Source organism: Aureimonas glaciei (assembly GCF_014643375.1).
In the GTDB taxonomy this organism is placed as follows: Bacteria; Pseudomonadota; Alphaproteobacteria; order Rhizobiales; family Rhizobiaceae; genus Plantimonas; species Plantimonas glaciei.
In genome coordinates this window covers 392,997-505,138 of record NZ_BMJJ01000003.1, presented here as the reverse complement: position 1 = coordinate 505,138, position 112,142 = coordinate 392,997, and the positions used below count along the sequence as shown (strand labels likewise).

The following is a 112,142-nucleotide window of genomic DNA, read 5'->3' as shown; positions in this document are numbered from 1 at the left end:
TCTGCCTCGTCCTCGCGAATGGCGGGTTTGCCCTCTTCGTCGTCTGGCACGGTTGGGCGTAACCGCCCCCTCGACCCTCTCTGCCTCATGGCCATGTCCCGGCAACGGTTGCGGCGGCACGCTTTTCAGGGGTCGGCATTTGCAACCGGAGTGTCGCGATTTTCCGAAGATGCATGCCGGACTGAATCCGCCGTGGTCCATTCGGCGGAGGCAGGCTCCATCACCAGGCGCACCGTGGTGCCATGCCCGGGCGCGCTGTCGACGCGGAGAAGGGCGCCGTGAAGGGCGGCGATCCGTTCGGCGATCTTCAACCCGATGCCGAGCGAGCCAGCCGTGTTGACCATGCCGACTTCCGTGCCGACCCGGCCCTGCGCCACCGCGAAACCGTCGCCGTCGTCGGACACGACCAGCGATCCCGGCGCCTCGACTGCGACCGTGATGGTCGTGCCCGTCCGCGTATGCTTGACGGCGTTTTCGACGAGATTTCGCAGAAGCGTCGAGATCAGCGACGGCACGACCAGAACGGTCGCATCCGTTTCGTCCTGCAAGGCGATCGTCCGGCCACTGGCAAAGACGAGGGGAGCAAGTTCGGCGACCGCGTCGCGGGCGATGCGGGAGAGCGACGCGGTATGGAACGCCTCGCCCTCGACCGCGTCGAGACGCGCCAGCGCGGTCAGTTGCTCCAGCGTGTGGGTGAGACGGTCGAGGTCGCGCTCGGCCTTGCGGGCGCGGGGATCCTCGATCCGCGCGAGCTCCAGCTTGACGATCGCCACGGGCGTGCGGATCTCGTGCGCGATCGCGGCGGAGAAGAGTTTCTGCGAGCGGACGAGCTCCGCGACGCGGTCGAAGGCCCGGTTCACCACGCGCGTGAGATCGGCGACCTCCGCCGGCATGCCCTCGGTCGAGAGCTGCCGGAGGGGCAGGCGCGGATCGAGCCGGTCGGCGGCACGCGCGGCCGTCGCTACCGGGACGAGCGTCTTGCGGATCGACAGGATCGTCGCACCGATGACCACGAAGAGCATCAGGCCCATCGGCACGATCATGTGGTCCACCATTTCGTGGAAGATGACGCCGTTCACGAGCCGCCGGGGATCGCCGACGCTGGCGAACTCGACCACCAGCGGCGCCCTGTCGCCGAAGTCGAACGTCCTGCCGCCCGCCACCGTCAACGGCTTGCCTGGGCGGATGGGACGGTCCCAGAAAGCCGGCGGATGAACGGTGAGCGGCAGAAAATGATCCGCGCAGTCGTCCGGGCAATTGCCGGCGAGAACGCGGCCGTCGTCGAGACGGATCCGGTAGAAATAGCCGGCCTGCGGGTTTGATGCCCCGGATAGTCCGTAGCGTTCCTGGAGAGCGGCGGAGGGAAAGGGATCGGTCGCCCGCCTCGGATGGCGGTACTCCTCGGCGATCACCGCCGTCTCGTTCTCGATCAGCAAGCGGCCGAGTTCGCCGTCGTCGAACCAGTAGTCGAAGAAGACGATCCCCATTTGCAGCGTGATGGCGAGAGCGGCAAAACCGAGGATGCGCCGGGCGACGACGATGATGAGCGGCGGCGCCGTCCTGGCGTCCCGGCCCGTCATTCCGGCAGCGTCCGCAGGAGATAGCCGACGCCGCGCACGGTCTCGATGGCGATGCCGCTGTCGAAGGGCTCGAGCTTGCGCCGAAGCCGCGAGACGGCGAGCTCCAGCCCATTGGCGCTCAGCATGTCGCCATATTCCGAAAGCGCATGTTCGAGCTTTCGCTTCGGCACGACCCGGTCGACATCGCGCACGAGCAGCTCCGCCAACTGCCGCTCGCGCGGCGCGAGGGCAACGGCCTCGCCCGCGCAGGTCAGCTCAGCAAGCGAGGGATCGTAGCGCAGCCGCCCGGCGACGAGCACGGGTGCGCCACCCGCCATGCCGCGCCGGGCCAAGGCCCGGCAGCGCGCCATGAGCTCCCGATGATGAAACGGCTTGGCGAGGTAGTCGTCGGCCCCCGCATCGAGGCCGGCAATGCGCGACTCCACGTCGCTGGCGGCGGTGATGACGAGGATCGGGATGGTCGAGCGGGCCGCGCGGAGCTCGCGGATGAGATCCAGCCCGTGCCCGTCGGGCAGCCCGAGATCGAGCACCAGGATGTCGTGTTCCGCGCCCGCGAGCGCGCTGCGGGCGTCGGCCAGGGTGCCGACGCCGTCGATCCGCCAGCCGGCCTCGTGGACCGTGTCCGTCAGGAGTTCGAGCAGTCGCTGGGAGTCCTCGACGAGAAGCAGCCGCATTCAGTCGATCGCCCTCTTGCGCCCCGTGACCATGGACCAGATCAGGTTTTCGCGGTGCCGCCGACTTTCGACGATCGCCGCCACCGCATGGAGGACCGCCAGCCAGAGAATCCCATTGGCGAAGACCTCGTGCAGCTCCTTCACCCATTTGACGCCCCAGAACGCGTCCAGCGTCGACATGAAGCCCGTTCCGGCCGTCAGCGCGAGGAGAAGCATCAGGACGATCATCATCACGGCGGCGAGCGGGTTGTGGCCGAGCTGCCGCTTCTCGCGGCCGGCGACGAGATCGCGAACATAGGGCACCAGCCTACGGGGCGTCGGCATGAAATCGGCGAACCGGGCATGGCGCGATCCGACCAGGCCCCAGACGAGGCGGACCGCCAGCAGGCCGGCCACGGTATAGCCGACATAGCGATGCGCCATCTTGCCCTCCTCCAGAATGAAGAGGTTGAGGATGCAGGCGGCGACGACGCCCCAGTGAAAGATCCGGACGACCGGATCCCAGACCCTGACGGTGGCCGTCTCTGCCGGGAGGGGGACGATGCCCCCTCCCCGGATCGCTTCGGGCCGCATGGATCACTCGCCCTCTTCGGTGGACTTGAAGATCGTCGCCGTCGCCGGGTCGACATAGATCTCGGCGCGCTTGCCGTCCTTGTCGAAGCCGTAGACCTCGTAGCAGGAGCCCTTCAGCTCCATCGATCGGATGTCCTTGTAGCCGGCCTCGGCGACCTTGGCCTTGATGGCGTCCTGGCTCATCCACTGGGCCTGCGGGACCGTGGTGCAATCCTCCTTCTCCTCCTCTGCCTGCGCGGCGAAGGGAACGAGGGCGAGAAGGGCGATCACGGTGTAGAGGGCCTTGCTCATCGAATGTCTCCGGGGTTCATCGGGGGCATCACGCGTGCCCGCCGCACCCCTTCTCGCCGCTTCCACCTGTCCGTTCGCTGTCGGCCGCCGCGCTTTTCAGGCCACGGACCGCCTGCCGACAAAGCTTCAATTTTCCCGGGAAGCGGGAAAATCGATCCGCATGCGAAGACCCGGACGGTTGTCGAGGGCCGTGATCCGGGCGTCGTGAAGTTCGGCGATGGCCGCGACGAGAGCCAAGCCAAGGCCGTTGCCCGGGGTCGTCCGGCTGCGGTCGAGGCGGTAGAGCCGCCGGAAGATCTTTTCGCGTTCCGCTTCCGGCACGCCCGGCCCATCGTCGGCGACGTCAACGATGATCCTCTCGCCCTCGGCCCGCGCGGACAAAACGATGCGGGCGGGCGCCGGGACATGGGTCAGCGCATTGTCGACGAGGTTCGAGAAAAGCTGCTGCAAGAGGTCGCGGTCTCCCTGAACCCGGAGCCCCTCATCCGCGGCGAGTTCGAGACGTTTGCCCGACTCCTCCGCGACGCTTTCGAAGACGTCGTGCATCTGGAACAGGAGGGCGGAGAGATCGAGCTGGCGGAATTTCGCCTTGCGGGCGCCGGCCTCGATCTGCGCGATCCGCAGCAGCGCGTTGAAGGTCTCGATGATCGAATCCACCTCGCCAACGGCGGCATCGACGGCATTCCTCAGCGCGGCGGCGTCGTCGCCGCGACGCTGTGTCCCCTCGAGGCCCTGCCGCAGCCGTGCCAGCGGCGTGCGCAGATCGTGGGCGATGTCGGTCGACACCTGCTTCAGGCTGCTCATCAGGATCTCGATGCGCGCCAGCATGACATTGATGTCGCTCGACAGGCGGCCGAGCTCATCCTTGCGGCCGAAGTCCGGAAGCCGCTGGTCGAACCGTCCGGCCGCCACCGACCGCATCGCGGCGGCGATTGCATCGACGCGCCGCGTCGGGCCGATGCCGATGACGAGGCCGCCGACGAGGGCGAGCAGCATGGTGACGCCGCATCCCCACAGAAGGGCGCCGAGAATGATCTCCTGCGTCTCGTCGAGGATATGCGAATTGCGGGCGACCAGCACGCGATAGCCGCCGATCGTCACGCCCTGCGAGAACAGCCGAACCTCGTTGTCGGAGTTCATGGCCGCGGCGGCGCGCAGCGCTTCGCTGGTCTCCATCACGGATCCCCGGAGCTTGCGCTCGGACCACCCCTCGCGCCAAACCTCCGCGGGAAGGTTGCCCGCGACAAAGACTCCGGAAAGGTCGGTCAGGAGATAGAAATGATCGTCCGTCGCCGCGTCGGACCGCGCTCGAACGGCCGCCAGCAGCCCCGCATCGCCCGATTGCGCGGCGGCCGCCTGGAAGCGCTTCATATCCTCGACGACCGAGAGCCGCACGATGCCCTCGACCTCGGCGGTGGCGGCGAGATAGGTGATGCCGAGGATGGCCATCATCGAGACGAGGAAGAGCGCGCCGTAGATGCTGCCCAGCCGAAACGAGGTCGAGCGGAAGTGTTCAGGAAGGCGCATGGAGCGCGTATCCGGCGCCGCGCACCGTGCGGATCATTTCCTTTTCGAACGGCTTGTCGACTTTCGATCGGAGCCGGCTGATATGCGTCTCGACGACGTTCGTCTTGGGATCGAAATGGAAGTCCCACACGCGCTCGAGCAGCATGGTGCGGGTCAGGACGCGGCCGCGGTTGCGCATGAGGTACTCCAGAAGCTGGAACTCCCGCGGCTGAAGCTCGATCGTCTGACCGTCGCGCGTCACCGTGCGGGCGATGAGGTTCATTTCAAGCCCCCCCACCCTCAGAACCGTCTCCTCCTTCTTGCTGGGAGCCCGCCGCCCGAGGGCGTTGACGCGCGCCATCAGCTCGGAGAAGGCGAAGGGTTTCAGGAGATAGTCGTCGCCGCCGGCCTCCAGCCCCTCGACCCGGTCGTCGACGCCGCCGATCGAAGTGAGGAAGAGGACTGGCGTGTCCTTGCCTGAGGATCGCAGGGCCCTGACGATCGACAGGCCGTCGAGCCCTGGTAGCATGCGATCGATGACGAGCACGTCGTAGTCCCGCGTGACGGCCAGCTCCAGCCCGTTCGGACCGTTGCTCGCGTGATCGAGGTCGTGTCCCTCCTCCCGCATCCCGCCGACGACGTAGCTCGCCGTCTGCCGATCGTCCTCGATGACCAGAATCTTCATTGCATCCGTACCTGCCCGACGTCGCCAGAAGCGGAGACCAAGGTCTTGTCCCGGTGCCAGTGGTCGGCAAACTGCGCAAAGGCGTCGTCCATGGCTCCCGTCGCTGACCCTAGCCACGGGAAATGCCCGTAGACAATGGAAAGCTGGCCCGCGGCCTCCGCTTCGCTCTTGCCGCGCACCACCAGTTCGTAGATCGCCGCGGCCAGACCGGAGCGATCCGACCCGCCGAGGCAATGCACGAGGACCGGCCCCGGCGAGTCCCGGAGCAGCAGGGCGAGCGCGTCCATCGTGGCCATTGCCGGGACGGAGCGGGCCGACAGCGGGATCGCGGTGTAGTGGATGCCGTTGCCCTCCGCGATCGAGGCCTCGGCCTCGAACCAGCGTTCTCCCGGATGCGCGCCGCGCAGATTGACGATGGTGCGGATACCCTTCTGCTCGATCAACCGCTGGAGCGTCGTCCCGTCGAGCTGGCCGGAACGATAGAGGACACCCGGCTGGATTTCGAAGATGTTGCCGCGGGCGTAGTGGAGGCCGGCATAGCCGAGCGGGACGGAAAGGACCACGAGCGTGGTCAGGACAACCCGCCGGAGGCGAGACAGAAGGGGCGGCATGGCGGACTCTCGGACACAAAATGTCCGTCAAGCTACCCACCTCTCAACTCCGGCCGATGGCCGGGACTATACCGATCGTCCATCTTCCGCTGGCGGGCCTTCGCCGTCAGGCGCTGATCCTCTGGTCGTTTCGCTGGTCGACGGCGACCGTCATCTCCGACAGACACAGGCAAGCGTCGGCGATCCGGCTCAGCAGCGCCCGGTCATGGCTGATCGCCAACACGCCGATCGCGCGCTGCCGGGTTACGGCTTGCAGCAGGGTCCAGATCTCCGCCTGCCCGATCGCGTCGAGGGCGCCCGTGATCTCGTCGGCGACGAGGTAGCGGGTGCCGGGCGCCAGCGAGCGGAGGATGGAGACACGCTGCAGCTGGCCGCCGGACAGTTCGTGCGGATAGCGATCCAACCAGTCCGCGCAAATTCCGAAACCAGCGCGATCCGCTTCCGACAGTTTCCAGGCTTCCGTGAGGATGCGGCCGATCCGCCAGCGAGGGTTCATGGCCAGCAGCGGCGTCTGCGGCAGAAGCTGGACGGGCCGAAAGCCCGATGCGGGAAGCGGCGATCCGTCGGCGTGCACGCTCCCCGAACGCGGACGCAGATGGCCGGCGAGGAGCCGCCCGAGCGTGGTCTTGCCGCAGCCGGAGGGGCCGGACAGGCCGAGGATTTCGCCGGGACGGATCGTCAGGCCGACGCCGTCGAGGACGAGCGGGGCGCGGCGCGCATGGCCGAAGACGAGGTCGCGGGCCTCAAGCATCCCTCGGCTCCCCGGGCACGGCAAACTCGTTCTGCGGCAGTGCGCGCCAGAGGGCGCGGGCGTAGGGCGAGCGAAGGCCTGCGCCGTCGGCGGAAAAGTCATCCGCGCGCTCGATGCCGAGAAGGGCACCGTGCCGCATCACCGCGACGCGGGTGGCGAAAGGCAGGGCCGAGACGAGATCGTGCGTCACCAGGATCACCGCCTTGCCGCTGTCGGCGAGCCCGCGCAGATGCCGGAGGACGAGGGCGGCGTTGGCCGGATCCAGACCGTCCGTCGGTTCGTCGGCGATGACGAGGTCGGCATGGCCCACCATCGCGGTCGCCAGCAGCACGCGGCGTGCCATGCCGCCCGAAACGGCATGCGGATAGGCCTCGGCAACGCCCTCGTGAAGGCCGAGCTCATGCAGGGCGGCGGCGGAAGCCTCGGCGGCCCTGCCCCGCGGCAGGCCCGCGCGCCTGGCCGCCCAACGCACCTGGTCCCCGACCCGGGCGAGCGGATCGAGATGCGCGATCGATTGCGGAACGAGCGCGATCCGCCGCCCGCGCAAGGTCCTGAGGGACGCGGCGTCGAGCCCTACCCCCTCGAAACGGATCTGCCCCTCGATCACGGCGTTTCGCGGCAGGATGCCGAGGATCGCATGCGCCAGAAGGCTCTTGCCGGCGCCGGAAGAGCCAACCACCGCCAGCACCTCGCCGGCGGTGACGTCGAGGGTGACGTCCGTGAGGCCGGCGACCGAGCGGCGCCGCCACAGCCCGTCGTAGCGGCGGAAGTGGATGGTGAGGCTTTCGATTTCCAGCATCGTCAGTCCTGCCCGGCGCGCGGGTCTGCCCAGAGCCGGGCGCCCGCGCCGATCGCGTCGAAGCAGAGGACGACGGCGAGAAGGCAGAGGCCGGGAAACACGCCGAGCCACCATTTGCCGGCGCTGAGAAAACGCATAGCGTCCGACAGGATGATGCCGATGGCGGGCTTGGAGGGTTCGAGGCCGAAGCCGAGAAAGGTCAGCCCGGCCTCGTGCAGGATCGCATGCGGGAACAGGAGGACGAGGCCGACGATCAGTTGTGGCACGAGATGCGGCAGGACGTGGTGACGGGCGATGTGGCTCCAGGATTTTCCGAAAGCGCGCGATGCCTCGACATAGCCGGAGGCACGCACCTGGATGAGTTCGGCCCGCAGGATCCGGGTCAGCCTCGGCCAATGCGTGAGGGCGACGGCGAGGATCACGCCCGTCGTCCCGCCGCCCAGCGCGAAGGCGAGAAGGATCAGGAGGACCAGATGGGGCAGACCCAAGGCGGCGTCGACGAGGAAGGAGACCACGGCATCGGCGCCCCGCCCGAGGAGCGAGACCAGCGCGAGGACGAGCGCCAGGGTGGACGAGATCGTGGCGGCCAGCATGCCGACCCAGAGGCTGGCGGAGAGGCCCTTCACCGTGCGGGCCAGCATGTCCCGCCCCATCGCGTCGGTGCCGAAGGGATGCGCCAGGGAGGGCGGCAGCAGCCGCGCGCCGAAATCGGCGCGGATTCCGGAAGTGCCGAGCCACCATGCCGCGAGGAGGACGGCGACGACGGTCGCCAGACCGATCAGCGCGATGCCGATCGTCGCGATGCGTCCGGTGCTTCCACCGCGCGAGCGCAGGTCTGCAGTCAGGGCTTTGCCGGTCATGCCACGTCGATCCCCGTCACGCCGCGCTCCGTCCCGATCCTCGGGTCGAGGACGCGGTAGAGGAGATCGGCGACGGTATTGCCGCTGGAGACGATGGCCGTGGTCAGGAGGGTGATCGCCAGCAGCAGCGGCACGTCGCCGCGCAGGCCGGCCTCGACCGTCGCGCGGCCGAGCCCGGGAAAAGCGAACACCTGCTCGGCGAGCACCGAGCCGCCGAAGATCTCGCCGATCGAGGCGAACAGCACCGTGACGGCCGGAAGCGCTGCGTTGCGGGCGCCGTGGCGGAGCGCGATGTCCATCCGCGACGCCCCCTGCGCGAGGGCGAAGAGCGCGAAGTCGGAGCGCAGGATCTCGGCCATCTTCGCCCGCGTGTGCAGGGCGATCTGCGAGACGCCGAGGAGCGAAAGCGTCGCCAGCGGCAGGGCGAGATGGCGCAGGCGGTCGAGCAGCGTGATCTCTCCGGGCAGGACGCCGATCGGGCCAGCGCAGCAGACCGGGGTCCAGCGCAACTGCACGGAGAAGACGACGAGAAGGAGGATCGCCAGCCAGAAGGTCGGCGTCGACGCCAGGACATAGGCGTAGACCCGGATCACGCGGTCGAGCCAGGATCCCTCGAAGGCGCCGGCCAGGACGCCGAGCGCGAAGCCGAGCAGGCCCGACAGGAGCCAGGCCGTGCCCGTCAGCGCCAGCGTCGCGCCGAGGCGCTCGCGCAGCACGTCGGACACCGGCGCGTTGAAGGTGACGCTCCAGCCGAGATCGCCGGAGAGGATGCGGCCGGCCCAGCGCGCGAACTGCATGGCCGCCGGCTGGTCGAGGCCCCAGGCTTGGGCGATGAGCGCGCGCTGCTCCGCGCCGACCCGGGCGATCGCCGGGCCGAGATAGGCGTCGATCGGATCGATCGGCGACAGTTTCGCCAGCGTGAAGGCGACCGCGGAGACGGTGATGAGGATCAGCGCGAGGCGCAGCAGCCGCCGTGCGACGAAACCGCCGAGCGCTCCGGTCAGTCGCACGTCCAGCGCCAGTCCTGGATCGCCGCCGTGATCGGCCAGCCATGACCATGCGGCTCGATCTGCGTCTTGCCGACGTCGAGGCATCGGTTGGCGAAGTAGACGTGATCGAGATTGACGAGCCAGGCCCAAGCGGCATCGCCCTTCTCTCCGTAGCCCGTGGTGCCGTCGAAGGCGGCCGCCCGCCAGGCCGGAAAGGATTCCTCAAGGCTGCCGGCGGCCTGCGCCGTCGCGAAATGCGCGTCGACCGCCGCGTTCCCGTAGTAGGTCGGGTTGAGGTACTCCACGCCGGCGACGGAGGAGTCGTAGAGGTTGAAGAGCTGGAGCGGCGAGTGGCTGCCGAAGCCGAAAACCACCGGCTCGGCATGCATCACGCGCTCGATCGCGTCCCAGGACGATCCCTTCGCCGTCGCCTCGATGCCAAGGGGACGCAGGAGTTCGGCGACCGTCTCGGCCAGAGCCTGACGCGTGGTGTCGGCGGCCGGATAGTGGATCGGGAAGGCGGCGCGAACACCCTGACGCTCCCGCACGCCGTCATCGCCCACGATCCAGCCGGCTTTGTCGAGGATCGCCTTGGCAGCGCCGAGGTCGAAAGCGATCGCCTCGCCCTCACCCGCCCAGGGCAGGCCGTCGGCGGGGCCGAAGGCGGGCGTGCCATGTCCGTGCAGCGCGACCTCGACGATCTGGCTGCGGTCCAGCCCTTGATTGATCGCCTGGCGGATCGCCCTGTTGGAGGTCACGGCATTGCCGAGCTTCTCGCCCTCGGCATTCGTCTTGCCCTCGTCGGGGAGCATCGGGAAGCTGATGCCGCGGTTGTCGACGGTCCGCGCCGTCACCGCGTGAAACCCGTCCGGCACGGCATCGGCCGAGACGCCCGGCACCGAGACGAGATCGACGGCGCCGGCCTGGGCCGCCGCCAGCCCCGCATCCTCGCCGGTGAAGAGAAAGGTGAGGCGCTCAAAGGCCTGGACCTTGCCGTAATAGCCGGGATTGCGCTCGACGATGAGCTGTTCGCCCTCGCGCCAGGAGACGATCCGATAGGGCCCGGAGCCGACGGGATGGCGGGCATAGTCGCGGCCGTAGCCCGCAGCCGGCACGATGCCGAGGGTGTGAAAACTTTCGGTGAAGGTGATCCAGGGCTTCTTCAGGCGGAAGACGACGGTGGCGTCGTCGCTGGCCGTGGCGCTTTCCAGCACCGAGAGGTCCAGCGCACCGGCGGTCTTGGCGCCCTCTTCGAAGGTGAAGGCGACATCTTTCGCCGTCAGCTTCGTCCCGTCGGAAAAGGTCGCGTCGCCGCGGATCGTCACCGTCCAGGTCAGGCGATCCTCGGAGAGGGTCCAGCGCGTGGCGAGATCGGGCTGCGTCGCCAGCGTGGCATCGCGGGTCAGGAGCGTCGACTGGAAAAGCGGGTGCCCGTAGCTGCCCCAGCCGAGCAGCGGATCGTAGCCGGTTTCCGGCTCGCCGCCGATCGCCAGCACGAGATCGGCCTTCGGGGCCGCCGTCGCCATCGGGCTGCCGAGCCCGACCAGCATCGCTGCCAGGAAGGCGCCCCTCATCGTGGTGTGACCCAAGCGTCTTCGAGGCATCGACATTTCCTGCATTCCAGACCGCGAAAGGGCCGAATCGAGGCGGACCATAGGCATGGCGAGGTAAGCAGTCTATACCGGATCGTCATACTTTTGCGGCAAGCCGACGGCAGCGTGACGGCCATCTTCTCCCCCTGCCCTTGCATCCCATCGCCCTGGCGGGGCAGGTGTGAGCCGTCTTTGCCAGCGCGAGAGCCCGAAATGCAGCGTGTGACCGTCACCCTCGACGACGACCTGATGGCCGATCTGGATGCGATCATGGCCGAGCGCGGCTACCAGAACCGCTCAGAGGCCATTCGCGACCTGACGCGGGCGGGTCTCACGCGGGCGAAAGTCGAGGCCGGCACGGCCGGAAACTGCGTCGCGGCCCTGGTCTACACCTATGATCACAGCGCCCGCGACCTGTCGCGGCGCCTGACCAACACCCATCACGACCATCACGCCCTGTCGGTCTCGAGCCTGCACGTCCATCTCGACCACGAGACCTGCATGGAGGTGTCGATCCTGAAAGGCCCGACGCGCGAGGTGCGCCACTTCGCCGAACACGTCATCGCCGAGCGCAGCGTCCGCCATGGCGAACTGGTCCTGATTCCCGATGCGGGCACCGGTGCCGTCGACGCGCCGCACCATCATGGCGCCGGCGCCGACATCACGAAGCGGCGATAGACGCGCGTTCGCAGCTTGCGCTACGCTTTTCCGGGAAGACCGCGACTTGCCGAAGTTTCGATGACTGAGGGCCTGGCGACGAGATCGAAGGTGACCTCGATCGGCAGGGCCAGCCATTCGCCCGAGGCGTCGTTCTGGGCGCCGAGCCCGTAGGCCATGCGGTCGAAGCTGGCGGTCCCGACGACATGGGCGGTTCCGTCGGCCTGGCGATCGAAGGTGAAGGGGACCGAGATGGGCAGGGCCGTGCCCTTGATCGTCATGGTCCCCTCGCCCCGAAATCCGCCCGCCGTCTTCTCGAATTCGGTCAGGTCGACGATGGCCTCGGGATGCGTCTTGGCGTCGAGTCCATCGGGGCCCGGAAGGTTGGAGCGGACGAAGGCATCGTCGATGGTCACCGAGGCGCTGTCGACGACGATCCTGGCCGATGCTGCGGCGAGGTTCTCCGGATCGAAGGTGACGGCGGCATTCCAGTTGCCCACGGTGCCGCCGATCGCCTTGCCGGAGAAGCGGGCGGTGTAGGTGAGCGTCGAGGCTGTCTTGTCGATCGTCCAGCCGGACAGGCCCTCGGGTGCGGTGGTAACGGAAGCCTGCGTCGCGGCCCCCTCGCCCCCATGGCGCCCGACCGCCAATCCGCCGCCGAGGAAGACGACGAGGGCGGCGACCGCCACCGGGATCGCGACCAGCGCCGTCGACTGTCGCGGCAGAAGCCCGAGGGGCAGCATGCGCGCCAAGGACGGCGCCCGGTCGACGAGCGAATGTTTCAGGGCGCCCGCAACATGGAGGACGATCAGGCCTGCGGTGGAATAGGCCAGCCAGACGTGCGCGGTCTCGGCCGTGGCCGCGACGGCGGCGCTGGCCGGCACGGGAAGGTGCGGCCACGGCAGGAGCTCCGAGAGGAAGAGCAGCGTCGGAATGCCGGTCGGCGACGCCGAGACCATCAGCCAGCCGGACAGCGGCACGGCCAGCATCAGCGCGTAGAGCAGGAAATGCACGAGCCCGGCGAGCGCCCTCTCCGCGAACGGCATGGGACCGTGGGCCGGCGGCGTGTTGAACAGCCGCCACGCGATCCGCGCGAGGGTCAGCGACAGCACCAAGAGGCCGACGGTCTTGTGCCACTGGAACAGGGCGAAGCGCACCGGGTCGGAATACAGGTCGAGCCGGGTCATCGAGAACCCGACGGCGAGCTGGAACAGCATCGCCGCCGCGATCGCCCAGTGCAGGATCATCGCCCCCGCATTATAGCCCTTCACGGTGCCCTGCATCGTTTTCTCCAACACGCCGACACGAAAAAGGGCCCCGTCCTTCGACCGGGCCCTTCTCACGGGAGATCGCCTTACTTCGGGACGAACTCGGTCTCGATCGTCAACGTGACGTCGTCGCCGATCGGCCCGACCAGCGTCGCGACGCCGAATTCCGAGCGCTTGATCGTGCCGGTGGCGGAAAAGCCGACGACCGGCTTCTTCGTCATCGGGTGCGGGTTCAGCGCGGCGTTCATCTTGACGTCGAGCGTCACCGGCTTGGTCACGCCGTGGAAGGTGAGATCACCGGTGACGGTGCCGGTGTCGGCGCCGGTGGTCTTGATCTCGGTCGAAACGAAGGTGATTTCGGTGAACTTCGCGGCGTCGAGGAACATTTCGCTTTCGATCTCGGCGGCGAAATCCTTGTCTTCCGCGGGGTAGTTCACGTCGACCGACGCCGGGTCGATCGTGGCGGTGAGCTTCGACTGTGTCGGGTCGGCCGGGTCGATCTCGAGCGTGGCGGAGATACCGTCGAAGCGGCCGATGTAGTTGGAGACGCCGAAATGGCTGACCGACCACAGGACGTTGGTGTGGGTCGGGTCGCTGACATAGCTGCCCGCGGGAACGCCGATGGTCTGGGCCGAGGCAGCGGACACGCCGACGAGGGCCGTCGAGGCGATGATGAGGGATTTCACGAGGTTCATGCGGGCTCTCTTTCAATGGGAAGGTCGTGGCCGGACCCTAGACGGCGCAGATGCGGTCGTGAACACCGAATGCTGCGACGCACTGTTCACGGGGCTCTCACGAGTGCGTCTCTGGCGCCGGGTGGTCGGGGCTCGGCGACCATGGCGAGTGCCGTCACCAGACACCCTGAGGGCCGGCCGCCTCACTTCCGCCGGATCGGCCCGTCTCTTGGGGGCGCACGCGACCAGCCTCGCCCCCGAGGTCACGTCCGCGTCAGCCCCGCCCTCGATGATGGGCGGATGTCGCCCACTCAGCGCTTCGGATGGAAATGCACACAGAACATCGAGCACGCGTCGGACGAGGTTTTCCACGCGCAGCAGTCCTGGCGATCGTCTTCGCCGGTCTGATGTCGGCGGCTGGATGCGTGTCCGTGACGGAGTCGGGCTACAAGGACCTCTTTCCGGCCTATGCCGACGTGAAGGTTCGGCCCGCCGGATCGATCCTCGTTCGCATCTTCAAGGAGGAAAGCGAGCTCGAGGTCTGGAAGCTCGGCGCCGACGGCCGCTACGCGCTCCAGAAGACCCATCCGCTCTGCCGCTGGTCCGGCAAGCTCGGGCCGAAGAAGACGAACGGCGATCGCCAGGCACCGGAGGGCTTCTACCGCGTCTCCCAGGCGCAGTTGAACCCGAACTCCAAATTCCACCGCTCCTTCAATCTCGGCTATCCGAACCCGCTGGAAAAGTCCCTCGGCTATACCGGCGACTCGCTGATGGTGCACGGCGCCTGCTCCTCGTCGGGCTGCTTCGCCATGACCGACGAGGGCGTCGGCCAGGTCTATTCCGAGGCCGAAAGGGCCTTTGCGCTCGGCCAGGGCGACTTCCAGGTCCAGTCCTTCCCGTTCCGGATGACGACGGCCCAGATGGCGCGTCACCGGGCGGATCCGAACATCGCCTTCTGGCGCAACCTGAAGCTCGGCTACGACATCTTCGAGGTGACGCGGAAGGAACCCGACGTTGCAGCCTGCGGTGGTCGCTACGTGTTCGACTCCCGCCGCAAGGACGGCCTGCCGATCGAGGCGGCCGCAGCCTGTCCGCCACTCGAGACGAGCATCGCGCCCGAAGTTTTGGCCAAGCGCGCCGAGGACGCCAAGACCCTCCAGGTCCTCCTGTCGGAAGGGCGTGGCGGCACGCCCATGAGCTACGTCGACGGCGGTATGCATCCGAGCTTCCGCGACATGCTGAAGCGCCTCGGCACCAAGGAACTCGCCAGCATGACCTCGATGACGGCCGTCCAGGTCAGCCGGCCCGACGCGGTGCTCGACGGCCCCGCCGGGGCAGAACGCTGAGGCCTTCAAGCGCCGAGGCAACCGGTCGCATTCGGGCCTTCCCGGAAGGTCGGGAAACGAACGGCAAGTGACCGCTCCTGATCCCGCCCGTCATGCGAGTCGATGGCGTCGTCGCAATAGAAACGCTTTCTGTTTGGCCCGTCCGCGGCCACGCGTCCTCTTTCGGCCCGGCCCGAAAGTTTGGCGCCTCTCGATCTCTGTCCAATCCGGCGGACCGGCCTATCTAGGCAGGTCAACCCCGTAGCGAAACGGATTTGTCCGACCGTTGCATCGACGGAGCCCTGCATGACCGAGGACGCGATGAAGGTGAAGGCGGTCGATGCCGCGCCCCCGGAAGCCGCCCGCATTGCGCTCGATTATCTCTCGGGCAAGGTGAAGAAGCCGTCCGGCGACATCTTCCTCCTCGCCGTTCTCGCCGGCGCCTATGTCGCTTTCGGCGCCATCGCCTATCTCGTCGCGGTCTCGGGAGGCGACGGGTTTTCGGGCCTCCGGCAAGTGGCGGGGGGCCTCGTCTTTTCGGTAGGCCTCGTCCTTGTCATCGTCGCCGGAGCCGAACTCTTCACCGGCGATACGATGCTGGTGATCAACCGGATGCGGGAAACGCTCGACGCTTCGACGATGTGGCGCTTCTGGGGGCTCGTCTATGCGGGCAATCTCGTCGGCGCGCTGCTGATCGCATCGCTCTTCGTCGGCGCAGGCGGCCATGGGCAGGGTGACGGCGCGGTCGGCATCGCGGCGCTCGAAACTGCCCGGACGAAAGTCGACAAAGGCATCGTCGCGCTGATCGCCTCGGGCATCCTCGCCAACATGCTCGTCTGCCTCGCCGTCTGGGTCGCCCAGGCCGCGCGGACGGTGCCCGGCAAGATCGTGGCGCTCGCGGGCCCGATCACCGTCTTCGTCGCCGCGGGCTTTGAGCATTCGGTCGCGAACATGTCGATCGTGCCGATGGCGCTGGCCATCGCCAGCTTCGCCGGGCCGGAATTCTGGACCGCCTCCGGCAGCGCGCCGGAGGCCTTTGCCAGCGTCACGGTGCTCGGCTTTGCCTACAACCTCTTCTGGGTGACGCTTGGCAATGTCGTCGGCGGCGCGTCGATCGGCCTTGCCTACTGGTACGCCTACCTGCGCGGCCGATAGGCCCCGACACTCCGCCAGGCGCTCCTGCACCCGATCTGTTCCACGCTGCCCGAACAAGGATCCAACCCGACGATGCCGATGCTCACCGTCCCCTACTGCGGTGCTCCGCCGACGCCCTTGGACCTTGCGAGCGCCTGGAACCTCGACCCGTGGCTTCTCGGCGTTTTCGCGCTGGCAACCCTGCCGCTCTGGTCGATGCGTTCGTCGATGGCGGGGCAAGCCGACCGGCGGCGGTGGTATGCGTTGTCGCTCGTCGTGCTGTTCGTCGCCTTCGTCTCGCCGCTCTGCGCGCTTTCGTCGGCCCTGTTCTCGGCCCGCGTCGTCCATCATCTGCTTCTCATCTCGGTCGCCGCGCCGCTTCTCGCGCTGGCGTTTCCCGCCGGGAGAGCGGCCTCAGGCGCTCGGCTGCCCTGGCTCGTCCTGATCCATGTCGCGACCGTCTGGGTCTGGCACGCACCAGCGCCCTATGCGGCCGCCTTGTCGAGCAATGTCCTCTACTGGATCATGGAAGCGAGCCTCCTCGGAACGGCGGCCCTGGTCTGGCGCGACCTCCTGGCGCGGCAGACGCCCGCGCTGCGGGGAGGACTGGCCCATCTCGCGATCATCGCGCTGATGGGATTGCTGGGCGCCTTGATCACCTTCGCCCCGGTGCCGCTCTACGCGCATCACTTCCTGACGACGGAGGCCTTCGGCCTGACGGCGCTCGAAGATCAGCAACTGGCCGGGATGATCATGTGGGTCCCCGCCATCGTGCCCAATCTCATCGCCGCGCTCATTCGCCTGCGGCAGTTCGTCGAGGGGGAGCGGGCCTTGGGGATGGCGAGCCGGTGACGGTCGTCTGGCTCAAGCTCCTGCACGTCGTGTCGCTGGCGGTCTGGACGGGCGGCATCCTCATGATGCCGATCCTTCTCGGCCAGAGGCGGAAGGCCGGCGAAGGCCCTTCGCTCCACCGCCTGCACCTGTTCACCAGGTTTGCCTACATCACGGTGATCTCGCCCGCGGCCTTCGTCGCGATCGGCTCGGGGACGGCGCTGATCCTCGTGCAGGAACTGTTCGTTCCCTGGTTTGCGCTGAAGCTTTTCTTCGTCGGCCTGCTCGTCATTCTTCACGTCTGGGTCGGACTTCTCGTCCTGTCCGTGTTCGACGAAGGCGGTCGTTTTGCCGGCTGGCGCGTCTATGCCAGCGTCGGAACGCTGTCGGGCATCATGACCGCGATATTCTGGGTGGTGCTGGCCAAGCCCGACATCAGCCTCGACGCTCTTCCAGCCTTCGTCTTTCAGCCGGGCGGCCTGCGCAGCTTCGCGGCCGACATCATTCCTGGTCTGACACCATGATGCCGACCCCGTGATGCAGGATCAGCTTTCCGCCATGCCAGCCAGCCAGCCCCGTGAAGATCGCGCCGAGCACAGACAGTCCAAGCCCCAGCGGCAGGACAGAGCTCGGTTCGGCGAGGCGCACCACCCAGTTCATCCCGCAGATGGAGATGAACATCATCGCCGCGATCGCATGCGTCCAGCTGGCCGCGCGCGAGCGGATGCCCGGCACGAAGAGAAGCTCGGCCGTGCCGACGAGGCCCGCCGCGACGCCGAAGGCGAAGGCGAAGCCGGCCGACCACAGGCCCGCCCGCAGCCAGAACGGATCGCCCGTCCACCAGTAGAAGACGTCGACGCCGAGTGTCGCGATCGCCAGGGCGATGGGAAAATGGACGGCCATGGCATGGATGGGATGACCGGCGATCGCCATCGCCGAACTCACATCCTTCTCGGCGACCTTGCGCATCACGGGGCTGGCGGGGGACGTCGTCTTGCTCATGGCAGCTCCTGGTCGGGCCTGTCGCGTCGCGGCCCGGTTTTCGTCGTTCCCTTGGCATGTGGGCTCGGCGGCTGCGCTGGCAACCTGTCGGCCCTCGATCCGGCAGGACCGGCCGCCCAATCCACGGCGCTGCTCTGGTGGGTGATGCTGTCGGGCGCGACGGCGATCTTCCTGTTCGTCATGGGGCTCGTCGCCTTTTCGCTCCTGCGTCCCGGGCGCGGCGCATCCATTCCGCCCCAGCGCTGGCTGGTCTGGGGCGGCCTGGCCTTTCCGGGCGTGGTGCTGACGGCGCTGCTCGTCTTCGCGCTGACGACGGGCGAACGCCTGCTGCCGCATCCTGGAAGCGGCGCCACTGTCGTCGAGGCCGTTCCGCGCCAGTTTTCCTGGACCTTCCGCTATCCAGGCGGCGCGGAAACCGAGAATGTCCTGCATCTTCCGGTCGGCCGTCCCGTCGACATCCGCGTCATCGGGACCGACGTGATCCATTCCTTCTGGGTGCCGCGGCTCGGCGGCAAGATCGACGCGATCCCGGGGCATGTGAACACGATCCGGCTCGAGGCCGACCGTGCGGGCACGTTCGGCGGGGTCTGCTCCGAGTTCTGCGGCGTCGGGCACACCACGATGACGTTCAAGGCCATCGCGCACGAGGCGGCGGCGTTCGAAGCGGCGCTGGCCGCGGCGAGCCGAGAAGCCGGCGCCCCCGCCAAGGAGGCCACCCCGTGAGCGACACCCCCATCCAAGGCCTTCCCGCCGATGTCGGCGCGGCGCTGACCCAGGCGCCGAAAGGCGCGAGCTCGGCCGAGCGGGAGCTCGAACGCATCTGGCACACGCCCCGCGGCTGGGGGCGGCTGTCTTCGGTGAACCATACGGTGCTCGGCCGCCGCTTCATCATCGCGGCCTTCGTCTTCTTCGCGATCGGCGGCGCCCTGGCCATGCTGATCCGCGCCCAGCTGGCGTCGCCCGACAGCGCCTTCGTCGGCCCGGCGCTCTACAACCAGATCTTCACCATGCATGGCACGGTGATGATGTTCCTCTTCGCCATCCCGATGTTCGAGGGGCTGGCCATCTACTTCCTGCCGAAGATGCTGGGCGCCCGCGACCTCGCCTTCCCCCGGCTGACCGCACTCGGCTTCTGGTGCTACGTCTTCGGGGGAGCGATCCTCATCGTCGCGCTCCTGGCGGGCTATGCGCCCGACAGCGGCTGGTTCATGTACACGCCGCTCTCTTCCGGCCGCCATTCGCCCGGCATCAACGCCGACGTCTGGCTCCTCGGCGTCACCTTCGTCGAGATTTCCGCGATCGCGGCAGCGGTCGAACTCACCGTCTCGATCCTGAAATTCCGCGCCCCCGGCATGAGCCTGCAGCGCATGCCGATCTTCGCCTGGTACATTCTGGTGACGGCGGGGATGATGCTCATCGGCTTCCCGCCGCTGATCCTCGGCTCGGTGCTGCTCGAGCTCGAGCGGGCCTTCGACCTGCCCTTCTTCGACCCGACGCGCGGCGGCGACTCGCTGCTTTGGCAGCATCTCTTCTGGCTGTTCGGGCACCCCGAGGTCTACATCATCTTCCTGCCCGCGGCCGGCATGGTGTCGACGATCCTGCCCGTCCTCGCCCGCAAGCAACTCCTCGGCTATTCCTGGATCGTCGTCTCGATCATGGCCATGGGCTTCCTCTCTTTCGGCCTGTGGGTGCACCACATGTTCACGGTCGGCATCCCGCATCTGGCGCAGGCCTTCTTCTCGGCCGCGAGCGGTCTCGTCGCCATTCCCACCGGCGTCCAGATTTTTCTCTGGATCGGCACGCTGATGGCCGGCCGGCCGAAGATGAGCGTGCCCATGCTCTATCTCTGCGGCTTCTTCTTCGTCTTCGTCTGCGGCGGTCTGACCGGCGTCATGCTCGCCATGGTGCCGTTCGACTGGCAGGTGCACGACACGCATTTCGTCGTGGCGCACATGCACTATGTTCTGGTCGGCGGCTTTATCTTCCCGATGCTCGCGGCCGCCTACTACTACCTGCCTCACTTCACCGGGCGTCAGCCGCTCTACGGCGTCGGCAAGCTCGCCTTCTGGCTGATCTTCATCGGCTTCAACGCGACCTTCTTCATCATGCACGTCACCGGCCTGATGGGCATGCCGCGCCGCTGGGCGAGCTTTCCCGCCGGCTTCGGCTGGGAAATACCCAACCTCGTCTCGTCGATCGGCGGCTTCGTGACAGCGGCGGGCTTTGCGCTCTTTGCCGTCGACATGCTCTTCCAGTTCCGCTTCGGCAAGCCGTCGAAACCCGATCCCTGGCGCGCCGAGACGCTGGAATGGGCCACCGCGATCCCACCCCGCGCCTATGCCTTTCTCGCGATCCCGACGGTGTCGTCGCGGGCGCCGCTGCGCGACGATCCGATGCTGGTCGAGGCGATGAGCCGGGGCGAGGGCTATCTCGCCACGCCCCGCCACGACTGGCAGGAAACCATGGTCGTCGACATGGCGACCGGCGAGCCCGACCACATCGCGATCCTGCCGCGACTGACCTTCCTCCCGCTCTGGACGGCGCTCGCCATCGGCGCCGTGGTCCTCTCGCTTCTCTTCAAGGTCTATCTCGCCACGCCGTTCCTGCTGGTTCTGGTGGTCGGCCTGTTCCTGCTCTGGAGCAAGGATTCCGGGCGCCGCTCCGACATCGGGCCGGTCGATGCGGGCCTCGGCCTGCGCCTGCCGATCCATGCCGAGGTCGAGCGCCCGGCCTCCTGGTGGGGCACGCTCTTCCTGCTGTTCGCCGACGGCACCGTCTTCGCGTCGCTAATCTTCGGGGCGCTCTTCCTGTGGCTGGTGGCGCCGGGATGGCCAGCGCCCGCGGTGGTGGACCTGCCCCTCGCCAAGGCGGTGCCGCTCGCCGTGGCCACGCTGGCCGCAGCGGTGCTCGTCCGGCTGGCGCTCCGCGGCGTCCAGTCGTCCTCCGGATGCCTCGGCCCCGCCACGCTCGCGCTGACCGCGTCCGTCGTCGCGCAGGCGGCGGCGGTCGCCCTCGCCGTCTGGATCATCCTCGCCGATATCCCCGCGCCGACGAGCCATGCCTATTTCGCCGTGACCGCGAGTTTCCTCGCCTATATCGCGCTGCATGCCGGGATCGGCGCGATCCTGTCCGGGCTCCATGTCTGGCGCTGCCTCGCCGGCTACGTCTCCGCCGGTCGTACGGCCGATATCCGCATCGGCATCCTGTGGCAGGACTACACCGCGGTCACGGCCCTCGGCGCCCTCGCCTTCCTCGTGGCCCTGCCCTGGCTCGTTCCTCTTCGGGAGCTTGCGCGCCCATGATCGCGAACCGCTCGCTGGCCTATCTGCTCCTCCTCGTCGCAGGCCTCCTGATCTGGAGCTCCGCCTTCGTCTGGCTCTACGGCGCCTTGTCGGTGGGCTGCGCCTTCGGCTGGGAGGCGATCGCCCTCGGTCCCCTCAGTCTCCAGCGTGCCGTGCTCCTCGGCCTGTGGCTGGCGCATCTCGCCGCGATCGCCCCCCTCCTCGCCTTCACCCACCGTCGGTTGAAGGAGCAGCCGGGTCGGGCCTCCCTGGACGGTTTTTTCGCCGGCGCCGCCTTCTGGGCGACCGTCGTTGCCCTCTGCGTCACCTTCGTGAACTACGCGCCCATCCTCGGCCTTTCGGCCTGCCTCTGAAGAGAGGGCGGACCGAAGGAGGTATCGCCAGGGATAGAGAGGGTCACCTCCAGGCGACGCGTCGGCGTACATCGCGGGCGCTGTGCAAAGGAGGAGCTGAAGCCGAGGGAAGAATCCGGGCGGAAAAGATTCAGACCGCCGCCGTGGTCAGGCTCAGGCCCATCCCGCCCAGCGCCATCAGCAGCACCACACTCCAGGGCGGCGCCTTCCAGACGGTCAAAAGGATGAATCCCGTCAGGGCCAAGGCAAAATCGCGGGGGCCGAGAATGGCGCTCGTCCAGACGGGATCGTAGAGCGCCGCGGCCAGGATGCCGACGACGGCCGCATTGGCGCCCCGCATGGCGGCCTGCGCTTTCGGACGGGTTCGGAACGCATCCCAGAACGGCAGCACGCCGACCAACAGCAGGAAGCCGGGCAGGAACACCGCGACCAGAGAGATCACGGCGCCCGCAAGGCCATCGGGTTCCGGTCCCATGACGGTGCCGAGATAGGCGGCGAAGGTGAACAGGGGCCCGGGCATGGCCTGCGCCGCGCCATATCCCGCCAGGAAGGCATCGGCCCCGACCCAGCCGGGCCGGACGACTTCGGCCTCGAGCAGCGGCAACACGACGTGGCCGCCCCCGAAGACGAGAGATCCCGCCCGATAGAAGGCGTCGAACAGCGCCAGGCCCTGCGACGCGCCGGCGGCGGAAAGAAGGGGGAGAAAAACCAAGAGCAGGAAGAATAAAGCGAGGGCGATCGTCCCGGCGCGCCTGGAAACGGGGAATGCCAGATGCCCGACCGTCGCGCCGGGCGCATTCCGGCACAGCCACAGCCCTGCCAGGGCGCCGGCGGCAATGGCAGCGAACTGCCCGCCCGACCCGGCGAGAAACACCACGAGCAATACCGCCCCCAGCGCGATGCTGGCCCGCTCCCGATCGGGCGCGAGCGATCGCGCCATGCCCCAGACGGCCTGGGCGACGACGGCGACCGCGACGATCTTCAGTCCATGCAAGAGGCCAACGCCGAGCGGACCGGAGAAGGCCGCCGCGCCGTAGCCGAACAGCACGAGAAGCAAGGCCGACGGGAGAGTGAAAGCCGCAAAGGCGGCAAAGGCGCCGATCGGCCCGCCCCGCAGCAGTCCGAGGGCGAAGCCCACCTGGCTCGATGCCGGACCGGGGAGGAACTGGCAGAGCGCCACGAGGTCGGCATAGCCGGCTTCGTCGATCCACTTTCGGCGGGTCACCAGCTCGTCGCGAAAATAGCCGAGATGGGCGATGGGCCCGCCGAAGGATGTCAGACCGAGCTTCAGGAACGCCCGGAAAACCTCGGATGCTCCGCCGCGGGGGCCGGGCATGCTCGGAAGCGCAGGAACTTCTGCCGCCGTCTCAGACCTCACAAAACAGCTCCCCGGCTTTCTCTCTCGGCAGCTTCACTGCCCCGTCGGTGCAACGCGTGGCCCGGTGAAGGCGCCGCGGGCGGCCCGCCGGTCCAAAGGGGCGGCGAGGTGGCGCTTGCGCTCGGGCACGTTCGGACCTCGCGATCGACAACCGATCTACCGCTAGCGGGACTGCATCTCAATCACATGACGTCCTGGGGTTTCGGTTCGGCTCGCCACGCGCGAAGGAGGGCGCGCAGACGAAGCAGCGCCATGGCGACGGCCGGTCCAATGCCGCAGTCTTCCAGGAGGACGCCGATATCGGCTGGGCAGGGACCCGCGGCTCGCATACAGGAGGGCGGACGGAGTTCCAGGAACATGCTTTAGTCGCGGGCATTCGGATCGGGACGATCATGCGCCCGGCGCCGCAGGAAGCGCCCCGCCTTTTCCGGGTCTGCCGCGTCGTCTGCGCCCTTCCACCTCGCCGCCGATGCTCATCGCCAGGCGCTGGCGAGGGTCCTGCCATCGTCGATGTCGTCCTGGCGTCCATCCTTCTCGATCGGCTTTTGCGAATGATTCCTGGCCCCGCCTCCGCCTCCCGGTTGATCCCGGACAGAAATTTTCCGCGCTATGCCTATCTGCCCGGCCGGCACCCGCACCCGGTGCGCGATCCCCGGGGCCACAGCTATCAGGCCGAAGAGCCACCTCTCACCGTCCCGATCGAGGCGGCCCTGGGCTCGGAGCCCTATCGATGGGGCGTCGATCTCTTCAATCACGGCTACTATTGGGAGGCGCACGAAGCGTGGGAGCCGCTCTGGCTCGCGGCCCGGCAGAGCACGCCCCATCTCCTGTTCTTCAAGGGCCTGATCCTGCTGGCGGCCGCCGGCGTCAAGATCCGCGAGGGAAAGCCCACCCCGGCCCGGCGCCACGCAGGACGCGCGGCTTCGCTGTTTCGGCAGGTGGCAGGTGTGCAGGATCCGGCGTTCTGCCGCGCCATCGGCATGTCGCTGCCCACCCTGGCCGAGCGCGCCGAGACGGCGGTGGGATCGATGGCCCTCGCCAGGGCTGCGACAGGCAGCACGCCGGAGCCCGTCTTCGGCTTCCGGCTGGTTCCGAACCGCGGCAGCGCCTGACCGGCCCGCCGGGAAAAGACGGGATCGGCTCCGGTCGACCCCGGCTCTCGCGACGTCCAATCTCCAGGCTCTCCGCCCGGCCGCCCCTTTCTCCGGGGCGGCCAGGCGACGATCGCTTTCACCCTTCCCGCGACAGCGGGGCCGCAAGGGGTGAGGGCCAAGCTCTCAGGAGAACACCCGGCGCAGGGGGGCGACCTGGCGGATGACGAGAACGTCCACCGCGATCATGGCGACGATAAGCAGTCCCGACAGCGGAAACAGCACCCCGAAGACCACGGCCATCGCCCAGAGCGCCCCATAGACCCGCCGGCTCGTCGGATAAGGCGGGACGCCCATGCGGCCGGAGGGCCGACGCTTCAGCCACATGACGAGTGCGGCCACCGAAGACAGGATAATGGCAAGGCACGTCGCCAGCATCAGGAGCTGGTTTGCGAGGCCGAATTCCTGGCCCATGTGGATGTTGATGCCGAGCTCCGTCAGCCGGGAGAGCGAGCCGTAGTCGGCATAGCTGATGTCGACGATCGGCTGCCCGGAATATTGATCGATGTGGATCGTCCGGGCCTCAGCGAGGTCGTCCGGAAACACGGCGGCGCTGTAGACGCCCTTGGCGTCGGCCGGCGGCGTCACCTCGAAACCGGGCGCCATGCCCCTCTCCCGGGCGATCCCGACGGCCCGGTCGAGCCCGATCGGCGCCATCGCCATCGCGTGCGACATCGGCATCGGGCTGGATTCCATCGTCCAACCCACCGTCTCCATGACATGCTCGGCATGCTCGCCCGACGTCGGGACGTTGTCCCACAGGGCGGCGGGGTAGCCGGTGCCGGTGGCGGTGGCGATCTCGGTCAGTTTTCCGCCCCAGAAACTCGACCAGGGAAGCCCGGACAGAGCGAGGAAGGCGATGAGGACACCGGCAAAGGCGCCGGTCACCGCATGCGTGTCGCGCCAGAAGATTCGCTTCGACGGCGTGCCGCGCACGGTGACGACGCCGCCGGACTGCCGCCGCGGCCACCAGAGATAGAGGCCCGACACCACGAGGATAATGGCAAAGCCCGCCATCGCCTCGATCACCCGGTTCGCGTAGGGGCCGAAATAGGCCAGGCTATGCAGCTTGCGGACGACCTCGTTGAATTCGTCGGCCTTGGCGACGCTGCCGAGGACCGCCCCCGTATAGGGATCGACGAAGGCGTAGACCGTCCCCGCCTCGGTCTCGAAGGACAGCCGGGCGGATGCCGTCGGTCCCGATGGCTCGCGGTAGGCGGAGAGCGTCGATCCGGGAAGCGTCGCCTCGGCCGCCTCGACCAGCCGGCTCGGCGGGAGTGGCGCCTCGGCCTGCGCCGCGACGACGTTGCGATGGGCGAAGACGGTGCCGTCGATCTCGTCGCGGAAGAGATAGAGGGACCCCGTCACGGCCAGCAGGATCATGAAGGGAACGGCGATGAGTCCGGCGTAGAAATGCCAGCGCCAGATGGCGCGATAGGTGTCGACGGCGAGCGCGGAACTGCGCGCCGGCACCGGTGCGGTGATGTCGGTCATGGCGGGTAGCCTTTTGCACGGCACGGTCCGGCGCGGCATGCTCCCTCGGGATCCATGCAGGCGGCACCGGCCGTTCCTCAACTGAACGATGGAGGGCAAGGCCCCCCGCAAGATCGCGTCAGGTCGAGGGGCGCGGCGGTCCCCGGGCTTCGTAGCGCCGGTCGATCGGACGGGCGGCGAGTGCTGCCGAATGGTCGACGGTGATTTCGATCCGGGCGGCAAAGCGGATCGGGATGCCGGTCGCGTCGGCAGGGGCGAGGCCGGCCTGGAAATGCAGGCCCGCCGCGCAGAGTTCGCTGCACGGACAGGGCTTGGAACGCTCCCCGTCAGCCGGCCGGTGGGTGCCGTCGATCGAGGCGGAGCAGAGGATCGTCGTGGGATCGGGCGCGATCATCGCCGCGGCGGCCCGCCCGGAGACCGCGATCTGGAACGCGAAGGACAGCACGAGCAGCGCGCACAGCACGCCCCCCGAAAACCTGTCGTTCGTGATCTCTCGCCAGAATCTCATGCAAGCTGCATCGCATGAAATCCGCACGTGGTCGATGCCCCGAGGGCGCCTGCTGCGCCGGCCGACGGGCGACGCCGTCCGGTGCTGTTCGCGAGGCCCTGAACGCCTCGACGGGCGGCGCCCGGCCGCGGCTAAGCCGCCCGGCTGTGGGTGCGTCCGGACTGGTCGAGATAGGCGTCGAAGCAGGCGGCGACCGCGCGGATGACGAAGCGCTGCTCCTGGCGCACGCGAATGACGCCACCGTCGATGTCAATGACGCCGTCCTCTTGCAGCATCGACAGTCCCGCATGGCCGTCCAGCAGCAGCCCGGGGTCGAACCCATGACGGTCGCAGAGGCCGGGGACATCGACGGCGAAATCGCACATCAGCCGCTCGATGATCGCGGCGCGCAGCCTGTCCTCGTCGGTCAACCGGTAGCCCTTGACGGTGGCGAGCGTGCCGGCACCGATCCGCCGGGCATAGCCGCCGGGCGGCACCTCGTTCTGCACATAGCCGTGGTGGGTGCGGCCGATCGCCGAGGCACCGAGCCCGATCAGCGTCTCGCAGGAATCCGTCGTATAGCCCTGAAAATTGCGCTTGAGCGTGCCGTCCGCCTGCGCGCCGACCATGGCGTCGTGGGGCCGCGCATAATGGTCGAGGCCGATGCGGCAGTAGCCGGCGGCAGCAAGCGTTGCGGCGATGGCCTCGGCCTGCTCGTCGCGCTCTCGGCTGCCGGCCAGCGCCGCCTCGTCGATCATCCGCTGGTGTTTCTTGAAGGAGGGAATGTGGGCGTAGCCGAACACGGCCAGACGATCGGGCTTCAGCGCGATCGCCTGCTCGGCGGTTTCGACGCAGGAAGCGACGGACTGGTGCGGCAGGCCGTAGATCAGGTCGAAGTTGATGTTGGGCGTGCCGGCGGCGCGCAGGTTGGCGACGGCATCCGCCGTCTGCTCGACGCTCTGCACCCGGTTGATCGCCGCCTGCACGACGGGATCGAAACTCTGCACGCCGAGGCTGGCGCGCCGCACGCCGCTGTCGCCGAGCGCCGCTGCCATCTCCGCCGTGAGCGTGCGCGGATCGATCTCGACGGCGATCTCGGAATCGCCCGAGAAGGCGAAATGCGTGCGCAGAAGCGCCATCAGGGCGACGAACGCCTGCGGCGTCATGACCGTCGGCGTGCCGCCGCCGAAATGCACGTGGTCGATGGCCAGCTCCTTGCCCACGGTGGCGGCGACGAGGCTGATCTCGGCGCCGAGGACGCCGAGATAATCGAGGATCGGCTGGTCCTTCTGGCTGATCAGGGTGTGGCAGCCGCAATACCAGCACATCGAGCGGCAGAAAGGGATGTGCAGGTAGAGCGAGACAGCGGCATCCGCCGGCGTCGCCCGCAGCCATCCGGCATAGGTTGCGGCATCCGTCTCTTCCGAGAAGCGCGGCGCGGTCGGGTAGCTGGTGTAGCGCGGGAGCCGCGCCTCGCCGTATTTTTCCAGGATGGCCGTTTTCATCGCAAATCCAGATCTCTCTTGCGTTGGACGGCGCACCGTAGTCCGCGCATCGGCCCGGCTCTTTGCGAAATGTCGGGGAGGAAGGCCGCGGTTCGAAGAACTGCCTGCGCCTGCCCCAAAGAGCCCCGCGCTCGCCCCTCCGCCGTTGACTCCGGAGCCGCTGCATCTCAGAAATCGACAGGTTGCCGCGCCGTGCCGATGGGGGATCGCATGCTTCGACCGTTCGTGCCGGCAAGGGACTATGAGCAGTCACGGCAGTTCTACGAGGCCCTGGGCTTTGTCGCGGGTTTCGCGACCGACCGGATGACCGTGATGGCCCATGGCGACGACGGTTTTCTCCTCCAGAACTTTTATCAGAAGGATCTGGCCGAGAACCTCATGATCCAACTGTCGATCCGCGATCTCGCCGCTTGGTGGCAGCAGCATGCCCCCGAGCAGGTGGCGGAACGCTTCGGAAGCAAGGCTCCTGCCCGGCCGGCTCTGCAACCTTGGGGACTTGTCGTCGGCTTCGTTCACGACCCGTCCGGCGTCCTCTGGCACGTGACCGAGGCGTCACCGTAACGCCCGGCAGCGTGCGGAGCCGGCCAAAGCGGCGGCGGGCAGCCCAAGCCGGCTCCGGGGTGCGATGGCCAGGGCCAGCCGCCGCGGCGCCCTTGTCAGCTCGGATCGAACCGGGCCGAGCGGGCCAGCACGTTCTGCTCGGCGTCGGTGATCGTCACGACCACCTGTTTTCCCTCGGGAAGCCATGCCGGAAGCTTCGTCGTCTGCGTCAGGCTTCCCTCCGCCGAGGTGCGGCCCTCCGCGACGGTCTCGGAGGCCGCACCGGCGACGCCCACATTGATGCGGACAGCCTGGTCGGCGGGGAGCGCCGTCGCCGCGATCTCCACATCGGCTTCCGGCGTCGCCGGCAAGGGCGTGACGGCGAGCCTGCCGGACGATCCCGTGACGTCGAGCCTGGAGCGGAGGCTGTCGATGCCGGAGCGAAGGTCGGGGTTCCGGTCCAGGATGCCCTGTGCCGAGGACTGGACGCCCTCGGCCACGCCCTCCAGCGTATTGCCCGTCTCGCCGACGGCTCCCTTGAACTGTCCCCACAGGCGGCTGCCGACCTGCTCGCCGGTGGTCTCGGTCGCCAGCTTCTGCCCGATCACCAGATCGCTCGAACCCTCCACACCGCGATTGGCCGCCAGCAGCCGCGCTTCGGAAAGGTCGCAGCGCTCGGCGATAGCGCTGAGCGTGTCGCCCCGCTCGACCACGACACCGTCCTGGCAAGCGGGGGCTGTGTCCTGAGCCTGCGCCAGCGACGTCGTCGTTGCCAGCGCGATCGCCAGAAGGGAGAGGAACTTGGTCATGACGGGCCTTTCGGTTGAGATTTTGGGATCATGCGCAGTCAGGCGAGGTCCTGGAGAGAGCGTCCCTTTCGGACCGATGGCGGCCGGCTCTTCGGGCCGCCCGGTCCTGCCGCGCAGCCCGCACTTCCGGATCCATGGTCACAAAGCTCTCGACGACGCCTTCGGGTTCCCTCTCGGCGTCGACAACCGCCCGGCGCTGGTCGCGCATGTTCCCTGGAGCGGCGCCAAGACGAAGGACTCACTTGCCCGCCATCAGACCGACGCTCATCGTGCCGTCGCTCTCGAGGATGAGAAACTCGACGTCTTCCACGGCCCGGCCACCGCTGGCGCGCACGGCGCCGAGCGCCTCGTCGCGCGTGACCCGCTCCGAGCGAAGCGCGCCGTCGCAGAACTCACCCTTGCGCACCAGAAGGGTCGGCTCCGAGCGAACGACTTTGGCAAATCCCTTCCAGCGGACCGACAGGAAGGCCACGAGGAACTGCATCGAGATCAACAAAGCGAGCGCGACGGCCCCCTCGACGAGCGCGATGGACTCCTGCAAGAGGATCGCCGACAGGGTCGAGCCGAGGGCGACGGTGACGACGAGATCGAAGGCGTTCAGCTTGGCCAGCGTGCGCTTGCCGGAGATGCGCAGGAAGGCGACGAGCGCCACGTAAGCCAGGATGCCGACAAAGATGGTACGCACGATCCCCTGCCAGTCCTGAAACAGCATGTTTTCCCAGTTCATTCGTCGTCCTCCGGTTGTCCGCTGCGCATGACGCTGGCCCTGGTTCCGATCGCGCGGGCGCAGTGCCGAGCGTCTCCATGATGATGTCGAGGATCTCGTCGCTCTGCCTCGATGACATCACCGGAGGCGAACGCGTCGAACGACAATTCGACCGTTTCTGACGACGACGCCCGGGCCGCGAAACGTCATCCGCGCCCGGGCCATGGTCCTGTCCCGGGGACGCCGTCGTCAGGGGCTGGTCTCCCTCGCGTTCAACGCGGGGCCGGCCGGCCTTCACGGCCGGCCGGCTTCGAGGTTCGGTCTGCTCAGTCGTTCTCTTCGGGGTCGTAGCTGAACTCCGGCGCGTTGGTGAGTTCGTCCTTCGACGTGTTCACATAGGCGCGCATCTCGCCGCCCTGATCGCCGAGGACGATGCTGGACGGATCCAGCAGAACATAGCGGTCGCCGAGGCCGAGGAAGCCGCCGACGCTGACGACGACGCCGGTGATCGTCTTGCCGTCCCTGATGACGAGGTCTTCGATCTCGCCGATTTCCTCGTTCTGGTTGTTGTAGACGTCGAGGTCGTCGAGGCGGGAGGCCATGACGTCTGCCGAGGAATATTCCACGAAGCGGAGCGCGACCGTCGAGGTCGTGCCGCGCGTCATGCCGCCGGCGGCGCCAGCCGCGGCACCATCCGCCCCTGTGGCGGTCGCGGCCGCCGGGGTCTGTGTCGTGGCGCTCGCAGGAGCGGTCGTCTGCTTCGTCGTATCCGCCGGGGCCGTGGTCTGCGCAAAAACGGGCGCGGTGAAGAGAAGGGCAGTCGTCGCCGTGAGGAGGAGGCGCTTCATGATGGATCCTTTCTTGCCGTGAGGGACGTTTGCTGTCCCACTGACTGCCCAACAGTCACTGGCCCCATTTGTTGCATAATTTCGCCATTTTTTGGGAAAGAGGAAATTATTCTTATAAGACTGATCATTAGTTGTGCGATCAATGAATGACTTCCATAATCCATTAGCTGGGTATTGTTCTGCATCATTTGATTTTAAGAGCAAGGACCTGAAATAATTCATTCGTTCATGCGATTTTTTCGTAATGTCTTCCAGCCGTTGCTTATCCTGGGTTTGGCGGCAGGGATTTACCTGCCTAAACAATTGGCGCGGAACAGGCGGCGCCAGGCGGGATTGGCCCTCCAGGTGCCGCCTTAATGCGGACGCCCTTTTGCCTGCCCCGCGCCACTTTCGGCGCCTGGGCTCGGCCACAATCTATGGAAAGGGACAGCATGAACACCAAGCTCAGCATCCTCACCACGCTCATCGCCGGGACGGCCATGGCACTTCCCGCCTACGGCCAGACCACCGAGACGCCGGGCCAGATCGCCCAGACCGAAACCCGGACGAACCTCAATCAGGTTCGTCAGCTCGTCACACAGGCCGAACAGTCGTTGGCGCGCTCAAACACCGCCACTGCCGAACGCGCCCTGGAACAGGCTCGTCAATTGCTCGCCGCCGAGGTCCAGGACGCCGACGCTCGGATGCGGACTGCGCTGACCGCCATCCAGCAGCAGGTCGATGCTGCCTGGCGCCTCTACCAGCAGCAGGACCTGGCCGGCGCTCGCCAGCAGTTGGTCAATGTCGAAAACGCCGATTGGGGCGATGGACAGACGCAGGCCGCACAGGCCGGCCAGCCGGATGGCGAAAGCGTCGATACCGTTACCGTCCAGCCGCAGGCGCCGACCATCCGGGTCGCGACGCCCGATCCGCAGGTGACGGTGCGCCAGAGCCAGCCGCAGGTCCAGGTCGACCAGGGCCAGCCCGAGATCATCGTCCGCCAGGGCGCCCCGGTGGTCACAGTGGACATTCCGCAGCCGCAGATCATCGTCCGCATGCCCGAGCCCGATGTCAGCGTCTCGCAGCGTCCGCCCGAGGTGGATGTGGAGCAGGCCAGCCCGCGTGTTTCCGTGGCCGATCAGAACGAGCCCCAGGTGGAAGTGGACGAGGCCGAGGCCGATACTGCGGACGTCCGGCTGACACGCTCGGCGGAAGGGGCCGACGTCCAGATCCGGCAGGCCGAACAGCGCCCAAACATCCGCTACGAGCGGGAAGAGGCTGAGATTCGCGTCAATCAGGGCGAAGGCGAGCCGGGAATCCGCTACGAGCGCATGGCCGCAGGTCAGCAGCCGCAGCAGCGCGAGGCCATGGCGGACAATGCACCGGCGGCGCCCCGCGAGAGCGCCAACGAGGCGGTCAATGCCCGGTCGAGCGGTGAAGTCGCGCTGACGGTCGGCGAGCTCAAGGGTTACGACATCGTGGGGGCCAACAACGAGACGCTGGGTGATGTCCAGGACGTCGTCAATGTCGACGACCGTCTCTTCGTCGTCATCGCGTCCGGTGGGTTCCTGGGCCTTGGCGAAGACCAGACGGCGATCGCGCTATCGTCGCTGACGGTCCGGGGCGACAACTTCGTGGCGCCCAATGTTACGGAAGAGCAGATCGAGGAACTCGCGGATTTCGACGCCGAGGCCTACCGCTCGCTGCCGGACGAGCATTCGGTCACCGTTGGCAGCACCTGAACGGTCCTCTCCATCGTGAAAAAGGGTGTCGCCCAAAGGGCGGCACCTTCAAATCTGCGGATTGCCCGATTCGTCACCCGCTGGCCGGCTGGACGCAGGCGCCTTGGAAGGCCCTGGGGTGACCAAAAATGCGGATGCCGCCGAAGATTGCCGCAGACATTCTGCTCACCGTCCGGCAGACCGCCTCGTGACCCACGGCGCATTTGCGTGGTGCGGCAGCGTCGCACCCCCCGTCGGTTGGTAATTTTTGCAACTTTCAATTCACATCCGCGCCCATATTGGCGAAATCCCATTGCAATCCACGCCAAATTATACAAATATCGCAATTGAAATCGAGACAATTGCGGGGGAATGTAAAAAATGGCTGGAGACCCACTTGGCAGCGGCACCCGCTTTGGCCCTCCCCTGATCGGGGACATCGCGCCGGCTTTCGCCTGCCGCAGCACCCGGGGCGACCTGGACTCCGCGTCGTTTCTTGGGCGGTGGCTGGTTTTCTTTTCTCACCCCGCCGACTTCACACCCGTCTGCACGTCCGAGTTCGTCGCCTTCGCCAAAGCGGCGCCGGAATTCGCCGCCATTGGCTGCGATCTCCTCGCCCTCTCGGTGGACAGTCTCTTCTCCCACATCGCCTGGGTGCGCACGATCGAGCGACGCTTCGGCGTCGCCATCCCCTTCCCCGTCGTCGAGGATCCGTCGATGGCGATCGCGGCGGCCTACGGGATGATCCATCCCGGCGCGTCCAGCAGCAGCACGGTTCGCGGCTGCTTCGTCATCGACCCCGAGGGCGTGGTGCGGATGTCGTGCTGGTACCCGATGTCGACCGGCCGGAGCGTCGCCGAGATCCTGCGCACCGTCGTGGCGCTGCAGACCGCCGACGCCGAGGGCGTCCTCACGCCGGAAGCCTGGGTGCCGGGCGAGCCGGTGATCGATCTCGCCGATTTCACCGCGGACGATGACCGTGACGTCTCCGACTGGTTCTACCAGACCCGCATGCTGGAGGCCGCAGAATGACGCCCGTCATCCCCGCTGTCACGGCCTTCTTCGACCCGCGCACCTTCTCGCTGCAATATGTCGCCGCCTGCCCGCGGACGAAACGCTGCGCGATCATCGATCCCGTCCTCGACTTCGACGAAAAGTCCGGCTCGACCGGAACGGCGAATGCCGACGCCATCCTCGCTTTCGTCGCCCGCGAAGGGCTAACGGTCGAGTGGATCCTCGACACCCATCCCCATGCCGACCATTTCTCCGCCGCCCGCTACCTCCAGGAAAAGACCGGCGCTCCGACTGCCATCGGCGAGAAGGTCGTCGAGGTCCAAAAGCTCTGGGCCGGGATCTACAACTGGCCTTCCCTCCCCGTCGACGGCTCGCAATGGGACAAGCTCTTTGCCGACGGCGAGACGCTCCGGGTCGGCGAGGTCGAGGGGCACGTGCTGTTCTCGCCAGGCCATACCCTCGCCTCGGTGACCTACGTCCTCGGCGACGCCGCCTTCGTCCACGACACGCTGTTCATGCCCGACAGCGGCACGGCCCGCGCCGATTTTCCCGGCGGGAGCGCCGTGGATCTCTGGCGCTCGATCCAGCGGATCCTCGCTCTGCCGGATACGACGCGCCTCTTCACCGGGCACGACTACCAGCCGGGCGGCCGCGAACCCCGGTGGGAATCGACGGTGGCCGAGCAGAAGGCCGGCAATACGCATCTGACGAAGGCCAGGAGCGAGGCCGAATTCGTCGCCATCCGCTCGGCGCGCGACAGGACGCTCGCCATGCCGAAACTCATCCTCTCGGCGCTGCAGATCAACATCCGCGGCGGCCGCCTACCGGAGCCGGAGAACAATGGCAGGCGCTATCTCAAGATCCCGATGGACGCGCTGAGGGGCGCTGCGCGGGACGGGCAGGCTGCGCCATGACCGCCGGCGGGCTCCCCTGCGACGAGGCGGCGATCGCGGCCGCGACCAGCCTCTTGAAGCGGCTCGGCCATCCCGCGCGCCTCGCCATCCTGTGCCGTCTTGTCGAGGGCGAGATGTCGGTGGCCGAGATGGAGAGCACCCTCGGGCTGCGCCAGCCCTCGCTGTCGCAGCAGCTGGCCGAGCTGCGCAGCGCCGGGATCATCGAACCCCGGCGTGAATCCAAGACGGTCTTCTACCGGCTGGCAGACACCAAGGCCCGCCGGCTGGTGGAGCTGCTGCAGCAGATGTTCGCAAGTGCCGACGTCCCCGCACCCGTCCCGGTACCGACGGCACGCGCGCCGAAACCGCCGACAACGCCGTTCGGCGCGGCCGTCTTCGCCAGGGTGGGTCCAGGAAGCACTCCCCCGTCCCAAGACGCCGAAAACGAGACACCGTCACCGCTCACATCCTTTGGGAGGACATGACCATGACAGCCCACCCCCATGTCGAAACTTTCTTCGACGAGGCGACCAACACGTTTTCCTACGTCGTCCGCGACCCCGCCTCGGCGGCCTGCGCCGTCGTCGATTCCGTGCTCGACTTCGACTACGCCTCGGGCGCCATCAGCCATGCCTCGGCCGACCGGATCATCCAGTATATCCGCGACAACAAGCTGGTGCTGGAATGGCTGATCGAGACGCATGTCCATGCCGATCATCTCTCGGCCGCCCCCTACATCCAGAAGATCCTGGGCGGCAAGATCGGGATCGGCGCCGGCATCCGGATCGTGCAGGAGACGTTTGGCAAGGTCTTCAACGAGGGCACCGAGTTCCAGCGCGACGGCTCGCAGTTCGACCGGCTCTTCGAGGACGATGACAGCTACGCCATCGGCACCCTGCCCGTCACGGTCCTGCACACGCCCGGTCACACGCCGGCCTGCATGACGCATGTTGCCGGCGATGCCGCCTTCGTCGGCGACACGCTGTTCATGCCGGACGGCGGCACCGCCCGGGCGGACTTTCCGGGTGGCGACGCGCGCACCCTCTACCGCTCGACCCGGCGCGTGCTCGACCTGCCGCCCGAGACTCGGCTGTTCATGTGCCACGACTACGGCCCGAACGGGCGGCAGATCCTCAACGAGACGACGGTCGCCGAACAGCGGGCGCACAATATCCACGTCCATGACGGCATCAGCGAGGACGAGTTCGTCCGCCTGCGCACCGAGCGGGACGCGACCCTCGCCATGCCCCGGCTGATCCTGCCCTCGCTGCAGGTGAACATGAAGGCCGGCGCCCTGCCCGAGCCCGAGGACAACGGCCGCAGCTACCTGAAAATTCCGATCAACGCCTTCTGACAGCGTCCGCCAAGAGACGCCGGAAACAGAGTTCTGGGAGAGAAGCATGCAGCCGAAGAAGATCACCGACCAGCTTTCGGTCAGCCCGCAGATCATGCCGGACGAGATGGGCCAGGCGAGGGCTGCCGGCTTCCGCTCGATCATCGTCAACCGGCCGGACGGCGAAGGCGCGGATCAGCCGACCTTCGCCGAGATCGCAGCGGCAGCCGAAGCCGCCGGCATGGAGGCCCGCTACATCCCGGTGACCATGGGCAAGGTCGGCGACGACGATGCAGCGGCCTTCGGCCGGGCCATGGACGAGCTGCCGAAACCCGTCATCGCCTTCTGCCGGTCGGGAACGCGGTCGGCGACGCTCTGGTCGCTGTCGGAGGCCGGCCGGCGACCGCTGCCGGACATTCTGGAGCGCACCAAGGCGGCGGGCTACGACATGGCCGGCGTCGTCGCGCGGATCGCCAATGGCGGCAAGGTGGTGACCGACAGCGGCGCCAGCGGCCACGACATCGTCATCGTCGGCGGCGGCGCGGGCGGCCTTGCCGTCGCCGCCAGCATGCTGGCGCGCGTGCCGGGGCTCGATATCGCGATCATCGAACCGGCGGACGTGCACTACTACCAGCCGGGCTGGACGCTGGTCGGCGCCGGCGTGTTCACCCCGACCGAGACGCGCAAGGACATGGGCGCCCTGATGCCCAAGGGGGTCAGCTGGATCAAGGCCGCGGTCGCCGCCTTCGAGCCGGACCGGAAGGCTGTCATTCTCGAAGGCTGCCGCGTCGTCACCTACAACAAGCTCGTCGTCGCCCCCGGGCTGAAGCTGAACTGGGCGGCGTCGAGGGCCTGATGGAGACGCTCGGCCGCAACGGCGTCACCTCGAACTACCGCTATGACCTCGCGCCCTACACCTGGGAACTCGTGCAGAAGTTCCGGGGCGGCACGGCGCTGTTCACCCAGCCGCCGATGCCGATCAAATGCGCCGGCGCGCCGCAGAAGGCGATGTATCTCTCCTGCGACCACTGGCGGCGGCATGGCGTGCTGGACAAGACGAAAGTCGAGTTCCTGAACGCCGGCCCTGTGCTGTTCGGCGTCGCCGACTACGTCCCGCCGCTGATGGAGTATATCCGGAAATACGCCATCCAGCTCTCCTTCGGGCACACGTTGACGAGGGTCGACGGGCCGGCGAAGCGGGCCTTCTTCAAGACCGCCACCGCCGACGGCGAGACAGAAATCGTCGAGCGCCCCTTCGACATTCTGCATGCCGTGCCGCCGCAGACCGCCCCGGATTTCCTCAGGGTCTCGCCGCTCGCCAATGCGGCCGGCTGGCTGGAGGTCGACCAGGCGACGCTGCGTCATACCCGCTTCCCCGACATCTACGGCCTCGGCGACGCGATCAGCGCGCCGAACGCCAAGACCGCGGCGGCCGCCCGCAAGCAGGCGCCGGTGGTGGCGGAGAACCTTCTGCGCGACATGGGCCGCCTCGGCGGGGCCGAGGGCGCGGTCTATGACGGCTACGGCTCCTGCCCGCTCACCGTCGAGCGTGGCAAGGTGATCCTGGCGGAATTCGCCTATGGCGGCCGCCGCGTGCCGAGTTTTCCCGCCTGGTTCATCGACGACCTCAAGCCCTCCAAGGCCGCCTGGCTTCTGAAGGAGCGCCTGCTGCCGCCGATCTACTGGCAGGCCATGCTGAAGGGCCGCGAACCCATGGCCAAGCCGCAGCGCGAGAAGGCGCCGACCGGCTGACCTTGCGCCGACGACTGGAAGTGGCCGCACCCCGCACGGAGCGGGCGGCGGTTTCGGGGCGGTACCGCCCTGCCCTCATCGCATCGGAAGAGCATGATGATCCTCGCTCCCCTCCAATACGCCCTCGGCGGCTTTTCCGGATCGCTGGTCGGCTTCACGCTCGGCCTGTTCGGCGGCGGCGGCTCGATCCTGGCGGTGCCGCTGATGGTCTATCTCGTCGGCGTTCCGAGCCCGCACATGGCCATCGGAACCAGCGCCTTCGCCGTCGCCGCGAACGCGGCGACGAACCTCGTCACCCACGCCCGCCACGGCAACGTCAAATGGCGCTGTGCGGGGCTCTACAGCGTCGCCGGCATCGTCGGCGCGGTGCTCGGCTCGACGCTCGGCAAGGCGGTCGACGGCGAGAAGCTGCTGTTCCTCTTCGCCCTTTTGATGCTCGTGGTCGGCGCGCTGATGTTCAGGGGACGCGGAAACCTCGGCAATCCCGGCGCCGAGTGCAACCGCGAGAAGGCGCCGAAAGTGCTCGGCTTCGGCGCGCTGACGGGGATCTTTTCCGGCTTCTTCGGCATCGGCGGCGGGTTTCTGATCGTCCCCGGGCTCGTCGCCTCGACGGGCATGCCGATCCTCAACGCCATCGGCTCCTCGCTGGTCGCGGTCGCCGCCTTTGGCCTGACGACCTCGATCAACTACTCCCTCTCCGGCCTCGTCGACTGGCCGCTGGCCTTCGTCTTCGTCGCCGGCGGCATCCTGGGGGGGCTCCTCGGCGCCGTCGCGGCGCGCCGTCTCTCCGCCCGCAAGGGTGCCCTCAACGTCGCCTTCGCCGGGCTCATCGTCGTCGTCGCCGTCTACATGATCGTCAAGAGCATCAACAGTTTCACCGCCTGACCGTCTGGCAGCCCGCCAGCGGCAGCTCTTCCAGGAGACATGCCATGTTCAAGTCCGCCAATGTCGGCACCACCGACCGCATCCTCCGCCTCCTCGCCGGCATCGCGCTGGCGGTCTATGCCTATACCAGCCTGATCGGCACCTGGGCGATCGTCGCCTACGTCGTCGCGGCCGTCCTCATCCTGACGGCGCTCGTCCGCTTCTGCCCGGCCTACCGCCTCCTCGGCACCAGCACCTGCAAGATCGCGCGCTGAAACGACGGCAGGGCGAGCGGCGGCACGAACACGTCGCTTGCTCCGAGCTGCGTCGGAACCGCCGCGTCCGGCGAGGATGCGCTGCCGCGACACAGCGTGCGGCGCGACGAGCTTGCCCGCCGCTCAGCTGCGCGAAACCGCGATCGGCCCTTAGAGGATCACAGCGCCCCTTCCAGGGCTTCGCCGTCGAAGGCGGCAAAGCGCGTGGTCGTCGCGTCGCGGTAGGACAGAAGCCCGTCCGCGTCGCTGCCGAAGGGGTTCGCGGCGATATCGGCCCGATTTCCGTCGGACCGTGAAATCCGGCGCCCATCACCAAGGGGTGACAGAGGTTTTTCCCGGGGCCGGCGGCCCCATGTGTAAGGCATGCAGACAAAAACCCTCCGCCCTCACCCCCTCCGTGCCGCAGCGTCGCTCTTGAGCCTCTCGCTGGGGCTGGCCCTTGTCGGGCCGATGACCGCGCCGGCCCTTGCGCAGTCGGTCGACCAGAAGGTCGCGTTGCTGTCAGGTGCGTCGCAAGCGGCGCGGTCGCTGCAGCCGCTGAATACCCTGCAGGTGTCGGTGGGCGGCGAGGTGCTGCTCGACGAGGGATATCGCGGCCACCGGACCACGGCGCCGACGAACATCAAGTCGGCCTCCAAATCGATCGTCTCGGCGCTCGTCGGGATCGCCATCGACAAGGGCGTCCTGACCGGGACGGAGCAGAAGATCGCGCCGCTCTTGAAGGACAAGCTCCCGGCCAATCCCGACCCGCGGCTTGCCGAGGTGACGATCGGCAATCTCCTGTCGATGCAGGCCGGCCTGGAGCGCACGTCGGGGCCGAACTACGGCGCCTGGATTTCCAGCCGCGACTGGGTGCGCGCCGCGTTGGCCGTGCCCTTCGTCGACGAGCCCGGCGGGTCGATGCTCTATTCCACCGGCTCGACGCATCTTCTCTCCGCCATCCTCACCCGCGCGAGCGGCAAGAGCACGCTGGCCCTCGCCCGCGACTGGCTGGGCAAGCCGGCAGGCGTGACGATCGCCGACTGGGAGCGGGATCCGCAGGGGATCTATCTCGGCGGCAACCAGATGGCGATGACGCCGACCGCGCTCCTGGCCTTCGGCGAGCTCTACCGCAATGCCGGCCGCAGCCCGGACGGCACGCAGGTGATCCCGCAGGCGTGGATCGCCCAGTCCTGGGAACCGCGCACGCGCTCTCGCTTCTCCGGCGAGCCCTATGGCTATGGCTGGTTCCAACGGGATTTTGGCGGCCATGTCGGCCATTACGGCTGGGGCTATGGCGGCCAGATGATCTACGTCATTCCCGATCTCGCTCTGACCGTGGCGATTACCTCGAACGAGAACAGCCCGTCCGCCCGCACCGGCTACAAGGACGATCTGCACCGCCTGGTCGCCGAGGAGATCGTTCCCGCCGTCACGGCCCGGCACGCCGCCCCCGCCCGCAGCTAGCGGCGGGAGCGACTGGCTTTTCCGTTTCAGCCTCAGAAACGGTAGCGGATCGATCCGATGACGTTCCGGCCCTCGTCGAGGTAGCAATAGCCCGAAGAACAGGTCGCATCGCGCTTGTCGAAGAGGTTCTTGGCGTTGATCTGCGCGCTGACGCCCTCGAACCTCGGGTTCGCCTTGCCGAAGTCGTAGGACAGCGAGGCGTCGACGAGGATGCGGGAGTCGTTCTTGTACGTATTGGCGTCGTCGCCAAAACTCTCGCCGACAAAGCGCAGGCCGGCGCCGAAGCCGAGCCCTTCGGCCTTTCCGCCCTGCACCGTATAGTCGCTCCAGATCGAGACCTGATGCTCGGGAATGCCGGAGGGGAACATGCCCTCGTTGTTACCCCGGGTGATCTCCATGTCGAGATAGGTGTAGGCGGCGGTGAGGTTGAGCCCCGTCATCAGGCTGGTCGTCGCCTCCAGCTCGAAGCCTCGGGACTCGACCTCGCCGCGCTGGATCTGTCCGAGGAGATTGTCCGGATCCTGCGCCAGGACGTTGGTCTGAACGATCCGGAACAGGGCCGCGTTGACCGCGAGGTTCAGGTCGTCCGGCGCGTATTTGATGCCGATCTCCTCCTGCTCGCCCTCGGTCGGCTGGAACGTCGCGCCGGTGGCGCTGCGCCCGATGGTCGGCGCGAAGGAGGTGGAATAGCTGACATAGGGCGAGATGCCGTTGTCGAAGAGATAGGCCAGGCCCGCCCGCCCGGAGAACTTCTCGTCGTCCTGCTCGGTGCTGAGCGCGCTCATATAGTCGAAGTTCTTGGCTGTCAGCCAGTCGTAGCGTCCGCCGAGCGTCAGCACGAAGCGCTCATATTCCAGCTGGTCCTGCAGGTAGAGCCCGGTCTGGCTCTGCTGCGTCGTCGTGGAAACGAGATTCAGCCCCGGCGTGGCGATGGCCTGCTCGCCATAGTTCAGGTTCACGAGGTCGAGATCCGGCGCCGGGCCGAAGCCGTAGCTGTCGTCGACGTCGACGTAGGAATAATCGAGGCCGCCCAGCAGGGTGTGCTTCACCGGTCCGGTGTCGACGTGGACCTCTGCCTGGTTGTCGACGACGAAGGAATCGAGCTCGTCGACGATCCGCCAGGCGGTGCGGGACGCCGTCCGGCGGTCGGCCGAGATGGCGCCGATCTGCGTGTACTTCACGTCGGCATCGATATGGGCGATGCGCAGGTTCTGGCGCACCGTCAGGGTTTCGTTGAAGCGATGCTCGAACTCGTAGCCGATGCGGCTCTGCTGCCCGTCGAAGTCGCCGAAAGCCGGATCGCCCGATTCCAGGCCGGTGATCTTGCCGTTCTCGTTGACATAGGAGGCGTTGCCGCCGGTCTTGAAGTCCATGTACTCGCCGAGAACGGTGAGCACAGTGTTCCGGTCGTCGGAGCGGATCGTCAGGGCCGGCGCGATGAAGATGCGGTCATCCGAGGCACTGCGCAGCTCGGTGTCCGCGTCGCGGGCAAGGCCGGTAATGCGGTAGAGGACGTTGTCGCTGCCGCCGAGCGGGCCCGAGGCGTCGAAGCTCGCCTGATAGCGGTTGTTGGAACCGATCTGCGTCTCGACCTCCCGGAACGGCGCTTCGGTCGGGCGCTTGGAGACGAGATTGACGATGCCGCCCGGCGAGCCGCCGCCGTAGATGACGGAGCTCGGCCCCTTCAGGACGCTGATCCCCTCCAGGCCATAGGGCTCGGTCTTGAAGATCGAGAAGTTGCCGGTCATCTCGCGCAGGCCGTCGCGATAGACGCCGTTGTAGGTCACGTCGAAGCCGCGGATGTAGAAGCTGTCGAAGCGCGGATCGAAGCCGAACGCACCGACCCGGACGCCTGGGGTGTAGCCCAGCGCTTCTTTCAGGGTCTGGACCTTGCGGTTCTCCAGCTGCTGGCGCGAAACGACATTGACCGTCTGCGGCACCTTCTTCAGCGGCGTGTCCGTCTTCGTCGCCACCGTCGCTGCCTTGGCGACAAAGCCGTCCGCCTGCAGCCCGCCGCCCTCTCCGTCGCCCGCGGTTTCAGCTCCGCTGCCGCCTTCTAGCGTGACGGCATCCAGCACGATCGCGTCCTGCGCCGAGGCCGATTGGGTTCCGACCGCGGTGAGACAGGAACAGCTGAGAAGCGTCGCACTCAGGAAATGGGTCAGGCGAAGGGATGGCGACATGGTGCAACGGGTCCTATGGGAATTCGGCATGAAGCAGCTTGCCGACAGCCCTAGGAAAACATGATAAGGCGAGTCAAGATTTGTTGCCGAAGGGCCACGAGGGAACGACGGACCTCCCCGTGACAAAGGTAAGCGGAAACAGAGACCTGCCCTCGCGGGCGGAATCACGCTGCCAGCGTTGTGGCAGCAAAAGCCCGAAACTGAGATAAATAGGACACAGGATTTGGATCCTTTCCAACAATGGTCAACCGGAAGTGCTGTGTGCCTGCCGAACACGCGCATCGCCGACCTCGACGGCCCCGATGGCGCGGTCTGGCGGCTCTTCGTCCATATCCCGCCCGGCGACGCGCCGGACGGCGGGTGGCCGCTTCTCGCCATGACCGACGGCAATGCCGTGATCGCGACGGCCGTCGACGCGCTCCGCGTCCAGTCCGCCTATCCCCTCGGCACGGACGTGCAGCCGGGGATCATCGTCGCCATCGGCTATCCCTGCGAGGACGCCTACGATCCCCTGCGCCGCTCCTTCGACCTGTCGCCGCCGCCCGGCCGGTCCTACCCACCGTTTGCCGAGGGCGGGCCGGCGGTCCTCACCGGCGGCGCTGATCGGTTTCTCCGCTTCATCGAGGAAGTCGCGCTGCCCTTCGTCGGCGCCCTGGCGCCCGTCGATCCCATCCGGCGCACCCTGTTCGGCCACTCCTTCGGCGGGCTCTTCGCCCTGCATGTCCTGTTCTCGGGCTCTCAGGTATTCTCGCGCTTCGTCGCGGCCAGCCCTACGGTCTACTGGGAGGACGGCCTGCTCCTGGAGAGCGAGAAGCGGTTCGCCGGCGCGGCCCGGGACAGCGACGTCGAGGTCCATCTGTCCGCGGGAGAACATGAGGGCGAGGCGCTGGCGCCGTTCCAGTACGGCCGCGAGGACACCGAAAAGCGTCTCGATCACGCCCGGACGATCCAGACCCTGGCGCTCACACAGGCCATGGCGGCGCGGCTTGGTGACCTGCCGCGGTCGCGCGTGGCCTACGAGACCTATCCCGGCGAAACCCACATGACGATGCTGCCGATCGCCGTCTCGCGCGCCGTCCGTGTCGCCTTCCGCATCTCGGCCTGAGGCAGCCGGGAGGAAGGCGTCGTCGCGCCTCGGCCGTCAGCCGCCGGACGCGTCGGTGCCGGCATGGTGGGCCGCCTCCGCGCCCTGAAGGGTTTCGGCGGGCGAGAGAAGCGGAACCGCGACGCCGATCGCCGAACCCGGCCGCGGCAGGACTTCCATCTCGACGTCGTAGACGCTCGCCAGGGCCGCAGCCGACATGAAGCGGGCCGGCGGTTCGTTGGCGACGAGCTGCCCCTGGCGCAGGGCCACGATCCGGTCGCAGAAGCGCGCGGCCATGTTGACGTCGTGCAGCACCACGACGACGCAGAGCGAGCGTTCGTGACCGAGGCGCCGGATCAGCGCCAGCACCTCGATCTGGTGCGCCACGTCGAGGGCCGAGATCGGCTCGTCGAGGAGAAGGCAGCCGGCGTCCTGCGCCACCAGCATGGCGAGCCAGACCCGCTGGCGTTCTCCCCCGGACAAGGTGTCGACGTCCCTGTCGGCGAATTGGAGCGTGCCGGTCAGGTCCATCGCGCTTTCCGCCTTGGCGGCGTCGGCCTCGGTGAAGCGGCCGAGCGCGCCATGCCAGGGATAGCGGCCGAGGCGCACCAGTTCGCGGGCCCTCAGCCCGGTCCCGACGGGCGGATCCTGCGGCAGGTAGGCGACGCGGCGGGCGAGGTCCCGCGTGCCCCACTGGCCGAGCGGGCGGTCCTCGAACCGGATCGCTCCGCTGGTGGGCGTGTTCTGGCGGGCCAGCAGCTTGAGGAGCGTCGACTTGCCCGAGCCGTTCTGGCCGACGAGTCCGGTGATCTCGCCCGCGCGGAAGGACAGCGTCAGCGGCGAGAGGATCGTGCGACCGCCCGCATCGAAGCGCACGGCATCGAGTTCGAAACCCGGCAGTGCGGCGTCCGCGCCCGTCGGCACGGGAAGGACGAGGTTCATGGCAGACGCCTTTGCAAGAGCCAGAAGAGAACGGGCGCCCCGACCAGGGAGGCGACGAGGCCGGTGGGAAGCTGAAACGGAAAGGCGACGACGCGCGCCACCCAGTCAGCGGCGACGAGAATGGCAGCCCCCGTGCCGGCGCTCAGCAGTAGCGCCGACCCCACCTGCCGCACGCCGACGAGGCGCACCAGATGGGGGGCGATGAGCCCGACGAAGGTCAGGGGACCGACCACCGGCGTCGCCGCCGCCGTCGCCAGCGCCGCGAGGGCGAGGAGAAACAGGCGGCTCGCTTTGACGTCGAGGCCGAGGCTCGCGGCCGGCGCCGATCCGAGCGCCAGAAGCGCCAGCGGTCGCCCCGTCGGAACGGCCAAGGCCAGGACGAGCGCCGCCGCAGCCGCGGCCGTGAGCGCGCCGGACGGCTCCACCGTCGCGGCGGCCCCCGCCATCCAGGACAGGAGCTGCACGGCGCGCGGATCGCCCGTGGCCGACAGAACCCCGATCACCGCATCGAGCAGCGCCGAAATCGCAATGCCGGCGAGGAGCATGCGCTCCGGCGCATAGCCCGAGCGGCGCCCCAGCAGCAGGATGAGGAGAAGCGTCGCCAGGGCCCCGGCGAAGGCGGCGATCAGCGTGCCGCCCGGCGACAGGGTGCCGGCGGCGAACAAAGCGATGGCGACGGCGAAGGTCGCGCCGGCGCTAACGCCGAGGATTTCGGGACTGGCCATCTCGTTCCCCGTCAACCGCTGAAGCACGAAGCCGGCGGTGGCCAGCAGCATGCCGGCCGCCGCGACGGCGAGCGTCCGTGGCCATCGCCAGGGCAGGATCGACGCCATGTCCGAGGAGCCGAGCCAGGACCATCCCCCATCCGGCGCCCGCCCGAGGAACAGGGCGACGGCGAAGAGGAGGACGAGGCCCAGCGCCACGGCGATGGCGGCGACGCGCGATCGGTTCCCGCGCCCGCTCAGCGTCGGGCGGGCCGCCCGGGCAACCGGGGGCTGCATCGCGGCCTGCAGCCGCGGCAGCAGCCAGAGGAGGATGGGCGAGCCGAGCAGCGCGGTGACGGCACCGGTCGGCACGAGATCGGAAGAGGCGCCGGCAGCGAACTGGACCAGGAGATCGGTGAGGAGCAGGAGCGACGCCCCGATCACGGCGGACCACAGGAGACGCGCGGGAAAATCGCGCGCGCCGGCCAGCCGCGCCATGATCGGCGCCACCAGGCCGACGAAGCCGATCACGCCCACCGCACTGACGGTGACGGACGACAAGGCGACGGCGAGCGCGACGGCGCCCAGCCGCAGGCGGGCGACCGGCAGGCCGAGCCCGCTCGCCGCCTCGTCGCCGAGTTCGAGCAGCGACAGCGGACGGAGCAGGAGAAGCACGAAGGGTGCGGCGATCGCCAGCCGCAGGGCGAGATCGGCCGCCGGCGTCCAGCTCTGCTGGCTGAGCGAGCCGCTGCCCCAGATGAACAGGCTGACCAGCCAGCGACTGTCGATCAGCGTCAGGACGGAGGCGAGCGCCCCGCAATAGAGCCCGACGAGGAGACCGGAGAGCACCAGCGGCACGGGCGCGAAATTCTGTCGGCGCGCGAGCGCGAAAACCAGCGCCGCCGCCAGGGACGAGCCGAGAAGGGCGACGAGATCGCGTCCCCAGCCGAAGAGGGCCGGGGCAAACAGGGTGGCGAGCGCCAGGGTGAGACGGGCGCCCGCGTCGATGCCGAGCGTGGTCGACGAGGCCAGGGGATTGCGCAGCGCCTGCTGCAGCAGCGCGCCGGCCGCCGCCAGCGCGCCGCCGCACATCACTGCCATCACCAGACGCGGCAGGGTCGCATACAGGAGCACCAGGCGCTGCGGATCGTAGCCCTCTGTGCTGTCGCGCCAGAGCGCCGGGAGATCGGGGCCGACGAGGACGACGGCGAGAACGAGGGCCGGAAGAGCCAACGCCAGCGCCAAAAGCGCCGGCCCGTTCATCCGGGCGAAAGTGCCGAAGGCCGGCACGGCCGGGGTCACGCGGCCTGCTCCAGCATGTCGAGCAGCAGACTGGCGAAGCGCCGCGCCGACGGCACGCCGCCGAACACCAGCACGGACGGCAGGACGGGTACTGTCCCGTTCCGCACGAAAGGCAGCTGACGCCAGAGGGGACTGTCCGGCAGGGTCGCGGCGGCCTCGGCGGGAAGATAGTCGGCGACCGCGAAGGCGTCGCTGATCACCGCCAGCCCCTCCAGGCCGATGGTCGAGAACCCCCAAAAGTTCGTCGGCGCCTCCCAGGCGTTGCGAAGGCCGAGCCGGTCGAGCACATCCTGATAGAGGCCCGGCCGCCCCATGACGCGGACATGGCGCTCGTCGATGAAGGAGAGGATCGCGACCGGCCGGCCGCGAAACGGCAGAGCGCGCGTCGCGCAGGCATCGAAGAAGCGCTCGGTCTCGTCCAGATAGCGCTCGGCCTCCGCCGACCGGCCGGTGATCGCGCCGATTTCGCGGGTCGCGGCGATGGCTTTGGGCAGCGGCGAGCCGCCTTCCGAATAGATCGTGATGCGCCGGACCGGCGCGATCCGCGACAGCCGCGCCTCGGTTGGGCCGACATAGTCCGTGGTCAGGATGAGATCGGGGCGAAGGGCGGCGAGCAGTTCCATGTTGGGATCGAGACTGGCGCCGAGATCCACCGTGCCCGGCGCGAGCGCCGGCTCGAGCACCCACTTCGCCCAGTCGCGCCGGTCGCTGATCGCGATCGGCGGACAGCCGAGCACGATCAGCGTCTGGGCCAGGGCGTAGTCGAGGGTCGCGACGCGGAGCGCGGCCGCTCGTGCGGGCCCGGCCCGCGACAGGATGGCGGCGGCCAGCAGACCCGAGACGAGAGCACGCCGACGAGGGTCGGGCATATCGGGCCGTTCGCCCCAGCTTGTCCCTTGGGCGGGAACCGGAAAAGCCCGCGAGGGGGACGCGCTCAAGACCTGCTGTCCACGATGATCCTTCCATGCCGCGCTCAGAAGTGCTCGAAACAATATTTGGAGTCAGTTCGTCAAGTTTAATGTGAGGAAGGCCGGCCGTCGCTGTCGGCTTCGCCTGCCGGCCCAATCCCGCTGTTCCCGCGTGCCGACGGGCCGGCCGGCGAGGGCAACGGGTTGGTAACCATAAGCTGCGACTTTGGAAATCGGCGGCGGCGTTCCGGCTCGACCAGACCTGCCGACCGATGCGCGACCTGTTCCCGACTCAAGCCTGGCTGATCCCATGACTTCTCCCGCCGACGCGACTGCCCCCTCCCCGGCGACGGCGCCCCGCAGCGTCCGGGCGGGAGCGCGCCCCCTGAAGCGGGGCCGGGCTCCGCTGGTGCTGGCGCTCGCTATCGGCTGCGCCTTCGCGGCTGTGCTCGGAACGGGTTTTGTCCAGCACCTGCCGACGGTCGCCCTCGCCGCGCCCGGACCGATGCAGACGGATCCCGCCTTTGCGTCACGCGGCACGCCGGCTCCTGCCCTTCCGCGCGTCGCCGCAGCGAACCCGAAAGCGTCGCGGCTGGCGCAGCCGGCGCATCGGACGGTCGCGGCCGCGCCGCTGCCCATTCCCCGCCCCGTGCGGGAAACGCGGGTTGCCGAGCGCGGCAGCCATCAGAAGCTGGCGCTCGGCCTGCCGCATCGGCTGTTCGTGCCGGTTGCGCCCGGCGCCACGTCGTTCCGCCCGTCGGCCGCCTTCCGCCTCGCCTTGACGGAAAGCCGGACGATCGCACTCGCTCTGCCCGTCCCGGCGCCTGCAGTGCTGGTGGCAAACACGACGACCGCCGAACCCGTGCCAGTCGCCAAGGCCGAAGAGGTGCCCGTGCAACTGGCGATGCTGGAGCCGTCTACGCCATCCTCGGCCATGGCCGGCACGCCGGAGGCGGTGCTGGAAACCTTGGTTCCCGTACCGAGCGCCCGGCCGCGGCACCGGATGAAGAACCCGATCGCGGCCGCCGTTCGGTCCGCGCAGACCAGACGCGAAAGCGCGGCGCCCGTTCTTGCCTATGCCCGCCCGGACGCCGGCGACGAGGATGAAGGCATCCCGATCGGCCGCAGCGCCAACGTGCGGCCCAGCCGGGGCGTCGCGGTCTACGACATCAGCGCCAAGATGGTCTATCTGCCGAACGGCGAAAAACTGGAGGCGCATTCGGGCCTCGGCGCCCTGCGCGACGATCCGAGCTTCGTGCACAAGAAGATGCGCGGCGCCACCCCACCGCATACCTATAACCTGGCTCTGCGCGAAAGCCTCTTCCACGGCGTGCGGGCGATCCGCCTGCATCCGGTCGGCGGCCAGAAGGCGATCCACAACCGCAACGGCCTGCTCGCCCACACCTACATGCTGGGTAAGGGCGGCGATTCCAACGGCTGCGTTTCGATCAAGGACTACAAGCGGTTCCTCGCGGCCTACGACCGCGGAGAGATCCGGAAGCTCGTGGTCGTCGCCCGCATGTCGAACAATCCGATCGATCGCTTCGCCTCCATCTTCCGATAACACCGGATTGCTGGAGCCGCCCGCCCTCGCGGCGGACAAGGGCACGGCTGAGCGCGCGGGCTCGCCACCGCGCCCCGGCGCCATACCGCAGATCGCAGCAGACGATCCTCGCGCTATCATCGGCAACCCGGCAGTGCGGGCGTTGAAACGGGAACCCTTGTCTCGCCTGATGAGGGCGACCGCGGGGACTCGACCGTCGGTCGCTGCGGGTATATGAGAACGATCATTCGCTCTCTACCCCGCCGCGAGGCCAGAAGTGGTGTTTCAGCTGATCGATTCCGAGCCGGTCTCCGCCCACGACCAGCGCCGCCTCCATGTCCTGGGCGCGGCCCGTTCGTGCTTTGCGCGCTCGGGCTTTCACGGCGCATCGATGCAGCAGATCTGCGCCGAGGCGCAGATGAGCCCGGGCGCGCTCTACCGCTATTTTCCCTCCAAGGATGCGATCATCGAGGCGATCGCTGAGGAGGAGCGGATCCAGGCGGCCGCCTGCATGCAGGCGCTGGCCGGCGGCGGCAGCATCGTCGACCGCATCACCGCGGTGGCCATGGACTATCTGCGCACGACGCGCGATCCGGCGACGGGCGGCCTGATGGTCGAGATCTGCTCGGAGAGCATACGCAACACGGCGGTCGGCAAGCGTTTCCACGAGGTCGAGAAGGAAGTGCGGACCGCCTTCATGGCCAGCCTCAGAACCGCGCAGGCGGACGGCGAGATCGACGCCGACATCGACCTCGAGAACGCGCTCTTCGTGCTGTTTGCCCTCGGTGACGGGCTGCTGATGCGCCTGCAGATCGAACCCGAGATCAGTCTGGAATCCATCGAGCGGTATCTGCGCCGCAGCATTGCCGGCATTTTCGGCGAGCCTCGGCGCGGGGCGCCGAACTGACGTCATTCCGCAGGGATGGCGATGTAACATGCATGGCGGAACGATCCGCAGACGGTTGAGGAAAACATGTCCGGTCCCTTTCGGATTCTCCTGCCCTTCCTGACAGCGCCCCTCCTGACGGTGCTCGTGCTGGTCGGCGCCGCGCCGGCGATGGCGCAGGAGGCGGCCGCGACGAATGCCGCCCCGCCGGCGCCGAGCGTTTCGGTCGTCCCCGCCACGGTGCGCGAACTCGTTGCCACGATCAGCGTGACGGGCACGCTCGTGCCGCGCGAGACGGTGATGGTCGGCGCGGACGTCGACGGGTTGAGGATCGAGGCGCTGCTCGCCGACGAAGGCGACACGGTCTCGGCCGGCGATGTCCTGGCGCGCCTGTCGACCGACCTCATCGAGACGGACCTCACCCAGAACGAGTCGCAGCTGATCCGTGCCGATGCCGCCAAGGCCCAGGCGGAGAGCCAGATCGCCCAGGCCGAGGCGACGGCGGTCGAGGCCGAGGCCGCCTTGGCGCGCACCCGCCCGCTCGCCGAGAAGGGCATCGTCGGCCAGGACGTTCTGGAGCAGCGCGTCTCGGCCGCCGCGAGCGCGCGGGCGCAACTCGCCAGCGCCCGCCAGGGCGTCGCCGTCGCCGTCGCCGACAAGGCGATGCTCGCGGCGACGCGCCAGCAGATCCAACTGAAGAAGGACAAGGCCGAGATCAAGGCGCCGACCGATGGGCTGATCCTGTCGCGCTCCGCCCGGCTCGGCGCGATCGCCTCCGTCGCCGGCGGCGGCCTGTTCGAGATCGCCCGCGACGGGCTGATCGAGCTCGACGCGGCGGTGAGCGAGACGGTGCTGGCCTCCCTGCGCAAGGATCAGGCCGTCAGCGTCACGCTCGCCGGTTCCACCGAGCCGGTCGTCGGCCATGTCCGTCTCGTCTCGCCCAAGGTCGACGAGACGACGCGGCTCGGCCGCGTCCTGATCGCGTTGGATCCCTCGCCGATGCTGCGCACCGGCATGTTCGCCCGCGGCACGGTCGAGACCGCCCGCAGCAGCGGCGTCACCGTGCCGCAGACCGCCGTCGTGGTCGATGGCGACAAGGCCCTGGTCCAGGTCGTGCGCGATGGCACGATCGAGACGAGAACGGTGAAGACGGGGATCGCCAGCGGCGGCGACATCGAGATCACCGAGGGCATCAAGGAGGGCGAGCGCGTCGTCGCGCTGGCCGGTACTTTCGTGCGCAACGGCGATGCCGTCACCGCCGTCGAACTGGAACCGGAGGCGAAGGGATGAACTGGAACTTCTCCGCCTGGGCGATCCGCAATCCGGTCCCGCCGATCCTGCTCTTCGTCGTGCTGGTGGCGCTCGGCATCGTCAGCTTCTTCACGCTGCCGATCACGCGCTTTCCCAATATCGACGTGCCGGTCATCGCCGTCACCGTGACGCAGTCCGGCTCGGCCCCGTCCGAGCTCGAGACGCAGGTGACCAAGAAGGTCGAGGACGCGATCGCCGGCGTCTCCGGCATCAAGCACATCACCTCGACGGTCACCGACGGGCAATCGGTGAGCGCGGCCGAATTCCGGCTGGAGATCGACACCGACCGGGCGCTGAACGACGTCAAGGACGCCATCGCCAAGATCCGGATGGACCTGCCGCGGACGATCGACGAGCCGATCATCCAGCGCATCGAGGTCGAGAACCAGTCGATCGTCACCTATGCTGCCTCCTCGCCGGGAAAGACGCCGGAGCAGCTCTCCTGGTTCGTCGACGACACGGTCGTGCGCGCGCTGCAGGGGCTGAAGGGCGTCGGCCGGGTCGAGCGCGTCGGCGGCGTCGAACGCGAGATCCAGGTGCGGCTCGATCCGGACCGGCTGGCGGCCCTCGGCGTCACCGCCGCCGGCATCAACGCGCAGCTGCGGGCGACGAATGTCGACCTGTCCGGCGGCCGCGGCGAATTCGGCGGCCAGGAGCAGGCGATCCGGACGCTCGCCGCCGCCGATACCGTGGCGGGCCTTGCCGCGACGCGGATCTACCTTGCCGGCGGCCGCGAGGTTCGCCTGTCGGAGCTTGGCGAGGTTGTCGATTCCTGGGAGGAGCCGCGCTCCTTCGCGCGCCTCGACGGCGAGCCGGTGGTGGCTTTCTCGATCTACCGCGCCAAGGGCGCCAGCGACACGACCGTGGCCGATGCGACGTCGGAGAAGGTCGCCGAGCTCGCCGCGCAGTATCCCGACGTCGTCTTCTCCAAGATCGACGACAGCGTCACCTACACCTACGGCAATTTCGAATCCGCCATGGAGACGCTGGTCGAGGGCGCGCTGCTCGCCGTCATCGTCGTCCTGATCTTCCTGCGCGACTGGCGGGCGACGGCGGTCGCCGCCATCACCCTGCCGCTCGCGGCCATCCCGACATTCTGGGCGATGTCGATGATGGATTTCTCGCTGAACCTCGTCAGCCTTCTCGCCGTGACGCTCGTCACCGGCATTCTCGTCGACGACGCCATCGTCGAGATCGAGAACATCGAACGCCATATGGCGATGGGCAAGCCGCCCTACCGCGCCTCGATGGAGGCGGCCGACGAGATCGGCCTCGCCGTCATCGCCATCACCATGACGATCATCGCCGTCTTCGCGCCGGTGTCCTTCATGCCCGGCGTCGCCGGCCAGTATTTCAAGCAGTTCGGCCTGACGGTCGCGGTGGCGGTGTTCTTCTCGCTGCTCGTGGCACGCCTCATCACGCCCATGCTGGCGGCCTATTTCTTCCGCCCGCACGCCACCACCGGCCCCGGCTTCTGGCGGCTGTTCGGACAGAGGCTCGTCTGGTTCGGCATTCCCGCCGCGCTGGCGATCGTGGCACTGTTCGGCCTCGCCCTACTGCCGGAGGCCGATCTCGGCAGCGCGGCAGCGGTGGAAACCCTACGGAGCTACGCGGCAACCCTGCCGCCGGTCTCGCTGGACCAGGCGAAGGAATATGCCCTGGCCATCGCCGGCGGCGCCCTGATCGTCGCCGCGCTGTTCGCCTACATCGCCATGCCGCACCCGGCCGAGCACCATGACGGCCTCGTCATGCGCGCCTATACGCGCTTCCTGCGCGGCACGATGCACACCTTCTGGATCTGGACGCCGTTCAGGCGCCGGCGCCCGGACGGCGAGCGGACGCGCGTGCGCGTTCCCTTCGGCATGCGCTGGGTGACGCTGGCGGTCGGCGTCGGCCTGTTCTTCTGGGCGATGGACAGCATCAAATACCTGCCGACGGGCTTCATCCCGAAGGAGGATGCCTCGCGCATCGTCGTCTCCTTCGAACTGCCGCCCGGCTCGACGCTGGACAGGACGATGGCCGTCACGGACCAGGTCGTCGCCAGCATCCGCGAACTGCCGGAAGTGCGCAGCGTCCTCGTGGTCGGTGGCGCGAGCCCGACCGGCACACTGGAAATCCGCCGCGCCGGCATCACCATCAATCTCGTGCGCAAGTTCGAGCGCACGCGCAGCCAGGGCGATCTCGAACCCGTCGTCGCCGCCAAGCTGGCGGAAATCCCCGACATCCGCTCCTTCTACGTCAACGACCGCGGCGAGCGCGAACTGTCGATCGGCATTCTGGGCTCGGACGGCCCGGCGGTGGCGGAAGTCGCCGCGGATCTCGAAAGCCAGATGCGGCGCGATCCGATGTTCTCCAACCCGTCGGCCATGGCCTCCTTCGCCCGGCCGGAGATCCGCATCCGGCCGCGCCTCGACCAGGCGGCCGATCTCGCCATCGCGCCGGAAGCCATTTCCGAGACCGTGCGCGTGGCGACGATCGGCGACGTCGGGGCGAACCTTGCCAAGTTCAACGTCGGCACCCGCCAGGTGCCGATCCGCGTCGAGCTGGCCGAGGCCGCGCGGCACGATCTGGCGACGATCCGCAACCTTCGCGTCCTCACCGGCACCGGCGCCTCGGTGCCGCTCGAAAGCGTCGCCGACATCGGCTTCGGCCAGGGCCCTTCGACCATCGACCGCTACGACCGTGAGCGCCTCGTGAAGGTCGGCACCTCGATGATGCCGGGCTACGAGATCGGCCAGGGCAGCGAGCGGATCAAGACCCTGCCGGCGGTCACCGACATGCCGGCCGGCGTGCGCATGCAGGAGGTCGGCGACGCCGAAATCCAGGCGGAAGTCTTCACCGGCTTTGCCTCGGCCATGGGCGCGGGCATCATGATGGTGCTGGTCGTGCTGATCCTCCTCTTCGGCAGCGTCTTCGTGCCGATCACCATCCTCGCGTCGCTGCCGCTCTCGGTCGGCGGCGTCGTCGGCGCCCTCCTCCTCACCCACACGGCCGTCTCCATGCCGGTGGTGATCGGTATCCTGATGCTGATGGGCATCGTCACCAAGAACTCGATCATGCTGGTCGACTTCGCCGTGGAGCAGGAGAAGCACGGCATGCCGCAGCACGACGCGATCATCGATGCCGGCCGCAAGCGCGCCCGGCCGATCATCATGACGACGCTGGCGATGGCGGCGGGCATGGTGCCGGCGGCGATGGCATCCGGCGAAGGCGGCGAGTTCCGCGCGCCGATGGCGATCGCGGTGATCGGCGGCCTGCTCGTCTCGACCGTGCTGTCGCTGGTCTTCATCCCCTCGGTCTACACGCTGATGGACGATCTCAGCCATCTCGTCGGCCGGGTGTTCGGCTGGATGCTGAGCCCGAACGCCTCGGACGAACACGGCGTTACCGGGGCCGGGCATGCCGCGGCGGCGCCTGTGGCCGCCGAGGCGCCGCCGAAAGCGGAGAAGGAGGCGGACAAGGACACGACGTGGAAGCGCGTGACCGAGTTCCCCTCGGGCGAAGGTCCAGACCGCCCGTCCCCCAGCGGCATGCAGCAGGCGGCGGAATAGGCGAGCCGGCCCTCTCGGCCGGCCCCGCGAGCGGCGCCCCAGTACGGCGCCCCTCGCGACACGGCAGGGTCGCCCGCCCGGGTCAGACGGTAATCGAGAACCAGACCGCGACAAAATGGATCGACGCGGCGACGAGCACGAAGCCGTGCCAGATGGCGTTCTGGAAGCGCAGCTTCTCCCAGACGTGGAAGACGACGCCGAGCGAGTAGACGACGCCACCGGCGAGGATCAGTTCGCGCACGCTCGGCGGCAGCGATTCCACCATGTGCTCGTAAGTGACGATGCCGCTCCAGCCGAGCGCGAGGTAGAGCAGGATCGCCAGGCGGTCGTAGCGGCCGGGCCGGAACAGTTTGAGGAACACGCCGATCGCGGCGACGGTCCAGACGCCGGCCAGCATCCACCACAGGCCCATCTTGGCGATGAAGGGCGTGTAGGTGCCGGCGATGAGCAGGAAGATGGCCGAGTGGTCGAGCCGGCGCAGCAGCCATTTCGTCCGCGACACCGGCCAGACATTGTAGGCGGCGGAGGCGGCGATCGAGAGGACGAGGGTGGCGAGATAGACGCCGCAGGTCGACAGCTCGACCGCGCTGGCCCGTCCGGACATGACGACGAAGAAGACCACGGCCCCGGCGAGCGCCAGCACGACGCCCAGAACGTGGACGACGCCGTCGGCCCAGAGTTCGGCCACGGAATAGGGCCAGTGAAACTCCCCGCCCCTGTCTCTGCGCATCGGCGCTCCCTCCTTCGGCCGGCCTGACGCCCACCCGAATCGCGGCGCCATCCTGAAAGCAGGGCCGGCGGAAGGAAACACTTTTGTTGGCCGCGGCTCGATGCGGCGCGACGCCGCGCCGGACAGCCCTGTTCGACCAGGCCCTCCCGAAACTGCCCGTCCCGATCAGGCCGGGCCGGATCGCTTCCGGGCCACCGGCTCGGGCGGGTTCTCGTCGTCGAGAATGCGCAGGGCGTCGCCTTCGGGATCGTCGAACTGGCCGCTGCGATAGGACCAGAAGAAACCGAAGAGGCCGACGAGGCCGAGGCCGAGCGCGACGGGAATAAGGATGAGCAGGCTGGTCATTGCGCGACCCACTGGCTGGCGGGAAGGACGGGGGCCACCGGCTTCGGATCCGAAAGGCCCTGTCGCGGACGGCGGAACTGCCACTGCAGCCGCAGCGCATTGCCGACGACGACGAGCGAGGAGCTCGACATGGCGATGGCGGCAAGGAGCGGTGTGACATAGCCGAGGACGGCGAGCGGCACGGCAATGAAGTTGTAGCCGATGGCGAGGCCAAAGTTCTGCCGGACACAGGTGATGACCGCCCGCGAGACGGCGAAGGCGTCGCCGACGCCCTGGAGCGACTGGCCGGTGAAGACGAAATCGGCATTCGCCCTTCCGACCTCGGCCGCGTCCGCTGGCGTGATCGAGACATGCGCGGTGCCGAGCGCCGGCGCGTCGTTGATGCCGTCGCCGACGAACAGCACCGGTCCGTCCGTGGCGGCGAGCGCGGCGATGCGCGCCGCCTTGTCGGCCGGCGACAGCCGCGCCGAGACCTGCGCGGGGGCAAAACCCAGCGCCGCGCCGGTCTCGCCCGCCGCTTCCGCGCTGTCGCCGGAGAGGATCCGGCGCGAAATGCCCGCCGCGTCGAAGACGGCCATCGTCGCCAGCGCGTCCGGCCGCAGCACGGACTGGACGGGCAGACGGATCATCGTCCCGCCATCGCGGGCGAACCAGAGACCGCCCTCTTCCGTGGCACCGTCGCCGCCGGCGATCGCCCGGACGAAATCCCAGCGGCCAAGACGGCTGCGGACGCCGTCGACGGTTCCCTCGAGGCCCTCGCCGGGGCGTTCCGCCACGTCCCCGGCCTCGGCGGCCGGCAGGGCTCGGCTCCGGGCCAGCGCCGAGACGGCGAGGGAAAGCGGGTGCCGGCTTTCCCGGGCGAGCGCCGCCGCCCGCCGCAGATCCTCGTCGGCGAGTTTTCCGCCGTCGACCGACAGGCTCGGCAGCGTCAGCGTGCCGGTCTTGTCGAAGACCGCCGCGCGAATTTCGGCCATGCGCTCGAAGGCCGAGCCGGTGCGCACGAGAACGCCGCGCCGCATCAGAATGCCGGCGCCGACGACCTGGGTGACCGGCACCGCCAGTGCCAAGGCGCAGGGACAGGTGATAATCAGGACGGCTATCGCCGCCGTCAGCGCCTGGTGCCAGTCGCGCGTCGCCACTATCCAGCCGACGAAGGTGAGCGCGGAAGCCAGATGCACCATCGGCGCGTAGAGCGCGGCGGCCCGGTCGGCGAGACGGACATAGGTCGCCTTGCCCTGCTCGGCCGCTTCCATCAGCCGGAGCATTTCCTGGATCAGGCTGTGCTCGGCATCGGCCGTCGCCTTCAGCGTCACCGGCGCCGAAAGGTTCAGCGCCCCGGCCTCGATGGGGTCGCCCGGTCCCAGCCGGGCGGGAACGCTTTCGCCGGTCGCGAGCGACCGGTCGGCCTCGGTCGTGGCGCTGCCGGACAGGACGCCGTCGACGGGAAAACGCTCGCCGACGGCGACGTGGAGGAGCATGCCGGGCCGGATCTCTTCGATGCCGAGATAGTCGAGCCGTCCGTCCGTGCCGACGCGCATGGCGCCGCGCGCGGCCATGCGGCCGAGGCTGGCGATGCCGCTGCGGGCGCGCTCGCGCATCGCATGGTCGAGGACGCGGCCGATGAGCAGGAAGAACAGCAGCGTCAGCGAGGCGTCGAACCAGGTCTCGCCACTGCCGAACAGCGCCTCGTAGATGCTCTTGACCAGCGTCAGGAGAACGCCGAGCGAGATCGGCACGTCCATGTTGACGTGGCGATTGCGCAGCGCGCCTAGGGCCGAGCGGTAGAAGGGGCGGCCGGCATAGAGCACTGCGGGAACGGCGACGACGCCGGAGATGAGCTGGAACAGCGTCCGCGTCGCCCCTTCCGCGCCCGACCAGACCGAGACAGAGAGGAGCATGACATTGGCCGCGGCAAAGCCGGCGACGACCAGCGCCCGCATGAGTTCGGCCAGGACCGGATCGCGATCGGCCGCCTTCCCCTCGACGCCGATCGTCACGGGATAGCCGAGCGCTTCGACGCTGCGCACGATCGCGAAGGGATCGGCCTGCGTGGCGTCCGCCGTCACCATCACCCGGCGCGTGGAGAAATTGACGCGTGCCGAGCGCACGCCGGGCAAGGCGGCCAGCGCCTTCTCGATCCGGGCGATGCAGGCGCCGCAATGGATGCCGGGCGCGACCAGCAGATAGTGCACCGTGCCGTCCTCGTGGCGGTGGCCCGAGCGGCGGAACTCTTCGGCGCGCATCTCGTCGGGATCGGCCAGCAGGCGGGCGTCGAGCGCCGTGCCGTCGCCGCAGCAGGTCATTGCGGCACCTCTGCCGGCGCGCCGATGACGACGCGGCGGGTGGTGAGGAAGGTCTCGCCGTCGGCCGTCGACAGCGAGACGGTGGCGTCCCAGGCGCCCGGCTTCAGGGTCGTCGGCAGATGCACCGGGCCGAGGCTCTGGTCGGCATGCAGGAAATGGTCGTCGCGGTTGGTCGTCGGCCGCGTCATCTCGACGTCGACCTGGGTCGCCACCCGCGCGCCCTGAGCATCGCGCACGTCGACGGTGACGGCATCGGCGAGCACCTCGAGATCGACCGTCCAGCCCAGCGCCTGCTGCTGGCGCATGGAGGCGAGCTTCTCGTTGAAGTGCTGGCTGGCGACATAGGAATTGTCGACGACGAGGCCGGCGAAGGAGGAAACGGCGGAATAGGCCATGATGAGGTTCACGCCGATGATGGTGGCGAAGAACAGGAGCATGGCCATCAGCATGTGCCCGCCGGTGAATTCGCGCCAGGGAAGCTTGAACATCGGATTATTCCTCGGGAGATTCGAAGACGGCGGCGGCGCGGCTGGTCTCGCCGCGGGCGGCGTCGGTGACGGTGATCGTGAAATCCCGCCGCTGGCCGGTCCCGCTGCCGCGCGGCTGCGAGACGAGAAGCCGGACCATCTCGACCCGGTCGCGCGGCACCTCGACCGACACGCCGCCGGCCTCGAGCGCGCGGCCTGGTGCCGCGACGACGGCGCCCGGAAGCCCCTCGACGCCGAGCGTGACCAGCCGCGGCGCATTCGTCATGTTGGCGATCTTCACCGTGTAGGCGTTGCGCACGCCGCCATCGGAGAGCCTGACGTAGAGCGGGTTGCGGTCATGCTGAACCGAGGTCGTCAGGCGGTCGCGCGTGGCGAGCGAGACAGCCATGGCGACGCCGATCGCCGACCAGAGGACGAGGTAGACCAGGGTGCGCGGCCGCGCCATGTGGCGCCACCGGAAATGCGCGACGCCCGAGGCGAGCTTGCCGGTGACGGGATCGCGCACCTTGGCCGGGTCGATCGCCTCACCGTCGCCCCGCGCGAGCGCCATGTTGGCGTCGTAGTCGGCGAGCGTCGCATAGGAGATCAGGCCGTGCTCGCGCCCGGTCTTGTCCATCACCGCGTCACAGGCGTCGATGCAAAGAGCGCAGGTGATGCACTCCATCTGCTGGCCCTCGCGGATGTCGATGCCCATCGGGCAGACGGCGACGCAGGCGTTGCAGTCGACGCAGTCGCCGACCGGCTGGCCCTCGGCCAGCGCCTTCTTCTGGTGGCGGGAGCGCGGCTCGCCGCGCCAGTCGTTGTAGGTGACGGTCAGCGACTGCTCGTCCAGCATCGCCGACTGGATGCGCGGCCAGGGGCACATATAGGTGCAGACCTGCTCGCGCATGAAGCCGCCGAAGACGTAGGTCGTCGCGGTGAGAAGGGCGATCGTGGTGTAGGCCACCGAGGAGGCGTTGAGCGTCACGACGTCGCGCAGCAGCGTCGGCGCGTCGGCGAAGTAGAAGATCCAGGCGCCGCCGGTCAGGACCGCGATCAGTAGCCAGACCACGTGCTTGCCCAGGCGCTTGCCGAATTTTTCCAGCGACATCGGCGACTTGTCCAGGGCGATGCGCTTGTTGCGGTCGCCCTCGAAGAAGCGCTCGACGACCAGAAACAGATCGACCCAGACCGTCTGCGGACAGGCGTAGCCGCACCAGGCACGGCCGGCGACGGAGGTGACGAGGAAGAGGCCGAGGCCCGCCATGATCAGGAGGCCGGCGACGTAGTAGAATTCCTGCGGCCAGATCTCGACGAAAAAGAAGTAGAAGCGCCGGTTGGCGAGATCCACCAGCACCGCCTGGTCCGGCGCGCCGACGCCGCGGTCCCAGCGCAGCCAGGGCGTCAGGTAGTAGATCGACAGCGTCACCGCCATGATGATCCACTTCAGGCGGCGATAGCTGCCCTCGGCGCGCTTGGGATGGATTTTTTCGCGCGCGGCGAACAGCGGTCCGCGGCGGTCGGCGCTGTTGACCGGCAGGGCATTGAGGCGATCGACGCTGTCGTGAACGAGCATGGGGGTCTCCGGCGGGACGCTCCGTCTCGGGAGCCCCAACGGGTCATGCCGAAGGACGGCCGGCTTCGCCTTGATGCAGATCAAGCCCCGTGCAAACGCCACGGCCGGCCCTTGCGAGGCCGGCCGTGGCGCGGTGTCGCGGCAGCCTAAGCTGCCGATGATGACGTCAGTTCGATGCCGCCTTGACGGGCGCCGCGCCGCCGCCGAGCGAGTAGACATAGGCGGCCAGTTCCTTCACCGCGACCGGGCCGAGACGCGGCTCCCAGGCCGGCATGACGCCGTGCCGGGGATTGACGACCTGGGCGACGACGCCGTTCTGATCGGTCACGCGTAGCCAGATCGGGTCGTTCAGCGCCGGCGCGCCCAACTCCTTCATCCCCTCGCCGCTCTCGCCATGGCAGGCGGCGCAGTTCTCGGCGAAGACCGTTTGGCCGTTGGTGGGATCGCCGAAGGCGACCTTGGCTCCGGAAAGGGTCATGACATAGGCGGAGACGTCGAGGATGGCCGGCCTTTCCAGAATGCCGTCGCGACCGAAACCGGGCATATCGGAGACGCGGGCGTCCGGATCCTCGCTGCGGATGCCGTGCGCGATGGTCTGATAGATCTCGTCGGGGGCGCCGCCCCAGACCCAGTCGTCATCCTGCAGGTTGGGATAGCCGACGCTGCCGGCGGCACCCGAGCCGTGGCACTGCACGCAGTTGACCGAGAAGGACGAGCGCCCGGCGCCGGCGGCGAAGCGGAACAGTTCGGGGTCGGCGATGATCTCGTCCATCGAGGCCGCCGCGATCTGGTCGCGAAAGCCGGCCTTCGCCGTCACGGCGCCGGCCATTTCCGTCGTCAGGTCGCCGCGCGACGACCAGCCGAGAAGGCCGTCGGTCGCCCGGCTGACCATCGGGATCGCCGGATAGAGGACGACATAGACGGCGGCGAAGGCGATGCAGCCGTAGAAGGTCCACAGCCACCAGCGCGGCATTGGGGTGTCGAGTTCCTTGATGCCGTCCCAGTCGTGCCCGGTGGTGGGCGTGCCGGTGGCCGCGTCGATCTCGCGCTTGTCGCTGTCGTTATTGGCCATCTTTTTCATCCTCTCTGAACGGGATCATTTTGGCATCGCGGGCATGGTCGCGCGCTTTCGGCCGGAACAGGACGAAGATGACGACACCGATGAAGAAGACGGTCATGCCGAGCAGCGCCCAGGAGTCGGCGAATTCTCGCAGCGCGTGGTAGGTCACTGGCTCGTCTCCAGCGTCTCGGCCGGCGCCGGCTTGTAGGCTTCCACATCGACGAGGGTGCCAAGCATCTGCAGATAGGCGACCAGCGCGTCCATCTCGGTGAGCTTGGCCGCGTTGCCGTCGAAGTCGCGGGCGCCCGCCTTGGCGTAGCGACCCTGCAGGCCGGTGGCATCGGCCGTCGCGCTGCCCTGGGTGCGGGCATCGGCGAGCGCCGAGGCGATCATCTCGTCGGTGTAGGGCACGCCGACGGCCCGGTTGGCGGCCAGGTGCGCGCCGATGTTGTGGATGTCGACCTCAGTCGTGGACAGGAAGGCATAGGTCGGCATCACCGATTCCGGCACGACCGAGCGCGGGTCCTGCAGATGGGCGACGTGCCATTCGTCGGAATAGCGGCCGCCGACGCGGGCGAGGTCCGGTCCAGTGCGCTTGGATCCCCACTGGAAGGGGTGGTCGTACATGGATTCGGCAGCGAGCGAGTAGTGGCCGTAGCGTTCGACCTCGTCGCGGAACGGCCGGATCATCTGGCTGTGGCAGACATAGCAGCCCTCGCGGACGTAGATGTCGCGTCCGGCCAGCTCCAGCGGCGTGTAGGGCCGCATGCCCTCGACCTTCTCGATGGTGTTCTCGAGATAGAAGAGCGGCACGATCTCGACGATGCCGCCGATCATCACGACGACGAGGGAGAGGACGAGGAGCAGCGAGGCGTTGCGCTCGACCTTGCCGTGGCTCTTGACCAGGCTGCGGGCGGTGGGAAGTTTCATTGAGGCCGCTCCTATTCCGCCGCGACCGGGGTCGCCGCCACCGCGACCGCCTCCGGTCCACGGATCGTCATCACCAGATTGAAGGTCATCACCAGAGCTCCCGCGAGGAAGAGCAGGCCGCCGCTGAGACGCATGAGGTAGTAGGGATGCAGCGCCGCCACGGTCTCGGCGAAGGAGTAGACGAGCCCGCCCTGCGGATCGTATTCGCGCCACATCAGGCCCTGCATGATGCCCGACACCCACATCGACGCCGCGTAGATGACGATGCCGATGGTGGCGAGCCAGAAGTGCCAGCTGACGAGCTTCAGGCTGTAGAGCGCTTCCTTGTTCCACAGGCGCGGGACGAGATAGTAGAGCGCGCCGAAGGTGATCATGCCGTTCCAGCCGAGGGCGCCGGAATGGACGTGGCCGATGGTCCAGTCGGTGTAGTGGCTGAGCGAGTTGACCGACTTGATCGACATCATCGGGCCCTCGAAGGTGGCCATGCCGTAGAAGGCGACGGCGAGCACCATCATGCGCAGGATCGGGTCGGTGCGCAGCTTGTCCCAGGCGCCCGAGAGCGTCATCAGGCCGTTGATCATGCCGCCCCAGGAGGGCATCCAGAGCATGATCGAAAACACCATGCCGAGCGTCTGCGCCCAGTCCGGCAGCGCCGTGTAGTGCAGGTGATGCGGGCCGGCCCAGATGTAGAGGAAGATCAGCGACCAGAAGTGGATGATCGACAGCCGGTAGGAATAAACAGGCCGGTTCGCCTGCTTCGGGATGAAGTAGTACATCATGCCGAGAAAGCCGGCGGTGAGGAAGAAGCCGACGGCGTTATGGCCGTACCACCACTGCGTCAGCGCATCCTGGACGCCCGAGAAGGCGGAATAGCTCTTGGTGCCGAGGAAGGAGACGGGGATGGCGAGGTTGTTGACCACATGCAGCATCGCCACGGTGACGATGAAGGAGAGGTAGAACCAGTTGGCGACGTAGATGTGCGGCTCCGTCCGCTTCATCAGCGTGCCCAGGAAGACGACGAGATAGGCGACCCAGACGACCGTCAGCAGGATGTCGACATACCATTCCGGCTCGGCATATTCGCGGCTCTGCGTGATGCCGAGGAGATAGCCGGTCGCCGCCATGACGATGAACAGCTGGTAGCCCCAGAACACCCACCAGGCGAGGTCGCCGCCGAACAGGCGCGCCCGGCAGGTGCGCTGCACCACGTAGAAGGATGTCGCCAGGAGCGCGTTGCCGCAGAAGGCGAAGATCACCGCCGAGGTGTGCAGCGGCCGCATCCGGCCGAAATTGAACCAGGGCTCGATGTTCAGCTCGGGATAGGCCAGCTGCCCGGCCACGACGACGCCGACGAGGAAGCCGACGACGCCCCAGAACACGGTGGCGATGGCGCCGGCGCGCACGACGCCGTCGCAATAGGCGCCGTCGTCCCGAACGCCGAAGATCGCGGCGGACTGGCCGACGGGCGTGTCGTTGCGCAAGAGCACGATCGCCGCCGTGCCGAGCACGATGAGAAGGACATAGGCATGGCTCTGGAACGCGGCATCCGCCGCGGCCAGAGCCGCCAGAAGCGCCATCAGCGCCCCGAGGCCGACTACCGTCGCCTCCGTTCCGAATTTCATCCTGGACCCCCTGTCGCGTCTGACGTTCCCCGTGCCGGAAAGGCCGGCTCGTGGGGACTTCGGGTAGCGCGGGGCAAGGAGGCGTGCCTTGATCTGGATCAAGGCAAGGATGTGTCAGAATGCGGGCACCAACCGGCCGGCCGTTTCACGGCGGCTTGCCGGCCACCGACGCGACTTTCCGGCGCGGCGGGCGGCTCTGCGGTGGGAGCGATCAGCAGCAGCGGCGGCTGCCGGCCGCTGCTGCGCCTCCCCTCAGGTCCGCTGGGTCGCCGTCACCGCCGCGAAGGCGTGGGTGAACAGCCCGCGGCGGCCCTCTTCCAGCCGGCGGCCCGAATCTGCCGGCCAGAGACGGGAGAGCTCGGTGCCGGCAAAGCCGGCGCGCACGCTGACGGCGGCATCGTGCCGGGTCACGTCATTGGCGCCGATCGCCCAGAGGAGACGCGCGCCCACCAGCGGAAAGGCACCGCGAAGCGGCTCGGTGGCGAGGAAGACGGGCGCCATCGGCGCGAGGCAGGCGAGCAGCTCGCCGAGCGGCCCGTCCTCGAAGTGATGCAGGAAGAGGTTGGTGGTGATCGCGTCGAAACGCTCGTTTGCTGATGTCTCGGCAAAGGCGAAAATGTCGGCCTCGACGACATGGACGGTCCAGCCCAGCGCGGCGAATTCGGCGATTCGGCCCGGCGTCACCAGGCTCTGGCGATCGAGGAGGAAGAGGTCGACCGCCGGCCAGCGCGCCTGCAGGCGCTTCGCGATCGCCAGCATGAAGCTGCCGTCCCCTGCCCCGATCTCCAGGATCCGCCGCGGCGGCGCGGGCAGATGCCGCGTCAGCAGGCCGCGGGCGATGCTGGTCTGGAACATCAGCGCGTTGACCCGGCGCAGATCGCGGCGCGAGGCCACCGCCCGCGGATCGTCCTCGGCCAGGTCGTCGAGGATTTCCGGCAGAACCTCGCGCCGGGCGAGGCGCGACGAGCTCATCCGACCGCCTCGAACAGCATCGTCTCGGCCGTCAGGCCGGGGCCGAAGGCCATGCCGCAGCCGCGCATGCCGGTCTCGGCGGAGGCTAGCATGTCTTCCAGCACGAACATCACCGTCGCCGACGACATGTTGCCCTTGTCGCGCAGCACGTTTCGCGAGGGCGCGAGGGCGTCCGCCGGCAGGTCCAGCGCCCGTTCCACGGAATCGAGCACGGAGCGCCCGCCCGGATGGACGGCCCACAGATCGATGTCCGCGACCGCCGCCCCGCGCAGGAAGACGTCGCGGTGCGCGCCCAGCGTCTCCTCGATGGCGCGGGGCACGCGGCCGGAGAGCACCATGTCGAACCCGTCGTCGCGCACGCTCCAGCTCATCAGATCGGCCGTGTCGGCGGCGAGCAGCGCCTTGAAGCCGTCGAGTCGCAGGCCGACGGGATCGGCAGTGACCAGCGCCGCCGTGCAGCCATCGCCCCAGAGACAGAAGGAGAGAAGCTTCTCCAGATCCTTGGTTTCGCGCAGATGCAGCGTACAGAGCTCGATGTTGACGACGAGCACCCGCGCCTCCGGCTCCGAGCGGACGATGTGGCGGGCGAGCTTCAGCCCGTTGATCGCGGCATAGCAGCCCATGAAGCCGATCAGCGTGCGCTCGACGGTGGGATCGAGGCCGCAGCGGGCGACGATTTCGAGGTCGATGCCGGGCGCCGAGAAGCCGGTGCAGGTCGCGACGATCAGATGCGTGATGCGGCTGCGTTCGTCGCCCAGGTCCAGCGCCTCGACGGCCCGCGTCGCCAGCCGATGCGCCTGGTCCTCGAAAATCTCCATCCGCCGGGCCGTGCCGGGAAAGGCCCCGCGCCGGTAGAGATTGCCGGCATCCAGGCACTCCCCTTCGGGATCGCCGGATGGCACGAGGCAGGAATAGCGATGCTCGATCCCGCCCTTGTCGGCCATCCGGTTGAACACGGTCTGGCGGCGGGGATCCTCGGAGAGTTGTGAGGCGGCGAAGCGGAGAAAGTATCGATGCACTTCGTTCTCGGGGACTGCCGAACGAACGCGGTTCAGATAGGCATGGGACAATCGCAGGTTCGCTTCCATTCAGGCAGATCGGCAGTGCCGGTTGCAAATGAAACCTAGCAAGCGCTTGCGTCCTATCAACAATCATCACCAAAACGTATGGTCGCCCCGTTGCCGGCGGTCATTTCCGAGGGGCGCAGATAGGGTGACAGCAGCGCCTTCACGTCGAGGCGTGCTTTCAGGCGCGAGGCCAGGAGATAGGTTCCGCCGAACTTGCGCTGGAGAAACAGCGCGTCGTTGGGCGGCAGGCGCCAGCCGTCACGATCGCTGGCGAAGTCCATTCCCTGCTCGCGGAGATCATGCAGAAACCGGGTGTCGCCGAAATCGAAGATGTCGGATTGCAGCAGCGGCGCCTTCGCCCTGTCGAACATCGCCATGACCTTGTCCTGATGGCGCTGCGGAACGGTGTCGTCGATGAGGCCGATGGCGGTCAGCGCCGCATGCACGCCGGACCGGTCGTCTGCGAGGCCAGCGGCGGCCAGCGCGCGACACGCCTCGGCGAACGGTGCGCTGAAGGCCCGCGTGGCGCCGAAATCGAGCAGAACGATCCGGCGCGTCTCCGGCTGGTAGCGGAAGTTCGCGAGATTGGGATCGGTCTGCATCAGCTGGAAGTCGAACAGCTCGCGAAAGGCGAGGTCCAGGAGGAGCCTAGCTGCCCGATCGCGTTCCTCCTGCGGGGCGCGCTCCAGCGTCTCGATCGGCACGCTCGCGATATAGGTCATGGCCAGGATGGTGTCGCCGGACAGGTCGCGGTGCACGTCCGGGAGGAGAAAATCCGGGTTGTCGCCGAGCAGCGCCGCGAAGCGCTCCAGCCAGTCCGCCTCCCTCGCATAGTCTGCCTCTTCGTGCAGCTGCCGCTTGGCTTCGCCAAGAAGCGGGCCAATGTCGAGGTGCCGTGGGACCAGGCCCGACAGGCGCAGCAGCGTCGCGACATTGTCGACGTCGCTGTCGATGCTGCGGCGGATGCCGGGATACTGGATCTTGACGGCGAGATCGCGCCCGTCCTTCGTGAGGACGCGGTGAACCTGCCCGATGGATGCCGCGGCGATCGGCCGGAAGGAGAAAGTCTCGAACCGCGACGCCCAGCCCGGCCCCCAGGCGCGATCGAGCACGCTTTGGATCTGGTGGCGCGGCATGGGCTCGGCGTCGGCGCGCAGGCGCGCCATGATGGCGCTGAGCTCGGGCGGCAGGAACTCGCCGGCCTCCATCGAGATCAACTGGCCCATCTTCATGGCGGCGCCGCGCAGATGCGCCAGTTGCCCCGTCAACTTCAGGACATTGGCGGGCGTCATCAGAAGGTCTTCGAGACGCGGCCGTTCGCCGCGCGCAAAGCGGCTGGCGCCGTCCAGAAGCATGCCACCGGCGACGCCGGCCGCCATGCCTCCCAGCCGCGCAAGGCGCGACAGGCGGCGGCTGGGAACGGACGAGCCGTCGGACGGCGGGAAGCGAGGCGCCAAGGCGATCACCTTTCGGGTGCGACACCGGCGGGTGATCCCGCGCGACCTTCATGACCTGCGCCTGGAATGGCTGAGGGCAACAGCGGCGAGCTGCGGCGCATTGTCCAGGTCATGCCGTGACCGAGAGCGATCCCTGCGGAGGATGCCGCCTGCGCATCCTCCGGCTGCGCTCCCCCTTCACGGATCGGGGCTCAGCGCGGCTGGCCGACCGCCCGTCCGGCCGCGTCCGGCACGGCGAGCCCCGCATGCGCCGCCGCCAGCTTCGCCATCGTCTCGCCAAGCGCCGGCTCGGCGGTCACGGCCTTGCCGCTGGTCGTGTCGACATGCAGCAGCATGTGCTCGCCCGTTGCCACCACATCGCCGGTGGTGTCGTTCGTGATCGTGTGGAAAATCCGCAGCCGCTTGCCGTCGCTGGAGAGCACCTGCGTCGACACCGTCAGCTTGTCACCGACCTTGCCCTCGGCGAGATGTCGCAGATGGCTCTCGACGGTGTAGAAGCTGCGGCCCGAGGCGAGCATTTCTGCATCGAGGCCGATCAGAGCGAGCAGCGCGTCGGTGGCGTCGCCCAGCACCTGGAGGTAGCGATATTCGGTCATGTGGCCGTTGTAGTCGGCCCATTCCGGCAGGACCGTCGCCGTGTGCAGGTCGAGCGGCCGGGTGATGTCCGGCGCCGCCTTCGGCAACGGCGTGACGGCAAGGCTGGCCTCATAAGTATTGAGCAGCTCGCCCGCGCCCCAGCCGGCGCCGCCGGCCTGGCCGGCGAGCGCGCGCATGATGGCGACGAGATTGTCGTCGCGGATGCGCTCGAGGTCGCGGATCGAAAGGCCGTCCGCCTGCGCGTCGGACTGGTCGGAGATCTTGTCGACGAGCGCGTCGGTGAGATCCGGCACGTCCATCAGTTTCGTCCACGGCCATTTCAGGCAGGGGCCGAACTGCGCCATGAAGTGGCGCATGCCGGCCTCGCCGCCGGCGATGCGGTAGACCTGGAAAATCCCCATCTGCGCCCAGCGCAGGCCGAAGGAATAGCGGATGACGTCGTCGATCTCCTCGGCGGTGGCGACATCGTCGTTGACTAGCCACAGCGCCTCGCGCCAGAGCGCTTCGAGCAGCCGGTCGCCGATGAAGGCGTCGATCTCCTTGCGCACGTGCAGGGGCTTCATCCCGAGCGCGGCGTAGAAGGCTTTCGCGGTCTCGATCGTCTCGGGCGCCGTGGCGTTACCCGCGACGAGCTCGACGAGCGGCACGAGATAGACCGGATTGAACGGGTGGGCGACGAACAATCGCTCCGGCCGCCGCATCGCCTGCTGCAGGTCGCTCGGCAGAAGACCCGAGGTCGAAGAGGCGACGAGCGCGTCGGCGCGGGCATGCGCGTCGATCTCGGCGAGGATCTTCTGCTTCAGAGCGAGCTGCTCGGGCGCGCTTTCCTGAATCAGATCCGCGTCCTCGACCGCTTCCCTCATGGAGGAAACGAAGGTGACCTTACCGAAGACCGGCCTGTCGCCCGGGATGAGCGCCGCGAAGGCGTGCGCGGCATTTTCCATCAGGCCGGCGAGCTTGCGCTCGGCTTGCGGGTCCGGGTCGTAGACCGCGACGTCGAGCCCGTTCTGGGCAAAGCGCGCCACCCAGCCGCCGCCGATGACGCCGCCGCCGATGACGGCGACTTTTCTGATTCCGGTCATAAGCCTAGACCCGCTTCTTGAGTTGCAGCTTCTCCCGCGTCTCCGCGGCAGTGAGAACCTTCGCGCCCATCGAAGTCAGCGTCGTCTTCGCCGCGGCGACGAGATCACCGTTCGAGGCCAGCACGCCCTTGCCGAGCCAGAGATTGTCCTCGAGCCCGACGCGGACATTGCCGCCGGCGAGCGCTGCGAGCGCTGCATAGGGCAGCTGGTTGCGGCCGATCGAGAAGGCCGAGAAGATCCAGTCTTTTGGCAGGTTGTTGACCATGGCCATGAGCGTGCCGATGTCGTCCGGCGCGCCCCAGGGAATGCCCATGCACAGCTGCACCAGCACCGGGCCGTCGAGCAGGCCCTGTTTCTCCAGCCACTGCGCCAGCACGAGATGGCCGGTGTCGAAGATCTCGATTTCGGGCCGCACGCCCAGCGCCTTTATCTGCGCCGCCATCGCCTTCAGCATGGCCGGCGTATTGGTCATGACATAGTCGCCCTCGCCGAAATTCATCGTGCCGCAGTCGAGCGTGCAGATCTCCGGCAGGAGCTCGGCGACATGGGCGAGCCGCTCAGTCGCGCCGACCATGTCGGTGCCGACGGCGGACGGCGGCAGTGGCGCCTCGACCGAGCCGAGCGTCAGGTCGCCGCCCATGCCGGCGGTGAGGTTGAGGATGACGTCGACGCCCGAGGCGCGGATGAGGCGCACCGTCTCGCGGTAGAGGGCGAGGTCGCGCGAGCCCTGTTTGGTCACGGGATCGCGGACATGGATATGGGCGACCGCGGCGCCCGCCTCGGCCGCCTCGATCGAGGCCGCGGCGATCTCTTCGGGCGTCACCGGCACCTTGGCGGAGCGGCCGGCGGTGTCGCCCGCCCCGGTGACGGCGCAGGTGATGAAGACGTCGCGGTTCATGCCAAGCGCCATGTCGTGTCCTTCCAAGGCTGGGTCCAGACCGTAAGAATGGCCAAAGCCGCGCCGCTCTGCGATACATTTTGCGCAGAAGATGATACCGGATGCGCATGCGCTCTCAAATCTTCGCGGCCAGCGACGACGTCCTGTCGATCGACTTCCTGCTCCTGCCCGAGTTCTCGCTCCTCTCCTTCGCCTCGGCGGTGGAGCCGCTGCGGGCGGCGAACCGCGTATCCGGCCGCACCCTCTACCGCTGGCGGGTGCTGTCGTCCGACGGCGCCATGGTGCTGACCTCGAGCGGGCTCCAGATCGCGGTGGACGGGGCGTTCGAGCCCCAGACCACCAGCGACACCCTCGTCGTCGTGGCGGCCTTCAACGTCGCCCGGCACGCCGGACCTTCCGTCATGAAGGGGCTGCGGCAGTGCGCGCGGCGGCGGCTGCCGCTGGGCGGCGTCGAATCCGGCGCCTTCGTCCTCGCCATGGCGGGCGTTCTCGCCGGCCGCCGCGCCACGACGCACTGGGAGGATCTGGCAAGCTTTTCCGACAGCTTTCCCGACATCGACGTGTCTTCCAGCCGCTATGTCGTCGACGGCGATCGCTTCACCAGCGGCGGCGCCTCGCCGACGCTCGACATGATGCTGGACCTGATCCGGCTGCGGCAGGGCTACGGCCTGGCGCTCAGCGTCGCCAGCGTGTTCATCTACGAGCGGGCGCATGCCGGAGAGGATCCCCAGCCGAGCCTGTCGCTCGGCCGGCTCGATTGGTTCGAGCCGAGACTGGCGGCGGCCATCCGCCTGATCGAAAGCCAGATTGACGAACCACAGACTATTTCAGCCCTTTCAGCGCGCCTTGGCATCAGCCGCAGGACACTGGAAACGCTGTTCGTTTCCCATGTCGGGCAGTCGCCGCAGGATTTCGTGCGCGGCATGCGGCTGGAGGCGGCGCGGCGATTGGTGCTTGAAAGTCGCGACAATATGACGTCTGTTGCGACAAATTGCGGATTTCAGTCCGCCTCGGCCTTCGCCAGAGCTTTTCGGCACCGCTACGGCACAAGCCCGAGCCAAGCCCGCAAAGCTCACCGCGGGTTGTAGAAATCGTGGCGTTGCCCTTCGGCGCCGGCAGTCTCCAAGCAGACCGCCCGTCGAAGTGAACGTATTATTTGCATAGCGCGATGAATATTTTGGCAGATATTCTTTTCCTTTGCTTCCGGTATTCAATGTAGACAGATACCGCACAGACACGACAAGCAATGTCGCACTTTGACAACTTGCTGCCCTTGACCGTCGATAGCTTGTATCTTGGCGGTCCTGACGGTGTCAGCCGCGGATCCTGGCATCTCGGCCGCTTCCAGCGGCCTTTCCAAAAACCGCCGACAAACGGAGACGACGATGAGCGATTATCTGAAATATCTGGGCAACCAGGTGACCCGCGGCATGAACCGGCGTGACTTCATGGGCCGCGCGCTTGCCGCGGGCGTCAGCCTGTCGGCCGCGGGTTCGATGTTTGCCACCAGCGCTGCCGCGGCGGAGCCCGTGAAGGGCGGTCATCTGAAGCTCGGCCTCGAGGGCGGCGCCGCCACGGACGTGCTCGATCCCGCCAAATACCTGTCGCAGGTGCTCTTCGTGGTCGGCCGCAACTGGGGCGACATGCTCGTCGAAAGCGATCCGCTGACCGGCCAGCCCGTCGCCGCGCTCGCCGAATCCTGGGAATCCTCGCCCGACGCCAAGATCTGGACGTTCAAGATCCGCAAGGGCGTGCAGTTCCACAACGGCAAGGAAATGACCGTCGAGGACGTGCTCCAGACACTGAAGCGTCACACCGACGAGAAGTCCGAATCCGGCGCGCTCGGCGTCATGAAGTCGATCAGCGACTTCAAGGTCGAGGGCGGCGATCTTGTGATCACCCTCGCCGAAGGCAATGCCGACCTGCCGCTGCTTCTCTCCGACTACCATCTCATCATCCAGCCCAATGGCGGCTTCGACGATCCCAACGCGGCGATCGGCACCGGCCCCTACAAGATGGCAAGTTTCGAGCCCGGCGTGCGCGCCACCTTCGAGAAGAATCCGAACGACTGGCGCCAGGACCGCGGCTATGTCGACTCGATCGAGATCATCGTCATCAACGACGCCACCGCCCGTGTCGCCGCCCTGTCCTCGGGCCAGGTCCACTTCATCAACCGCGTCGACCCGAAGACCGTCGGCCTCCTGAAGCGCGGCCCGAACGTCGAGATCCTGAACACGTCGGGCCGCGGCCACTACGTCTTCATCATGCACTGCAACACGGCGCCTTTCGACAATATCGACCTGCGCATGGCGCTGAAATACGCCATGGACCGCGAGACCATGGTGAAGACCATTCTCGGCGGCTACGGCAAGGTCGGCAACGATTTCCCGATCAACGAGACCTATGCGCTCTTCCCCGAAGGCATCGAGCAGCGCGCCTACGATCCCGACAAGGCGGCTTTCCACTACAAGAAGTCCGGTCATGACGGCGCGGTGCTCCTGCGCACCTCCGACGTCGCCTTCCCCGGTGCCGTCGACGCCGCCGTTCTCTACCAGGAGAGCGCCAAGAAGGCCGGCATCAACATCGAGGTGAAGCGCGAGCCCGGCGACGGCTACTGGACGAATGTCTGGAACGTCCAGCCCTTCTCCACCTCCTATTGGGGTGGCCGGCCGACGCAGGACCAGATGTACACCACGGCCTACAGCTCCAAGGCCGACTGGAACGACACGCGCTTCCTGCGTCCGGATTTCGACAAGCTGCTGCTCGAAGCCCGTGCCGAGCTCGACGAGCCCAAGCGCAAGGACATGTACCGCACCATGGCGACGATGGTGCGCGACGAAGGCGGCCTGATCCTGCCGATGTTCAACGACTTCGTGAACGCCTCCACCAAGAAGGTGAAGGGCTACGTCCACGACATCGGCAACGACATGTCCAACGGCTTCGTCGCCACCCGCGTCTGGCTCGAAGCCTGATGGCTTCCGGGCTCGGGACCACCGAGACGGGCAACCCGGCCAGCGCGCTGCCGGCGGGGGACCCTCTGGCGACGGCCGGCACCGCGGGCGCAGTGCTCGTCTCCCTTCCGCCGACGCCCCGGTCGAACGAGCCCGGACTCCCGGCCTTTCGCCGCTTTGCCGGCGACAATCCGCTGGCCATGATGATCCTGCAGCGGCTGGCGATCAGCTTCCTCTTGCTGCTGGCCGTCTCGCTGCTTCTCTTCCTCGGCATCCAGGCGCTGCCGGGGGATTTCGCCCAGACCTATCTCGGCCAGTCCGCAACACCGCAAGCGGTCGAGAACATCCGCCGCGAGCTCGGTCTCGACCAGCCTGCCGTCACCCGCTACCTCTCCTGGCTCGGCGGCGCCCTGCAGGGTGATTTCGGCACCTCCTGGGCGAGCCGCAACTCGATCACCGAGCAGCTGTCGAACCGGCTCGGCAACACGCTCTTCCTCGCCGCCTTCGCCGCCGTCGTTTCGGTGCCGCTCGCCGTCGGCCTCGGCATGCTCTCGGTGCTCTATCGCGACCGGCTGCCGGACCGGGTGATCAACGTCTTCTCGCTGGCGGCGATCTCGCTGCCGGAGTTCTTCGTCGGCTACCTCTTCATCTTCCTCTTCGCCATCAATCTCGGCTGGGTCTCGTTTCCCTCGACGGTCTATGCCGGCATGCCCTTCCTGGAGCGCGTTGAGGCGATCATCCTGCCGGCCGGCACGCTCGTCCTCGTGGTGCTGGCGCACATGATGCGCATGACCCGCGCCGCGATCCTCAACGTCATGGCCAGCCCCTATGTCGAGACGGCGGAGCTGAAGGGGCTCTCGAAGATGCGGATCATCGCCAAGCATGCCGGCCCGAACGCCATCGCGCCGATCATCAACGTCATCGCGCTGAACCTTGCCTATCTCGTCGTCGGCGTCGTCGTGGTCGAGGTGGTCTTCGTCTATCCCGGCATCGGCCAGTACATGGTCGACGCGGTGACAGTACGCGACATGCCGGTGGTGCAGGCCTGCGGCCTCCTGTTCGCGGCCGTCTACATAATCCTCAACATGATCGCCGACATCCTCGGCATCGTCTTCAATCCGCGCCTCAGGCATCCCAAGTGAAGGTCCCAACATGAGATGGCGCACCATCCCCTTGAGTGCCTGGATCGGCATGTCCGGCATCGCGCTGGCGCTGTTCTGCGCTTTGTTCGCCCCGTATATCGCGCCCTATGGCGAGACCGAAGTGGTCGGCGACGTCTGGGAGCCGATGGGAGCGACCTTCCTCCTCGGCACTGACAATCTCGGCCGGGACCTCTTGTCGCGCCTGATCTTCGGGGCGCAGACGACGATCCTCGTCGCCGCCTGCGCGACGCTCCTGTCCTTCTCGCTCGGCATCCTCCTGTCCTTCACCGCCGCCGTCCTGCGCGGCTGGACCGACCAGGCATTGTCGCGGCTGAACGACCTGATGATGGCGATCCCGACGCTGATCTTCGCCCTCGTCGTCCTCGCCGTCCTGCCGCAGAAACTGTGGATCCTGATCCTGGTGATGGCCGTCCTCGATTCCACCCGCGTCTTCCGGCTCGGCCGGGCGGTGGCGACCGACATCGTCGTGATGGACTTCGTCGAGGCGGCAAGGCTGCGCGGCGAAGGCACCGGCTGGATCATCTTTCGCGAGCTGCTGCCGAACGCGCTGTCGCCGCTGCTCGCCGAATTCGGCCTGCGCTTCGCCTTCGCCGTGCTGTTCCTCTCGACGCTCTCCTTCCTCGGCCTCGGCATCCAGCCGCCGGCCGCCGACTGGGGCGGCATGGTCAAGGACAACAAGGACGGCATCATCTTCGGCATCGGCGCCGCGCTGATCCCGGGGGCGGCGATCGCGCTGCTCGCTGTGTCGGTGAACCTCGTCGTCGACTGGCTGCTCAACCGGACCTCCAGCCTGAAGGGCGGCCGCGGATGACCAACGAGCTCCTCTCCGTCCGCGACCTCGTCATCGAGGCCCGCATCTATCCGCCGGGCGAGCCGGCGCGCAACATCACCATCGTCCACGGCGTTTCCTTCGACGTTGAGAAGGGCAAGGTCCTCGGCCTGATCGGCGAGTCCGGCGCGGGCAAGTCGACCATCGGCCTCGCCGCGCTCGGATACGGCCGCGGCGGCATCACGATCTCCGGCGGGACCGTGACCCTCAACGGCACAAATCTCGTCAGCTGCGGCCCGTCGGAACTGCGCCAGCAGCGCGGCGCAAAAGTCTGCTATGTCGCGCAATCGGCGGCGGCGGCCTTCAACCCGGCCTTCCGGCTCGGCGACCAGATGATCGAGGCGGCGCTGAAGCACGGCCTGATGACGCGCGAAGAGGCCCGAAAAAAGGCCGACCACCTGTTCAAGATCCTCGGCCTGCCGAACCCCGAAACCTTCGGCCGCCGCTATCCGCACCAGGTCTCCGGCGGCCAGTTGCAGCGCGCGATGACGGCGATGGCGCTCCTGCCCTCGCCCGACCTCATCGTCTTCGACGAGCCGACCACGGCACTCGACGTGACGACGCAGATCGACGTACTCGTCGCCATCAAGCGGGCGATCGAGGACACCGGCACGGCCGCAATCTACGTCACCCACGACCTCGCCGTCGTCGCCCAGATCGCCGACGACATCATGGTCCTGCAGCAGGGCAAGACCGTCGAATACGGCACGACGCGGCAGATCCTCGAGGCGCCGCGCGAGGAGTATACGAAAAAGCTCGTCTCGATCCGCCAGCTCGGCAAGGCGGAGGCGGTGGACCAGTCCGACAAGCTCCTGTCGATCGACCATGTTGACGCCGGCTACCCCTCGGGCCTGCGCGTCCTCCACGGCGTCTCGATGCACCTGCCGAAAGGCCAGACGCTCGCCGTCGTCGGCGAATCCGGCTCGGGCAAATCGACGCTGGCGCGCGTCATCACCGGCCTGCTTCCGGCGCAGAACGGCCGCGTCTTCTTCAAGGGACGCGAACTGCCGGCGGAGCTGGCGAAGCGCTCGCGCGACGACCTGCGCAAGATCCAGATGATCTACCAGATGGCCGACACCGCGATGAACCCGCGCCACACCGTGGGGCAGATCATCGGCCGCCCCCTCACCTTCTATTTCGGCCTGCGCGGCGCCAAGAAGGCGGCCCGCATCCGCGAGCTCCTGACCGAGATCGAGATGGATGCGGGCTTCATTGACCGCTACCCCGCCGAGCTTTCCGGCGGGCAGAAGCAGCGCGTCGCCATTGCCCGGGCGCTCGCCGCCGAGCCCGAACTCATCCTCTGCGACGAGCCGACCTCGGCGCTCGATCCGCTCGTTGCCGACGGCATCTTGAAGCTCCTGATGCGCCTGCAGAAGGAAACCGAGGTTTCCTACCTCTTCATCACCCACGACATCGCCACTGTCCGCGCCATCGCCGATAGCGTCGCCGTCATGCACCGCGGCCGCCTCGTGCGCTTCGGCCCGAAATCCGAGGCGCTTTCGCCGCCCTTCGACGATTACACGGACCTCTTGCTGAAGTCGGTGCCGGAAATGCGGGTGGGCTGGCTGGAAGAGGTGCGAGACCAGAGGCGGATGGCAGCGGCGGGGAATTGAGCTCTCGATATCCTCGCGTCGTGAGCTTCTGGGGCGCAACGTTGAAGATGTCGTCATGCCACGCCTGACCGGGATGACGAGCATGAAAGCTCGCTTCCGTTGACTTCGGTACTGGATAATAGTACCATTATGCGTCGGAAAACGAATGAGGCGCAAGCATAGAGCCACGATTCAGGCGATCTTTGCCCGACCTGTCGCCGGCACGCTCCGCTGGCAGGACATCGAAGCACTGTTCCTGGCCTTGGGCGCCGAGATCGACGAAGCGCAGGGCTCGCGCGTCCGGGTCTTTCTGTTCGGAGAGGTCCGGGTGTTTCATCGCCCGCACCCATCGCCGGACACTGATAAAGGTGCGGTCGCGGCGATCCGGCAATGGCTCGAGGCAAACGGAGTGAGACCGTGAGGAACATCATCGAGATCGATGGCCGCAAGGCGCTCGTTTCCTATGATCCGGAAATCGGCATGCTGCGCGGCGCATTTATCGGGCTCACCGGCGGGGCCGACTTCTATGCCAAGGATACGGACAAGCTGGCCGAGGAAGGCTCGATTTCGCTAAGAGTCTACCTGGAAGGATGTGCCCAGCGTGGCGTCGAGCCGTTCAAGGCATTCTCCGGAAAATTCAACGTCCGGCTCGATCCGGCGACACACGAGGCGGCGGTCGCTGCTGCTGCGGCTGCCGACAAGAGCCTGAACGAATGGGTGGCCGAGGCCATCAGCGAGGCCGCCCGGGCTGCGTGACCCGTGCTCGTGCGCTAGCCCTTCGTCCTCTCCACCAAGCGGGGGACGCCACCGCGCGTGGAGCAAGCCCCTCCCCGCCCCAACAGATTTCCCAAAATCGAGTTGCTTATGCCCCATACCGTTATCGAAAACACCTGGATCACGCTTGCCGACGGCACGCGCCTCGCCGCCCGTCTCTGGATGCCGGACGGCGCGGCGCGCGAGCCCGTCCCGGCGATCCTCGAATTCCTGCCCTACCGCAAGCGCGACGGCACCAGCCCGCGGGACGAATCCACCTATCCCGCCTTCGCCGAGGCCGGCTATGCCGGCGTGCGCGTCGACATTCGCGGCTCGGGCGAATCCGGGGGCGTGATCGACGGCGAGTACACGCCGCGTGAACTCTCCGACGCGCTGGAGGTGATCGACTGGATCGTGGCGCAGCCCTGGTCGTCCGGCGCCGTCGGCATGATGGGAATCTCCTGGGGCGGGTTCAACTGTCTGCAGGTGGCGGCGCTGAAGCATCCCGCGCTGAAGGCGGTGATCTCGCTTGCCTCGACCACCGACCGCTACAATGACGACATCCACTACAAGAACGGCTGTCATCTCTCGGCCAATCTCGCCTGGGCGTCGAACATGCTGGCCTACCAGTCGCGCGCGCCCGATCCCGCCCTCGTCGGCGATGCATGGAAGGCGATGTGGCTGGAGCGGCTGGAGGGCGAGCCCTTCATGCTGGAGGAGTGGCTTGAGCATCAGCGCCGCGACGCCTTCTGGCAGCACGGCTCGATCGGCGAAGATTTTGACGGCTTTCCCGTGCCGGCGTTGGTCATCGCCGGCTGGGCCGACGGCTACCGCAACACGCCGCTGAAGGCGGTCGAGGGTCTCGGACCCAAGGCCAAGGCGCTGATCGGTCCCTGGGTGCACAAATATCCCCATTTCGCCTGGCCGAAACCGCGGATGGATTTTCTCGGCGAGGCGATCCTGTGGTGGGATCGCTGGCTGAAGGACGTGCCGAACGGTGCCGAGGCGCTGCCGCAGGTGCGCGCCTACATCCTCGACGGCCCCCGCCCCGCCCGGCGACGCGCGGAAGACCCGGGCCGCTGGGTGGCGGTCGACACCTGGTCGGCGCCGGACATGATGATGCTCCATGCCGATGCGCAGCGGCGCCTGAGCACGGCCACGGCCACGGCCAACGGCACGAATAATGGCGGCACGACAAGCGGCAATCCGGGAGCGCGGTTCTTCCTGCAGTCGCCGGGAGATACCGGCATCATGGCCGGCGAATATTTCACCCTGAAGCCCGATGCCGAGATGGCCGGCGACCAGCGCCGCGACGATGCGGGTTCGCTCACCTTCGAAACCGCACCCCTCGAAGCGCCGGTCGAACTCCTCGGCCAGCCGCGCCTGACGCTGTCGCTGGTGCCGGAGGCGCCCTCGGGCAACCTCATCGCCCGCCTCGTCGACGTGCATCCCGACGGCACAGCGACGCGCGTCAGCTTCGGCGTCCTGAACCTCACGCACAGAGACGGCCATGCCGAACCCGCGGCGCTGGTGCCGGGCGAGCGCGTCACAGTGACCGTGGTGCTCGATGCCTGCGGCTATCGTTTCGGGCCGGGGCACCGGCTGCGGCTGTCGCTGTCGACCGCCTACTGGCCGATCGTGCTGCCCGCCCCCGACGCCGGCGCCGTTTCCATCGACACCGCCGACCTGACGCTCGGCCTGCCGCTCCTCGGCCAGGCCACGACGGTCGCCCTGCCCGAGCCGGCCGCCCCCGATCCGCTGCCGACCTATATCGAGCATGCTCCGGGGAAGACCGAGCGGCGCGTGGAGCATGATCTCCAGGCGGGGCTGACGCACTACCATATCCTCGAGGACACCGGCCTGTTCGAGCATCCCGGCACCGGGCTGTCGACACGGCAGGTGCGCGACGAGGTCTGGTCGATCGATCCGAGCGATCCCCTGTCGATGCGGGGCTTGTCGCGCTGGACAACGGAGATGCGCCGGCCCGGCTGGGTGGTGCGGACGAACACGGTCGCGCGCATCGCCTGCACGGCGAGCGAATGGCTGATCTCGGCCGAAGCCACCGCGTCCGAAGGCGAGGGCGATGCCGAGGTGCATCGCAAGACCTGGGAAAAGCGCATTCCGCGCGACTTCATGTGAGCGGCCGGAGCGGCGGAGCCCCGATGTCCGCCGCGCCCCTGGCTCCCCTCAGCCGGCGCGGCGCACCATCGCGGCAAGGGCCGCCGCGAGCGCGTCGAAACCAGCGCGCGCGCCCGGGCTCATGTGCCGGGCCCGCAGCCAGGCATGCACCATCTCGGGCTCCTCGCGAAAAGCGACGTCGATCCCCGCTTCGGCGAGCCGGGCGGCATAGCGCCGGCCATCATCGCGCAGCGGATCGAAACGGGCGACCGTGATGTAGGCTGGCGGCAGGCCGTGGAGGTTTTCCGCCCGCAGCGGATGAGCCACGGCGTCGTCCTCGGCGGCGGCGTAGAGTCTGCGGTAGTAGGCGACGTCGGCCGTCGTCAGACCCGGCGCCTCCGCCATCTCGGCATAGGAGCCGCTGACGAGGTCGCCGCCGAGCCCGGGATAGATCAGCGCCTGCCCCCCAATTCCGGACAGGCCCTCGTCGCGGGCGCGCAAGGCCAGACCCGCGGCGAGATTGCCGCCGGCGCTGTCGCCGCAGAGGACGAGGGTCCGCCCCTCGGCCAGGAGCGCGCGCAGCACCGTCATGCCGTCGTCGGAGGCGGCGGGGTGGAGATGCTCGGGCGCCAGCCGGTAGTCGACGGCAAAGAGCTCCGCCGCGGCGGCCTCCGCCAGTTCCGCGCAGATCGCGTCATGGCTCTCCAGCGAGCCGACGACGAAACCGCCGCCGTGCAGATAGAGGATGGTGGCCATCGCTTCGGTGCGGGCCGGCCGGTAGTGGCGAACGCCGACGCCGCCGATCGACCGATCGAGGCTGGTCAGGCCCGCCGGGCGCGGCGCGTCGAACTCCCGGCAGAGCCCGTCGTACCAGGTCCGCTGCTGCGCGATCGACGCGGCGACGGCATTGGGGGGATAGTAGCCGTCGCACATCGCCTGGAACTGCAGGATCTCGGGCTCTGTCGGCTTGCGGGCGGTCATCGGCGGCTCCTCGTCGGCGGCCGGAGACTAGCAGAACGAGAGAGGGCCGGCAGTCTCCTGCCGGCCTTCTCTGTCGCCTTGAACAGGCGAAGTGGTCAGAACTCTTCCCATTCGGATGCGGCCGGGGCTGCCTTCGGCGCGGCACCGCCGCTGCCGGTGGTGCGCATCTGGGCGACGGGGCGCGGCGCGGCGCGGGAGGCTGTCGGCCGCGGCGCAGCGCGGGCAGGCTTTGCGGCCCCCATGCCGCCGGACGACGTCTGGAACCGGCCGATCAGGTCGGACAGCGCCTCGGTATCGGTCGTCAGGGTCTGCGCGGCGGCTGTCGTCTGCTCGACCATGGCGGCGTTCTGCTGCGTGACCTTGTCCATCTGGTCGGCAGCGCCCGAAACCTCGCGCAGGGAGACCGACTGCTCCTTGGCGCTGCGGGCGATCTCGGCGACGACGCCGGACATCTCGCCGACCTTTTGGACGATCTCGCCGAGCGACTTGCCCGAGGCCGTGACCAGATCGACGCCCTCGCCGACCTGCTTGGAGGAGGCCGAAATCAGGTCCTTGATCTCCTTGGCAGCTTCCGCCGAACGCTGGGCGAGCCCGCGCACTTCCTGCGCCACCACGGCGAATCCCCGGCCCGCCTCGCCCGCCCGTGCCGCCTCGACGCCGGCGTTCAAGGCGAGGAGGTTGGTCTGGAAGGCGATCTCGTCGATGACGCCGATGATCTTGCCGATCTTGTCGGAAGAGGTCTCGATCTCGGCCATGGCGAGGACCGCACGGCCGACGATCTCGCCGCCCTTCTGGGCGTTGGTCTGCGTCACCATCGCCGTTTCCTGGGCGCGGCCGGCACTGTCGGCGGTGTTCTTCACCGCTCCGCTGACCTCGGAAAGCGCCGCGACGGTCTCCTCGAGGCTCGCCGCCTGCTGCTCGGTACGCTGCGCGAGGTCGTTGGAGGCGATCGAGATCTCGGCGAGACCGGTCCGCAGCGAATGGATCGAGGAGACGACGGCGCCGAGCGTTCCATCCATTTCCGCGACCGCGTCGTTGAAATCCTCGGCCATGGCCTGGAACTCGCCCGGCAGGTCGGAGGAGACGCGCCAGGCCATGTTACCGGCCTTCAGCTGCTTGAACGCTTCGCCGAAGGCGCGAAGAGCCGCCTTCTGCTCGGTTTCGGTCCGCTGCTTGGCTTCTTCGGCGACCTGGCGCTCCGCTTCGAGCGTCTCCAGATAGACCGAGACGGCATAGTCCATGTCGAGCAGCGCCGCCTTGACCACGACGCTCAGCTGGTCGGCCAGGCCTTGCGACTTGCTGCGGCCGAAGCGGGAGGGCCATTGCTTGGCGACGATCGACCCGATCAGGCTTTCGAGGATCAGCGCATAGCCGCCGATATACCAGCGCGGCTCCAGCCCGAGACGCGCATGCACCTTGCCGACGGTCGAGACGCCCGTCACATAGGTGGCGTCGAACTCGGCCCCGGCAATGACGCCCCAGTGATTTTCCTGCCGGCCCTTGGCGGCGGCGATGTGCTTCTCGTCGGAGAAATACTTCTTGGTATGGGGGTTGCTGCGCACCTTGGTGTAGAACGCGTCGAGCGCCTCGCCGACACTGCTCTTGATCGTCGGCTGCATCTGCCGCAGCACGCCCCGGGACTTCGCGTCCATACCGAGAAAGTCGAGACGTTCGCGCAGTGCGTTGGTGTCGATAGCGTCCATGAAAACCGCCCCTAGATCAGTAAGACTTGCTTACCGACAGATTGTACTTATATGGCTTGAGATATTCTTGCCACACGTTAACAACAGGGGATTAATAGTCCTCTAAGAGCGCCTGCCATTTCTCTTCGGGAGATCTGCCGCGCGGGGCTCCCGCCCTGCGTGGCCTTGGAGACGATCCCGAAGTCCAACCGTCCGGCTTTCGGAAAAGTAAGTGCGAAAACCAAGGGGTCGAACAGGGGGGCGATGCGGAAAGCCCTCCCGTTTCAGGAGAGCCGTGCGTGCAGAACGCGCTTCGGCAGCTTGTCGCGACAGGGCTCTGGGCGGTCGACCAGGACGTGCACGGCATGGCCGAGGCGGAAGATCCGGTCGGCCTCGTCGACCGCCGCCCTGATGGCATCGACGCGCCGGCTGAACGTGCCGTTGGGCTCGTGGCAGAAGGATACCGTCCAGGCGTCGCCCCGCGGCTCGATCTCGAACGTCAGCTCGGTGGAATGCATCGACTGTCTCCTCCGGTTAAGATCAGTGCGCCATCAGCAGCGGAACGCGGCTCTTCTGCAGAAGATCGAGCGTAACGCCGCCGAGGATTTTCTCGCGCAGCCGCGACCGGCTGTAGCCGCCGACGACGAGCAGCCCGGCGCCGACATTGGCAACCTCGTCCATCAGCGCGTCGGCAGGACGGGGATGCTTCGGCAGGTGCCGGATTTCCACGGGAACGCCGTGGCGAACCAGATGGCGCGCCATGTCGGTCGCCGGGGCGCCGCTGAGCTCCTCGCCGGCATTGTCGGCGACGACGGTCAGATAGACCCGCCGGGCCCGCTGCAGCAGCGGCAGCGCGGCGGCGACCGCATGCGCCGACTCGCGCGTGTCGCGCCAGCCGACCACGACGGTCTCGGCGGAGGCGGGAAAGTTGGTCGACGGCGGCACCGCGAGGACCGGCGCTCCGGCTTCGAACAGGATCGTCTCGAACATTTCCGGCAGCAGCGTGCCGCCGCCATAGGGCAGCGCCATGACGACGAGATCGACCACCCGGGCCAGCGGAATGGCGGCGGCCATCAGCTCGCGCCGGCTGCCATCCTGGCGCCTCAGATCGGCACTCGCCTGCATGGATTCGACGGCGGCGCGCGCCTGGCGCTCGATCCGGTCGAGCTCATGCTCCTCGCGTATCCAGACGTCGGGAACGCCGTCAGCAATGGCCCCGCCGCCCAGGCCGACCAGGGGAACCTCGTTGGTCAGGAAGCCGCAGACATGGGCGCCGGACGCCGTCGCCAGGGCGTCCGCCCGGGCGATGACGGCGGCATCGCGGACCGATCCGTCGAGGTGGACGAGAATGTCGCGAAAGCTGCGGTCGGCATGCAGGCCATGGCGGGCGACGTCGATGGCCGCGCGCGTTTCCTGGCAAGATGGCTTCAACTCGGTTGCACCGGACATGTGCGCCTCCCTCACGGCCGGGAGACAAGTGCGCCTCCGCCGGGCGAAGAATCAATGAACCGGCCAGGCAACGCCTTGATCCGGATCAAGCCGGGGCGACGAACGCGAAACTTTCGCGCAGAGCGCGCCGGAAATCGATGCACGCCGCTTGCGGCGTCGGCAGAGGACGATCCCACGCGATCGCGGCATCAATGCCATGATCGGGCACCGCGCGACGCGCCGGCAGAAGAGGCGCGCGGGCGCCGGCAAAGACGGAACCGACCGAGCGGCCGATCCCGTCCTTGGTTTTTCAGGCGGCCTTGGCGGACGGGGCCTTCTCGGCCTCTTCCATGGCGCGAACATAGAGGTCGAGGACGGTGTCGTGCTCGTCGCGCTCGTCCTTGTCCTGCTTGCGCAGCTTGATGATCTCTTTCAGGATTTTGACGTCGAAGCCCTCGCCCTTGGCCTCGGCGAAGGTTTCCTTCTTGCCCTCGTTCAGCTCGGCGATCTCCGTCTCGATCTGCTCGATCCGCTCGATGAAGGCGAGGATCTGACCGCCCGCGATACCAACCGTGTCACTCATGCTTGCTCCTTGAAGTCTGTGCCGGCGCACCATCGGCGGGAGCCGTGACCATTTTGTTAACGACGTTGGCAGGGCTCGGCGTGCCGCAGGGTCACGGTCCGGCGCGGCCAGCGCGGGTGCCGGGCGGCCCCGCCGGGCACAAGCGGCCTTGCGCGGCGTCGCAGCCGATGCGATGCGAGGACAAGCGATCGTGTCATCCGCCCGTCACCTCGGCGGCCTACGGCATGTCCCGATCAATGCTCACGATTCGAGGTTTCCATGCGTTCCGCCCTTCTCGCCGCCTGCCTCCTCGCCGCCAGCCCGGCCTTCGCCGCGGACGGCACGCTGGTGCTCTACACCAGCCAGCCGAACACCGACGCGCAGCAGACGGTCGATGCCTTCATGGCCGACAATCCGGGCGTGAAGGTCGAATGGGTGCGCGACGGCACACCGAAGATCATGGCCAAGCTCCGGGCCGAGATCGAGGCCGGCGCCCCGCAGCCCGACCTCCTCCTCATCGCCGACGTCGTGACCATGCAGGGGCTGAAGCAGGAGGGACGGCTGATGGCCTATCCCGAGGCCGACCTCTCGGCCTTCGCCGATGCCCAGTCCGACCCCGACAAGACCTTCTTCTCGACCAAGCTGATCACCACCGGCATCGTCTACAACACCAAGGCCCCCTTCGTGCCGACCAGCTGGGCCGATCTCGAAAAGCCGGAAGCCAAGGGCCTCGTCGCCATGCCGAGCCCGCTGACCTCGGGTGCCGCGCTCATCCACACCGTCACCCTCACCGGCAATCTCGGCGACGGCTGGGGCTATTATGAAAAGCTCGCCGCCAATGGGGCGCAGGCCTCCGGCGGCAATGGCGACGTCCTGAAGGCAGTCGCCGGCGGCGAAAAGCTCTACGGCATGATCGTCGACTACATGCCGATCCGCGAAAAGGCCAAGGGCGCGCCGGTCGAGTTCGTCTTCCCCGCGGAAGGCGTCTCGGCCGTGACCGAGCCGGTGGCGATCCTGTCCACCGCCAAGAACCCGGAAGCCGCCAAGGCCTTCGTCGACTTCGTCCTGTCGGAAAAGGGCCAGGCGCTGGCCTCCAGCCAGGGCTACATCCCGGCGCGGGACGGCGTCGCTCTGCCCGCCGGTTATCCCGAGCGCTCGGCGATCAAGGTCCTCTCCTACGACGCCGCCGCGGCACTCGCCGACGAGACGGCGAACAAGGAAATGTTCACCGAAGCGATGGCCCAGTAACCATCAGCAGCGAACCGAAAGTCGCGATGTCTTCGACGCTCCTTTCCGGCCGCGGGTTTGTCCCGCGGCCGTTTGCGCGCCTGGGCTTCGGCCCCGCTTTGGCGCTCGTCGTCATCCTTGGCCTCGGCGTCCTGCCGATGGGGCGGATCGTCGTCGAGGCGCTGGTGCCGGGCGGCGCGGTCGATCTCCAGGCCTTCGCGGCGCGTCTCGGCAAGGCTTCGGCTCTGCGGGCGACCTGGAACACGCTCGACACCGCCTTTTGCGGGGCGCTGATCGCGCTTGCCCTTGGCACCGCCTTCGCCGTCGCCGTCTCGATGACCGACCTGCCGGGCAAGCGCACCATCGGCTTTCTCTTCCTGCTGCCGCTGATGATCGCGCCGCAGGTCACCGCGCTCGCCTTCCTGCAGCTGCTCGGCCCGTCGAGCGCCCTCCTCGGCGCGCTCGGCCTCGCGCCGCCGCCCGGCACCGCCAACCCGCTGCACGGCCGCAGCGGCATCATCTGGCTCTACGGCATCCAGCACGCGCCGATCGTCTTCATCACCCTGCGCGCCGGCTTCGCCCGGATTCCCCGTGACCTTACGGAAGCTGCCCGTGCTGGCGGCGCCGGGGCGCTGGAGACGCTGCGCACCATCATCCTGCCGATCGCCGCGCCCTATTTCGCCGCCGCCGCGGCGCTCGCCTTCGTCTCCGGCGTCGGCAATTTTGGCATCCCGGCGCTGCTCGGCCTGCCCGTCAACTATCTGACGCTGGCGACGCTGATCTATCAGAAACTGTCGAGTTTCGGCCCTTCCGTGCTGCCGGAGGTGGCGGCGCTGTCGACGCTGATCGGGCTGCTCGCCCTCGCCGGCGTCGCCTGCCAGTCGCTGGCCTTGCGCGGCACCGGTCACCGCCTCGGCAGCGGCACGCCGGCGCGGTTTGCGCTCGGCGCCTGGCGCTGGCCGCTCGGCCTGGCCGCCTTCGCCATCGTCGGCCTGATCCTCGTCCTGCCGGCCCTGGCGCTATTGGCGACGTCCCTGGTGCCGACCGTCGGCGTGCCCCTGTCGCTCGCCACCGTCACGCTCGACAATTTTGCCGAGGTGCTCATGCGGCAGGCCGCGACGCTCAGGGCGTTCCGCAACTCCTTCCTGCTCTCCGGCGCCGCGGCGCTGATCCTCGCCGTTCTCGCCGTGCCGCTCGTCGTCGCCGGGAGAGGTTTCGGAGCGCGGACGCGGCGCTGGCTGTTCGGCTCGCTGACCCTTGCCTATGCCGTGCCCGGCATCGTCCTCGCCATCGCCTGCATCCTCCTCTTCCTGAGGCCGCTGCCCCTGATCGGCAGCCTCTACGGCACCGCCGCGATCATCCTCGTCGCTTATCTCATGCGCTTTGCGACGCTGGCGCTGCAGCCGGTCGAGGCGGCGATCGGCCAGATCGCCGGCGACCTGACGGAGGCCGCCGCCGTTTCCGGCGCGGGCCCGCTCCGGCGCATGGCCACGATCACCGCGCCGCTCGCCCTGCCCGCAGCGGTCGCTGGCGCCCTCCTGGTGTTCATGAGCGCCTTCAACGAACTCACCGTCTCGGCCCTGCTCTGGTCGGGCGGCAACGAGACGCTGGGCGTCGTCCTGTTCAGCCTGGAAGAAGCGGGCCTCGCCAGCGCCGCGGCGGCGATCGCGGTCACGACGGTGGTGGTCGTCGTCGCGCTCCTCGCCATTCTCGACCGGCTGGCGCGGCGCCTGCCGCCGGGCGTCCTGCCCTGGCGCTGAGGCCCCGCGGCCCGCGTCAGCCCGGCACGATGTAGGCGTCGGAGACGGCGACGTGCACGCTCTCGCCGATCGCCGGCGGCAGCACGCAGTCGACCGCGATCGTCTCGCCGAAGCCCGTGCGCAGGAGCACCTCGAACACCGGCCCGCGATAGATCGCGCCGATCACGGTCGCGGCCATCCCCACCGTATCGAGGCGCATGGTTTCCGGCCGCAGCAGCACCGTCGCCGGCCCGAGCACGGCGCCCTGACCCGCCGAGAGGCGCGCGCCGAAAGAATGGCCGGCGACGGTGACGAGCGCCATGCCCTCGCCGCAGGAGGAGACGTCGCCGGCGACGAGAAAGCCGCGGCCGACGAAGCCGGCGACGGTGCGGTCGGCGGGTGCGGCATAGACGGTACCCGGCGCGTCCGCCTGCAGGACGCGGCCCGCCTGCATCACCACCACCCGGTCGGCCAGCGCCAGCGCCTCGGACTGGTCGTGCGTGACATAGACCATGGTGGTGCCCGTCCGCTCGTGGATCTCGCGGAAGGCGACCGTCATCGAGGCGCGGAGATGCATGTCGAGATTGGCCAACGGCTCGTCGAACAGGATGATCTTCGATTCCGCGACGAGGCAGCGCGCGAGCGCCACGCGCTGCCGCTGGCCGCCGGAGAGTTCCTCGATCCGGCGTTCGGCAAAGCCATGGAGGCCCACCGTCGCCAGCACCGCCTCGACCCGTTCCGCGCTCTCGGCGCGCCCGACGCGGCGCGTCTTCAGGGGATAGGCGACGTTCGCGCCGACATTCATATGCGGCCACAGCGCATAGGACTGGAAGACGACGCCGACGCCGCGGTGCTCGGGCGCCACCAGCCGCGTGCCATCGGCGACGACGTCGTCCCCCAGCCGGATCTCGCCGCTGTCGGGCGACTCGAAGCCGGCGATGAGGCGCAGCAGCGTGGTCTTGCCGCAGCCCGACGCGCCGAGGAGTGCGGTGAAGGAGCCGGAGGCGAAATCGAGGGAGATGTCGGCAAGGGCCTGCGTGGCGCCGAAGCGCTTGGCGACCCCGCGCACGGAAATGGCGGTCATATCGTTCCTTCTGTCGCACAAGCCTCTAGGCGGCGCACATGACGAATTTGCGAAGGTGCGGATTTTTCCCAGAACGACTGGGTGGCCGTTCCATCAGCCGGGCCGCCGTCGTCGGACCGGGCGTCACCGCCGCCAGCGGCCTGCGCTTCAACCGTCGTCCGGGGCCGGCGCCGCTGACGCGAGCGCCTCGCTGTGGCGGTCGAAGGAGACGGTCTTCAGGACGGCCTGCACCGGCATGCCGATGGCGAGCCCGAGGGTGGCGACCGACAGGCGCGTGATGCGGGCAGAAATCTCGGCGCCGTGGCAGTCGAGCCGGACGTCCGCCGAGGCCGGCCCGCTGTCCTCGATGGCCAGGATGGCGCCGGAGAGGACGTTGAGCGCGCTGAGGCCCTCCGGCGGCCGCGTCGCGATCATCACGTCGCGGGCTCGCAGCCGCAGCCGCACCGGGCTGCCGATCGCGGCGGAGAGGCGCGGCACGTGCAGCGTTCCCGCCGGCGAGAACAGGAGGGTCAGGCCGAAACGCTTGTCATGGCTTTCGACCCGCGTGTCGAGGACGCTGCCGGCTTCGACCTCGTCGGTCATCGGATAGAGGTCGAGACGGCGCAGCGTCGTGGCCGGATCGCCCTTCGCCACCACCCGTCCGGCCGCGAGCACGACCACCGTCGTCGCCAGCTGCTCGACCTCGGCGACGGAATGGCTGACATAAAGGATGGGGATCCCCGCCTCGTCGCGCAGGCGACGGATATAGGGGAGGATTTCCGCCTTGCGGGCGTCGTCGAGGGCGGCCAGCGGCTCGTCCATCAGGATCAGGCGCGGACTGGCGATCAGCGCCCTTCCGATGGCGACGCGCTGTCGCTCGCCGCCCGACAGGAGGCTCGGCCGGCGAGAGAGCAGCGGCGCGATGCCGAGGAGATCGACCACCCTGTCGAAGGACTGGTAGCGCTCGGCCTTCGGCGTGAACCAGCGGCCGTAGACGAGATTCTGCCGGACGGTGAGATGCGGAAACAGCCGCGCGTCCTGGAAGACGTAGCCGAGCCGGCGCCGGTGTTTTGGCACGAAGACCTTCGCGCCGGTGTCGACCAATACCCGGCCCTCGACGGCAATGCGGCCTTCGTCGGGCCGCATCAGGCCGCCGACGAGGTTGACGAGCGAGGTCTTGCCCGAGCCGGAGGGTCCGAACAAAGCGGTGAGGCCGCCCTCGCTCTCGAAACGGACATCGAGGGAGAAGTCGCCGAGCCGGTGCCGCAGGTCGATCGCGACCGTCATGCCCGCTCGATCCGCCGCCCGACGCGCCGCGCCAGGAATTCCGACAGCATCAGGGCGGTCATCGAGATCGCTATCGAGACCAGCGTCAGCCGCATCGCGCCGGCATCGCCCCCCGGCACCTGCAGGAAGCTGTAGATCGCCGACGGCAGGGTCTGCGTCTCGCCGGGGATGTTGGAGACGAAGGTGATCGTCGCGCCGAACTCGCCCATCGCCTTGGCGAAGGAGAGGATCATGCCGGCGATGATGCCGGGCAGGATCAGCGGCAGGGTCACGGAGAGGAAGACCCAGGCGGGCGACGCCCCGAGCGTGCCGGCGGCATCCTCCAGCCGGCGGTCGACCGCCTCGAGCGACAGCCGCATCGCTCGCACCATCAAAGGCAGGCCCATCACTGCGCAGGCGAGCGCCGCGCCGGTCCAGCGGAAGGCGAAGACGATGCCGAAATGGGTTTCGAGAAAGGCACCGATCGGTCCGCGGCGGCCGAAGCCGATGAGGAGGAGATAGCCGGTGACGACCGGCGGCAGCACCAGCGGCAGGTGCACGAGGCCGTTCAGGAACGCCTTGCCCCAAAACTCCCCGCGCGCCAGGACGAAGGCGAGAAACAGCCCGATCGGCAGGCTGGCCAGCATGGCGACGAGTGCGACGCGGATGCTGAGGCGCACCGCCGTCCACTCTTCCGGGCTCAGCGCCAGCCAGTCCACGATGATCCGTCCTCCGGGGCCGGCGGCATGCCGGACCTGTCTTCCTTCGCAGCGACGGCGGCAGCCGTAAAGCCCCCGGTTGGCGAAGGACACGGACCCTCGAAGGGGCAAGGAAGCTCTCGCCCGGCGCAGGCATCAGTCGGATGCTGCGCGATGGGCAGAGGGACGCGCATGGCGTTCCTCTTCCCCCGCCAAAAAGCTCCGGCTATTCGGCGGTGGCCGGCAGGATCTCGTCGGTGATGACGTCGAATCGCGACAGCATGGTCGGGCCGAAATGCGTGGTCAGCGCCACGTCGGTGGCGTCGCGGCCGACGGCCATCAGGATGCGGCCGATCCGCGGCGTGTTGTGCCGCGCATCGAACGTATACCAGTGGCCGCCGAGATAGACCTCGAACCAGGCGCTGAAATCCATGGGATAGGGCACGGCGGGAACGCCGATGTCGCCGAGATAGCCGGTGCAGTAGCGCGCCGGAATGTTCATGCAGCGGCAGAGCGTGATCGCCAGATGCGCAAAATCGCGGCACACGCCCACCCGCTCGCTGAAGCCGCCATGCGCGCTGCGCGTGGCGTCGGCGAGTTGGTAGTCGAAGCGGATGTGGTTGTGCACGAAGTCGCAGATCGCCTGCACGCGCCCCCAGCCGAGCGGCGTGTTGGCGAACTGCGCCCAGGCGAAGTTGCCGAGGCGGTCGGTGTCGCAGTAGCGGCTGCCGAGGAGGAAGACGAGCACCTCGTCCGGCAGGTCCTTGATGTCGTGCTGGATGGCGTCCCACGCGGTGATGTCGGGCTGGCCGGTATCGTAGATGTCGAAGCGGGTCGAGATGGTCGTCAGCCCGGGCGGCGCGGTGATGCGGCTGCAGGCATTGCCGAAGCCGTCGACATAGTCCCAGGCCTCGATGTCCCGGTCGAAGGTCAGGGTCTGGTCGGTCAGGAGGTCGACGCGGCGCGAGGGATGGATGTTGAGCACCAGCAGCATGGGCGTCGGCTGCCAGCACTCGTAAGCCACATCGAAACCAGCGCGAATTTTCATGGGAGCTCCACCAAGCAGACCGGACCTCGGACTTTCGCCCGCAACACAGGCAATGCAAGGGGTGTGCCATGGTTTCATCGCGGTGATGAAAATCGTCGCAATGGCCGGCGCGGCCTGTCACCGTCCGCCGGCAAGCGCCGGTCGGCGGGGGAGCGTAACCGCCTCAGAAGGAGCCGGCAGCCTCACCGCGGCCACATCCGGCGAGCCAGGGCTACGAGAGAGGCGTCCGAGCCGCGGGGTCCGATCAGCGAGATGCCGATCGGGCCGCCGGTCGTCCGGCCGGCCGGCACGGTCACCTGCGGCAGGCCGGCGAGGCCGGCGACGGCGAGCAGCGTGATCGCCTGGTGGCGAAAGCTGTCGAGGATGTCGGCGCCGGCATCGAGGCGGAAGGGTGCATCGTGCACCGGCGGCGCGATCAGCACGCCATCCGTGCCGAGGAGGGCGTCGATGCCGGCGCGAAACCGGGCGCGGACCTTCGCCGCCGCCTCTTCCTGCGCCGCCGTCAGCGACCGCGCATAGGCGAAGCGCTGCTCGACCGGGGCGCTGAGGACAGGACGGACCTTGTCGATCCAGGGGCCGAACTCGGCCAGGATCTCGCGCGACTGCAGGATGCGGAAGGCGTCGTAGACCTGGTTGGCCGGCAGATCGGCATAGACCTCGACGCCCGCGGCCTCGAGGCCTTCGCAGACCGTTTCCAGCACGGCGCCGGCCTCCCCGGCCATCCGCGCGAACATGTCGTCTGCCCGCATCAGCCGCGGCGCGGCAGGCAGCGGACAGGTGTCGTCGCCGAGGAGGACGGCGCCGGTCTTCTCCAGCGTCTCCCCGTCGCGGGCGAAGAAGCCGAGCGTGTCGAAACTCGCCGCCAGCGTCATGCAGCCGTCGAGCGAGATCCGGTCCTGCGTCGGGCGCAGACCCCAGAGGCCGCAGAAACTCGCCGGCGCGCGCACCGAGCCGCCGGTATCCGAGCCGATGCCAATGTCGACAAGGCCGGCCGCCACGGCCGCGGCCGATCCCGAGGAAGAGCCGCCGGGGATGCGGTCGGGCGCGGCGCTGTTCACCGGCGTGCCGAAATGCGGGTTCATGCCATAGAGCGACCAGGCGATCTCGTCGGTCTGCGTCTTGCCGGTGAAGACGGCGCCCGCATCGAGCAGCGCCTGGATCGCCGGCGCCGTGCGCTCCTTGACCTCGCTCTGCGCCAGGATGAAGGGGCTGCCGCAACCGGTGCGGTAGCCCTTCACGTCGAAGAGGTCCTTCACCCCGAGCCGCAGGCCCGCCAGCGGCCCCTCGGCGGCCGAGGCCACGGGAACCGCGGGATAGGGAAGAAACGCCCCGACCGTGTCGTCATCCATCAACATCGCCGCTTCTCCCGCGCTTCTCGAGCGATCGTCCCTTCCCCTGTTGCCACCGTCAGCCCAGATGAGCAATGTCCTGCCGGTATCCGGCGGTGCATCATCGCGCAGCGGCGCGCGTCATCGCCCTCCCCCAACCGGGCGCTGCCTCGAGGAGAAGACCCATGAAGATCGACGCGGCGAAGCGCCTCGAGGACAACGACATCGCCTATTCCAATTCGGGCGCGGTGAAGGGCGCGGACGCGTTCGCGCCGCGCTGGGCGGCGGAGGCCGAGACGTTTCGCGCCGCGCTGATGGCCGACGGGCGCGGCAGCCTCGACCAGCCCTATGGCGACGGCGCCCGACAGGTCTACGACCTCTTCCTGCCGGTGCATCCGCCACGCGGCCTCTTCGTCTTCGTGCATGGCGGCTACTGGCAGCGGCTGGACAAGAGCTTCTTCTCGCATCTGGCGGCGGGCCCCCTGGCGCGCGGCTTTGCCGTCGCCATCCCGAGCTACACACTCTGCCCGGACATCCGGATAGCCGGGATCGTCCAGGAGATCGCAGCCTTCCTGGCGCATGTCGCCGCCGAGGTCGACGGGCCGATCACGCTCGCCGGCCACTCCGCCGGCGGCCATCTCGTCGCCCGCATGGCCGCCTCTCCCTCGCCGCTGGGCGAGGACGTGCGGGCCCGCATCGCCGCCGTGGTGCCGATCAGCGGCGTCCACGATCTGCGCCCCCTCCTCGGCAATTCGATGAACACGGTCCTGCACCTCGACGCCGCAGAGGCGCGGGCGGAGAGCCCGGCGCTGCTCGATCCGGCCATCACGGCGCCCGTCACCTGCTGGGTCGGCGGCAACGAACTGCCGGAATTCCTGCGCCAGAACGCGCTGCTGGCGAGCCTCTGGTACGGCGTCGGCGTGGCCACCCGTGCCGTCGTCAGCCCCGGCCGGCACCACTTCGACGTCATCGACGATCTCGCCGACGCCGACAGCGCCATGACCGCGCTCGTCAGCCCGCAGCCGCCCGAGCCGGACTGAGGCGGCCGGACAGAGGACGGCAGAAGGCCCGCCGATGCCCTCTGCCGACTGACGGTCGTGTTGTCTGATCAACAGGTTGGCGATCCTTCCTGAAAAACCGATTCGGCCACTTCACGCGATGATTCCGGAAGCTGTCGCATCGATTCAGCCGGCGCCGGGTCGCGGCAGGACGATCGGCCGCAGCACCGCCCCTCGAACGCTGCTAGCCGCGCCCCAGATAGCGCCGATGAACCTTCGCCCCCGCCGAGACCCCCCCGCCCCCGGACAGGAAAGCGTCTGGGATTTTCCGCGTCCCGCCCGCGTCGAGAGCACCGCGTCCTGCCTGCGCGTCGTCTTTGCCGGCCGGGTCGTCGCCGAGACGCGCCGGGGCTTTCGCGCCATCGAGACCAGCCACCCGCCGTCCTACTATTTTCCACCTGATGACGTGGAGACGGCGCTGCTCGTCCCGGCCTCGCGGCGGACGCTGTGCGAATGGAAAGGCGGCGCCGCCTATCACGACCTCGTCGCTGGCGACCGTCGCGCCGTCGACGCCGCCTGGTCCTACCCCCGTCCGACGCCCGACTTCGCGGCGATCGCCGGCTATTTCGCCTTCTATCCCGGCAGGGTCGACGCCTGCTTCGTCGACGACGAGCCCGTCACGCCGCAGGAAGGCGATTTCTATGGCGGCTGGATCACGCGCGCACTCTCCGGCCCGTTCAAGGGACCGCCCGGCACGCAATTCTGGTGAAAGCGGGCCCTCTAGGTGTGATGCCCCGTCTCGTCGACGCTGAGAAACTGCAGCACCCTGTTCAGCATCTGCTGCTCGGCGTCGATCAGCACCTGGACGGCAGCGATCCGCGAACCGCGCGGATGCCGAAACGCTTCGCCGAGATAGGCATCGGTCTGTGATCGCGTGGTCGAAAGCTGTGCCAGGAGGTTCTTGAATTCGTGGTTCCAATAGGCCCCGCCTTTGGCGTCGGGCCGATCGACCAGCTTGATCGAATCGCACCCGACCGAGCCGGACGTCCGCCCCGGATCGTCCCATTCCACGGGAACGCGCCAGCCGCGATCCTCGACGCCGAATCGGAGGGAAGACTCCGTCTCGACGACGGCGACAGGCGCGCCATTGACGGTGCCCAGACCAAAACTGGGATGCTCGATCCGATCTCCCCACTGAAACTGATAGGGCCTGCCCGCCTGATGATCGCTCATTGGGTAACCCTTGTTGTCCGATGCGGATGATGACCGGCGCGCTGAGGCACAAGGGTTTTGCGAAGGTTTGGTTGCAAAGCGCGCAATCCGGCAGCTAGAGGCCGAGAGCGCTGCTCGTTTCGACGGCCACGCCCGCCGCGGCCATGTCCGCCATCGCCCGTGCCAGCGAGCCGCCGAGATCGATGGCCCGGCAGGCGTCCTCGATCAGCACGACCTCGAAGCCCTTGCCGCGCCCGTCGAGGGCGGTCCAGGCGACGCAGAAGTCGAGCGCGAGGCCGGCGACGAAAATCCGCTCGACACCGCGTTCCCGGAGATAGCCGCCAAGGCCCGTCGGCGTCACGCGGTCGGCCTCGAGGAAGCCGGAATAGCTGTCGACATGCGGATGGGTGCCCTTGCGCACGATCGCCTGCGCCGACGGCAGGTCGAGGCCAGGGTGGAAGGCGGCGCCCTCGCTACCCTGGACACAGTGGTCCGGCCAGAGCACCTGCGTGCCGTAGGCGGCCGCCACCGTCTCAAAGGGCGCCTGGGCGTGGGTGGAGGCGAAGGAGATGTGGCCGGCGGGATGCCAGTCCTGTGTCAGGACGATGGTGCCGAAGGCCCGTCCGAGCCGGTTGACGACCGGGACGACCGCGTCCCCGCCCGGCACGGCGAGCGCGCCGCCGGGACAGAAATCCCTCTGCATGTCGACGACGACCAGCGCATCCCCTGCCGAAATCTGCCGCATCCGCTGACTCTCCAGTCCTTCAATTCCCTCGCGGGGCGCGCCTCGGTGCAAGCCCCCGCGACGATGCGAAATTTCGGGCGACGAGGCCAGCGTCAAAGCGGGTGCCATGACTTTTGCGCCAGCGACAGGGACAAACTGCCTGGCCGCCCTATGATGGCAGTTCTCTCTACGCTTCCTGCCGATCGGATCCCCATGCCCGCACCCGCCACGCTTTTCGACATCCGCGCCTGGATCGCCTGGGGAAGGCGGCATGTGGAGGCCGCAACCCTGATCAAGCTCGGCGTCGCCGCCGCCGCCGTCTACGCCTTCTTCGCGATCGCCGGCGAGGTCATGGAGGGCGACACGCACGGCTTCGATGCCGAGATCCTGCTGGCGCTGCGCAGCGCCGCCGATCCGGCCAATCCGCTCGGGCCGCGCTGGATGCAGGAAGTGCTGCGCGATTTCACCGCGCTCGGCGGCCATGCCGTGCTGACGCTGATCACGCTGGCCGTCGCCGGCTTTCTCTGGATGCAGGGCAAGCGGCGCTCCATGGTGCTGGTGCTGGCGGCCATCCTGTCAGGATTTCTGCTGTCGTCGCTGTTGAAGCTCGGCTTCGCCCGGCCGCGCCCGGATCTCGTGCCGCATGGGACGACCACCTACACCGCCAGCTTTCCAAGTGGCCATGCCATGCTGTCGGCGATCGTCTACCTGACGCTCGCCGCCCTCGTCGCCCGCGTCCAGGAAACCCGGCTGATGAAGATCTATCTCCTGACCGTCGCCTGTCTGCTGACCGTGACGATCGGCTTCAGCCGCGTCTATCTCGGCGTCCACTGGCCGACCGACGTCATCGCCGGCTGGTCGGCCGGCGCCGCCTGGGCGCTGATGTGGTGGACGATCGCCTCCTGGCTGGAGACGCGCGGCGTCGTCGAGAAGGAAGTGACGACGACGCCGATAGAACAGTAACCGCCAGGAGGAGGCCGGCACGAAAAGGGGCGCTGCCGATGGCGCGCCCCCGTTTCCGAGCCGTTCGCTTAAAGGCGCCGGTTACGCCTTGTTGCGGTTGTAGACGTCGAAGCAGACGGCGGCGAGAAGGACGAGGCCCTTGATCACCTGCTGGTCGTCGATGCCGATGCCCATGATCGACATGCCGTTGTTCATCACGCCCATGATGAAGGCGCCGATCACCGCGCCGGTGACCTTGCCGACGCCGCCATAGGCCGAGGCGCCGCCGATGAAGCAGGCGGCGATGACGTCGAGCTCGAAGCCGACGCCGGCCTTCGGCGTCGCCGAGTTGAGGCGGGCGGCGAAGATGAGGCCGGCGAGCGCGGCGAGCACGCCCATGTTGACGAAGGCGAGGAAGGTCAGTCGCTCGGTGTTGATGCCCGAGAGCTTCGCGGCCTTCTCGTTGCCGCCGACGGCGTAGATGCGCCGACCGATGGTCGTGCGCGTCGTCATGAAGCCGTAGATGGCGATGAGGACGGCCATGACCATCAACACGTTCGGGAAGCCGCGATAGGACGCCATGAGATAGGTGATCAGCATGATCGCCGCGGCGATGAAGATGTTGCGGCCGAGGAAGAGACCGAAAGGCTCGTCGACCTTGCCCAAGCGGGCCTGCTTCTGCCGGGCGCGGTGGCTGAAGTAGACGAGCGCGAGCGCAGCCAGCGCGCCGAGCACGATCGTCGTCATGTGGACGCCGCCGCCGGCCGACAGGAAATCGGGGATGAAGCCCTTGGACAGAAGCTGGAAGGTCTCCGGGAACGGGCCGACCGAGGCCGAACCCAGAACCTTCAGCGTCAGGCCGCGGAAGACGAGCATGCCGGCCAGCGTGACGATGAAGGACGGCACCTTGAAATAGGCGACGAGATAGCCCTGCGCCGCGCCGACGATGGCGCCGACGGCGAGGCACAGCAGCGCCGAGGAGAAGCCGTCGAGGCCCATCTTGACCATCAGCACCGCGCCGAGGCCGCCGATGAAGCCGGCGACGGAGCCGACGGAAAGATCGATGTGCCCGGTGATGATGACCAGCAGCATGCCGATCGCCATGATGATGATGTAGCTGTTCTGCAGCACCAGGTTGGTGAGGTTCAGCGGCTTCATCAGCACGCCGTCGGTCATGACCTGGAAGAAGATCATGATCACGACCAGCGCCAGCAGCATGCCGTATTCGCGGATGTGCGACTTCAGGAAGCCGAAATCGAAGCCGCTCTGCGGCGTGGTCGGCTCGTCGGCCGTCTTGATGCTCATAGCGTGTCACCCTGGACTTGCTGGCCTGACCGGATGATCGCCCGCATGATGCTTTCCTGGCTCGCCTCGGCGGCCGGCATTTCGGCGACGATCCGGCCTTCGTTCATGACATAGATGCGGTCGCAGATGCCGAGGAGTTCCGGCATTTCCGAGGAGATCACGAGGACGCCTTTGCCCTCGTTCGCCAGCTGGTTGATGATGGTGTAGATTTCGAACTTGGCGCCGACGTCGATGCCGCGCGTCGGCTCGTCGAGGATCAGAAGCTCCGGCCCCGAGAAGAGCCATTTCGACAGCACCACCTTCTGCTGATTGCCGCCGGAGAGGTTCAGCGCCTTCTGGAAGATGCCGGAGCAGCGGATCTTCAGCTTGTCGCGGAATTCCTCCGCGACCGAGCGCTCGCGGTGATTGTCGATCACCCCGCCCTTGGAGATCCCGCCGAGATTGGCGAGCGAGATGTTCTGCTTGATGTCGTCGTCGAGGATCAGGCCGAACTGCTTGCGGTCCTCGGTGACGTAGGCGATGCCGGCCTCGATGGCGCGCGGGATGGTCGAAACGTCGACCGGCTTGCCGTGCATCAGCACCTCGCCGGAGACGTTGCGGCCGTAGGACTTTCCGAAGACGCTCATAGCGAGTTCGGTGCGCCCGGCGCCCATCAGTCCGGCGATGCCGACGACCTCGCCCTTGCGAACGTTGATGGCGATGTCGTTGAGGACCTGCCGCTTGGAGCTGAGGTGGTGGAAGGCGTTCCAGTTGCGCACCTCGAACAGCATCTCGCCGATCTTCGGGGTGCGCGCGGGATAGCGGTCCGCGAGGCTCCGGCCGACCATGTCGCGGATGATGCGATCTTCCGAGATCGCCTCCTTCTTGCAGTCGAGCGTCGAGACGGTCGAGCCGTCGCGCAGCACGGTGATCTGGTCGGCGACGCGGGAGATCTCGTTCAGCTTGTGCGAGATCAGGATCGCGGCCATGCCCTGCGCCTTGAACTCCAGGAGGAGGTCGAGGAGGGCCTGGCTGTCGCTCTCGTTGAGGCTCGCCGTCGGCTCGTCGAGGATGAGGAGCTTCACGTCCTTGGCCAGCGCCTTGGCGATCTCGACCAGCTGCTGCTTGCCGACGCCCAGATCCTTGATCAGCGTCGTCGGCGACTCCTTCAGCCCGACCTTGGCGAGCAGCTCGGCCGTCTTCGCATTGGCGAGGTTCCAGTCGATGATGCCGTAGCGCGCCACCTCGTTGCCGAGGAACATGTTCTCGGCGATCGACAGCAGCGGCACCAGCGCCAGTTCCTGGTGGATGATGATGATGCCGAGATGCTCGGAATCGGAAATGCCGGCGAACTCGCGCGCTTCGCCCTCGTAGCGGATCTCACCCTCGTAGCTGCCATGCGGGTAGACGCCCGACAGCACCTTCATCAGGGTCGACTTGCCGGCGCCGTTCTCGCCGCAGATCGCGTGGATCTCGCCCGGCCGGACCGTCAGATTGACGTTGTCGAGCGCCCGAACGCCCGGAAATGTCTTGGTGATGCCGCGCATCTCGAGAATGGGAGCCATTGTTCCTCCACCGGCCCGTCCGCCCGCGGCCCTGCCGCGATGTGGGAGATAGCCGGGTTGCCGCCCGTATGCAAAAGCGGCCCGGGAAGCATGACGCTGTCCCGGGCCGCGACCTGTGTGGTTCGGCCTTACTTGACCTGGTCGGCGGTGTAGTAGCCGCTGCCGACGAGGATCTCTTCCCAGTTCGACTTGTCGACCGGGACCGGCTTCAGGAGGTAGGACGGCACGACCTTGACGCCGTTGTCGTAGGTCTTGGTGTCGTTGACCGGAACCTCGGTGCCAGCGGCCATGGCGTCGACCATGTCGACGGTGACCTTGGCGAGCTCGCGGGTGTCCTTGAAGATGGTCGAGAACTGCTCGCCGGCGATGATCGACTTGACCGACTGGACTTCCGCGTCCTGGCCGGAGACGACCGGCATCGGCATGTCGCCCGAGCCGTAGCCGACGCCCTTCAGCGACGAGATGATGCCGATCGACAGGCCGTCATAGGGCGACAGCACGGCGTCGACCTTCTTGTCGGCGTAGTTGGCGGACAGGAGGTTGTCCATGCGGGCCTGGGCCGTCGCCGGATCCCAGCGCAGCGTGCCGACCTTGTCCATGCCGGTCTGGCCGGACTGGACGACGAGCTTGCCGGAGTCGATCAGCGGCTGCAGGACGCTCATCGCGCCATCGTAGAAGAAGAAGGCGTTGTTGTCGTCCGGGGAGCCGCCGAACAGCTCAATGTTGAACGGGCCGGCCGCGTCGGGAAGGCCGAGCTTGTCGACGATCGACTGGGCCTGCAGCACGCCGACCTGGAAGTTGTCGAAGGTCGCGTAATAGTCGACGTTCGGCGAGTTCTTGATCAGGCGGTCATAGGCGATGACCTTGATGCCGGCGTCGTGCGCCTGCTGCAGCACGTCGGTCAGCGTCGTGCCGTCGATCGAGGCGATGACGAGAACCTTGGCGCCCTTGGTGACCATGTTCTCGATCTGCGAGAGCTGGGTCGGGATGTCGTCCTCGGCGTACTGGAGATCGGCAGTGTAGCCCTTCTCCGTCAGCGTCTTGACCATGTTGTCGCCGTCCGCGATCCAGCGCGCAGAGGACTTCGTCGGCATCGATACGCCGACGGTGCCCTTGTCCTGCGCAAAGGCGGCAGGCGTGAGGGCGGCCAAGCCGAAGACGGCGCCGGCCAGAAGCAGTTTCAATGATTTCACAGGTGTCTCCCAAAATGACGGTGTGTCGCGACGCATCCCAGCCGGAAAGCTCGCGCTTTCGGGGCCACCGCCACGTCGCAAATATCGGTCGCTCCTCCACGCCATCCCCGACAGTCGATCGTCGATCGTCCGGCCAGCGGCTGCCCGAGCGAAAGGGCGCCTGGATGGTTTGGCGAACTTGATTTTGTTTGACGCGGCTGTCAAGGCCGATATCGCCATTCATCATATCAATCCCCGGTCCTGACGACCTGCATGGTTAGCATTGCTTCTGAGACGTCCAATGATAGGATGATTGCGGGCACAGGCGGGATGAAATGGACGAAGCGGCAAGGCAGCCCGAGCACTGGGGAGGCGGTGTGAGGGGAGAGAAGATCAACCGCACCATGACGCTGGCGGCCGAACTCGGCTGCAAGATCACCTCGGGGGCACTGGCGGCGGGATCCCTGCTGCCGACGGAAGCGGAGATCCAGACGCGCTACGGCGTGTCGCGCACCGTGGTGCGCGAAGCCATCCGCCACATCGCCGCCAAGGGCCTCGTCACCGTCGGACCGAAGGTCGGCACGCGGGTGCGCCACAACAACGACTGGAACATCCTCGACGCCGAGGTGATGCGCTGGCACCTGATGGCGGGCGAACGACGGCGCTTCGTCGAGGCGCTGTACGAGATGCGGCTGATCAACGAGCCGGAGGCGGCGCGTCTGGCCGCATCGCGAATCACGCCGGAGCAGTCGGATCGTCTCGCCGACGCGCTGGCGGCGATGGCCGTGCACCCGCGCGGCTCGGAAAAGCTGATCATCGCCGATCTCGACTTCCACCGGATCATCCTCGAGGCCACCGGCAATCCGATTCTGCGCTCGCTCGGGACCATGATCGAGCGCAGCCTGTCGATCTCCTTCTCCCTGTCCTGGCGGCAGAATCCGCAGGACGAGACGGTCCGCCAGCATGCCCGCGTCCACGACGCGATCGTGCAGGGGGACGGCGAGGCGGCGAGCCTGTTCATGCGGCGCCTGATCGAAAGCGCCTTCCAGGACGTCGTCGCCGCGCTCTACAACGAACCTGCGGCGGCAGCAGCGCCGCCGCATCCCTTCTCAGCCAACGGCAGCGCGGCTCCGCCTCCTGCCGTTTCACAGGTAGCTTGGAAATGAAGACCATCACGGTCGGCCTCGTCGGGGTCGGCAAGATCGCGCGGGACCAGCACATCCCCTCGCTCGCCCGCACGCCCGGAATCGAACTCGTCGCCGCCTGCAGCCGCAATGCGGCCGTCGAGGGCGTCCAGAACTTCGCCACCCTGACCGAGATGCTGGCGGCCCTGCCCGACCTCGACGCCGTGGCGCTCTGCACGCCGCCGCATGTCCGCCATGCGCTGGCCGCCGAGGCGCTGGCCGCCGGCAAGCACGTCCTCCTGGAAAAGCCCCCCGGCGCGACCCTGTCGGAAATCGAGCCGCTGATCGCGGCGGCCGATGCCAAGGGCCTGACCCTGTTCGCCACCTGGCACTCGCGCTTTGCGCCGGGCGTCGCGCCGGCCCGCGATTTTCTCCGCGATGCCGCGATCACGGGCGTTTCGGTCGAGTGGAAGGAAGACGTGCGCCACTGGCATCCCGGCCAGGAATGGATCTGGGAGCCCGGCGGGCTCGGCGTCTTCGATCCCGGCATCAACGCCCTCTCGATCGTCACGGCGATCCTGCCGCGGCCGATCTTCCTCACCGGCGCGACACTCGAATTTCCGTCCAACCGCGCCACGCCGATCGCCGCCGACCTCGCCTTCACCGACGGCGACGGGCTTTCGGTCACCGCCGTCTTCGACTGGCGGCAGACCGGACCGCAGACCTGGGACATCCATGTCGATACCGACAAGGGGCGGCTGACGCTGTCCTCCGGCGGCGCCAGGCTCGCCATTGCCGGCGCGGCTGTGGGCATCGGCCCGGAAGCGGAATATGACGGGATCTACGCCCGCTTCGCCGAGCTCGTCACGGCCGGCCAGTCGGACGTCGATGTCGCGCCGCTGCGCCATGTCGCGGATGCCTTCATGCTCGGCCGCCGCCAGACGGTCGAAACCTTCGACTAGCCAATCCTTCGCGACCTATTGATCCTCAAGACAGACAAGAAGCTGAAGACCATGCTGAAAAACAACGATACGACGGGCCGGCCGAAACTGCGTTCGCGCGCCTGGTTCGACAATCCGAGCAATCCCGACATGACGGCGCTCTATCTCGAGCGCTACCTCAATTTCGGCCTCAGCCTGGAAGAGCTGCAGTCGGGCATGCCGATCATCGGCATCGCGCAGACGGGCTCCGACCTCAGCCCCTGCAACCGCCACCACCTCGAGCTCGCCAAGCGCGTGCGCGACGGCATCCGCGAGATGGGCGGCATTCCGCTGGAATTTCCGGTGCATCCGATCCAGGAGACGGGCAAGCGCCCGACCGCGGGTCTCGACCGGAACCTTGCCTATCTCGCCCTCGTCGAGGTGCTCTACGGCTATCCGCTCGACGGCGTCGTCCTCACCATCGGCTGCGACAAGACCACGCCCGCCTGCCTGATGGCGGCGGCGACGGTGAACATTCCGGCGATCGCGCTCTCCGTCGGCCCGATGCTGAACGGCTGGTTCCGCGGCGAGCGCACCGGCTCGGGCACGATCGTCTGGAAGGCGCGCGAGCTGATGGCCAAGGGCGAGATCGACTACCAGGGCTTCATCAAGCTCGTGGCGTCCTCGGCCCCCTCGACCGGCTACTGCAACACCATGGGCACGGCGACGACGATGAACTCGCTGGCCGAAGCGCTCGGCATGCAACTGCCGGGCTCGGCCGCCATTCCCGCGCCCTACCGCGACCGCCAGGAAATGAGCTACCTCACCGGCAAGCGCATCGTGGAGATGGTGCATGAGGACCTGAAGCCCTCCGACATCCTGACGCGCGAGGCCTTCGAGAACGCCATCCGCGTCAACTCGGCGATCGGCGGTTCGACCAATGCGCCGATCCACCTCAACGCGCTGGCCCGCCATGTCGGCGTCGAGCTCTCGATCGACGACTGGCAGACCTATGGCGAGGAGATTCCGCTGCTGGTGAACCTGCAGCCGGCTGGCGAATATCTCGGCGAGGATTACTACCATGCCGGCGGCGTGCCGGCGGTGGTCAACCAGCTGATGACACAGGGGCTGATCCACGAGGACGCGCCGACCGTCAACGGCAAGTCGATCGGCGACAACTGCCGCGGCGCGCGGATCGAGGACGAGAACGTCATCCGTACCTTCGACAAGCCGATCAAGACGCATGCCGGCTTCCGCGTGCTGCGCGGCAACCTGTTCGATTCGGCCATCATGAAGCTCTCGGTGATCTCGCCGGAGTTCCGCCAGCGCTACCTTGCCAATGCCGCCGATCCCGAGGCCTTCGAGGGCCGCGCCATCGTCTTCGACGGCCCGGAGGACTACCATCACCGCATCGACGATCCGGAACTGGCGATCGACGAGCACTGCGTGTTGTTCATGCGCGGCGCCGGCCCGATCGGCTATCCCGGCGCGGCCGAGGTCGTGAACATGCGGGCGCCCGACTACCTGATCAAGCGCGGCATTTCCTCGCTCGCCTGCATCGGCGACGGCCGCCAGTCCGGCACCTCCGGCTCGCCCTCGATCCTCAACGCCTCGCCGGAAGCGGCCGCCGGCGGTGGCCTCGCGCTGCTGCAGACGGGTGACAAGGTCCGCATCGACATCGGCCGCGGCACCGCCGACATCCTGATCTCGGACGAGGAACTGGCCACGCGTCGCCAGTCGCTCGCCGACGATGGTGGCTATCAGTATCCGGCTCACCAGACGCCGTGGCAGGAGATCCAGCGCGCCTATGTCGGCCAGCTGTCGACCGGCGCCGTTCTGGAGCCGGCGATCGCCTACCAGCGCATCGCCCAGACCAAGGGCCTGCCGCGCGACAACCACTGACGCCGAAGGGTTTCCGGGACGGCGCCGTTGCGCGCCGTCCCGGACTGTCCCGACCATGCCCCTCCGTGATGGCCTGCCTCGACCGACGCCGGGAGAAACGATGACGACATCTGACACACGGCCGTTCTGCGCCGCCGCCGACTGGGGGACCACGAGCTTCCGTCTCTGGCTGCTCGGCCGCGACGGCACGGTGCTCGGCGAGCGCCGCAGCCGCGAGGGCATGCAGTCCGCCGCCAAGCCCGGATTTCACGCGGTGCTGGAGCAACATCTCCTGGCGCTGAAGGCGGCGGACGACCTGCCGGTCATCGTCTGCGGCATGGCCGGGTCGCGCCAGGGCTGGGTCGAGGCGCCCTATGTCGACGCGCCGGCGAGTTTCGACGCCATCGCCGGCGGCGCCATCCGCGTGCCCGACATCACCCGCGACGTGCGTATCCTGCCGGGCGTCGCGCAGCGGCCAGGTGTCGCCCAAAAGGCGACGGGCGCCGACGGACCGAGCCTTGGCCCCGACGTCATCCGCGGCGAGGAGACCCAGGTCATGGGCCTCGGTCTTGCCGCCGGTACCCTCCTCTGTCTCCCCGGCACGCATTCCAAGTGGATCAGCGTCGGCGACCGCCGCATCGACGGCTTCTCGACCTTCATGACGGGCGAGCTGTTCCAGCTCCTGTCGACGCAGTCGATCCTGCGCCACACCCTCGACCCGGACGCCGACGTGATGGCCGAGAGCGCCAGCTTCGTCGCCGGCGTCGAGGCGGGCCACGCCGCGCCCGCCCTCATCCTCAACCGGCTGTTCTCGCTGCGCGCCGACGGCCTGTTCGGCAGCCGCAGCCCGGCCAAGGCGCTCGCCCGCCTGTCCGGCATGCTGCTCGGCGTCGAGATCGCCGGCGCCGCCATGCTCCACCCCGAGCGCAGCGTCGTCCTCGCCGCCTCCGGGCCGCTGTTCGACCTCTACCGCACGGCGCTCGGCGCCGCCGGCTGGACGGTCGACGTCGCCGATGCCGACGCGGCCGTCCGCAAGGGGTTGTTGGCCGGCGCCCTGCAATGTTTCGCCTCCGCATAAAGGTCCCAGTATGAGCCACATTTCCTCCGCCGCTCCCGACGACGCCTCCCTCGTCGCCCGGGTCGCCTGGCCGACGCTCCGGCGCTCGCTGGTCGCGATCCTGCGCGGCCTGAGGCCGGAAGAGACCGAGGCGGTGGTCGGCGGCCTGATCGAGCTCGGCTTCGAGGCGATCGAAATCCCGCTGAATTCGCCCGAGCCCTTCCGCTCGATCGAGACCGCCGCGAAAATGGCGCCGGCTGGCGTCCTGATAGGGGCCGGCACGGTGCTATCGACCGAGGCCGTCGACCGGCTGAACGATGCCGGCGGCCGCCTTCTCGTCAGCCCCAACGTCAATCCGGCGGTGATCCGGCGTGCCGCCGCGCACGGCATGGTGACCATGCCGGGCGTCTTCACGCCGACCGAGGCCTTCACCGCGATCGACGCGGGCGCCTCGGCGCTGAAGTTCTTTCCCGCCGGCGTCCTCGGCGTCTCCGGCATCCAGGCGATGATGGCGGTGCTGCCGAAGGATATCCCGATCGGCGTCGTCGGCGGCGTGTCCGACAAGGATTTCGAGGCCTTCGCCCGGATCGGCGTCAAGGCCTTCGGGCTCGGCTCGAGCCTCTATAAGGCCGGCATGCCGGCCGCCGAGGTCGTGGACCGCGGCCGGGCGGCGATCGCCGGCTATGACGCTGCCTTTGCGGGAGCGGGCGCATGATCCCCGAACCGATGGCAACGACCGCCCTCGACGGCCCGGCCTGCCTTCTCGGCGAGGGACCGGCCTATGACGCGGCCACCGACACCGCCTGGTGGTTCGACATCCTCGGCCGGACGCTGTTCGAGCATGCGTTTTCGACCGGCGCGACCCGCGCGCATGCCCTGCCCTTCATGGCGAGCCAGCTCTCCGTCATCGACGACACGCGGCAGCTGATCTTCGCCGAGTCCGGCCTCTACGTCCGCGAAATCGGCACGGGCCGGCTGACGCTCCACACCGTCATCGAGGAATCCGACGCCGCCACACGCTGCAACGACGGGCGGGTGCATCCCTCCGGCGCGCTGTGGATGGGCACGATGGGCAAGGAGGGCGAGGAGGGTCTCGGCGCCCTCTACTGGTTCCACCGCGGTGAAGTCCGGCAGCTCTACCGCGGCATTTCGATCCCCAACGCCATCTGCTTTTCTCCCGATGGCGCCACGGCCTACTTCACCGACACGCCGACCGGCAGGCTGATGCGCGTGCCGACTGACCCGGCGACCGGCCTGCCCCAGGGCGATCCGACGATCTTCCATGATTCACACGCGGCCAATGGCGGGCCGGACGGCGCCGTGGTCGATGCCGAGGGATGCCTGTGGAACGCCCGCTGGGGCGGCGGGAGGATCGACGTCTACGGACCGGACGGCGGCCAGCTTCGGTCGATCGCCCTGCCCGTCAGCCAGCCGACCTGCCCGCTTTTCATCGGTGCCAGCGCCGACCGGCTGCTCGTCACCTCCGCACGCCAGGGTGTCAAGGTTGGCGCAGAGCCGGACGCCGGGCGCACGCTGCTGCTCGACCTGGCGGTGCGGGGCCGCCACGATGCGCGGGTGATGGTCGCCTGAGGGCGATAAGTTTCTCTGTTGCGTCGCAACAGGGAAACTTACTCCTAACTTTCTGATTCTCCTAGGTATTCGAGAACTGCAGGGCAGCTATGCGGCTGTGATATTGTGCGTCGCAGCGTAAAACCGTATTAGCATCGGTCAAGGCACACTCAATCTTTCTTAGGACCGTCCGCCATGACCCGTTCGCTTCTCCTCGCTCTGTCCACCCTTCTCGCCGTCGGCGCCGCCCAGGCTGACGACATCCGTCCGATGGCCGGCAAGAGCTTCGCGCTCGAAGCCGCTTCCGGCAACGTCTACTACACCCGCGAGGCCGAGGGCTTCCGCGTCGTCGCCACCATGAACGCCAACGAAGGCGCCGCTCCCGTGCGCATCGTCTCGACGCTGTCGGACGGCCAGGCGATGACGCTGTCGATCCCGACCGCTGTCGGCGAGGAAGCCCGCGAGATCGAAATCCGCCGCACCGGCGAGACCCTCAGCGTCGGCAACCCGCAGCCGCTGATGGTTCGCGCCTCGCTGAACTGAGACGCCGTCGCCATCATGAAGCGTCAGACGAGGGCCCTCCGGGGCCCTTTTCTTTGGCCAGGCGCGTGCTGCGGCGCCGCGCTCAGGCCGCCGAGGCGGTGACGGAAAGTTCCACGAACTGGCTGCTCTCGGCGATCAGCGCGGCCACCGCGTCGGCCCGCATCGCCTTGGCATAGTAGTAGCCCTGCACCTCGGTCAGCCCTTCCAGTCGGGCGAAGGTCAGCTGGCTCTCGGTCTCCACGCCTTCCAGAATGGTCTCCATCCGCAAGGCTCGTGACAGCCGGACGATCGTGCGCACGATCTCGGCGTCCTCCAGGCTCGCGGCGACGTCGCGGGTGAAGGAACGGTCGATCTTCAGCCGATCGAACGAGAAATTGCGCAGGTTCGACAGGCTGGAAAAGCCGGTGCCGAAATCGTCCATGGTGATGCGAACGCCCAGCGCCCGCAGCCGCGTCATCGCGCTCTGGACGCGGTGCGACGCTTCCAGGAGCAGGGATTCGGTGATTTCGAGATCGAGCCGGCCCGGCGCCAGGCCGCTTTCGGCCAGCGCCTGCTCGACATAGTCGACGAGATGGGCATCCTTGAACTGCACCGGCGACAGGTTGACGGCGATGCCGATGGGCTTTGGCCAGGTCGCCGCGACCTTGCAGGCCTCTGAGAGGATCATGCGGCCGAGCCGGACGATCAGGCCCGAGCTTTCGGCCAGCGGGATGAAATCGAGCGGCGGCACCAGGCCGCGGGTCGGGTGGTTCCACCGCACCAGCGCCTCGAAGCTGCGGATCGCGCCGCTCGCCGTGCCGTAGATCGGCTGATAGTACAGCTCGAACTCGCCGCGCTCCATTCCCGCCCGCATCTCCGCCTCGAGCTGCAGCTGATCGTCCTTCTCCGCCTTCATTTCCGGCAGGAAGACGCGGTAGCTGCTCTGCGGCTCCAGCTTGGCCTGGTAGAGGGCGACGTCGACGGAGCGCATCACGTCCGACCAGGTCGCGCCGTCGATGCCGACGCGGGCGATGCCGATCGACGTGTTGGGGCTGATCCGCGTGTCGTCCAGCCGCATTTCCTGCGTCACCACGGCCAGCAGCTTTTCGGCGAAGAGCTCCGGCATGGTCTCGTCGGCGCTCGGAAAATGCACGACGACGAACTCGTCGCCGCCCAGCCGCACCGCAATGTCCTCCGGCCCTGCCGCGGCGACCAGCCGGCGCGCGACTTCTTCCAGCACGAGGTCGCCGGCGCGATGGCCGAACGTGTCGTTCACGTGCTTGAAATCGTCGAGATCGAGCATGTAGAGCAGCGCGCCGCGGTGCTGCCAGATGCGGGTCGCCAGCCCCTCCTCAAGCCGCGTGGTGAGGTGCGCCCGGTTGTACAGCCCGGTGACGGGATCGAGATGGGCCTGCCGGCGAAGCAGACCTTCGGTCTGGTTCAGCTGGCCGAGCTTCTCGCGCAGGAGCCGCTGCGAACGGCCGATGGACAGGAAGATGCGGCCGATCACCACCGGCGAGAGCAGAGCCAGGCTGTGCATGGCCGTGGTGGAAAAGGTTTCGACAAGGCCGCCGCCGAGCCCGCTCCAGGCCCGCACCTGCATGTCGACGAGAAGGCCTGTCACCGAGAACATCAGGCCGAGACCCGCTCCCGCGGCGGCATAGCTGAGTTCCACCTTTCGCTGCCGCAAGGCATCCGTCACGGCACTGCTCGGCATCATCGGTCCCATCTGGCAGTCTCGCCCTTCCGCCATGCCTCGCCACGACGCCCGGCGCCGTCACGTTACCTGCGGTCAGGACAAGGAGGGTGAATTCTTCGACGGCGTTTGCTGGCATGGAAAATAGGGGACGAACTATTTCCGTCTGATTAAGCAGATGCCTTCCGTTGCGGAAATATGCCGACATCGCGGCTGCGGCGGTGTTTTCCTGCAATTGGGATGAGCAAAAGAGGCCAAATCCGGCCATAGCGGACCGAAGGTCACCCGCGCGACGGCGCCCTGCGGTGGCGAAAGGTAGGCCGGCGAGCCGCGGCACGCGGCCCGCCGGTTTTCGGCGCGGTTCTACTGCTGCAGTTTCTCGACCAGCGCGGCGATTCCGGACTCGTAGATGCCGACGATGGCCTCGGTCGCCTTTTCCTCGGTGGCTCCCTTGGCGTCGAAACGGCCGGTCCAGATGATCTCGCTCTCACCTGCCTCGTCGCCCTCCCGCACGGCGATCATCGACATGTAGTTGGCGACCGGCAGGGGACCGTCCACGATTTTGTAGCCGTAGGACCTCAGGCTGTCGTCCCGGCTGGTCTCCGTTTCGACCAGCGTACCGCCACCGGCGAGCGAGAGGGTACGCGTCCGTATGCCGTCCGCCTCGCTGAGGCTGCACTTTTCGACGGCCGGGTGCCAATCGCCGATGCCGCAGAATTCGCCGATCATGGCCCAGACCTTTGCCGGTGCCGCCGTCACCTCGGCACTGCGTTCCACGTCGATCGCCAGGGCCGGCGTCGCCAGCGCCAACAGTCCGGCCGCGATCAGGATCGTTCTTGTCGTCATGTCTTTCCTCCCGGGTGCCCCCGCCGAAGAAGCTAGTCGACCGGAAGGCGCCGGGAAGTGGTCCCCTGTTCCGAGGGAGGGAGGACTGCCAAGCGAGCGGACAAAAAAAAAGGACGGCACAGAGGCCGTCCTAAAAAATATCTGGAGTGTCAGGTTGGAAACCCGATGCACCAAGAACCGTCGTGGCGCCAGATAGTTGCATTGTCGCGGCAAATTTCTGATGCCGGCCGCGGCGGCCTCTCGGCATTCACCGCTGCGGCCCCGCCCCCGCGTGGCATCGCGGCGCCCGCGCAACCATCACTGCGGTCGATCGTTGTGGCGGCAAGCGGTATCGTTATGCGACCGTATAGTTCTTGCAGCCCTGCCGGCTCCCTCCCTCCCCGAGCCGGCCAATGCCCCCCATTCAGGAGACCAGAATGTTTCGAGACACGCCCAGCGCCTATGATCGCATCGCCGAGTCGATCAGCGACATCGGCGATCGCATCGCCGAACTGGAAGGCCAGGTCTCCGAACGCCTCAGCCCGACGCCGTCGATGAGCGAGCGCGTCCGGCGCTCCGTCGGCTTTCCGTCGCGCTCGCATTCATACCTGCCCGATGGTCTTCGGCACCTCTCGATGCCGACGACGGCCGATGCGCGGGCCTCTTACCGGAGTGTCGTCGACGCCCTGCCCGACCTGCGCGGTTCGTTGAGCGATCTGCGCTCGCATCTCCCGTCCTGGCGCCTGGGCAGCGTCGCCGCCCGTCTGCCGGATCCGCGGCTGCCGCGCGCGCCGAGCTTCAGGCGCGGCATGCAGGCCCAGCAGGGAATCGACTTCCTGCGCGGTCGCCCGGCCCTTACCACGCTGCTCGTCACCGGCGGTGTCGTCGCCGTGGTCGGCGCCGCCTTCTATGTCAGCAAGAAGGTCGCCGAGCACACCGAGGAGCCCGACTACGAGACCGTGCGCACCGACGGCGACATCGAGGTCCGCGACTACGACGCGATGATCGTCGCCGAGACGATCAAGAGCGGCTATCACGAGAAGGCCCGCCGCATCGGCTTCGAGACGCTGGCCGAATACATCTTCGCCGGCAACCGTTCGGGCAAGAAGATCGCGATGACGGCGCCCGTCCTCCAGCAGCTGTCCGAGAACGAGGGCAAGACCAAGGGCTGGGCGATCCGCTTCGTCATGCCGAAGAAGTTCACCAAGGCCACCCTGCCCGCGCCGGCTTCAGACGATGTGACAATCCGCGAGCTGCCGTCCAAGCGCGTCGTCGCGATCCGCTTCAACGGCAATTTCACGGCGAGCCTCGCGTCGAAGAAGCTGATGGTGCTCTACAACTACATCGCCGACGAGAACATGAAGCAGAAGGGCGATCCGGAATACGCCTTCTACAACCCGCCCTGGACGCCGGGCTTCATGAAGCGCAACGAGATCCTCATCGAGGTCGAGCGCTGAGGCTTTAAGCACCTTCGTCCGTCGCTGACGGGCTCCCCACGCCATCGGAAGGCGCATCGCAGTGTCGCGGTGCGCCTTTTGCGTTGGGGACGGCGCGCTCACGATCGGCTGGCGGCTTGTGCCGACACGTCCGCCCCAGCAGATTGGCGGCATGACCCATACCCTTCCCGACAGCTTCGCTCTCGATCCGGCCTCGCGGCGCCTGCGCCTCGACCCGCGCGATGCCGGTTTCTTCCAGGATCCCTATCCCGCCTATGCGGCGCTGCACCGCGCCGGCGCTCCCGTCTTCTGGGAGGAGCTCGGCTGCCTAGCCATTGCCGAGCACCGGCTGATCTCGGCGCTCCTGCGCGATCGGCGCTTCGGCCGCATTCTTCCCGACGAAACCGGTCGGCCCGAAAGCCCGGCGGTCTCTGAGAACGGCCGCAACTTCTTCGCCCTGGAACTCAACTCGTTGATGGAGCTGGAGCCGCCGACGCATACGAGGCTGCGCAGCCTGGTGAGCAAGGGCTTCGTCTCCCGCCGCATCGACCCCCTGGAAGCTTCCATCGCGGCCTTGGCCGACGCGCTGATCGACGGCTTTGCCGGCGAGCCCGCGGTGGACCTCGTCGCGCGCTTCGCCACGCCGCTGGCGGTCGCCGTGATCGCCCGGCTCGTCGGCCTCGGCGCGACGGCGCATGCCGATATGCTCGCCTGGTCGCACAGCATGGTTGCGATGTACCAGTTTGGTCGCACGGCCAGCGTGGAAGCCGCGGCAGAGAAGGCAGCGGCGAACTTTCGCGACTTCATGCATTCGGCGGTCGCCGAACGGCGCCGCCATCCCGGCGACGACCTGATCTCGTCCCTGATCGCGGCCGAGACGGAAGAGGGACGCCTCAGCGAAGACGAGATGGTCGCGACGCTCATCCTCCTGATGAATGCCGGGCACGAGGCGACGGTGCACCAGATCGGCAACGGGGTGAAGGCGGTGCTGGAATCGGGGCTGGACGGCCCCGCCCTGTTTTCCGCACGGGCCGACAGCGTCCGGACGGTCGAGGAGATCCTGCGCTTCGACACGCCGCTCCACCTGTTCCGGCGGATCGCGCTGGCCGATGTCGAACTGTCCGGCGGCGTGCAGGTGCGGCGCGGCGAGGCGGTGGCGCTTCTCCTCGGCGCCGGCAACCGCGACCCGCGGCGCTTCGCCCATCCGGACCGCTTCGATCCCGCGCGCCGGGATGGCGGCCATGTGTCCTTCGGCGCCGGCATCCACTTCTGCCTCGGCGCGCCGCTCGCGCGCCTGGAACTGGTCGTGGCCCTCGAACGGCTGTTCAGAAGCCTGCCGCGGATGCGGCTCGCCGCCCCGCCACGCACCAACGACAGCTGGCATTTTCGCGGTCTCGAACGGCTCGAGGTCGCCCCGTTTTAGATTGAAGGAGCAACGCCGGGCGGACCAGCGCCCTGCCGCTCCGGACGATCATACCTTGACGACGTAGTGCTTCACCGTCGTTTCGACGACGCGCCATCGTCCCCTGAAGCCGGGGCGGATGACAAAACTGTCGCCGGCGCGATAGGTCGTGGCCTCGCCGTCTTCCCCGATGAGGACCGACACACCGGCCAC

Annotated in this window: 104 protein-coding genes and 2 pseudogenes (2 of these 106 cut by a window edge); 47 read left to right on the top strand and 59 right to left on the bottom strand. The window is 67.9% G+C overall.

Annotated elements, in window-relative coordinates:
- Positions 1-62 carry the 3' portion of a diacylglycerol kinase gene (locus IEX88_RS09130; RefSeq protein ID WP_188850256.1) on the top strand. 334 nt of this gene lie to the left of the window's left edge, so only the last 62 of its 396 coding nucleotides appear in the window; its start codon lies off the left edge, out of view; its stop codon occupies positions 60-62.
- Positions 63-125: 63 nt separating this feature from the next.
- On the opposite strand, the gene IEX88_RS09125 is transcribed toward IEX88_RS09130, so the two are convergent.
- The 12 genes from IEX88_RS09125 to IEX88_RS09070 form a co-directional block, all read right to left on the bottom strand.
- A complete protein-coding gene (locus IEX88_RS09125; protein ID WP_188850255.1) occupies positions 126-1,580 on the bottom strand; it encodes a sensor histidine kinase in 1,455 nt (484 codons plus the stop codon).
- Positions 1,577-2,254 carry a response regulator transcription factor gene (locus IEX88_RS09120; protein WP_188850254.1) on the bottom strand — a complete coding sequence of 226 codons (678 nt, stop codon included), beginning with the start codon at positions 2,252-2,254 and terminating at the stop codon, positions 1,577-1,579. The genes IEX88_RS09125 and IEX88_RS09120 overlap by 4 nt, the downstream gene beginning before the upstream one ends.
- The gene (locus IEX88_RS09115; protein WP_188850253.1) at positions 2,255-2,827 is read right to left on the bottom strand and encodes a cytochrome b/b6 domain-containing protein; all 573 of its coding nucleotides are present in this window, start codon (positions 2,825-2,827) and stop codon (positions 2,255-2,257) included.
- Between the two features lie 3 nt (positions 2,828-2,830).
- The gene (locus IEX88_RS09110) at positions 2,831-3,118 is read right to left on the bottom strand and encodes a PepSY domain-containing protein (RefSeq protein WP_188850252.1); all 288 of its coding nucleotides are present in this window, start codon (positions 3,116-3,118) and stop codon (positions 2,831-2,833) included.
- A 126-nt stretch (positions 3,119-3,244) separates the two neighbouring features.
- Complete coding sequence (locus IEX88_RS09105) at positions 3,245-4,645, bottom strand: sensor histidine kinase (protein WP_188850251.1); 1,401 nt, start codon at positions 4,643-4,645, stop codon at positions 3,245-3,247.
- Positions 4,632-5,309 (bottom strand): winged helix-turn-helix domain-containing protein, encoded by a 678-nt coding sequence (locus IEX88_RS09100; protein ID WP_188850250.1) that lies wholly within the window; start codon positions 5,307-5,309, stop codon positions 4,632-4,634. The genes IEX88_RS09105 and IEX88_RS09100 overlap by 14 nt, the downstream gene beginning before the upstream one ends.
- Positions 5,306-5,920: a tyrosine-protein phosphatase gene (locus IEX88_RS09095; protein ID WP_188850249.1), complete on the bottom strand. Its 615-nt coding sequence runs from the start codon at positions 5,918-5,920 to the stop codon at positions 5,306-5,308. Before IEX88_RS09095 ends, IEX88_RS09100 begins: the two co-directional genes overlap by 4 nt.
- A gap of 106 nt (positions 5,921-6,026) precedes the next feature.
- Positions 6,027-6,671, bottom strand: a complete 645-nt coding sequence (locus IEX88_RS09090) for an ABC transporter ATP-binding protein (protein WP_188850248.1) — start codon at positions 6,669-6,671, stop codon at positions 6,027-6,029.
- Positions 6,664-7,470, bottom strand: coding sequence for an ATP-binding cassette domain-containing protein (locus IEX88_RS09085; RefSeq protein WP_188850247.1), 807 nt, complete (start codon positions 7,468-7,470; stop codon positions 6,664-6,666). Before IEX88_RS09085 ends, IEX88_RS09090 begins: the two co-directional genes overlap by 8 nt.
- Positions 7,471-7,472: 2 nt before the next feature.
- Complete coding sequence (locus tag IEX88_RS09080; RefSeq protein ID WP_188850246.1) at positions 7,473-8,330, bottom strand: ABC transporter permease; 858 nt, start codon at positions 8,328-8,330, stop codon at positions 7,473-7,475.
- Entirely contained in the window at positions 8,327-9,340 is a 1,014-nt protein-coding gene (locus IEX88_RS09075; protein WP_244639988.1) for an ABC transporter permease, read from the bottom strand. The genes IEX88_RS09080 and IEX88_RS09075 overlap by 4 nt, the downstream gene beginning before the upstream one ends.
- On the bottom strand, positions 9,331-10,923 hold the full coding sequence (locus tag IEX88_RS09070) for an ABC transporter substrate-binding protein (protein WP_244639986.1): 1,593 nt from the start codon (positions 10,921-10,923) through the stop codon (positions 9,331-9,333). Before IEX88_RS09070 ends, IEX88_RS09075 begins: the two co-directional genes overlap by 10 nt.
- A 201-nt stretch (positions 10,924-11,124) precedes the next feature.
- Between IEX88_RS09070 and nikR the strand changes: the two genes are divergently transcribed.
- A complete protein-coding gene (gene nikR, locus IEX88_RS09065; protein ID WP_188850244.1) occupies positions 11,125-11,589 on the top strand; it encodes a nickel-responsive transcriptional regulator NikR in 465 nt (154 codons plus the stop codon).
- Between the two features lie 20 nt (positions 11,590-11,609).
- On the opposite strand, the gene IEX88_RS09060 is transcribed toward nikR, so the two are convergent.
- On the bottom strand, positions 11,610-12,851 hold the full coding sequence (locus IEX88_RS09060) for a cytochrome b/b6 domain-containing protein (protein WP_188850243.1): 1,242 nt from the start codon (positions 12,849-12,851) through the stop codon (positions 11,610-11,612).
- Positions 12,852-12,922: 71 nt separating this feature from the next.
- On the bottom strand, positions 12,923-13,531 hold the full coding sequence (locus IEX88_RS09055) for a YceI family protein (RefSeq protein ID WP_188850242.1): 609 nt from the start codon (positions 13,529-13,531) through the stop codon (positions 12,923-12,925).
- Positions 13,532-13,839: 308 nt separating this feature from the next.
- Here IEX88_RS09055 and IEX88_RS09050 point away from each other — a divergent pair, with 308 nt between their 5' ends.
- From IEX88_RS09050 to IEX88_RS09035, 4 genes are all read left to right on the top strand, one after another.
- Complete coding sequence (locus tag IEX88_RS09050; protein ID WP_373289563.1) at positions 13,840-14,856, top strand: L,D-transpeptidase family protein; 1,017 nt, start codon at positions 13,840-13,842, stop codon at positions 14,854-14,856.
- Between the two features lie 285 nt (positions 14,857-15,141).
- Positions 15,142-15,990, top strand: coding sequence for a formate/nitrite transporter family protein (locus tag IEX88_RS09045; RefSeq protein WP_188850241.1), 849 nt, complete (start codon positions 15,142-15,144; stop codon positions 15,988-15,990).
- 72 nt (positions 15,991-16,062) lie between these two features.
- Complete coding sequence (locus IEX88_RS09040) at positions 16,063-16,821, top strand: cytochrome c oxidase assembly protein (protein WP_244639982.1); 759 nt, start codon at positions 16,063-16,065, stop codon at positions 16,819-16,821.
- Positions 16,818-17,324 (top strand): CopD family protein, encoded by a 507-nt coding sequence (locus IEX88_RS09035; protein ID WP_188850240.1) that lies wholly within the window; start codon positions 16,818-16,820, stop codon positions 17,322-17,324. The genes IEX88_RS09040 and IEX88_RS09035 overlap by 4 nt, the downstream gene beginning before the upstream one ends.
- Here the strand turns inward: IEX88_RS09035 and IEX88_RS09030 are convergent.
- Positions 17,302-17,802: a DUF2231 domain-containing protein gene (locus IEX88_RS09030; protein WP_188850239.1), complete on the bottom strand. Its 501-nt coding sequence runs from the start codon at positions 17,800-17,802 to the stop codon at positions 17,302-17,304. The two genes, IEX88_RS09035 and IEX88_RS09030, sit on opposite strands and share 23 nt — an antisense overlap.
- A 51-nt stretch (positions 17,803-17,853) precedes the next feature.
- Between IEX88_RS09030 and coxB the strand changes: the two genes are divergently transcribed.
- From coxB to IEX88_RS09015, 3 genes are read left to right on the top strand one after another with little or no spacing between them, the layout of a single operon-like run.
- Entirely contained in the window at positions 17,854-18,525 is a 672-nt protein-coding gene (gene coxB / locus IEX88_RS09025; protein ID WP_244639979.1) for a cytochrome c oxidase subunit II, read from the top strand.
- Positions 18,522-21,104: a cytochrome c oxidase subunit I gene (gene ctaD / locus IEX88_RS09020; protein ID WP_373289562.1), complete on the top strand. Its 2,583-nt coding sequence runs from the start codon at positions 18,522-18,524 to the stop codon at positions 21,102-21,104. Before coxB ends, ctaD begins: the two co-directional genes overlap by 4 nt.
- Positions 21,101-21,457, top strand: a complete 357-nt coding sequence (locus IEX88_RS09015) for a hypothetical protein (RefSeq protein WP_188850237.1) — start codon at positions 21,101-21,103, stop codon at positions 21,455-21,457. Before ctaD ends, IEX88_RS09015 begins: the two co-directional genes overlap by 4 nt.
- Before the next feature lie 130 nt (positions 21,458-21,587).
- Here the strand turns inward: IEX88_RS09015 and chrA are convergent, their stop codons facing one another.
- Entirely contained in the window at positions 21,588-22,793 is a 1,206-nt protein-coding gene (chrA, locus tag IEX88_RS09010) for a chromate efflux transporter (protein ID WP_188850236.1), read from the bottom strand.
- A 593-nt stretch (positions 22,794-23,386) separates the two neighbouring features.
- On the opposite strand from chrA, the gene IEX88_RS09005 reads away from it, so the two are divergent.
- Positions 23,387-23,947 carry a DUF309 domain-containing protein gene (locus IEX88_RS09005; RefSeq protein WP_188850235.1) on the top strand — a complete coding sequence of 187 codons (561 nt, stop codon included), beginning with the start codon at positions 23,387-23,389 and terminating at the stop codon, positions 23,945-23,947.
- Between the two features lie 165 nt (positions 23,948-24,112).
- Here IEX88_RS09005 and IEX88_RS09000 read toward each other — a convergent pair whose 3' ends face one another.
- The 3 genes from IEX88_RS09000 to hemN form a co-directional block, all read right to left on the bottom strand.
- Positions 24,113-25,480 (bottom strand): PepSY-associated TM helix domain-containing protein, encoded by a 1,368-nt coding sequence (locus IEX88_RS09000; protein WP_188850234.1) that lies wholly within the window; start codon positions 25,478-25,480, stop codon positions 24,113-24,115.
- A gap of 118 nt (positions 25,481-25,598) precedes the next feature.
- The gene (locus tag IEX88_RS08995) at positions 25,599-25,988 is read right to left on the bottom strand and encodes a hypothetical protein (protein WP_188850233.1); all 390 of its coding nucleotides are present in this window, start codon (positions 25,986-25,988) and stop codon (positions 25,599-25,601) included.
- Between the two features lie 131 nt (positions 25,989-26,119).
- Positions 26,120-27,472, bottom strand: a complete 1,353-nt coding sequence (hemN, locus tag IEX88_RS08990; protein WP_188850232.1) for an oxygen-independent coproporphyrinogen III oxidase — start codon at positions 27,470-27,472, stop codon at positions 26,120-26,122.
- Positions 27,473-27,682: 210 nt separating this feature from the next.
- Here hemN and IEX88_RS08985 point away from each other — a divergent pair, with 210 nt between their 5' ends.
- Positions 27,683-28,033 carry a VOC family protein gene (locus IEX88_RS08985; RefSeq protein ID WP_210319255.1) on the top strand — a complete coding sequence of 117 codons (351 nt, stop codon included), beginning with the start codon at positions 27,683-27,685 and terminating at the stop codon, positions 28,031-28,033.
- A 95-nt stretch (positions 28,034-28,128) separates the two neighbouring features.
- Here IEX88_RS08985 and IEX88_RS08980 read toward each other — a convergent pair whose 3' ends face one another.
- From IEX88_RS08980 to IEX88_RS08970, 3 genes are all read right to left on the bottom strand, one after another.
- Positions 28,129-28,821 carry a LysM peptidoglycan-binding domain-containing protein gene (locus tag IEX88_RS08980; protein ID WP_188850231.1) on the bottom strand — a complete coding sequence of 231 codons (693 nt, stop codon included), beginning with the start codon at positions 28,819-28,821 and terminating at the stop codon, positions 28,129-28,131.
- A 238-nt stretch (positions 28,822-29,059) separates the two neighbouring features.
- Positions 29,060-29,548: a DUF421 domain-containing protein gene (locus IEX88_RS08975; protein ID WP_188850230.1), complete on the bottom strand. Its 489-nt coding sequence runs from the start codon at positions 29,546-29,548 to the stop codon at positions 29,060-29,062.
- Between the two features lie 305 nt (positions 29,549-29,853).
- Positions 29,854-30,375, bottom strand: coding sequence for a PRC-barrel domain-containing protein (locus IEX88_RS08970; protein WP_188850229.1), 522 nt, complete (start codon positions 30,373-30,375; stop codon positions 29,854-29,856).
- Between the two features lie 431 nt (positions 30,376-30,806).
- Here IEX88_RS08970 and IEX88_RS08965 point away from each other — a divergent pair, with 431 nt between their 5' ends.
- From IEX88_RS08965 to IEX88_RS08930, 8 genes and pseudogenes are all read left to right on the top strand, one after another.
- Positions 30,807-32,096, top strand: a complete 1,290-nt coding sequence (locus IEX88_RS08965) for a PRC-barrel domain-containing protein (protein WP_188850228.1) — start codon at positions 30,807-30,809, stop codon at positions 32,094-32,096.
- Positions 32,097-32,456: 360 nt separating this feature from the next.
- The gene (locus IEX88_RS08960) at positions 32,457-33,107 is read left to right on the top strand and encodes a peroxiredoxin (protein WP_188850227.1); all 651 of its coding nucleotides are present in this window, start codon (positions 32,457-32,459) and stop codon (positions 33,105-33,107) included.
- Positions 33,104-34,003 carry an MBL fold metallo-hydrolase gene (locus tag IEX88_RS08955; RefSeq protein ID WP_188850226.1) on the top strand — a complete coding sequence of 300 codons (900 nt, stop codon included), beginning with the start codon at positions 33,104-33,106 and terminating at the stop codon, positions 34,001-34,003. The genes IEX88_RS08960 and IEX88_RS08955 overlap by 4 nt, the downstream gene beginning before the upstream one ends.
- A pseudogene (locus IEX88_RS27370) lies at positions 34,000-34,293 on the top strand (ArsR/SmtB family transcription factor); the annotation flags it as partial. The gene IEX88_RS08955 and the pseudogene IEX88_RS27370, both read left to right, overlap by 4 nt.
- Positions 34,294-34,469: 176 nt before the next feature.
- The gene (locus tag IEX88_RS08945; protein WP_244639977.1) at positions 34,470-35,336 is read left to right on the top strand and encodes an MBL fold metallo-hydrolase; all 867 of its coding nucleotides are present in this window, start codon (positions 34,470-34,472) and stop codon (positions 35,334-35,336) included.
- A 46-nt stretch (positions 35,337-35,382) separates the two neighbouring features.
- A pseudogene (locus IEX88_RS08940) lies at positions 35,383-37,067 on the top strand (bifunctional protein tyrosine phosphatase family protein/NAD(P)/FAD-dependent oxidoreductase).
- A gap of 96 nt (positions 37,068-37,163) precedes the next feature.
- A complete protein-coding gene (locus IEX88_RS08935) occupies positions 37,164-37,952 on the top strand; it encodes a sulfite exporter TauE/SafE family protein (protein ID WP_188850223.1) in 789 nt (262 codons plus the stop codon).
- A gap of 44 nt (positions 37,953-37,996) precedes the next feature.
- Complete coding sequence (locus IEX88_RS08930; RefSeq protein WP_188850222.1) at positions 37,997-38,206, top strand: YgaP family membrane protein; 210 nt, start codon at positions 37,997-37,999, stop codon at positions 38,204-38,206.
- A gap of 158 nt (positions 38,207-38,364) precedes the next feature.
- Here IEX88_RS08930 and IEX88_RS08925 read toward each other — a convergent pair whose 3' ends face one another.
- Entirely contained in the window at positions 38,365-38,571 is a 207-nt protein-coding gene (locus tag IEX88_RS08925; RefSeq protein ID WP_188850221.1) for a hypothetical protein, read from the bottom strand.
- An 85-nt stretch (positions 38,572-38,656) separates the two neighbouring features.
- Between IEX88_RS08925 and IEX88_RS08920 the strand changes: the two genes are divergently transcribed.
- Positions 38,657-39,652, top strand: coding sequence for a serine hydrolase domain-containing protein (locus tag IEX88_RS08920; RefSeq protein WP_244640011.1), 996 nt, complete (start codon positions 38,657-38,659; stop codon positions 39,650-39,652).
- Between the two features lie 32 nt (positions 39,653-39,684).
- On the opposite strand, the gene IEX88_RS08915 is transcribed toward IEX88_RS08920, so the two are convergent.
- Positions 39,685-41,835, bottom strand: a complete 2,151-nt coding sequence (locus IEX88_RS08915) for a TonB-dependent siderophore receptor (protein WP_188850219.1) — start codon at positions 41,833-41,835, stop codon at positions 39,685-39,687.
- 259 nt (positions 41,836-42,094) lie between these two features.
- On the opposite strand from IEX88_RS08915, the gene IEX88_RS08910 reads away from it, so the two are divergent.
- Positions 42,095-42,940, top strand: coding sequence for an alpha/beta hydrolase (locus tag IEX88_RS08910; protein WP_188850218.1), 846 nt, complete (start codon positions 42,095-42,097; stop codon positions 42,938-42,940).
- A gap of 36 nt (positions 42,941-42,976) precedes the next feature.
- On the opposite strand, the gene IEX88_RS08905 is transcribed toward IEX88_RS08910, so the two are convergent.
- The 3 genes from IEX88_RS08905 to IEX88_RS08895 are packed head-to-tail and all read right to left on the bottom strand — an operon-like array spanning position 42,977 to position 46,736.
- Positions 42,977-43,861, bottom strand: coding sequence for an ABC transporter ATP-binding protein (locus IEX88_RS08905; RefSeq protein ID WP_188850217.1), 885 nt, complete (start codon positions 43,859-43,861; stop codon positions 42,977-42,979).
- Positions 43,858-45,867 (bottom strand): Fe(3+)-hydroxamate ABC transporter permease FhuB, encoded by a 2,010-nt coding sequence (gene fhuB / locus IEX88_RS08900; RefSeq protein WP_308423839.1) that lies wholly within the window; start codon positions 45,865-45,867, stop codon positions 43,858-43,860. Before fhuB ends, IEX88_RS08905 begins: the two co-directional genes overlap by 4 nt.
- Complete coding sequence (locus IEX88_RS08895; RefSeq protein ID WP_188850216.1) at positions 45,864-46,736, bottom strand: ABC transporter substrate-binding protein; 873 nt, start codon at positions 46,734-46,736, stop codon at positions 45,864-45,866. The genes fhuB and IEX88_RS08895 overlap by 4 nt, the downstream gene beginning before the upstream one ends.
- Before the next feature lie 349 nt (positions 46,737-47,085).
- Between IEX88_RS08895 and IEX88_RS08890 the strand changes: the two genes are divergently transcribed.
- The 4 genes from IEX88_RS08890 to IEX88_RS08875 all read left to right on the top strand — a co-directional run bounded on the left by IEX88_RS08890 (position 47,086) and on the right by IEX88_RS08875 (position 54,066).
- On the top strand, positions 47,086-48,339 hold the full coding sequence (locus IEX88_RS08890; protein WP_188850215.1) for a tlde1 domain-containing protein: 1,254 nt from the start codon (positions 47,086-47,088) through the stop codon (positions 48,337-48,339).
- Between the two features lie 259 nt (positions 48,340-48,598).
- Entirely contained in the window at positions 48,599-49,225 is a 627-nt protein-coding gene (locus tag IEX88_RS08885; protein WP_244639975.1) for a TetR/AcrR family transcriptional regulator, read from the top strand.
- A 66-nt stretch (positions 49,226-49,291) separates the two neighbouring features.
- Positions 49,292-50,494 carry an efflux RND transporter periplasmic adaptor subunit gene (locus IEX88_RS08880; protein ID WP_244639973.1) on the top strand — a complete coding sequence of 401 codons (1,203 nt, stop codon included), beginning with the start codon at positions 49,292-49,294 and terminating at the stop codon, positions 50,492-50,494.
- Positions 50,491-54,066: an efflux RND transporter permease subunit gene (locus tag IEX88_RS08875; RefSeq protein ID WP_188850214.1), complete on the top strand. Its 3,576-nt coding sequence runs from the start codon at positions 50,491-50,493 to the stop codon at positions 54,064-54,066. Before IEX88_RS08880 ends, IEX88_RS08875 begins: the two co-directional genes overlap by 4 nt.
- A gap of 82 nt (positions 54,067-54,148) precedes the next feature.
- Here the strand turns inward: IEX88_RS08875 and trhA are convergent, their stop codons facing one another.
- The 14 genes from trhA to IEX88_RS08805 all read right to left on the bottom strand — a co-directional run bounded on the left by trhA (position 54,149) and on the right by IEX88_RS08805 (position 69,184).
- Positions 54,149-54,796, bottom strand: a complete 648-nt coding sequence (gene trhA, locus IEX88_RS08870) for a PAQR family membrane homeostasis protein TrhA (protein WP_188850213.1) — start codon at positions 54,794-54,796, stop codon at positions 54,149-54,151.
- Between the two features lie 165 nt (positions 54,797-54,961).
- Entirely contained in the window at positions 54,962-55,141 is a 180-nt protein-coding gene (gene ccoS, locus IEX88_RS08865) for a cbb3-type cytochrome oxidase assembly protein CcoS (RefSeq protein WP_188850212.1), read from the bottom strand.
- Complete coding sequence (locus IEX88_RS08860) at positions 55,138-57,444, bottom strand: heavy metal translocating P-type ATPase (RefSeq protein WP_188850211.1); 2,307 nt, start codon at positions 57,442-57,444, stop codon at positions 55,138-55,140. Before IEX88_RS08860 ends, ccoS begins: the two co-directional genes overlap by 4 nt.
- Complete coding sequence (locus IEX88_RS08855) at positions 57,441-57,932, bottom strand: FixH family protein (RefSeq protein ID WP_188850210.1); 492 nt, start codon at positions 57,930-57,932, stop codon at positions 57,441-57,443. Before IEX88_RS08855 ends, IEX88_RS08860 begins: the two co-directional genes overlap by 4 nt.
- Before the next feature lie 4 nt (positions 57,933-57,936).
- On the bottom strand, positions 57,937-59,487 hold the full coding sequence (gene ccoG / locus IEX88_RS08850) for a cytochrome c oxidase accessory protein CcoG (RefSeq protein WP_188850209.1): 1,551 nt from the start codon (positions 59,485-59,487) through the stop codon (positions 57,937-57,939).
- A 166-nt stretch (positions 59,488-59,653) separates the two neighbouring features.
- Complete coding sequence (gene ccoP, locus IEX88_RS08845) at positions 59,654-60,559, bottom strand: cytochrome-c oxidase, cbb3-type subunit III (RefSeq protein WP_188850208.1); 906 nt, start codon at positions 60,557-60,559, stop codon at positions 59,654-59,656.
- The gene (locus tag IEX88_RS08840; protein WP_188850207.1) at positions 60,549-60,716 is read right to left on the bottom strand and encodes a cbb3-type cytochrome oxidase subunit 3; all 168 of its coding nucleotides are present in this window, start codon (positions 60,714-60,716) and stop codon (positions 60,549-60,551) included. The genes ccoP and IEX88_RS08840 overlap by 11 nt, the downstream gene beginning before the upstream one ends.
- Positions 60,713-61,477 (bottom strand): cytochrome-c oxidase, cbb3-type subunit II, encoded by a 765-nt coding sequence (gene ccoO, locus IEX88_RS08835; RefSeq protein WP_188850206.1) that lies wholly within the window; start codon positions 61,475-61,477, stop codon positions 60,713-60,715. Before ccoO ends, IEX88_RS08840 begins: the two co-directional genes overlap by 4 nt.
- Before the next feature lie 11 nt (positions 61,478-61,488).
- Positions 61,489-63,099 (bottom strand): cytochrome-c oxidase, cbb3-type subunit I, encoded by a 1,611-nt coding sequence (ccoN, locus tag IEX88_RS08830; protein ID WP_188850205.1) that lies wholly within the window; start codon positions 63,097-63,099, stop codon positions 61,489-61,491.
- Between the two features lie 252 nt (positions 63,100-63,351).
- Positions 63,352-64,071 (bottom strand): methyltransferase domain-containing protein, encoded by a 720-nt coding sequence (locus tag IEX88_RS08825; RefSeq protein WP_188850204.1) that lies wholly within the window; start codon positions 64,069-64,071, stop codon positions 63,352-63,354.
- Positions 64,068-65,141 (bottom strand): type III polyketide synthase, encoded by a 1,074-nt coding sequence (locus tag IEX88_RS08820; RefSeq protein WP_244639971.1) that lies wholly within the window; start codon positions 65,139-65,141, stop codon positions 64,068-64,070. Before IEX88_RS08820 ends, IEX88_RS08825 begins: the two co-directional genes overlap by 4 nt.
- A gap of 74 nt (positions 65,142-65,215) precedes the next feature.
- Positions 65,216-66,595 (bottom strand): ABC1 kinase family protein, encoded by a 1,380-nt coding sequence (locus IEX88_RS08815; protein ID WP_244639969.1) that lies wholly within the window; start codon positions 66,593-66,595, stop codon positions 65,216-65,218.
- Positions 66,596-66,786: 191 nt separating this feature from the next.
- A complete protein-coding gene (locus IEX88_RS08810) occupies positions 66,787-68,274 on the bottom strand; it encodes a carnitine 3-dehydrogenase (RefSeq protein ID WP_188850202.1) in 1,488 nt (495 codons plus the stop codon).
- Between the two features lie 4 nt (positions 68,275-68,278).
- Positions 68,279-69,184: a beta-keto acid cleavage family enzyme gene (locus tag IEX88_RS08805; protein ID WP_210319254.1), complete on the bottom strand. Its 906-nt coding sequence runs from the start codon at positions 69,182-69,184 to the stop codon at positions 68,279-68,281.
- Between the two features lie 89 nt (positions 69,185-69,273).
- On the opposite strand from IEX88_RS08805, the gene IEX88_RS08800 reads away from it, so the two are divergent.
- The 8 genes from IEX88_RS08800 to IEX88_RS08765 all read left to right on the top strand — a co-directional run bounded on the left by IEX88_RS08800 (position 69,274) and on the right by IEX88_RS08765 (position 78,599).
- Complete coding sequence (locus IEX88_RS08800; RefSeq protein WP_244639967.1) at positions 69,274-70,260, top strand: GlxA family transcriptional regulator; 987 nt, start codon at positions 69,274-69,276, stop codon at positions 70,258-70,260.
- Between the two features lie 297 nt (positions 70,261-70,557).
- Positions 70,558-72,144: an ABC transporter substrate-binding protein gene (locus IEX88_RS08795; RefSeq protein WP_188850201.1), complete on the top strand. Its 1,587-nt coding sequence runs from the start codon at positions 70,558-70,560 to the stop codon at positions 72,142-72,144.
- A complete protein-coding gene (locus IEX88_RS08790) occupies positions 72,144-73,265 on the top strand; it encodes an ABC transporter permease (RefSeq protein WP_188850200.1) in 1,122 nt (373 codons plus the stop codon). The genes IEX88_RS08795 and IEX88_RS08790 overlap by 1 nt, the downstream gene beginning before the upstream one ends.
- A 10-nt stretch (positions 73,266-73,275) precedes the next feature.
- Positions 73,276-74,097 carry an ABC transporter permease gene (locus IEX88_RS08785; protein WP_188850199.1) on the top strand — a complete coding sequence of 274 codons (822 nt, stop codon included), beginning with the start codon at positions 73,276-73,278 and terminating at the stop codon, positions 74,095-74,097.
- On the top strand, positions 74,094-75,728 hold the full coding sequence (locus tag IEX88_RS08780; protein ID WP_188850198.1) for an ABC transporter ATP-binding protein: 1,635 nt from the start codon (positions 74,094-74,096) through the stop codon (positions 75,726-75,728). The genes IEX88_RS08785 and IEX88_RS08780 overlap by 4 nt, the downstream gene beginning before the upstream one ends.
- Before the next feature lie 145 nt (positions 75,729-75,873).
- Positions 75,874-76,128, top strand: coding sequence for a type II toxin-antitoxin system HicA family toxin (locus IEX88_RS08775; protein WP_188850197.1), 255 nt, complete (start codon positions 75,874-75,876; stop codon positions 76,126-76,128).
- Complete coding sequence (locus IEX88_RS08770) at positions 76,125-76,463, top strand: type II toxin-antitoxin system HicB family antitoxin (RefSeq protein WP_188850196.1); 339 nt, start codon at positions 76,125-76,127, stop codon at positions 76,461-76,463. The genes IEX88_RS08775 and IEX88_RS08770 overlap by 4 nt, the downstream gene beginning before the upstream one ends.
- A gap of 108 nt (positions 76,464-76,571) precedes the next feature.
- A complete protein-coding gene (locus tag IEX88_RS08765; protein WP_188850195.1) occupies positions 76,572-78,599 on the top strand; it encodes a CocE/NonD family hydrolase in 2,028 nt (675 codons plus the stop codon).
- Positions 78,600-78,647: 48 nt separating this feature from the next.
- Here IEX88_RS08765 and IEX88_RS08760 read toward each other — a convergent pair whose 3' ends face one another.
- The 5 genes from IEX88_RS08760 to IEX88_RS08740 form a co-directional block, all read right to left on the bottom strand.
- Complete coding sequence (locus IEX88_RS08760) at positions 78,648-79,559, bottom strand: alpha/beta hydrolase (RefSeq protein WP_188850194.1); 912 nt, start codon at positions 79,557-79,559, stop codon at positions 78,648-78,650.
- A gap of 95 nt (positions 79,560-79,654) precedes the next feature.
- A complete protein-coding gene (locus tag IEX88_RS08755) occupies positions 79,655-81,262 on the bottom strand; it encodes a globin-coupled sensor protein (protein WP_188850193.1) in 1,608 nt (535 codons plus the stop codon).
- A gap of 263 nt (positions 81,263-81,525) precedes the next feature.
- Positions 81,526-81,759, bottom strand: a complete 234-nt coding sequence (locus IEX88_RS08750; protein WP_188850192.1) for a hypothetical protein — start codon at positions 81,757-81,759, stop codon at positions 81,526-81,528.
- 22 nt (positions 81,760-81,781) lie between these two features.
- Positions 81,782-82,690, bottom strand: a complete 909-nt coding sequence (locus IEX88_RS08745; protein ID WP_188850191.1) for a universal stress protein — start codon at positions 82,688-82,690, stop codon at positions 81,782-81,784.
- Positions 82,691-82,979: 289 nt separating this feature from the next.
- Entirely contained in the window at positions 82,980-83,252 is a 273-nt protein-coding gene (locus tag IEX88_RS08740) for a DUF2312 domain-containing protein (RefSeq protein WP_188850190.1), read from the bottom strand.
- Positions 83,253-83,510: 258 nt separating this feature from the next.
- On the opposite strand from IEX88_RS08740, the gene IEX88_RS08735 reads away from it, so the two are divergent.
- Positions 83,511-84,479 (top strand): ABC transporter substrate-binding protein, encoded by a 969-nt coding sequence (locus IEX88_RS08735; RefSeq protein ID WP_188850189.1) that lies wholly within the window; start codon positions 83,511-83,513, stop codon positions 84,477-84,479.
- Positions 84,480-84,505: 26 nt separating this feature from the next.
- Entirely contained in the window at positions 84,506-86,218 is a 1,713-nt protein-coding gene (locus IEX88_RS08730) for an ABC transporter permease (protein ID WP_188850188.1), read from the top strand.
- A gap of 16 nt (positions 86,219-86,234) precedes the next feature.
- Here IEX88_RS08730 and IEX88_RS08725 read toward each other — a convergent pair whose 3' ends face one another.
- From IEX88_RS08725 to IEX88_RS08705, 5 genes are all read right to left on the bottom strand, one after another.
- The gene (locus tag IEX88_RS08725) at positions 86,235-87,281 is read right to left on the bottom strand and encodes an ABC transporter ATP-binding protein (protein WP_188850187.1); all 1,047 of its coding nucleotides are present in this window, start codon (positions 87,279-87,281) and stop codon (positions 86,235-86,237) included.
- Positions 87,282-87,428: 147 nt separating this feature from the next.
- Entirely contained in the window at positions 87,429-88,547 is a 1,119-nt protein-coding gene (gene modC / locus IEX88_RS08720) for a molybdenum ABC transporter ATP-binding protein (RefSeq protein ID WP_188850186.1), read from the bottom strand.
- Positions 88,544-89,245, bottom strand: coding sequence for a molybdate ABC transporter permease subunit (gene modB / locus IEX88_RS08715; RefSeq protein ID WP_188850185.1), 702 nt, complete (start codon positions 89,243-89,245; stop codon positions 88,544-88,546). Before modB ends, modC begins: the two co-directional genes overlap by 4 nt.
- Before the next feature lie 205 nt (positions 89,246-89,450).
- A complete protein-coding gene (locus IEX88_RS08710) occupies positions 89,451-90,272 on the bottom strand; it encodes a transglutaminase-like domain-containing protein (protein ID WP_188850184.1) in 822 nt (273 codons plus the stop codon).
- 182 nt (positions 90,273-90,454) lie between these two features.
- Positions 90,455-91,627, bottom strand: coding sequence for an amidase (locus IEX88_RS08705; RefSeq protein WP_188850183.1), 1,173 nt, complete (start codon positions 91,625-91,627; stop codon positions 90,455-90,457).
- Between the two features lie 158 nt (positions 91,628-91,785).
- On the opposite strand from IEX88_RS08705, the gene IEX88_RS08700 reads away from it, so the two are divergent.
- Positions 91,786-92,640: a hormone-sensitive lipase gene (locus IEX88_RS08700; RefSeq protein WP_188850182.1), complete on the top strand. Its 855-nt coding sequence runs from the start codon at positions 91,786-91,788 to the stop codon at positions 92,638-92,640.
- 226 nt (positions 92,641-92,866) lie between these two features.
- The gene (locus tag IEX88_RS08695) at positions 92,867-93,367 is read left to right on the top strand and encodes a DUF427 domain-containing protein (RefSeq protein ID WP_188850181.1); all 501 of its coding nucleotides are present in this window, start codon (positions 92,867-92,869) and stop codon (positions 93,365-93,367) included.
- A gap of 11 nt (positions 93,368-93,378) precedes the next feature.
- On the opposite strand, the gene IEX88_RS08690 is transcribed toward IEX88_RS08695, so the two are convergent.
- Complete coding sequence (locus tag IEX88_RS08690) at positions 93,379-93,831, bottom strand: hypothetical protein (protein ID WP_188850180.1); 453 nt, start codon at positions 93,829-93,831, stop codon at positions 93,379-93,381.
- A gap of 94 nt (positions 93,832-93,925) precedes the next feature.
- Positions 93,926-94,555 carry a bifunctional nicotinamidase/pyrazinamidase gene (gene pncA / locus IEX88_RS08685; protein WP_188850179.1) on the bottom strand — a complete coding sequence of 210 codons (630 nt, stop codon included), beginning with the start codon at positions 94,553-94,555 and terminating at the stop codon, positions 93,926-93,928.
- A gap of 192 nt (positions 94,556-94,747) precedes the next feature.
- On the opposite strand from pncA, the gene IEX88_RS08680 reads away from it, so the two are divergent.
- Entirely contained in the window at positions 94,748-95,497 is a 750-nt protein-coding gene (locus tag IEX88_RS08680; RefSeq protein ID WP_188850178.1) for a phosphatase PAP2 family protein, read from the top strand.
- Between the two features lie 81 nt (positions 95,498-95,578).
- Here IEX88_RS08680 and mmsB read toward each other — a convergent pair whose 3' ends face one another.
- The 3 genes from mmsB to chvE all read right to left on the bottom strand — a co-directional run bounded on the left by mmsB (position 95,579) and on the right by chvE (position 99,554).
- On the bottom strand, positions 95,579-96,781 hold the full coding sequence (gene mmsB / locus IEX88_RS08675; RefSeq protein WP_188850177.1) for a multiple monosaccharide ABC transporter permease: 1,203 nt from the start codon (positions 96,779-96,781) through the stop codon (positions 95,579-95,581).
- Complete coding sequence (gene mmsA / locus IEX88_RS08670) at positions 96,778-98,325, bottom strand: multiple monosaccharide ABC transporter ATP-binding protein (RefSeq protein WP_188850176.1); 1,548 nt, start codon at positions 98,323-98,325, stop codon at positions 96,778-96,780. Before mmsA ends, mmsB begins: the two co-directional genes overlap by 4 nt.
- Positions 98,326-98,453: 128 nt before the next feature.
- Positions 98,454-99,554 carry a multiple monosaccharide ABC transporter substrate-binding protein gene (gene chvE / locus IEX88_RS08665; protein ID WP_188850175.1) on the bottom strand — a complete coding sequence of 367 codons (1,101 nt, stop codon included), beginning with the start codon at positions 99,552-99,554 and terminating at the stop codon, positions 98,454-98,456.
- A gap of 320 nt (positions 99,555-99,874) precedes the next feature.
- On the opposite strand from chvE, the gene IEX88_RS08660 reads away from it, so the two are divergent.
- From IEX88_RS08660 to IEX88_RS08630, 7 genes are all read left to right on the top strand, one after another.
- Complete coding sequence (locus IEX88_RS08660) at positions 99,875-100,663, top strand: FadR/GntR family transcriptional regulator (protein WP_244639964.1); 789 nt, start codon at positions 99,875-99,877, stop codon at positions 100,661-100,663.
- Complete coding sequence (locus tag IEX88_RS08655; RefSeq protein ID WP_188850173.1) at positions 100,660-101,583, top strand: Gfo/Idh/MocA family protein; 924 nt, start codon at positions 100,660-100,662, stop codon at positions 101,581-101,583. The genes IEX88_RS08660 and IEX88_RS08655 overlap by 4 nt, the downstream gene beginning before the upstream one ends.
- Positions 101,584-101,634: 51 nt before the next feature.
- Positions 101,635-103,443, top strand: coding sequence for an IlvD/Edd family dehydratase (locus tag IEX88_RS08650; RefSeq protein WP_188850172.1), 1,809 nt, complete (start codon positions 101,635-101,637; stop codon positions 103,441-103,443).
- 100 nt (positions 103,444-103,543) lie between these two features.
- Entirely contained in the window at positions 103,544-104,500 is a 957-nt protein-coding gene (locus tag IEX88_RS08645) for a 2-dehydro-3-deoxygalactonokinase (protein ID WP_188850171.1), read from the top strand.
- A 10-nt stretch (positions 104,501-104,510) separates the two neighbouring features.
- On the top strand, positions 104,511-105,194 hold the full coding sequence (locus IEX88_RS08640) for a 2-dehydro-3-deoxy-6-phosphogalactonate aldolase (protein WP_188850170.1): 684 nt from the start codon (positions 104,511-104,513) through the stop codon (positions 105,192-105,194).
- Entirely contained in the window at positions 105,191-106,069 is an 879-nt protein-coding gene (locus IEX88_RS08635; RefSeq protein WP_244639963.1) for an SMP-30/gluconolactonase/LRE family protein, read from the top strand. The genes IEX88_RS08640 and IEX88_RS08635 overlap by 4 nt, the downstream gene beginning before the upstream one ends.
- 174 nt (positions 106,070-106,243) lie before the next feature.
- Entirely contained in the window at positions 106,244-106,591 is a 348-nt protein-coding gene (locus IEX88_RS08630) for a hypothetical protein (protein ID WP_188850169.1), read from the top strand.
- 82 nt (positions 106,592-106,673) lie between these two features.
- Here IEX88_RS08630 and IEX88_RS08625 read toward each other — a convergent pair whose 3' ends face one another.
- Both IEX88_RS08625 and IEX88_RS08620 read right to left on the bottom strand, forming a co-directional pair.
- Positions 106,674-108,290 carry a putative bifunctional diguanylate cyclase/phosphodiesterase gene (locus IEX88_RS08625; protein WP_188850168.1) on the bottom strand — a complete coding sequence of 539 codons (1,617 nt, stop codon included), beginning with the start codon at positions 108,288-108,290 and terminating at the stop codon, positions 106,674-106,676.
- 339 nt (positions 108,291-108,629) lie between these two features.
- Positions 108,630-109,112, bottom strand: coding sequence for an SRPBCC family protein (locus IEX88_RS08620; protein WP_188850167.1), 483 nt, complete (start codon positions 109,110-109,112; stop codon positions 108,630-108,632).
- 416 nt (positions 109,113-109,528) lie between these two features.
- Between IEX88_RS08620 and IEX88_RS08615 the strand changes: the two genes are divergently transcribed.
- Both IEX88_RS08615 and IEX88_RS08610 read left to right on the top strand, forming a co-directional pair.
- Positions 109,529-110,548: an SOUL family heme-binding protein gene (locus IEX88_RS08615; RefSeq protein WP_188850166.1), complete on the top strand. Its 1,020-nt coding sequence runs from the start codon at positions 109,529-109,531 to the stop codon at positions 110,546-110,548.
- Positions 110,549-110,699: 151 nt separating this feature from the next.
- On the top strand, positions 110,700-111,950 hold the full coding sequence (locus IEX88_RS08610; protein WP_188850165.1) for a cytochrome P450: 1,251 nt from the start codon (positions 110,700-110,702) through the stop codon (positions 111,948-111,950).
- 48 nt (positions 111,951-111,998) lie between these two features.
- Here the strand turns inward: IEX88_RS08610 and IEX88_RS08605 are convergent, their stop codons facing one another.
- A protein-coding gene (locus IEX88_RS08605; protein WP_188850164.1) for a cupin domain-containing protein crosses the window boundary here: on the bottom strand, positions 111,999-112,142 show its 3' portion. Its footprint extends 204 nt past the window's final position; only the last 144 of its 348 coding nucleotides appear in the window; the start codon falls outside the window, past its right edge — the gene reads right to left on this strand; the stop codon is at positions 111,999-112,001.

What these genes read in the sequence shown, in the direction of transcription:
- IEX88_RS09125 (WP_188850255.1), bottom strand. Translation starts at nt 1,580, where the DNA reads ATGACGGGCCGGGACGCCAGGACGGCGCCGCCGCTCATCATCGTCGTC.
- IEX88_RS08930 (WP_188850222.1), top strand. Translation starts at nt 37,997, where the DNA reads ATGTTCAAGTCCGCCAATGTCGGCACCACCGACCGCATCCTCCGCCTC.
- hemN (WP_188850232.1), bottom strand. Translation starts at nt 27,472, where the DNA reads ATGAAAACGGCCATCCTGGAAAAATACGGCGAGGCGCGGCTCCCGCGC.
- IEX88_RS09060 (WP_188850243.1), bottom strand. Translation starts at nt 12,851, where the DNA reads ATGCAGGGCACCGTGAAGGGCTATAATGCGGGGGCGATGATCCTGCAC.
- IEX88_RS09095 (WP_188850249.1), bottom strand. Translation starts at nt 5,920, where the DNA reads ATGCCGCCCCTTCTGTCTCGCCTCCGGCGGGTTGTCCTGACCACGCTC.
- IEX88_RS08880 (WP_244639973.1), top strand. Translation starts at nt 49,292, where the DNA reads ATGTCCGGTCCCTTTCGGATTCTCCTGCCCTTCCTGACAGCGCCCCTC.
- IEX88_RS09040 (WP_244639982.1), top strand. Translation starts at nt 16,063, where the DNA reads ATGCCGATGCTCACCGTCCCCTACTGCGGTGCTCCGCCGACGCCCTTG.
- IEX88_RS08615 (WP_188850166.1), top strand. Translation starts at nt 109,529, where the DNA reads ATGTTTCGAGACACGCCCAGCGCCTATGATCGCATCGCCGAGTCGATC.
- IEX88_RS08995 (WP_188850233.1), bottom strand. Translation starts at nt 25,988, where the DNA reads ATGAGATTCTGGCGAGAGATCACGAACGACAGGTTTTCGGGGGGCGTG.
- IEX88_RS08970 (WP_188850229.1), bottom strand. Translation starts at nt 30,375, where the DNA reads ATGAAGCGCCTCCTCCTCACGGCGACGACTGCCCTTCTCTTCACCGCG.
- IEX88_RS08735 (WP_188850189.1), top strand. Translation starts at nt 83,511, where the DNA reads ATGCGTTCCGCCCTTCTCGCCGCCTGCCTCCTCGCCGCCAGCCCGGCC.
- IEX88_RS08775 (WP_188850197.1), top strand. Translation starts at nt 75,874, where the DNA reads ATGAGGCGCAAGCATAGAGCCACGATTCAGGCGATCTTTGCCCGACCT.
- IEX88_RS08790 (WP_188850200.1), top strand. Translation starts at nt 72,144, where the DNA reads ATGGCTTCCGGGCTCGGGACCACCGAGACGGGCAACCCGGCCAGCGCG.
- IEX88_RS08635 (WP_244639963.1), top strand. Translation starts at nt 105,191, where the DNA reads ATGATCCCCGAACCGATGGCAACGACCGCCCTCGACGGCCCGGCCTGC.
- mmsA (WP_188850176.1), bottom strand. Translation starts at nt 98,325, where the DNA reads ATGGCTCCCATTCTCGAGATGCGCGGCATCACCAAGACATTTCCGGGC.
- IEX88_RS09090 (WP_188850248.1), bottom strand. Translation starts at nt 6,671, where the DNA reads ATGCTTGAGGCCCGCGACCTCGTCTTCGGCCATGCGCGCCGCGCCCCG.
- IEX88_RS08780 (WP_188850198.1), top strand. Translation starts at nt 74,094, where the DNA reads ATGACCAACGAGCTCCTCTCCGTCCGCGACCTCGTCATCGAGGCCCGC.
- IEX88_RS08860 (WP_188850211.1), bottom strand. Translation starts at nt 57,444, where the DNA reads ATGACCTGCTGCGGCGACGGCACGGCGCTCGACGCCCGCCTGCTGGCC.
- IEX88_RS08890 (WP_188850215.1), top strand. Translation starts at nt 47,086, where the DNA reads ATGACTTCTCCCGCCGACGCGACTGCCCCCTCCCCGGCGACGGCGCCC.
- IEX88_RS08960 (WP_188850227.1), top strand. Translation starts at nt 32,457, where the DNA reads ATGGCTGGAGACCCACTTGGCAGCGGCACCCGCTTTGGCCCTCCCCTG.
- IEX88_RS08695 (WP_188850181.1), top strand. Translation starts at nt 92,867, where the DNA reads ATGAACCTTCGCCCCCGCCGAGACCCCCCCGCCCCCGGACAGGAAAGC.
- IEX88_RS08935 (WP_188850223.1), top strand. Translation starts at nt 37,164, where the DNA reads ATGATCCTCGCTCCCCTCCAATACGCCCTCGGCGGCTTTTCCGGATCG.
- chrA (WP_188850236.1), bottom strand. Translation starts at nt 22,793, where the DNA reads ATGCCCGGCCCCCGCGGCGGAGCATCCGAGGTTTTCCGGGCGTTCCTG.
- ccoS (WP_188850212.1), bottom strand. Translation starts at nt 55,141, where the DNA reads ATGACCAGCCTGCTCATCCTTATTCCCGTCGCGCTCGGCCTCGGCCTC.
- IEX88_RS08760 (WP_188850194.1), bottom strand. Translation starts at nt 79,559, where the DNA reads ATGACCGCCCGCAAGCCGACAGAGCCCGAGATCCTGCAGTTCCAGGCG.
- IEX88_RS08765 (WP_188850195.1), top strand. Translation starts at nt 76,572, where the DNA reads ATGCCCCATACCGTTATCGAAAACACCTGGATCACGCTTGCCGACGGC.
- IEX88_RS08855 (WP_188850210.1), bottom strand. Translation starts at nt 57,932, where the DNA reads ATGTTCAAGCTTCCCTGGCGCGAATTCACCGGCGGGCACATGCTGATG.
- IEX88_RS09115 (WP_188850253.1), bottom strand. Translation starts at nt 2,827, where the DNA reads ATGCGGCCCGAAGCGATCCGGGGAGGGGGCATCGTCCCCCTCCCGGCA.
- IEX88_RS09120 (WP_188850254.1), bottom strand. Translation starts at nt 2,254, where the DNA reads ATGCGGCTGCTTCTCGTCGAGGACTCCCAGCGACTGCTCGAACTCCTG.
- IEX88_RS08915 (WP_188850219.1), bottom strand. Translation starts at nt 41,835, where the DNA reads ATGTCGCCATCCCTTCGCCTGACCCATTTCCTGAGTGCGACGCTTCTC.
- IEX88_RS08755 (WP_188850193.1), bottom strand. Translation starts at nt 81,262, where the DNA reads ATGGACGCTATCGACACCAACGCACTGCGCGAACGTCTCGACTTTCTC.
- IEX88_RS08705 (WP_188850183.1), bottom strand. Translation starts at nt 91,627, where the DNA reads ATGTTGATGGATGACGACACGGTCGGGGCGTTTCTTCCCTATCCCGCG.
- ccoG (WP_188850209.1), bottom strand. Translation starts at nt 59,487, where the DNA reads ATGCTCGTTCACGACAGCGTCGATCGCCTCAATGCCCTGCCGGTCAAC.
- IEX88_RS08690 (WP_188850180.1), bottom strand. Translation starts at nt 93,831, where the DNA reads ATGAGCGATCATCAGGCGGGCAGGCCCTATCAGTTTCAGTGGGGAGAT.
- IEX88_RS08680 (WP_188850178.1), top strand. Translation starts at nt 94,748, where the DNA reads ATGCCCGCACCCGCCACGCTTTTCGACATCCGCGCCTGGATCGCCTGG.
- ccoP (WP_188850208.1), bottom strand. Translation starts at nt 60,559, where the DNA reads ATGGCCAATAACGACAGCGACAAGCGCGAGATCGACGCGGCCACCGGC.
- IEX88_RS08710 (WP_188850184.1), bottom strand. Translation starts at nt 90,272, where the DNA reads ATGAAAATTCGCGCTGGTTTCGATGTGGCTTACGAGTGCTGGCAGCCG.
- IEX88_RS08955 (WP_188850226.1), top strand. Translation starts at nt 33,104, where the DNA reads ATGACGCCCGTCATCCCCGCTGTCACGGCCTTCTTCGACCCGCGCACC.
- IEX88_RS09000 (WP_188850234.1), bottom strand. Translation starts at nt 25,480, where the DNA reads ATGACCGACATCACCGCACCGGTGCCGGCGCGCAGTTCCGCGCTCGCC.
- IEX88_RS08750 (WP_188850192.1), bottom strand. Translation starts at nt 81,759, where the DNA reads ATGCATTCCACCGAGCTGACGTTCGAGATCGAGCCGCGGGGCGACGCC.
- IEX88_RS08655 (WP_188850173.1), top strand. Translation starts at nt 100,660, where the DNA reads ATGAAGACCATCACGGTCGGCCTCGTCGGGGTCGGCAAGATCGCGCGG.
- modC (WP_188850186.1), bottom strand. Translation starts at nt 88,547, where the DNA reads ATGACGGTCGCGATCGACCTGCGGCACCGGCTCGGCGACTTCTCCCTC.
- IEX88_RS08925 (WP_188850221.1), bottom strand. Translation starts at nt 38,571, where the DNA reads ATGCCTTACACATGGGGCCGCCGGCCCCGGGAAAAACCTCTGTCACCC.
- ccoN (WP_188850205.1), bottom strand. Translation starts at nt 63,099, where the DNA reads ATGAAATTCGGAACGGAGGCGACGGTAGTCGGCCTCGGGGCGCTGATG.
- IEX88_RS08905 (WP_188850217.1), bottom strand. Translation starts at nt 43,861, where the DNA reads ATGAACCTCGTCCTTCCCGTGCCGACGGGCGCGGACGCCGCACTGCCG.
- IEX88_RS08810 (WP_188850202.1), bottom strand. Translation starts at nt 68,274, where the DNA reads ATGACCGGAATCAGAAAAGTCGCCGTCATCGGCGGCGGCGTCATCGGC.
- IEX88_RS09055 (WP_188850242.1), bottom strand. Translation starts at nt 13,531, where the DNA reads ATGAACCTCGTGAAATCCCTCATCATCGCCTCGACGGCCCTCGTCGGC.
- IEX88_RS08630 (WP_188850169.1), top strand. Translation starts at nt 106,244, where the DNA reads ATGACCCGTTCGCTTCTCCTCGCTCTGTCCACCCTTCTCGCCGTCGGC.
- IEX88_RS08965 (WP_188850228.1), top strand. Translation starts at nt 30,807, where the DNA reads ATGAACACCAAGCTCAGCATCCTCACCACGCTCATCGCCGGGACGGCC.
- IEX88_RS09050 (WP_373289563.1), top strand. Translation starts at nt 13,840, where the DNA reads ATGCACACAGAACATCGAGCACGCGTCGGACGAGGTTTTCCACGCGCA.
- IEX88_RS08800 (WP_244639967.1), top strand. Translation starts at nt 69,274, where the DNA reads ATGCGCATGCGCTCTCAAATCTTCGCGGCCAGCGACGACGTCCTGTCG.
- IEX88_RS08980 (WP_188850231.1), bottom strand. Translation starts at nt 28,821, where the DNA reads ATGACCAAGTTCCTCTCCCTTCTGGCGATCGCGCTGGCAACGACGACG.
- IEX88_RS09105 (WP_188850251.1), bottom strand. Translation starts at nt 4,645, where the DNA reads ATGCGCCTTCCTGAACACTTCCGCTCGACCTCGTTTCGGCTGGGCAGC.
- IEX88_RS08625 (WP_188850168.1), bottom strand. Translation starts at nt 108,290, where the DNA reads ATGATGCCGAGCAGTGCCGTGACGGATGCCTTGCGGCAGCGAAAGGTG.
- IEX88_RS09085 (WP_188850247.1), bottom strand. Translation starts at nt 7,470, where the DNA reads ATGCTGGAAATCGAAAGCCTCACCATCCACTTCCGCCGCTACGACGGG.
- IEX88_RS08740 (WP_188850190.1), bottom strand. Translation starts at nt 83,252, where the DNA reads ATGAGTGACACGGTTGGTATCGCGGGCGGTCAGATCCTCGCCTTCATC.
- IEX88_RS08985 (WP_210319255.1), top strand. Translation starts at nt 27,683, where the DNA reads ATGCTTCGACCGTTCGTGCCGGCAAGGGACTATGAGCAGTCACGGCAG.
- IEX88_RS08945 (WP_244639977.1), top strand. Translation starts at nt 34,470, where the DNA reads ATGACAGCCCACCCCCATGTCGAAACTTTCTTCGACGAGGCGACCAAC.
- IEX88_RS09070 (WP_244639986.1), bottom strand. Translation starts at nt 10,923, where the DNA reads ATGCCTCGAAGACGCTTGGGTCACACCACGATGAGGGGCGCCTTCCTG.
- IEX88_RS08745 (WP_188850191.1), bottom strand. Translation starts at nt 82,690, where the DNA reads ATGTCCGGTGCAACCGAGTTGAAGCCATCTTGCCAGGAAACGCGCGCG.
- IEX88_RS08875 (WP_188850214.1), top strand. Translation starts at nt 50,491, where the DNA reads ATGAACTGGAACTTCTCCGCCTGGGCGATCCGCAATCCGGTCCCGCCG.
- IEX88_RS08920 (WP_244640011.1), top strand. Translation starts at nt 38,657, where the DNA reads ATGACCGCGCCGGCCCTTGCGCAGTCGGTCGACCAGAAGGTCGCGTTG.
- IEX88_RS08805 (WP_210319254.1), bottom strand. Translation starts at nt 69,184, where the DNA reads ATGGCGCTTGGCATGAACCGCGACGTCTTCATCACCTGCGCCGTCACC.
- ccoO (WP_188850206.1), bottom strand. Translation starts at nt 61,477, where the DNA reads ATGAAACTTCCCACCGCCCGCAGCCTGGTCAAGAGCCACGGCAAGGTC.
- IEX88_RS09045 (WP_188850241.1), top strand. Translation starts at nt 15,142, where the DNA reads ATGACCGAGGACGCGATGAAGGTGAAGGCGGTCGATGCCGCGCCCCCG.
- IEX88_RS08610 (WP_188850165.1), top strand. Translation starts at nt 110,700, where the DNA reads ATGACCCATACCCTTCCCGACAGCTTCGCTCTCGATCCGGCCTCGCGG.
- trhA (WP_188850213.1), bottom strand. Translation starts at nt 54,796, where the DNA reads ATGCGCAGAGACAGGGGCGGGGAGTTTCACTGGCCCTATTCCGTGGCC.
- IEX88_RS08825 (WP_188850204.1), bottom strand. Translation starts at nt 64,071, where the DNA reads ATGAGCTCGTCGCGCCTCGCCCGGCGCGAGGTTCTGCCGGAAATCCTC.
- IEX88_RS08785 (WP_188850199.1), top strand. Translation starts at nt 73,276, where the DNA reads ATGAGATGGCGCACCATCCCCTTGAGTGCCTGGATCGGCATGTCCGGC.
- IEX88_RS09005 (WP_188850235.1), top strand. Translation starts at nt 23,387, where the DNA reads ATGATTCCTGGCCCCGCCTCCGCCTCCCGGTTGATCCCGGACAGAAAT.
- IEX88_RS09030 (WP_188850239.1), bottom strand. Translation starts at nt 17,802, where the DNA reads ATGAGCAAGACGACGTCCCCCGCCAGCCCCGTGATGCGCAAGGTCGCC.
- nikR (WP_188850244.1), top strand. Translation starts at nt 11,125, where the DNA reads ATGCAGCGTGTGACCGTCACCCTCGACGACGACCTGATGGCCGATCTG.
- IEX88_RS08975 (WP_188850230.1), bottom strand. Translation starts at nt 29,548, where the DNA reads ATGAACTGGGAAAACATGCTGTTTCAGGACTGGCAGGGGATCGTGCGT.
- IEX88_RS08640 (WP_188850170.1), top strand. Translation starts at nt 104,511, where the DNA reads ATGAGCCACATTTCCTCCGCCGCTCCCGACGACGCCTCCCTCGTCGCC.
- chvE (WP_188850175.1), bottom strand. Translation starts at nt 99,554, where the DNA reads ATGCGTCGCGACACACCGTCATTTTGGGAGACACCTGTGAAATCATTG.
- IEX88_RS08895 (WP_188850216.1), bottom strand. Translation starts at nt 46,736, where the DNA reads ATGCCCGACCCTCGTCGGCGTGCTCTCGTCTCGGGTCTGCTGGCCGCC.
- IEX88_RS09080 (WP_188850246.1), bottom strand. Translation starts at nt 8,330, where the DNA reads ATGACCGGCAAAGCCCTGACTGCAGACCTGCGCTCGCGCGGTGGAAGC.
- IEX88_RS08650 (WP_188850172.1), top strand. Translation starts at nt 101,635, where the DNA reads ATGCTGAAAAACAACGATACGACGGGCCGGCCGAAACTGCGTTCGCGC.
- IEX88_RS09015 (WP_188850237.1), top strand. Translation starts at nt 21,101, where the DNA reads ATGATCGCGAACCGCTCGCTGGCCTATCTGCTCCTCCTCGTCGCAGGC.
- IEX88_RS09100 (WP_188850250.1), bottom strand. Translation starts at nt 5,309, where the DNA reads ATGAAGATTCTGGTCATCGAGGACGATCGGCAGACGGCGAGCTACGTC.
- IEX88_RS09110 (WP_188850252.1), bottom strand. Translation starts at nt 3,118, where the DNA reads ATGAGCAAGGCCCTCTACACCGTGATCGCCCTTCTCGCCCTCGTTCCC.
- mmsB (WP_188850177.1), bottom strand. Translation starts at nt 96,781, where the DNA reads ATGAGCATCAAGACGGCCGACGAGCCGACCACGCCGCAGAGCGGCTTC.
- IEX88_RS08645 (WP_188850171.1), top strand. Translation starts at nt 103,544, where the DNA reads ATGACGACATCTGACACACGGCCGTTCTGCGCCGCCGCCGACTGGGGG.
- IEX88_RS08730 (WP_188850188.1), top strand. Translation starts at nt 84,506, where the DNA reads ATGTCTTCGACGCTCCTTTCCGGCCGCGGGTTTGTCCCGCGGCCGTTT.
- pncA (WP_188850179.1), bottom strand. Translation starts at nt 94,555, where the DNA reads ATGCGGCAGATTTCGGCAGGGGATGCGCTGGTCGTCGTCGACATGCAG.
- IEX88_RS08795 (WP_188850201.1), top strand. Translation starts at nt 70,558, where the DNA reads ATGAGCGATTATCTGAAATATCTGGGCAACCAGGTGACCCGCGGCATG.
- IEX88_RS08700 (WP_188850182.1), top strand. Translation starts at nt 91,786, where the DNA reads ATGAAGATCGACGCGGCGAAGCGCCTCGAGGACAACGACATCGCCTAT.
- IEX88_RS08725 (WP_188850187.1), bottom strand. Translation starts at nt 87,281, where the DNA reads ATGACCGCCATTTCCGTGCGCGGGGTCGCCAAGCGCTTCGGCGCCACG.
- IEX88_RS08620 (WP_188850167.1), bottom strand. Translation starts at nt 109,112, where the DNA reads ATGACGACAAGAACGATCCTGATCGCGGCCGGACTGTTGGCGCTGGCG.